This window comes from Mammaliicoccus sp. FSL K6-3158, from assembly GCF_038005105.1.
GTDB classification, from domain to species: domain Bacteria; phylum Bacillota; class Bacilli; order Staphylococcales; family Staphylococcaceae; genus Mammaliicoccus; species Mammaliicoccus sciuri.
The window spans coordinates 1,326,441-1,441,783 of the sequence record NZ_JBBOSL010000001.1 but is presented as its reverse complement, the minus strand read 5'-3'; the positions used below and the strand labels follow the sequence as shown (position 1 = coordinate 1,441,783).

The following is a 115,343-nucleotide window of genomic DNA, read 5'->3' as shown; positions in this document are numbered from 1 at the left end:
TTTTTAAAATTGTCGCTTCATAGTTGTCTGTATCATCTTGTAATATATTTAAGATTAAACCTAGCGAAATATAATGATCTTTACTTTTAATAATCATTGCTTTTAAGTCTAAATCTAATGCATTTAAGACTTTATTAAATTCTTGTTCTAAAAGTTGATTTTGAAGTAACTTCGTATGTGTTGAAACGAGAATGTGCTCACCTGTCTCTAAATAATACAATAATGCAGCGAGCACAAAGCTCATTGATTTCCCGCTTCCAAGTGGTGCTTCAATCAAAGCATTCTCATTATGCATTAAAGAATCAAACAATTGCTGAACGAGTTGATATTGTTCTTTACGATAATCGAAGTTAAATGTTTTAAGTATTCTATCATAAGCTTCATCAAGCGTAATGGATGTTCGATCGCTTGAATGACGTATAGGCATTTGCTTTAAATAATGGATGTTCTGGTACTTTTTAATATTGCGATTATGCGTTTCAGAACTTTGATGTGTTCTTACAAGTTCAAATAGAACGTCTTTTAAATCATGCTTTAACGATTTAGATAAATAATAAAGTTGTTTAATGGTATCAATCGGAAGACTATTTATTTTTTTAATGGCTTTAATTAACAATAGTGCAGTTGCTTTAGCATCCTCATAAGCACTATGCGCTTGGTTTAAATCAACTTGTAACGATTGACTTAATTCACTTAACTGATAACTTTCTTCGTTTGGAAATGCGATTTTAAACAATTCCATCGTATCAATAGTTAATTTAGGTTCAAATTGTATTTGATACTTTTCGAAATGGGATTTGAGAAAGTTTAAATCAAATAGAACATTATGCGCGACAAATACACAATCTTTCAACAAGTTAAATAAAGATTGACTAATCTCTTCGAAGTATGGAGCTTCTTCTAAGTCTAATTCATTTATATTGGTTAAGGCTTGGATGAAAGATGGAATTTCCAAATCCGTTTTCACATATGAATGATATGTATCGATAATTTGGTTATTTTCTATAAATGTTATCCCAATTTGTATAATTTCATCATATTGAATTTGGTTTCCAGTTGTTTCTAAATCTACAACAGCGTATCTTTGCGCCATATTATCTCTCCTATATTTCGATATCTGCACTCATAAATTGGTGTAATTGACCATCATCAGATATCACGGTTAAGAACCCATTATCTTGTATATCAATTGCTCGACCAAATACTTGTTTTTTACCTTCTGTATAAGTTAATTTTTTGTCCCAAATCATACTTTTAGTTTTATATAACTCTTTGATTTCACTGAATGGTAATTCTAAAAATTGATTGTACCTCAGTTCAATGGCTTCAATTAATAATTTTAAAAATTGATAAGGTTCTATTGATTGTTCGTTTTCTATTTTTAAGCTTATCGCGCGCGATTGACCAGCATGATCGAAATCTTCTTGTGTTTGGTTTAAATTAATACCAATTCCACAAATAATCGCATTGACGCTATCGGTATCTGCAATCATTTCTGTTAAAAAGCCACAAACTTTTTTATCGCCTATATAAATATCATTTGGCCATTTAATTTTACTTTGAATGTCATAATGCTGTTCCATAACTTCTTGAATTGCAAGACTTATAAAGAGATTAAAAGTCGACATTCTTTGAATTGGTATATCTGGGCGTAATACAACTGACATCCAAAGCCCTTTACTTTTAAGAGATGACCATTCTCTTTGGAAACGCCCTCTTCCATTTGTTTGTTCATCACTCAAAACAATAAAGTCTTGATCAATCTCAGTAACACGAGACTTGGCTAACAATTGTGTTGAATCCACTTGTGTTTGAACAATAGCAAGATTCAATATACTTTGATCTTGAAGTGTAATATTCACAATGTCTTCTTGCCAAGTTAAAGGGATTTCTGAGATTTTATACCCTTTATTAGAAATAGACTCAATTTCAAAGCCTTCTTTTCTCAATTGATCGATGACTTTTTTAACTGTTACACGTGAACAATTTAACGTTTCAGCTATATGTTGTCCTGACAAATATTCATTATTTTGATATAAATATTTAATAATTTCATGTTTATATTTTGACATTCTCTCGCACCCATTCTATTAAATCATTTTCTGTGTTATATACTTTATGGTTAATGACAGCTTGTTCAACTTTATTTAAAATATCTTTAATCCATGGTCCACCTTTTTTATTAAATGTAGCCATCAATATTTGACCGTTAATTTGTAATTCTGATTTATCATATATAGGTAGTTTATCATATATTTCATCAATTACACGGTCATTCATAATTGTAGGATGTATAGAGATATTCAGTTGTGCATTATGCTCGGAAATAAAGTGAATGATTTCTTTCATTTTATCACGATGATACGTATATACGAGATGAATCATATCTTGCTTTGAAATGTTATTTTCAGAAAGTGATATCAATAATTGATAGTATGATGAGATATCGCGCTTTTCTTGATTACTGATTTTCAAACTGTTCAAGCTTGTTAAATCTAATTCGTATAAATAACATAATGCAGCAACCCATAAATTGAAATGGGCATGTTCTGGCATGAAGATATTAGTTTGGTTGATTTCTTTGAAAAAAGGTATACATTTAAATATTTCTAGTTCATGAGCGGTCTTTTTTGTATCATGAATATATTTACCTTGAATCATTTTTTTTAGTTCAACAACAATTCTTTCAATTGCGATGGCATTTAAAGAATGTGCTGTTTGATGCATGGCGTCTTTAGTATCGTGATCAAGTGCAAAGCCAGTCTGTGCTTGGAATCTTACACCTCTCATAATACGTAATGCGTCTTCTTCCATTCGATCAATAGGTGTTCCGACTGCTTTTATGATTTTGGATTGTATATCGTTTAACCCGTTGAAATAATCGTGAAGTTGATAAGACTTATCCATAGCGATAGCATTCATTGTGAAATCTCTTCTTGCTACGTCTTCATATAAATCCGTTACAAATTGAACAGATGCTGGCCGTCTATGATCAACATAATCCCCGTCTTTTCTAAATGTTGTGACTTCAAACTGTTGATTTTCACCCATTACAATCATCGTGCCATGCTCTTTGCCAATTGGTAAAGTCTTATCAAATAATTGTTCAACTTCATCAGGTAAAGCACTCGTTGTGATATCAACGTCTGAAATTTCTTTCTCCATTAAATAGTCTCTTACAGAACCACCGACAAAATATGCTTGATGTCCATTACATTCAAGTGTTTCAATTATCCATTTCGCATCTTCAAATACTTGATATTCACGCATATTATTCTCCTAACATATCGTTGTAGCAAGCTTCGTATTGATCTGCAATCACTTTAGATGAGAATCTTTCACGAACATCTTGAATCATAGCACTTTGCATTTTGTGATAAAGTTCTGAATCTGTTAATAATTTAACCGCATATTCACTCGCTTTATCCGTATCACCGACGTCAACCGTATAACCTGTTTCACCGTTTTTAATGACTTCTTTAATACCACCTGCATTAGTACCAATCGGCACGACACCTGTAAGCATAGCTTCAAGCAATACAAGTCCAAAGCTTTCTTTTTCACTTAATAACAACGTTAAATCAGACATTTGATAGAAGATATTCACTTCATCTTGTTTACCTAAAAATAGAACTTGGTCTTCAATATTAAGTTGTTTAATTTGTTCTCTTGCCACTTGTAATTCAGGACCATCACCTATCAGTAATAATTTAGATTTAATTTGTTTGTTAACTTTGTAGAAAGTATCAACGACATCTGGTACGCGTTTAACTTTTCTAAAGTTTGATACAAATGTGATGACTTTTTCATCTTCTTCTATACCATAACGGCTTCTTAAATCTGTATTATAAATTTGTGGGAAACTTTCTTCCTGCACAAAATTGTATATTGTTTTGATTTCTTTATCAGGTTCTATAATGTCGTATGTTTCTTGTTTAAGACTATCACTGACACTTGTCACAACGTTACTCTTTTCAATACCGAATCGAATGGCACTTTGTAATGATGTATCATAACCTAATACTGTAATATCTGTTCCATGCAGAGTCGTCATGATTTTGACATCTTTTCCGGATATTTGGCGCGCTAAAATACCACAAATCGCATGCGGAACGGCATAGTGCATATGTAATATATCCAAGTCGTAATCGTTAATGACGTCTGCAATTTTTGCACTTAATGTAATATCATATGGTGGATATTGGAATACAGAATATTGATTTACGTCAACTTGATGAAATGTTACGTTTGGAACAGGCTCTCTCATTCTAAAAGGCATATTAGAAGTAATAAAGTGGATTTCATGACCTCTTTTTGCCATTTCCAAACCAAGCTCAGTTGCAACAATTCCTGAGCCCCCCATTGATGGATAACAAGTTATACCGATTTTCATATTAATCCTCCATTATGACTTATTTACGTTCAAATCTATCTTTATCTCTTACATTGAATTTATTCATTGTATCTTGGAAACTTTTATTTAAATCTATATCTAAAGAATTTGCTAAACAAATTAAGACGAATAAATTATCACCTAATTCAGCTTCTATTGTATTGTCTTCTTCTGTTGGTTTCTTTTTCTTTTCACCATGACTATGATTAATTTCTCTAGCTAGTTCTCCAACTTCTTCTGTTAATCTTGCTAAATTTGCTAATGGCGAAAAATAACCTGTTTTAAACTGAGAAATATATTGATCAACTTCATATTGCATCTCTTTCATGTCCATAAAACTTCCTCCTCACCTATCTTTTATATCTCTATATAAAAGAACTCACATAATAAAATTATATATGATAATCACGCATAATGACAACGTAATAAGCTTATAAATACAAACCTCATAAATATTTATAAAATAAAAAATACCAACAAAGTCTAAAGACTTTATTGGTATTAAAATGATTTCATTAATTATTACGTGCCATCAGAATAAATCTTGCTAATTCAGCTACGGCTACAGCTGTTGCTGCAACGTATGTCATAGCAGCTGCAGATAATACTTTTTTAGCATGTCTATATTCTTGTTGGTTAACGATATTTAATTTTTCAATTTGTCGCATTGCCCGTTTACTTGCATCGAATTCAACTGGTAATGTGATGATCGAGAATAATACAGCGAATGACATAAATACAATACCAACCCATAATAATGTTGTACCGAATGTACTACTCATTGCTGTTAATACGATACCAGCTAAAATGATAATGTATGATAACGAACTTCCTAAATTAGCAAGCGGTAAAAGCGCTGATCTAAATTTAAGGAAACCATATCCTTGAGCATGTTGAATAGCATGTCCTACTTCATGTGCTGCAATTGCTGTCCCCGCAACACTTGGTTGTTGATAGTTTGCAGGTGATAATACGACACGTTTCTTAGTTGGATCAAAATGATCTGATAAGAATCCTTCACCTTGTAACACTTCTACATCATGAATTCCATTTGCAGCTAAAATTTCTTCTGCAACTTGTTTACCCGTCTTCCCACTTGTTGAACGTACTCTTGAGTATTTATTGTAAGTTGATTTTACTCTAAATTGGAAGTACATAGGGACAATCATAATGATAATAAAATATATGATATATGAAAACAAATAACTTCCTCCTTTTTATCCCTGTTATTTATTATATTACGGAGTGACGGCTCTTACGTCAAATATTTTGAACGTAATTTGATGTTTTTTTGGAAATATAGTAATAACAGAAAAGCAATAACGCTTAGCCAAAAAGCAAAGTATCCTATATGTGATTCATATTGGCTTAACATACTATAAACGGGATATTGATGATACACGTAATCAATAACATCATTGTGAAATACCCAAATCATTGTTACAACAATATGCCACTTTTTAATATTGAATAAAGGATAGAACATCAATGCTTGTATAGCCATGATACCGTGTGAAGTCATGAGCATAATGGCCATTGGAACAAGTTGATCGTAATGAATCATTACAAATATATTCATAATAACCGCCCATACACCATATTTAATTAATGTAATAAATGCTAAACATTCAAACAACCCTAAATGTTTATTGAAATAGATTGCAGCAATCGCAATCACTAAGAATAAAGTTGCTGTTGGACTATCGGGTATAAATGGCCAAAAGTACCATTTGCTATCAAGTAATTGACTGCCATACCATATGTATCCGTAAATGGTGCCGAGAAGATTTGCAATAAATAGCGTAATGAGAATAGATTTCTGGCCCATTACATATCTCCAAAATTCCATTTTATTACTCCTTTGAAAAGAGCCCAGGGCACGTCATATGCCCCAGGCTCAAATTTAATTATTTTTTCAATTCTTTACCGTTTGCATCTGTTTCATGTAAATTAGAAACGTATTTAGCAACTTTGTCAATTTCATCTTTAGAAAGGGTGTCTTTAAAGCTAGGCATTTTACCTGCACCATTTTCTACGAATCCTTTAACGCCATCTTTAGGTAATTTCGATTCAACTAGGTTTGGACCTTGTCCACCCGTTAACTCACCACCGTGACAACTTGTACAGTTTGACTTAATGATGTCAGTATAAACTGGGTCTGACTTGTCTAAGTTAGAGAAGACGATTTCACCTTGTTTAGCTTGTTGTTTCCAATCATGGTAATAACTTGATTCCCATGTTGTATAGAATAAGATTGCAATTGCGATTAACATAAATCCAGAAGCAAATGGTCTCTTTGTCCATTTACGTTCAGGGCCTCTATCTAACCAAGGTGCTAATAATAAAGCACCGAATGCGATACCTGGTAAGATAATTGCTCCGAATGTGTTATAAGGACCAGATGCGAATGAATATTTAAGTATTTGATATAAGAATAAGAAATACCAGTCTGGTAATGGTGTATAACCAGTATCAGATGGATCTGCCACACGTTCAAGTGGCGATGGATGAGCGACTGTTAAACATAAATAAGCGATTAAGAATACCGCACCAGTCATCCATTCTTTTAATAGAAAGTCAGGCCAGAAACTTTCTGTACGACCTGGAAATTCTGAATAATCTCGATTTAATTTCGGTTTGTCGTATGACTTTATTCTTGAATCACCAACAAACTTCATCCCTTTACCGCGATGCATGTCGCATGACCTCCTTTTTCATTTATTCACGTTAATTTTATAGTGGACCTGAAATACCTTGTTTTCTGATCATTATAAAGTGTGCTGCTAGTAACGCGAATAGTGCAGCTGGTAGGAAGAATACATGTATCGCAAAGAAACGAGTTAGAGTTTGTGCACCAACTATCTCTGCATCCCCTGCTAGTAATGTCTTAACCCACGGCCCAATGATAGGAACAGATTCTGCAATTTGTAAACCTACTTTTGTTGCGAATAGTGCTTTCATATCCCATGGTAATAAATAACCAGTAAAACTTAATCCAAGCATTACGAAGAATATTAATACACCGACAACCCAGTTTAATTCTCTAGGTTGTTTATAAGATCCTGTAAAGAATACACGAAGTGTATGTAAAAACATCATTACTACTACTAAACTTGCTCCCCAATGGTGCATACCACGTACGATAACACCAGCAGCTACATCGTGTTGTAGATAGTAAACTGATTTCCATGCATTAACGATATCTGGAACATAGTACATCGTTAAAAACATGCCTGATAAAACTTGTATAACTGTAATGAAAAACGTTAGACCACCAAAACAATAAACGAAAGCTGAAAAGTGATAAGCAGGGTTAACATGCTCTGGCACCTCATGATCAGCAATATCTCGCCAAATTGGTGTAATATCAAGTCTGTCATCGACCCAATCATAGATTTTATCTATCATTGTTAATCCCTCCTTATTTAGCTAATTCGTTCTCGTGCTTTTTACCGATTTGAATAATGCCACCTTTAACTTTTACTTCGTATTGATCAAGTGGTGCTAATGGCGGCGTACCTGGAATATTCTTACCGTTCTTTTCATAACGACCGTTATGACATGGACAATAGAATTGATTAGGATTTGATTTATCGCCATTCCACTGTACTGTACATCCTAAATGTTTACAGACTGGTGATAATGCTACGATTTCATTTCCGTCTTTGTATACCCAAGCAAATTCTGTAACTTCACTTGTGTACCAAGCATCTTCTTGCTCGAATTTAAAGTCCACTTTAATAGGCTCTTTACCAAGTTCTGACTCCTTTACGCCTGTAGCAATCAAATCGCCTTGTGCATCAGCTTTGAATACAGGATCAAGCGCAAATCTACCCATAGGTAAAATCATACCAGCAGCCATAAATGACCCAACACCCATCAATGAATAGTTTAAAAATTGGCGTCGTGTGACACGTTGGCTCATTTAGATTCCCCCCTCTATTAATCGTTCTTTTATAACTAGGACAACTTAATTTTAGCCTATTATTTCAAGACGGTCAACGCTTTGTCACAATTTAAATGTTTATTTATTAACCTTTTATCTAGGAATTTTCAAAAAAATGAAAAGGCTTTATTATGAAGGAGAAAATATAGCAAAAAAACTGTGAAAATAACCCTGTTTTCCACATAGAAAGGACAAATGTGTTTTTGTAATAAATAACCGTAACAAATCTTAACTCAATAAGATTTGTTACGGTTATTATGATGTGGAGTTATCTAGAAGTTGGTTATTATCGCACGAAGACTACGAGATATCGTGCGATAAGGTACAAAATCAGGGTGTAACGCACGAAGACTTTGAAATATCGTGCAGCTACCTATTATTTATTCCAGGTTCTAATGATAAACTTCATAAATTGTTTAACTTCATCTTCAATGAGTGTGCGTTTCATATCATCGTCTAAGTCACCCATTGGAATCGTGTTTACTTTATACAATTCGTGATCGTCGTTCAGTTCTACTTGATCACTACTTAAAATAATTATATTGTTCAAGCCATAATCTTTTAAACTTTGAATAAAAGATACGACGTGATCGTACTGGTTACCACTTGTGAAAAATGTTGGTGTAAGTAGTAATCTACCTTTAAATTGTTTTTCTGCTAATATGCCAACAAGTTGAACTGTTTCATTTTGGTCGCATGATGTTAATAATTGATGATTCATATCAATATTTGATACAGGTATGATGGCTGTATCGATATATTCTAAGTTGTTTTTTAATTCTTTTAAGTCAACATGATTAAATAACATTATCGATGTTCCTCCAACTCATTAATGAATTGTAATATTTTAGACATTTCTATAAACATGTCTTGATCGTTATTATCTAAAGATTTATCTATTTCATTACTGATGAGTTTACGCCAATGTCCTAGTCCGTGTGTATTGTTATTATTTAAAGCACGAATATCTTTATCATCTCCATAATAATCAACAAGCATTTGTAACAACAACAACTTATTCAGTCGATCATCATTTCTGTTCAAATATAAAAGTACATTTAAATGCGTATTATCCAGTCTGATATCGTGGAAGATTTGACGACCATCTTCTATACAGAAACGATCTTTGCAATAAAGTAAAGGCAGTTGTTTAGATTGCTCGGTACTAATGGACAGTATGCGTTCATCTGAAAATTCATTGACGAATGAAATGTTAGATAAATATTTAGGGCTACTTTTTAATAAATTTAATATCCATACACTTTCAGCAATTTTAAAATCGTATTGATATAGAATATATTCAATAAATCGCTGTTTTTCATAATTTAACCATGTATGATTCATAATTAACCCTACTTATAATAATCTTTCGTATTCTTGGTCCCAATATGGATTTTCAGGATCAAGTTTGCGAACAGATTCTAATATATTTTTAGCGTTATCGACATGACCGATTTCAATTAAGTAATGGTAATAGTCGTTTAAGAAATCAATATTTTGTGTTAAATCTGGATATGCTAATTCGTAGAAGTGTTGAGCTTCTTTATCTCTTTCTTCTTCACCGAATGCATATGCAACATGCCAAGCTACTACAGGGTCTATATCTTCATGATCAACATACGTTAATAAATTAATAAGACCTGTTATATTATCTTTTTCTCGATAATAATCAGCAAGTATAATGGCAGCTTCAGTATAAGAAGGATCAACTGTTAATGCATCTTGTAACAGAATTGCACCATGCTCATCATTTGTTGTTAACATCAGTCTAGCAGTATCTGTCATAAGTTCTTTATAATATGCGTTTAAACGAAGCCCTTCTTTACCAATTTCTATTGCTTTTTCATAATCTTTTTCTGATTCATAAATTTGCAATAAGTAATGGTAAGCTTGCATAAAGTCTGGGTCTTTTTGTAATAACTTTTCAAGTTGCTTTATCGCTTCTCTTGTTAAGTCATTTTTTTGATAACTAATTGCTTGTTTGAAATAATCTTCAGCTGTCATATCCATTTCAGATACATTTTCATAATATTTGATTGCTTCTTCGTATGCACCACTTTGTAAACTTGCGTCTGCCATACGTGCATAAATCGAAATACCGTTAATTATATCTTCACCAGTTTGTGTGATTGTTTCATAGTTAGAAATTGCTTTTAAATATTGACCATCATAATAGTACATTTCAGCTAAAGCGAATGTAATGACAATATCATCTGGTTCCATTTCTTTTGCTTCAATCAATTTCTCAATTCCTACTTCGAATAAGCCTTGTTGTTGGTATAAATCAGCCTCAAGCATTAACTTCTCTGTAGAATGTGGGCTGTTATACAATACTTCATGCGCTTTATCTAAGTCGTTTTGGTCAATTAGCCCTTCTATATAATAAACAAGCAATTCATTTTCATCTGGATAAAGTAAATAAAGTTCTTCGAATATTTTAACGCCTTGATCGACAATACCGTATTTGTATAATGTTTCGCCTAACATAAATAATGCGTCGTGATCGTCAGATTGTAGAACTCTGTTTACTTTCTCATCTAAATGTTCGATATTCTTCATGTGAATATCGTCAATTACTTTATATACATCTTCCATGTTAAAGGACTCCTTCTATTCATTTATTAGAGATTTAAGTTCTTTAAATGCATCTAATACTTCTTCTTTAGAAACGGATTCAATTGTAAATGAAGCTTCACCATTTTGTAAAACCATTTGAATCGTTTGTCCAATATTCTTTTTGTCTTTTTTCATATATCCAAAAATTTGTTCAATATCAGCATGATCTAAGACGTTTAATGGGTAACCTAATTCTTTTAAATAATTAATGAACAGATGAACACTTGATGTGTTATCGTACATATTTCTATTTTTATTTATCACTTTCTGGAAAAGAATACCGATCATTACAGCTTCACCGTGAGCAATTTTTGTTAAGTATTCTAGACCGTGTCCAAAAGTGTGTCCTAAATTTAAATGTTTACGTACGCCACCTTCAAATTCATCTTCAATTACAATTTTTAATTTAGTTTCGATGCCCATTTTTAAATAATCTTCTATATTTTTCAATTGCGCTAATTCTTTTATAGAAGGATAAACATCCATTAAATGAAGCGTGTCAGCTTCACTATTTAAAATGGCATGTTTAAATATTTCACCATAACCACTACGTATTTCAATATGTGGCAATGTTTCTAGGAAATTTATATCATATATAACAGCGCGTGGTCTATGAAATGCACCGATTAAATTTTTACCGACCGATGCATTAATGCCCACTTTTCCACCGATTGCTGAATCGTGTGCTAAAAGTGTTGTAGGAACTTGTATAAAATCAATGCCACGTAACAAAGTTGCAGCTAGAAAACCAACAAAGTCTCCAGTTGCGCCACCACCGATAGCGATGAGTTGAGATTGTCTTGTGATATTCATTGATAATAGCTTTTCGCTTAGCGATTCAAAATATGACATTTGCTTACAAGCTTCACCACTCATAACTGTTAAAAATTTAATATCTTGGTCTTGAAGATGCGACTTAATATATTCTTTATGAAATCTATAAACATCTTGGTCAATTAATACAATATTTTGTTCATCTGCTTTAAGATATTGATTAAGTTCAGCTAGTGCGTTCTGCTTTAATATTATCGGATAGTTGTTGTTAGTATATGTTGTTTCAAAAATCATTTCATCACCTAGAAGTTTAAGTTCCAATTACGATGATTCTTGATAGCTTCTTGTAATTGGTCAATGTGATTAGATTGGTATTCTTCAGTTAAAGCTTTTGCAACTTCAAATGCGATAACATTTTCACAAACAACACTTGCAGCAGGAACAGCACAACTATCTGATCTTTCAATTGTCGCTTTAAAGCTATCTTTAGAGTCAATATCTACAGAGTTTAATGGTTTATATAATGTTGGTATCGGCTTCATAACACCATTGATGACGATTGGCATTCCATTTGACATTCCGCCTTCAAGTCCACCTAAGTGATTAGATAAACGATGGTATCCAATTTCACTATCGTAAGCAATCTCGTCTTGTATTTCACTACCTGGTTTTTCAGCAGCTTTAAAGCCTTCACCGAAACTAACACCTTTAAATGCATTAATACTTACGACTGCTTGAGCTAAACGACCATCAAGTTTACGGTCATAATGAACATAACTTCCAATTCCAGCAGGCATATTTTCAACGACTACTTCTACGATACCACCGATTGAATCACCATCTTTTTTAGCTTCATCAATACGATTTCTCATTTTTTCAGCTACGTCATCATTAATACAACGTACGTCATTATGATCAATATTTTGTTTGACTTCTTCAAGTGTGTATTCATAATCGTCTTTAACGCCACCGATTTCAATAACTCTTGAATAAATTTCAATGTCTAAAGCTTTTAATAAAATTTTAGAAACTGCACCGACAGCAACTCTTGCAGCTGTTTCACGAGCAGAAGAACGTTCAAGTACATTTCTTAAATCTCTATGATTATATTTCATACCACCAACTAAATCGGCATGGCCAGGTCTTGGTTTAGTGATAACTCTTTTCATATTTTCTAACTCTTCTTCAGTTAATAGGTCAGCGCCCATAATTTTTCTCCAATGTTTAAAATCATCATTCTTAACGATGAGTGTAATAGGGCTACCTAATGTATAACCATGTCTCACACCTGAAACGATTTCTACAGAATCTTTTTCAATTTGCATACGACGACCGCGTCCATATCCACCTTGACGTTTAAACATTTCTTCATTAATCTCGTTTACGTCAATTTTCAAGTTTGATGGTACACCTTCTATAATGACAGTTAGTTGTGGTCCATGTGATTCACCAGATGTTAAGTAACGCATATTATCTCTCCCTACTGTTAATTAAATATAAAATTAATCATATCATATTTAGCGCGTTAAATTAACAAAAACAGACGAATAGTTTAATAAAGTTTTAGATTTTTTTGATTTTAAATAAGTGTGAATTTTATGTTGTTTAGAGCATGTCGGTTATGAGGTGGTAATACTGGATCCCGTTATTAGCAGTTTTGGCAAGAAGTGCAAATACTGAGTGCGTTATTAGCAGTTTTGGTTAGAAGTGTAAATAATGAGACCAGTAATTACAATTCTCAGTAGTTTTGTAACTAAGACGGTCCATAGTAACACTTCAGCTGAGTTTTGTAACTAAGGCTGTCCATAGTAACACTTCGGCCAAGTTTTGTAACCAACACCCCCGTTATGAACAAGTTTAGCTAGAAGTACTCATAACGCCCGCGAATTCCAATCACCGCCCCGAGAATACCCGTCAACAACCCACGAACCCATGCGAATTTCAGCCAATACCCCACAATACGAACTTCCACATTAAAAAAAGTAGTTCAACAAATTCTCGTTGAACTACTTCTCTATTGTATTTATTTTTCGTAAACCCAATTTTCATTGTTTAATTTATAATCATTTAGTTCTGATTGATCAAACCAGAGACCAATTTCACGTTCTGCTGATTCGTTTGAATCTGATCCATGAATAATGTTTCTGCCTAAGTCGATACCATAATCCCCTCTTATTGTACCTGGCGCTGCTTTAGTAGGGTTTGTTTCACCAACAAGTGTTCTTGTTACTTCTACTACATTCTTACCTTCTACTACCATTGCAAATACTGGTCCTGATGTAATAAAGCTTACTAAATCATTGAAGAAAGGTTTCTCAACATGTTCAGCATAATGTTCTTTAGCTAATTCTTCATTAGCTTGGAATAATTTAGCTGCAACTAATTTCAAGCCTTTTCTTTCTAATCGTGAAACGACTTCACCGATTAAGTTTCTTTGTACTGCATCAGGTTTAATCATTAAAAAAGTTCTTTCCATTGCGTAATCCCTACCTTTGTTTTATGTAAATCCAAGATAAGTTTATCATTGACTACGCATACTTGCAAGCGCTTTCTAGTGGTTTCTATCTCTTATTTTCACAATTATTTCCAATAGCATTTTTTTCCCTGATTCATTATTTAATGTATCAATTAAATTTTCTGCTTTTTGCAAATAATGGTTACTCACTTCTTTAGATTTTTGTAATTCTGTTGACGCAATAATTTCTTGTACTAATCCGTCAAATACCTCTGAAGGACTATCAGGTTGTAGTTCATTAATGCTTGCTTTAAAATCTATTGAATTTTTCATTCTTAATAAGACTGGTAAAGTTAAATGTCCGTTTCTTAAATCAGATCCAACTGGTTTACCGAGTTTCTTTTCAGTACTCGTAAAATCTAAAATGTCATCTACTATTTGATAACTCATACCAATATAATATCCAATTTTAGTTAACTTGTTCACAGTTTCATCATCTGCACGTGCAGCGTACGCACCTAATTCTGTAGAAAGTGAAATAAGCAGTGCGGTCTTACGTTTAATTCTGCGTAGATAATTTGTTATTGATTGATTGGAAACGAATTGATCTTCGAATTGAAATAGTTCTCCACGACATACTTCGATAATACCATTTGCTAATTGTTCATGAAGCTTTGGATGTTCTATTTGGCTAACTGCATTTAAAGATTGTGATAATAAATAATTACCTGTAATAACTGCAGTTTGCACATCCCACTTCTTTGCTATAGTTGGCTTACCTCTTCTTTTGTCACTTTTATCAATGACATCATCATGAACTAAACTGGCCATATGTATAAGTTCTAATGTAGTTGCTACAGTGATTACATCTCTTGAATAATGCTCACCAAATTGACTTGCAATTAAAGTGAATAATGGTCGTATACGTTTACCACCAGAAGTTAATAAATATTGGCAAGCTTCGTTTATAGTGTTTTGTTCACTATTTATATAACTATTCAATTGTTTTTCTATTTCTTTTACTTCTTTATTTATATGAATTTTAGTTTTGTCATACATGTAATCACCTTGTTATTTAGGTTTGTAAGCTAAATGCATTGCTGAAACGCCGCCAGTGAAGCTTTTTACTTTAATTCTTTCGTAACCAACATCAGCAAACATTTCTGCCAATTCTTTTTTGCCAGGAAAGTTTCCAGCAGATTCTTGTAACCAGTTGTATTCTTGTAAAGATTTAGCAAAAATCTTACCAAATAGTGGCATGATATTTTTGAAATAAAATCTATATAATTGTTTGAATACTGGCATTGTTGGTTGACTTGTTTCTAAACAAACAACCATACCACCTGGTTTAACGACTCTTTTAAGTTCACTTAAGACATGTTTATAATCGGGTACGTTTCGTAAGCCGAATCCGATCGTTACATAATCAAATTCATTATCTTCGAATGGTAAGTTCATAGCATCACCATGAATTAAATGAATATTTGCCATGTTGTCTGTTTTCTTCTTACCGACTTCTAGCATATTCTCACTAAAATCGATACCTACTACTTCACCATATGGTCCAACTGCGTGACTTAATTGAATAGTCCAATCTGCAGTTCCACAGCAAACATCTAAAGCTTTAGAACCTGGCTTAACATCCATTTGTTTCATTGTATATTTACGCCATCTTTTATGTTGCTCAAAGCTGATGATATTATTTAATGTATCATATTTACCTGATATATTTTGGAAAACTTCATGTACGTGTTCTGATTTCGATTTATTATCCACTAGTTATTCATTCCTTTAAGTTTAAAAATGTAGTTATTCATTAATAATAATATGCATAAATTTGATCTTTCAAGGTTTCTTTATCCATATTAATTTTGTAGTAATCAATCAATGTTGTAATAAAGATTGATTCTATTTCTTTTATAATAGCTGTATCTTGATTTATTTTATCATGAGCCAACGTTTGTTTTAATTCATTTTGTTTACTAATTGCTTGAGTCATAATATCTAAAAATACGAGGTCTTTATTTAATGTAGCACATTTATAAAAATATGCACTAACAAGATCACCTATTAAGATATCTTGATTAGAAACAGTTGGTTCGCCTATTCTATTTAAAAAGCGCATTGAGGCATCAATAGATAATGTAGCTAATTTAGCATTAGTATCGATGTTCATTTCATCTAATACGTCAGCTATGATTGGGTTAACTACAGGTACATTACTATTCTCTACACCTTTTAACAAATTAGAAATATCTTTTTTATAAATTTTTTCAATTTTATCCATCTTATCACCTCAACAATATCACCTATATATCTTAACACTAAGTTAAATGAATTGAAAATGCATATATTCATTTCATATAAAGAAATAAGACAAATAAAAAAAGCCCTTAAAAAGGGCTTTGATACAATCAATTATTTAACTGCATCTTTTAATGCTTTACCTGCTTTAAAAGCTGGAACTTTGCTTGCAGGGATATCAATTTCTTTACCAGTTTGTGGGTTACGTCCTTTACGAGCAGCTCTTTCGCGTACTTCAAAGTTACCGAAACCAATTAATTGTACTTTTTCACCGTCAGATAAAGATTTTTGAATTGATTCGAACACTGCATCTACAGCAAGACCAGCTTCTTTTTTAGTTAAATTAGCTTTTTCACTTACTGAGTTGATTAATTCTGTTTTGTTCATTTCAATTTCACCTCCCAAAAGGTTATCTAATGATATGTATAAATACCATTATGATAAGACTTTAACACAACAACCTGTGCCACTGCAACGATTTACAAGCTATAAATGCATAATTTCTATATTTTTATTAATATTTTTTCACTTTTGATTTAAAAACAGGCTCATTTTTACTATTTATTGTAAATTCAGGCGAATAAGCCGGTAATATCGGTGAATCTTTGTATAATAAATATCGAATATCTTGACCTGGTTTAGGAAGTGATTTTTCTTTTTTAATTGCTTTTGCTAAATCTAATCTATAATCAATAACAAAATCATTTCCGCCGTTCATATATACTGGTAATCGTTCATTACTATATGGACTTGGAACAGTTGGCTGTTTTTTGAAACCATATTTTTTGTATTCAATTTCATATACATTAGGTGCAACTTTTTTACCTAATTGTAATGGTTTACCTGATGCATCTATTCGAATTCGAATATCTTTTAAGACTTCTGACGTTCTTAAATCGATTAAATGCACTTTAGGGTCTTTGTCGACATCCATGATTACATATTGATAAATACCGCCGTTCTCAAATGAATTACCTGGTAATTGAGATAAGAACTTTGGTTTTAATTTATTAAAGTCAACTGGGTGTTTTAAGTATAATGAATAACTATCATCTCTATCTTTAATAGGTAATAATCCACCACTCGCCTTTTTGTATTCATCTACCGCTGTTTGAACCATACTTAATTGGTCTTTCGCTGGCACTTGGTTTTCTGCTTTCTCTTTATTAGGAAAAGCACAAGCTGACAAAATTAAAGTACTTAATATTAATAAGAACGATATTTTTTTGTAATTATGCATGGCTGGATCCACCTAATACAACAATCATAAAGATACCAGCAATAATAAGAGAAATGACTGCTAAAAACATTGTTATACTACTGATGATTTTATTTTTTAATTTAAATCTTGATAAATATACGAGTATAATTGCCAAAATCATAAAACCAATAGAATAAAATGACACCCACATTAAATCCATTCTTGATATATCAAACATTTAAATACCCCTCTTGCTTAAATATTCTCTGACTTTTTGTCACGTTCCATAAGATCTTTGACACCTTCAGAAACTGGATAATCTTCGAATAACACTTTATATAACCCTGATGTTATTGGCATTTCAACATCATATTCTTTTGCCAAGTTGTAAGCAGCTTCTGTTGTTCTTACACCTTCAACGACCATATTCATTTCTTCTAATGCTTCGTCTAATGTAGCCCCTTTACCAAGCATATTTCCGCATTTCCAATTTCGTGAATGTACAGAAGTACAAGTAACGATTAAGTCACCGATACCACCAAGACCTAAGAACGTCATAGGATCAGCGCCCATTTTAACACCTAATCGTGTTATTTCAGCTAAACCTCTCGTCATAAGTGCTGCTTTCGCATTGTCACCATATCCTATGCCATCAGTTATACCAGCAGCAAGTGCAATAATATTTTTTAACGCGCCTCCTATTTCAATACCGACAAGATCATTGTTCGTATATACACGGAAATAATCCGTCATAAATAAATCTTGAGCTAAGCGTGCAACTTCTTCGTTTTCAGATGATACTGAAACTGTTGTTGGATGTTTAATCGCAACTTCTTCTGCATGACTTGGTCCTGATAATACAGCGATACCGCCATTTATTTTGCTATCGATTGATTCATCAATCATTTCAGAAATACGTTTGAAAGTACCAGGTTCGATACCTTTAGATACATGGATGAATACTTTTTTGCCATAAGCGATTTCATTAATGTTTTCACTCACTTCACGAATGGCTTTTGTCGGAACAGCTATAATAAAGATAGATGCATGATGGACAGCATCTTTTAAATCAGTTGTTGCTTTAATATTTTCATTTAAAGTGATTTCTTTTAAATATTTTGTATTCTTATGTTCCTTGTTGATTTCGTTAATTGTCGTTTCAGTCTTACCCCACATTAATACATTATGTTGGTTGTCTGCTAATACATTTGCTAAAGCAGTACCCCAACTTCCTGTACCAAATACAGTTATATTTGTCATAGTTATCAATCCTTTAATATTAGTTTCTTTTTCTTGAGATTAAATGAACTGGTGTACCTTCATAACCGAACGCATCCCTTATACGATTTTCTAAGAAACGTTTGTAAGAGAAATGCATTAATTCAACATCATTAACAAATATTACAAATGTTGGAGGTTGAATCGCTACTTGTGTTGCATAGAAAATATTTAACCTTCTACCATTATCAGTAGGCGTTGGATTCATCGCAACAGCATCTGTAATAACTTCATTTAGTGTCGAACTTTGTACACGTTTACGATGGTTTTCATCTGCCATCGTAATTAATGGGAATAATGTTTTTAAGCGTGATTTTTCTAAAGCTGATACGAAAGCAATTGGTGCATAATCTAAGAATTGGAAGTTATCTCTTACCTTTTCTTCAAACTTCTTCATTGTTTTAGAATCTTTTTCAACCGTATCCCACTTATTTACAACAATGACAATTGCTTTACCGGCTTCATGAGCATATCCAGCAACTTTTTTATCTTGTTCAATGATGCCTTCTTCAGCGTCGATAACAACAAGTACGACATTAGAACGTTCGATGGCTTTTAAAGCACGTAATACTGAATATTTTTCAGTACTTTCGTATACTTTACCTTTCTTTCTCATGCCTGCAGTATCAATTAATACATATTCTTGATCATCATAAGTATAAATTGTATCGATTGCATCTCTAGTTGTACCAGCAATTGGCGAAACAATGACACGTTCTTCTCCAAGAATAGCGTTGATTAAACTAGATTTACCCACGTTTGGTCGACCGATTAGTGATAGTCTAATTGTCTCATCATCATAATCTGGTTCGTCATCTTCAGGGAAATGTTTAGCTGCTTCATCTAATAAGTCACCTAAACCTAGTCCGTGTGAACCTGAAATTGGGAATGGTTCACCAAATCCTAATGAATAAAAGTCATAAATTTCACTACGCATTTCTGGATTATCAATTTTATTGACTGCTAATACGACAGGTTTATTTGATTTGTATAATATTTTAGCGACCATTTCATCAGCTTGAGTTACGCCTTCACGGCCGTTAACCATAAAGATAATAACATCCGCTTCATCAATTGCTACTTCTGCTTGTGCTCTTATTTGTTGTTGGAAAGGTTCATCACCTAAATCTATTCCACCTGTATCTATTAAGTTGAAGTCATGTGTTAACCATTCTCCACTTGAATATATTCTATCTCGCGTTATACCTGGTGTATCTTCAACGATAGATACCCTCTCGCCTATAATTCTATTAAAAATTGTAGATTTCCCTACATTTGGTTTACCTACAATTGCTATAATGGGTTTCGTCATAAACCTACTTCCTCTCTTTCATAATCCTTTCTATTTTAACATATGATGACTGTTTAGCCTATCGAATTAAAAAACTAAAAAAGACTGAAACATTTCATTATGTTCCAGTCTCTTATATATACACATATTATAATTTAAAATCTTTTAATTTATCTCCGAAGACATCACCTAAAGTAGGATTGTCATCATCTGTATCTTGTTGGTTTAAATATGATTCATCAAAATCAGTTTCTTGTTCGATTGTATCTTTAATAGATAAAGAAATTCTTTCTTCATCTTTATCGACAGCAAGAATTTTCACTTGTACATCTTGTCCTTTTTCTAATACTTCGTCAGGATTACCGATGTGTTCGTGGCTTATTTGAGAAATATGAACTAAACCTTGTAAGCCAGGCGCAATTTCTACAAATGCTCCAAATTGAGCTAAACGCACGACTTTACCTGGTACGATATCACCAACAGTAAATTGTGAATCGATTTGTTCAAATGGGCTTGGTAACGTATCTTTAATAGATAAAGAAATTCTTTCTGCTTCTCTGTCAACAGCACGTACCTTAACTTTAACTGTATCCCCAACTTTTACGACTTCGTCAGGTGATTTAACATGATCGTGAGATAACTCAGATACATGTACAAGTCCATCTACGCCACCTAAGTCAATGAATGCACCAAAGTTCGCAATTCTAGCGACAGTACCTTCTAATACGTCACCTTGTGAAATATTATTGAGTAAATCTTCTTTTTTAGAACTTAATGCTTCTTGTTCAACTTTCTTGTGACTTAAAATGACTCTGTTGTTTGTTTGATCTAACTCTTCAACTTTAAGTGTTAATACTTTACCTAAATAGTCAGAGAAATCATCAATATAGTTCACAGAGATTAATGAAGCTGGAATAAAGCCTCTAATACCAGCATCAACGACTAAACCGCCTTTAACAACTTCAGTTACTTCAGCTTCGATTGTGTCGTCATCTTCTAAAATCTTTTGTAACTTTTCGTATGATAGATTTTCATCTAATTTACGTTTCGATAATATATAATGACCGCTTTCATCAGTTTGTTCGATTTTAGTTACGAATGCTTCGATTTCATCACCAATATTGACGACTTCGTTAGCTGTTTCGATGTGTTGAGTTGACAGTTGGCTAATTGGAATGATGCCATCAAATTTACCACCCACTATATGCACAACTACATGTTTATCTTCTACTTGTTGTACAGTACCCTTAACTTTGTCACCTTCTTGCACTTCATTTATCATGGATTCGTTGAATTCTTCCGTCATCAAAATTGCCTCCTTTAAATAAATATCATAATAATAACTTCTTATAAAGCGGCTAAATTGTCAAGAAATTCGAACTATTTAGACCATTTTGCTTTTTGCAAGTTCGACAATCTTATTTGTCACTTCTTCAATTGACAATCCAGTTGTATCGATACTAATAGCATCTTCTGCTTTCACTAAAGGTGAGATTTCACGATTCATATCATATTGGTCACGACGTTCAATATCAATCTTTAATGATTCGATATCAGATTCGATGCCACGTAATTCATTATCTTTAAATCTTCTAATAGCACGCTCTTCAACTGATGCTATCATGTATACTTTTAATTCTGCGTCAGGTAATACTGTTGTACCGACATCTCTACCATCCATTACGACATTTTTCTCATCTGCTAATCTTTGTTGTTCTTCTACTAAAAATGTTCTTACAGGTTCTTTTGAGGCCACATATGAAACTTTTTCGGTTACATCATTTTCTCTGATTCTTTCTGAAACATCTTTACCGTTTAAAATAACACGTTGACCGTTATCTAATACGATTTTTAAGTCAATTTCTTTAACAAGATGGTCAAAGTCTTCTGAGCCTTGCTCAATATAATAAAGTGTAATCGCTCTATACATAGCGCCTGTATCCACATATATCATATTAAAATGTTGCGCTACGAGTTTAGCGATTGTACTTTTACCAGCTGCTGCTGGACCATCTATTGCGATATTTATTTTCTTCATTTGTATAACCTCTCTTGTTCTTTAATCTTATATATTTTATCATAAATTATAATCATATGAATAGGAGGAAAGAAATGAAGAGAATATTAGTTATACATACTGGTGGAACAATTAGTATGTCTGAAGATAAAGATACAGGTAAAGTAGAAACAAATGCTGAACATCCGATGCATAGACATCAAGCATTTATACAATCTCTAGGTGATATTACAGAAATAAATCCATTCCAAGTACCTTCCCCACATATGAATAATCAATATATTAATCAATTGAAAGATATTATTACGCAATCAATTGAACGAGATGAATATGATGCATTTGTGATTACACATGGGACAGATACTTTAGAAGAAACGGCGTATTTACTAGATTTAACAATAGATACGAACTTACCTATTATTTTAACAGGTGCCATGAGATCTTCAAATGAAATAGGTTCAGATGGATTATACAATTATGTTTCAGCGTTAAAAGTAGCATCTACAGATGATGCGCAAAATAAAGGGGTTATGGTTGTATTCAATGATGAAATTCATACAGCTAAGAATGTAACAAAAACACATACGTCAAACACGAGCACTTTTCAAAGTCCAAACTATGGACCAATTGGCAGTGTTACAAAGACGCATGTCATATTCCATCATCAACCTTTTCCATATAAAAAATATCCAAGCATCAATCCGAATATCAAAATAGGCATTGTAAAAGCTCACATGGATTTATCAAGTGATTTATTAGATTTCTTTGTAGAAAAACAATACGATGGCTTAATTATTGAAGCGCTAGGTCAAGGCAACATGCCACCAACTTCATTACAAGGTATTCAGAACTTGCTCGATGCTGATATTCCGGTTGTAATGGTTTCACGTTCATTTAATGGAATTGTAGGAGGTATTTACGCATATGAAGGCGGCGGATACCAACTTCAACAAATGGGTATTATATTATCAAACGGATTAAATGGACAGAAAGCACGTCTTAAACTACTTGTTGGTTTAAGTAATCATTTATCTAAAGAAGATTTAGTTGAATATTTTGCATAAAAAATAACCATGTTACTGGCTAATTGTCCAATAACATGGTTGTTTTTATGATTCTAGAGGCGTTTGCTTTTTTCTTTCAATATCCTGAGCAATTGTGCCACCATGGAATTTACCATTTTCTATAAATATCGTGTTAGCATCGTTACCAGCAGCTATAACACCAGCGATATATAAATTCTCAACATTCGATTCCATTGTATCTTTATTATATGAAGGTGCAGTTCCAAATTCATTTGTAATTGTTTCTACGCCACAAGATTCTAGGAATTTATAATCAGGGTGATAACCAATCATAGCAAAGACAAAGTCATTTTTAATTGTATATGATTTACCTTCTTTATTGAATGTAAGCGTGTCTTCATCGATACGTTCTACTTCACTGTTAAAATGCATCGTGATTTTTTCATGTTTTGCTAATGATTCAAAGTTAGGTAATATCCATGGTTTAATACTTTTAGAGTATTCTGATCCACGGTATAAGACTGTTACATTTGCACCTGCTTTTTCTAATTCAATTGCTGCATCTACAGCTGAATTCTTGCCGCCAATAATAACAACGTCTTGATTAAAGTACGGGTGAGCTTCTTTGAAATAATGCATCACTTTACTTAATTCTTGACCTTCTACTTCTAATTCGTTTGGTTGACCATAGTAACCAGTAGCAATTGTTAAGAATCTAACTTTATACGTTTGTTTAGTTGTTGATACTAAAAATCTATTATCAACCTTTTTAACAGCTAATACTTCTTCAAAAGTTCTTACATCAAGTTGGTGATGTTTAACAACTTCTCTATAATAAACGAGTGCTTGATTTCTTTTAGGCTTTAAGTCTTCCACGATAAATGGTACATCACCAATACCAAGTTTATCACTAGAAGAAAAGAATGTTTGATGAGTAGGATAATGATAAATGGCATCTACAACATTACCTTTTTCAATCACGACAGCATTAATACCTTTTCTCTTCTGTTCGATTGCTGCACTCAATCCACAAGGGCCACCACCGATTATTAAGCTTTCATATTCTTGCATGTACTTTCACTCCTTATAATATCCTCAATCATTATATCAATAATGAGAGATTAGTAAAATAAAATGAAACTGAATATATGAAAAGATTGGGATTGAAGCGTGATCAGTTGTTAAAAGAAAGTTGAGTGAGAAGTGCAAATACTGGGGTTGTTACGAGCAGTTTTGGGTGAAGGTGCAAATAAGGATACCAGTATTAACACTTCTGAGTAGTTTTGTAACTAAGGATGCCCATAGTAACACTTCGGCCGACTTTTGTAACTATAGCTGTCCTTAGTGACATTTCGACTGACTTTTGTAACTAAAACCCTCGTTACGAACAAGTTTAGGCAGAAGTGTTCAAAAAGGCTGCCACACCAACATATTCAACACCACTAAAATGAAAAGAACCTGAACAATGCACATGTTCAGGTTCTTACTTAATTTATTCTTCTGATACATCAAGTACTTTGAAACCATTTTTTCCTAAATACTTAATGAATTTGTCTAAATTATTTGTTTTCTCAACTTTGATGATCATTCTGCGATACATTTTATCTGTTTCATCAAATGTTACAAATGAAATTGTGTTGAGCTTGAATTTCGCAATGATACTTGATAATCGTTTAATTCTGCCTTCAGCTTCTAAAGAAGTAATCGCAATACGGATTCCTTTTTGTTTCATACCGAATGCTGATTTAAATTGTTCCATAACATCATATCTTGTTACGATACCAAGAAAATCTTTCTCATCATTTACAACTGCTAATATTGGAAAATCTTGCAGATTAAGTAGTGATTCTTCTACTACTTGGTTTGCATTTAATGAATGTAAATCTAACGTTAAGATTTCTTCAATTTTAGTACTTTCAATAAATTCATCCCTTGAGACATTTTCTTTTTTGAAGAAGTAATGTCTAAAAATACTATATCTCGTGATCATTCCAATATACTTTCCATCAGCAACTACTGGTAACCCATCTATACCATGATGTTCTAATTTATCAAGTGCTGAGTGAATAGCATCTTTCGGATTCGCGATATAACATTTTTCTTTTGGTATCATGATGTTCGTTAAATACATAAAGCCATCCCCTTTTGTTTATGTCTATGGTATTACTAAATTCTGACCTTGAGATATTTCATTGCCAGAAATACCATTTGCTTGTCTAATTTTTTCTACATTCTCTGGTGATCCACTACCATAATATTGTATCGCAATACGGTATAAGTTTTCTTTACCAGTTACAGTATGTGATTCTTGAGACTGATTTTGGTTTTGATTACTTTGTGTATTTTGATTTGTTTGGTTGTTGGCTGCATCATCAGCTGCATTTTGTACATCTTCATTACTTGCGCTATCATTATATTGATTTACGCTGTCGTCACTGTTTTGATCTTGGTTGCTTTGACTATCTTCATTAGTATTTGCGTTTGAATCTGAATTACTTTCGTCTGAACTATTTTTAGAAGCATTATTTGAGTCGCTTGAATTACTATTTTTGTCAGAGTCTTCATTCGCTTTATCTTCATTTTCTTTTTTAGCTCTATCTTTTTCAGCTTGTTCATCGGCTTTTTTCTTAGCGTCACTATTAGTTTGCTCTGTTTTTTCAGCAATTTCTTTACCATTATCTTTATTTGCACCATTTAAGTACATACCTAAGAATAAGGCAAGTGCACCAAGTATAAGTATTGCAGCTATTATTGGAACAAGTGCTTTCTTGAATTTATTTGAGTTGTTATCATCACCGTTTTGTCCACCACTGCCATTACTTGGTGGTGTACCTCCACCGGCTGATCCGCCTCCTGCCGCTCCTGCTGCGCCAGCGCCAACTGCTCCGGCACCCGCTGCTGCTGCACCTTTTTTGTTTTTAGATTGCTTATCTTTGTTATCTTTACTGTTTGACTCTTGTTTGTTGTTATTATTTGATGAAGCAGATGCTGCTACACCAGCACCAACTGCGGCAGCTCCAGCAGCTGCACCTTTTTTACCGTTTGACTTGTCTTTTTGAGACTCTTTTTTGTTTTGATCTTTAGGGTTATTCTGTTTTGCAGAATTACTTGCGGCACTTGCGCCAGCACCAGTAGCAGCAGCTGCACCTGCAGCTTTTTTGTGATCATTTTGATTTTTAGGTTGTTGATCCTTAGATTCGGGTTTATCTGTTAAAGATCTTTTTTGTTTTGGTTTATTATTATGAGTGTTTTTATTGGCGTTAGCAGCACTTGCGCCTGCCGCTCCAGCACCAACTGCACCTGCAGCGCCCGCTGCACCAGCTTTTTTAGACGACTTATCTTCATTATTTGGTGTTTCTTGTTTAGGTAGTTCTTCATTTGATTTCTGTTTACTAGCTTCTTCTTTTCTACGTTGTCTTCTAAGCGCGCCTCTTGGTGGGTATTGTTGTTCTTGTTTACTTTGTTCTTTCTTATCTTCTTTTTGGTTGTCTGTTTCTTTTCGATTTGGCTGACTTTGATCGTTTACCTCTTCGTTGTTACTTTCTACTTCTTGTGTCTTGTCTTCAGGTCGTTCTATCTTTTGACGACTTTTTTCGAATTCGTCTTTAAAATTATCTTTAGACAATAAACTCACCTCATCATTATCTTTTTGTATATATTGAATTATACTTTATTATATCCTTGTTGAACTTACCAAGTAAAGCAATCCTATTAAAATATTGCATTTAATCTATTTTTATAAGAGGTTTTGTATTTAACTTCTTTTATATTTGGTAATTTTAATAAATTTGCATTCTTACAATTGTCACAACAATGATTATCTTGAGTCACATGTTCATTAAAATAGTTCATTAAATACGTGCGTCTACATGTATCGATTTGAATATAATTTCTCATAAAACTAAATGCATATTGTTTTTGGTTCTGCTCAGCTTGGATTTTCTCTTTTAATTGGTTAAGTGGATATAATTCAAGAAGATACTGGATATTTTTAGATATCTCCTCATTTAGTTGATACCCTTGTTCGAATAAATTAAGCATATCTATATCAATTCCATGCTCATTAGCTAAATGGCTTAAAATATGAATATCACTTGATGTAAATAAACTAATTGCTTGAGAAGCTTCGCCATCACGCCCTGCACGTCCTACTTCTTGTACATATTTTGAAGGTGACGTAGGTAAATGGTAATGAATAACGGTTCGTACATCTTGTTTATTAATACCCATTCCAAATGCACTTGTAGCGACGATGATTTTAATATCATTATTAATAAACTGTGTTTGTACAGTTGTTCTTTCTTGGTAGTTTAAATCTCCGTGATAAATCCCTGTTAAAAATCCTTCTTTATAAATCAATTCAGCTAATTCATGACATTTCTTCTTAGATGACACATAGATAATGGTTGGTCCTGAGTCTTTTATAGTGTCTAATAGATAATGATCTTTTTCTTTTTCATCATCAAAATTAACATGATGGTACATAATATTTGAACGATTGAGTCCTTCTTTATGTATTTTAAATTGGCGCTTTGTAATCACTTCTATATCTTGCATCATCTTTTCTGTCAAAGTCGCAGATAACGCGATAACTTGTGCTTGGTTAAAGTATTGTGTGACTTTTGAAATCAGTGCATAATGTGGCCTAAAATCAAAGCCCCATTCACTTAGACAATGTGCTTCATCTAGAACAATATACTTAAAACCAATAGATTTAAAGCGTTTAAAATTATGTTCTTCATATATAAATTCCGGGCTACAAAATATAAATTGATAATTTGATAAGTTTCTAAATATGTCTGTCCTTTCTTTTTTATCAATAGCAGAATGGATCGCAACAGCATTCTTCTCACCATTTAATTTCATTTGAACGACTTGATCATCCATTAAAGAAATGAGTGGAGAAATAATGAGCACTCTGCCCCCTGTTATATAAGCTGGCAATTGATAACACAAACTTTTCCCAGCGCCAGTTGAAAGGATGCTCAACACATCATGGCCGTCTAATATGTTTTGGACTGTCTCCTCTTGCCCACTTCTAAAATCATCATATCCAAAATACTTTTTAAGTTCTTGTTGTAGCATTTAATCCCTCCATTACATACAAAACATACATGAGTTTGATTTCGAAATATGTAAAATCATTTAACGCTTCATAGTAAAATTTTAAATTTTGATTAGGTGTTTGTTGAATAACTTCTACAAATCTTGCGTATTGGTCATCACTAATATATAAATTCTTATCATTTAAATAACCTTTAATGTACATCTCTATAATATGGTCGTGAATTGTATGTGTCTTAACACGTTTAATATTTGCGAGTTGATCCATATCATATGTGCGATTTAATAATTCATATGTAGTGAACGTTTGTTGGTTTAACATCGGTTGATAGTTAATCTGAGATAATATTGGATAACGTTCTTTATTTTGTATCGCTACTTGGATAAATTGATATTCTTCTACTAAATGTTCTCTTAAATCCATTATACCAATTTCTTCAATCAATGAAATTTGTTCAATTGTATAAGGCGTTTCCCGAAAACCTGCTAATAAATAGTGAATATAAATTGTTTGGAAGTATGTATTCATGTCTTCAAATAACTGATAAATTTCTTCTATAAAATGATCTTCACCTATTTCTTTAATAAATACATAAATTTCTTTAGCTTTAAATTGTATCTCTTTATCATTGATGATCGGTTGATACGTTAAATGGTTATGCTTTTTTTGACTAATCATCTGAGTTAATAATAAGATTGTATTAACAGATTGAATGGCCTGACTATAGAAAAAGTCGCCTATAATTGGCTCATCAATATGTTCTATAGGTTCGTTAATAATTTGTTCGAATTGTTCAAATTTCAAATTTGGCAAACAGCCATAATACAATTTTAAATGTTCAATCGTTGCATCAAAATATGTTTGATGGGTCTTTTTACCGATTAAAATATTATAAATACTTTTATCAGTTTTGTTTTCATGCTTTATGGAAAGGGTTTTCAGTATAATCTGTTTCAAATAAGTCACCTCAAATAACATAAATATGTTGAAATATATAAGTGTTATCACTAAAATAAGTATGTATAATAAGTGTAGCATGTTTTTTAAAGGAGGCGAAAATTTTGGCTAAATACACAATAGTAGATATGGATACATGTATAGCATGTGGCGCATGTGGAGCAGCTGCCCCTGATATATACGACTATGATGATGAGGGAATCGCCTACGTAATACTAGACGACAATAAGGGAATCGAAGCTGTCCCAGAGGAATTATTAGAAGATATGGAAGATGCTTTCGAAGGTTGTCCGACAGATTCAATTAAAATAGCAGATGAATCATTCGACGGAGACGCACTTAAGTTCGAATAATATATATGAGAAAGGCTAGGACGCGAGGTCCTAGCCTTTCTTTATTTTATAATAGATTTAAGTTTATCAAATATTAAAATGTATATGACTGAAATGACAATACCTTTAATTAAATTGAATGGAATAATACCGGCAGATACGATTAATTTTAAATTATGTGCGATATCTGCAAGATTCATAATTTGTCCGTATAAAGGTAATAGAACAAAGTAATTCATTAAACTCATGAGAATTGTCATCAAGATTGTACCAACTGCTAATCCATATCCCATAAATAATTTTGTTTTTTTTATGCGATAGAAATAGTAAGTTGGAATTACGAGACATATTGATGCTAAAAAGTTAGCCGTATTTCCAATCGGTTCATGAGACACAATTAAGAAATTCAATACGTTTTTAAATAATGCTACTAATATACCTGAAACTGGACCAAACGCAAATGTTGCGACAAGCACAGGAATATCACTGAAATCCATTGTTAAATATGGTGGTAAAAATGGCAATGGAAATTTCAAAAACATCAAAATAAAGCTGATTGCGATGAGCATACTTACAGTAAGTAAGCGTTTTGTTTTGTTATCGTTAGACATATAAACTCCTCCTATTCATCTCGTAAGAATAGGAGGAAAAATTATCGCAAAATAAACCTAGCCAAGACTAGATTTTTCCTCCATCTTCTCCCATCCAGACTTTAACTGTCGGCCCTAGAATTTCACTAAGTCAGCCAATATACATACATATATTGGGTCGCGGGCTTTAACCGCCGGTATGGAATTTCACCAAACCCCGAAGATGAATTTTTTATTTAGTTTTAATTACAAAATATATATTAGCACATTGGTCAGGTATTTTCATCTAAATAACTCAACTAATTAAACTTTTGGTAAAGTTATTGTAAATTGAGTGCCTTCACCCTCTTTACTATCGACTTTAATCGTACCATGATGTGCATCTATAATTTTTTGAACGATAAAGAGACCAAGTCCTGTTCCGTGTTTACCTCTTGTGCGAGAAGCATCTACTTTATAAAAACGATCAAATATTTGATCTAAATGTTCTTTTGCGATACCTACGCCACTATCTTGGACTGTTATAACAAAGTCTTCTTCATCTGTATCATCAAAGACGACATTAATAGAATCATTTTGATGTGTGTATCTAATCGCGTTATCGATTAAATTTGTTAAAATCTGCTCGACACGATCACTATCACCATACCAATTTGTAAGATTTCCAATATGTTTAACGGATAAATTCAATCCATTTTCTCTAGCTTGCGGTAAGAATTTAGTATCAATTTTGTTCATTAATGTAGAAATATTAAATTCGTCTAAATGAACTTTTATACCTTCAGCATCCATTTTTGCGACTTCTAATAATTCATTTATCAATCTACTTAGTCTTTTAGACTCATCTAAAATAATATATAAGAAATCATCTACATCTTTCTTCTCTGTTACAATACCATCAACAATTGCCTCAGTATAACCTTGTAACATAGAAATTGGTGTTCTTAATTCGTGTGAAACACTTGCGATAAAGTCTTTTTTCATTTGATCCATATGGTGTTCGTCTGTCATATCACGAATGATTACGACTATACCTGATGAACCATCATTTTGAATACTATTTATATATGTTGATATCACGACATAATATTTATGACCCAATTCGTATTCGAAAAACTGCGTATTCTTTTCTTTAAATGTGTCATTTCTTTGAGTAGATATATCAACATGATTAAACTCTTTTACTTCTTTTAAGAATATGTCAGCTTTGGAGTTAGAAATAATGATTTCATTCTTATCATTGATGCCTAGCACACCATCTATCATTGAATTAATGAGTTTTTCTTGTATATTATTTTTTGATTTAACATCATCTATATTAGTACGTATATCTTTACTCATTTTATTAAATGCTAAACCGAGCTCGCCTATTTCATCACGCGTATAAATTGGTACTTTTTCAGTATAGTGACCTTTAGCAACTTTAAAGGCAGCATGTTTCAGTTGAATTAAAGGTTTCGTTATTCTGTTTGAAAGGAAGAATGCAAAGACCGTACTCACGATTAACAATATAATGGCTGAAACAAGTATACTAAGTGTGACAACATTTTGAGCTTCTTTAATGGAATTGATATCTTGGAATAAAAAGATACCTGCATCTTCTTCAGGAAAAGCTTGAGAAGGATATCCTAATAAAATATATTGATGTTTTTCACTGTTATAAGTTAAATTGATTTCTTTCAATACATGTTTATCTTCGTTAAACACTTTATCGAATGCATGATTTGTTCTAATCTCGTTGATCATAACTTCTTTTAACGGATCTTCAGACTTTGCTGTTAGATCATCGCTATTTTTAACGATAATGAGTCCGGCTGGGTCTTCAACGAGTTCTCTTGCATAATCGATAGCTGAAGCTTTTTCATGTGAACTCAGTAATAAACGTTCTATTTTGCTTGCATTATTATACAAATTTTCACCTGTAGTAGATGTATTATAAGATTGTAAGAAAGTTATAAGAAATCCGCTTAATAAAAGTAAAACTGTCGTTACTATTAAAATAATAGATAACCACAGTTTTACAACAACACTATTTAACCGATTCATTATTCAGGAACCTCAAATTTATAACCGACGCCCCATACAGTATGAATCATTTGTGCAGCATCTTCAGAAACTCTATTTAACTTTTCACGCAATCTTTTAACATGCGTATCAACTGTTCTTAAATCACCATAAAATTCATAGTGCCAAACTTCTTTTAACAGTTGCTCTCTATCAAATACTTTATCAGGTGATTTTGCTAAATATAATAATAATTCATACTCTTTAGGCGTTAAATTCACTTCTTTTTGATCTGCTAATACGCGATGTGCGTCATTATCAATGACTAAGTTTTCAAATACAATTAAATCTTTAGCTGTATTAGTTTGATTAACCATTGAATGATTCGTTGTACGTCTTAGTAATGCTTTTACACGTAAGACAACTTCTCTAGGTGAAAATGGTTTGACAATATAATCATCTGCCCCAATTTCAAAACCTTCAACGCGATTATTTTCTTCACCTTTAGCTGTTAGCATAATAATAGGTGTTGATTTTGTTTCTCTTACTCTCTTACAAACTTCAATTCCATCTATTTCAGGTAACATTAAGTCTAACAATATGCAGTCATAATCTTCATTTAAAGCTTTATCTAAGGCATCTTGGCCATTATCCGCTTCATCAGTCTCATAACCTTCTCTTTCGAGATACATTTTAACTAATTTTCGAATTCTATCTTCATCATCTACTACTAAAATACGATCTGTCATGCTTCGTTGACTCCCTTCTAGCATTTTTTAAGCATAAGAATGTAAACCAGCTACTATTAAGTTAACGGCAATAACATTAAATAGAATGATTGCAAGGCCACCAACAGCTAACCATGCTGATTTTCTGCCTTCCCAACCTTTACCTAATCTTAAATGTAAGAATATCGCATAATATAAGAATGTTATAAGCGCCCAAACTTCTTTAGGATCCCAGCCCCAATATCTACTCCAAGCCATTTGTGCCCAGATACTAGCAAATAATATTCCGCCAAGTGCAAATAATGGGAAGCCAATGATTACTGAACGATACCCTATTTCATCCATCAAGGATAGATTGACTTTTTTCGTAAGTGGTTTGATAAGACTAAACAAAGTCTTGCCTTTCAAAATCAATCTTAGTATACCATACAAGACTGTACCAACTACAATTGACCAAACAACTGTGTTTAATTTTTGTGAATTGATAACAGCAGGTAATTCAATCTTGCTCCATTTTAAGATATCTGTTCTTTCTTTTGGTTCATAATCACTACCAGAAACATGATCTACAAGTAAACTATCTTGTTGTGTTACAAATGCTGGAAGATGATAATGTTGAACAGAGTTATTATCATTTTTATCGATAAAGAAATAAGTGTCATCGTAACCAACGATATCTTTCATAATAATCGTTGTTAATATAAACCCAATTACAATAACAATGAAATACATAATGACTTCTACAAAGAAACTATGTATAGATTTTTCTTCTGGACTAACAGCTGCAAATAAATAAATTAATCCTGCTATACAGCTGATTGATAAAATACCATATGAAATCGTTACTGTTATAACGTGAATTGCTAACCAACTAGATTGTAACGCAGGAATTAACGGCGAAACATCTCTAGAGAACATACTTGCATATGCAATTAACAACATCGCAATTGGTAATACGAATAGCGCTAAAATAGGTGTCTTATATATAGAGTAAATAACGAGGAAGCCACCTACCATCATAATGCCAAACATCGTTAAGAATTCATACATATTACTTACTGGTGCATGTCCCGCAGCAATCCATCTAGTAATAAAGTATAGAATTTGTAATACAAAGCCGATGACAGTTAATGTCACCCCTACTTTTTCTGCTCTTTTCTTAGGTGAACGGATTGAAAATGAATATGGGACAATCGCAACTAAGTATAAAATAAAAGCAGAATATAAACTAATATTACTAATATTTAAAAACATATCTTTATCCATTGTTTGCCTCCTTACTTTCGTGAATGTCTTGTTTAGTATCTTCTATATGTGAAATGTGATGTTTATCTAAGACTTGGTTAATCTCTTTTGAGAAACCATAATAATTCTTATTTGTATGTGCAGCGATATTAAATTCACCGTTATCAGTATTAATCCAAATACGTCTATGGTTAATATATGATCCAACTGCTAAACCTAATAAGAAGATAACGAAACCTGTAAATAATATTGGAAGTGTTAAGTCTTTCTTCACTGCCAACACTGTTGCCCATTGATTTGTTGCATTCGCAAATTTCACATCGTATTTATTATCTTTAGATATATCTTGTGATTCTTTAATTCTTAAGAAACTAAATTCTGATTGTTTACCTTTATCAGTTACTTCAAACACAAAAGCTGGATTATTTGGATTTGGAGATTTAGTTGCAAGTACACCATTTTCTATTTTTTCGTAATCGGGTGCATAACTTCTTAACTTAACTGTTAAATCATCAGTTATTTTATAAATCTTTTTCGGACTTTCCAAATTAACTGTAAATGGTTTTCCTAAAGGTTTACCATCTTTTGTTTTTAAGTTAAATGTCATATCTTTTAACAATGAGTTGTCAAAGCTACTTTGATAAAATTGTAAGTGATCATATTTCAATGGATGATTGACTTTAATTGAATCTGAAGCGACTTCTTTTAGATTAGCATCTGACCCAATCACTTCTTCTTGACTGTTTTTATACAAAGTAGCTTTTGTTTCGTAGTTCTTAGCAATTTTGTTTAAACTTGGGTCAATTGATTCAGGGTTTGTATTGGATTGAGATTTTTGATCATATTCTTCATATATAAAGTCATTATTTTTTATATAATAGCCTCTATCTGTACCAGGTACTGGTTTAGTTTCTCCTTCTTTCACATAGACCATATCATCTAAGTAAAAGCCTGGTAAGAATCTTAACATTGCCCCAAATAATAAAATGATTAAACCAGTATGGTTGATATAAGGACCGTATCTAGATAAACGTCCTTTTTCAAGTAAGATATGATTCCCATCTTGTTTAACTTTGTATCTTTTATCTTTAAAAGATTGACTTATTTCATCTAGATTAACTTGATCATCTGAATGTAAGTTTAATCTTTGACGTTTATAGAATGAACTGTGCTTTTTCGTTCTTTGATTTTTCAAAGATTTATGTAAAGGTATCCCTCTATCAATACTTGATGTAATAATAGAGAACGCTACTAAACCTAACAGAATTAAGAACCACCATGAACTATATAAATTGTGGAATCCAAGTTTATAATATAGTAAACCTAGAGAACCATAATGTTCATAATAATATTGTTCTGGATTCACGTTCATCGGAATAAAATATTCTTGCGGGAATATTGTTCCGATTGAAGCTGCTATGACGGTTAACACGAGTAACGTAACACCTGTTTTGATTGAAGCGAAGAAATTCCATATGCGATCTAATATTGTTCTGTTTTTCGTTTTTGAACGTATCGCTTGCCCATCGTAACGCATAACGTCGGTTGTCTTTTTCTTATCATAGTCGTCATTTATTAAGCGACCACAGTTTAAGCATAATTGAGTTCCTTCTGGGTTCTTATGCCCGCACTCACAAACAATTTGCTTGTTGCTCACTTTAAATCCCCCTCTATTTCACTTTGACCTTTTCCATTTCTTCTATGATTTGCTTTTTAGAAAGTTCACCAGTATGCTTTGTTTTTATTTTACCATCTTTATCAACCGTTATCGTAGTTGGTAATGGATTGATACCATATGCATCTGTTACTAAATTATCGTTATCCATCGCAACTGTGAATGTTGGTGTTTCTTTTAACGAACTTAAATATTGTTTGATTTGTTGAGGATTATTTCTGACATGTATCGCAACGACTTCAACACCTTTGTCTTTGTAGTTTTGATATTGTCTTTCCAACTCAGGCATTTCACGTTTACAAGGTTCACACCAAGTCCCCCAAAAGTTAATTAAAACACCTTTCCCACGTAAATCTTTTAAATTAACCTTTTTCCCATCAACTGTTTGGAGTTCAAAAAGTGGCGCATCGTCTCCAACTTGCGCTACTTTATCCTTATCTTTCGTAAGACTGGACCAAACTGTAAATATAATTGCAATTAAGATTACTGCTGTTATAACAATTTGGAGTACAGTCTTCTGTTTTTTCTTCATTTAAAATCCTCCCTAACACAATAAAAAAACCATACATATGCAATGTTATGGTGTTTTGTTTAGTATATCATGACTAAAAAGCAGTTTAGTGGCATTATTGTGAACGTTTACAGATTATTTACCTTCTTGTGCCAAATGTCTTAAAACTTTGATTTCATGAGGTGATAATGTTCTGCCCTGACCAGCATTTAAGCCTTTTAAATTAAGTGGACCATATTCTACTCTCGTAAGTTTAATAACCTCATGTCCAAAATGACTAAACATTCTTCTAACCTGTCTATTTCTACCTTCAGTAATCGTAATTTCTACATGCGTTACATTACGCTCTCTGTCTTGACTTTTTACTTTTACAATTGCAGGTTGTGTCAATCCATCTTCTAGCTGTATACCTTTTTCCAATTGTTTTACTTCTTCTCTAAGTAAATAGCCTTTTAATTTTGCTACATATTTCTTTTGAATTTTATAACGAGGATGGGTCATTAAATTTGTAAACTCACCATCATTCGTTAAAATTAATAAACCAGATGTGTCATAATCTAATCTACCTACTGGGAAAATTCTCGTCTTAATATCTTTAAAATAATCTGTCACCACGGCTCTTCCTTTATCGTCAGATACACTTGTAATCACTTTGGTTGGTTTATGGAATAAAATATATAGCTTATCTGGCATTTCTAATGGAATACCTTCTACTTCGATATAATCAGAATCTTTCACTTTAGTTCCAAGTTCTGTCACTTGTTTATGATTAACATATACAAGTCCTTCTTCTATTAATTTTTCTGCTTTTCTACGTGACGTATATCCACTTTTTGCAATAACTTTTTGTAATCTCTCTAATTCTTCACTCATTATGATTGCTCCTCATTGTTTTGTTTTTCGTTCATGCTACTAAAAAACAAATCCATTTCTTCTTGTTCATTTTCTTCATTTGTTGATTTAGGTAATTCGTCTAAAGAAGTTAGTCCAAATACATTTAAAAAATAATCTGTCGTATACAATAATTGGCTTCTAGATTGATCATTATGTTTCGGTTCAACGACACCTTTAGCAATTAAAGTCTTCACAGATGCATCTGAATTCACACCACGTATCACTTCTATATCGCTTCTTGTAACAGGTTGATTGTATGCAATAATAGATAATGTTTCTAACGCAGCTTGTGATAATTTTGTATTCATATTATCTATCATTAATTTTTCAAGATATTCATGCATAATTGGCTTTGCAGTAAGAATGCATTTATTACCGTAAAAAATGATTTGTAATGTTTCGCGTTCATATTCATTTGCTAAATCTTTTAATTGTGATGGTGTTAATTCTAATAACTCACATAACTGATTGATTTCAATGCCTTCATCACCTAATGAATATAATAATCCTTCTAATAATCCTAATTTACTCACTGACATAATTCACGCCTCGATTTATAGTTATTTCTCCAAATTGATATTGTTGGAATACATCAATTTGTCTTAATTTCATCATTTCCAATATTGCCAAGAACAACGTTACCAATACATTTGTAGATAAATCAGAAGGTAATGTTTCGAAAAATTTATAACTCTTATGTTGGGCAAGTTGTGCTTGTATTGAAGCTGTTGCCATTTCAATCGTATAACTATCTTCATTAACTGTGACATTCTGAGGTTTATTAAATCTTTGTCTACGTTTAGTACGTTGGTATGCAATAATTAAATCCGTCATATCTAAATCTAAAGGTGCACGTTTGTCATGAACGGCTTCAAATTTGGATAAATCTGCTGGCTTTTTGATGAATATTTGTTCTCTGTCTTGTTTTTTATGATTTAATAATTTAGCATATTCTTTATAATTTTGGTATTCGATTAATTGTCTAACTAAATCGTCCCTTGGATCATCTTCAAATTCATCAATATCTGATGGTTGTGTAGGTAGTAATAATTTGCTTTTGATCATCAATAACTCTGATGCCATAACTAAATATTCACTCGCTACATTTATTTCTAATATTTTCATTTGATGTATATAACTTAAGTATTGCTCGGTTAGTTCCTTCATTGGAATATCATAAATATCTATTTCGTATTTTTGTATTAAATGAAGTAATAAATCCAAAGGTCCTTCAAAGGCATCAAGTTTTACTTCATACATTTAAAACTTCCTCATTTCTATTCCTTTTACGTGCATAAATCTAAAAATTATTATACCATGATTACGTATAAATATTCTATGCTGAGAGGGATTTTAAATGGAAACACAAATAATGTCATTTCACTATCATTTCCATGTCTTAAGACATTATTTTGAATGTCACGATATATTAGAAGATCATTGGAAAGATCAAACTCAATTTAGTAAACATGATGCAATTGTAAGTTTAATATTGTTCTCTACAGCATGTTACCACTATAGACGTGATAATACGAAAGGTGCGCTGAAAACTTATAAAAAAGCATTACAAATTGCAGAATTAAATGATGACTTTAGCCATTTAGGTATTGAAAAAGCATCATTTCAATCTTTAATTCATTCACAAATCATGCGCATTGAGCAAGGTCATCCTTATGAAAATATTCAACTCCCTTTAACAGATGCAAGCTATCGTGCTTTAGAAAGTTCTTTTGATGATTTTGAATTTAACTATAATACAGATGTATCAGATTATATTAAACACCATCATCTACTAAGAGATCGTACTGAAGTGATAGAAAGTCGTATTTCAGCATATAAGCAACGTCACGCTAGACAATAAATAACCAATAAATGAGACCCCATGCGATAGCAAATGTTAATAAAATTGCTAATGTGACATATTTTTTTGATTCATGTTGTTGTTGTTTATTGTTCTTCATTGTTCTTCTCCTTCTTGGCTCTAGGGTGATACGTTAAATACATCTCGCGTATTTGTTTTTTAGAGATGTGTGTGTAAAGTTGTGTTGTAGAAATGTCGGAATGTCCGAGCATTTCTTGCACTGCCCTCAAGTCCGCACCATTTTCAAGCAAATGCGTCGCAAAAGAATGCCTTAAAGTATGAGGTGTTAAGGTCTTCGTTATCCCTTTTTCTAAGCCGATTTTTTTTAGTATTTTCCAAAATCCTTGTCGCGTTAAAGCTGTACCACGTGCATTTAAGAATAATATATCTGTAACATGTTTCTTCAATAAATTTGGTCTAACTTCTTGGATGTAGTTTCTTAAAATGCCCATTAAATGTTCACCAAGCGGTACGATTCGTTCTTTATTTCCTTTACCAAAGACTCTAATAAATCCCATTGTTAAATTGACGTCTTCTACATTTAATTGAATCAATTCACTTACACGAACGCCCGTGCCATATAAAAGTTCAAGCATCGTACGGTCTCGTTCATCTCTAGGACTTGTAATATGTGTAAATGTTAATAGTTGATTCACTTCATCTTCACTCAATACATCTGGAAGTTTTTGTTCGTATTTAGGTGTTTCAATCAATATTGTTGGGTCTTTAACGGCGTATTTTTCTCTAATCGCAAATTGATGAAAGCTTCTAATCGTCGCTGCCAATCTCGCAATTGTTTTAGCTGACTTACCTTCTTGTTTAAGATGTGCAAAATATTTTTGTATCACAATACGATCAATGTTGTCTATATGACTAATTTTATGTTCTGTTATGTATTGGTTATATTGTTTTAAATCTCTTTGATACGATTGGATTGTATTTTGACTCAAGCCTTTTTCTAATCTTATAAAATCTATAAACTCATTTATGATTTGTTCCATGAATTCACCTCATTGTTGTCATTATTTTACCATAAAAAAAGACATCACTAAAATCAGTATAAAACTTCATTTAGTAACGTCCATTATAGATTTATTCTTCGTGACATCTATGACAAATACCATGAAAAGTTAATCGATGGTCTAAAATTTTAAAGTTAAATTCTTTTTCAACTCGACGTTCTACGTCTTCTAATAAATCTTCTTCGATTTCATCAACTGCACCACATTCCATACATACCATATGGTGGTGGAAATGTTTTGCCCCTTCTTTTCTTAAATCGAATCTAGCAACACCATCGCCAAAGTTAATTTTGTCGACTACTTTTAATTCTGCTAAAAGTTCTAATGTACGATACACTGTTGCGAGACCAATCTCAGGTGCCTTATCTTTAACTTTTAGGTAAACATCCTCTGCACTTAAGTGATCGGCTTCATTCTCAAGTAATACTCTAACTGTCGCTTCTCTTTGCGGAGTTAGTTTGTAGGAAGCTTTGTGTAATTGTTCTTTCACACGTTGTATGCGTTCTTCCAACTTGACACCTTCTTTCTAAAAAATAATCATTATCAATTAGTAATGTATTCGTATACTAAAATACCAATAATCTTCTCAAAAAGCAAGAAAAAATATCTTTTTATTTAGAATGATTATAATTTAATAATAAGTATTGGAAGGCAATCATTGTTTTGGCATCTTCAATTTTATGTTCTGATAATAATGACTGTATTTGATTGATTGAAATTTTAGTTAAATTTAAGAATTCATCTTCATCTAAATTTACTTTTCCTTCTTTTAAATCTTTAGCGATATAAATACTTACTTTTTCATTACAGAACCCTGGGCATCCATAAACTTCACCAATAAGTTCGAGTTTGTCTGCGACGTATCCTGTTTCTTCTTCTAATTCTCTAAGTGCAGCTGACTCACGTTCCTCACCTATTTCTAATTTGCCAGCCGGAATTTCGATTAATGTCTTTTCCATTGCCTTTCTATATTGTTCCACCACTAATACTTCGTTTTCTGGTGTTATAGCTAATACAGATACTGCACCATTATGTAATACGACTTCGCGTTCACTCGTTTGACCATCTGGAAGTGATACTTGATGTTTTTCTAGCTTAATAATACGACCATCATATATCGTTTCTTTCGAAATCGTTTCTTCAGTTAGTTTCATTATAAGTGTGCCTCTTTTCATTAAAATAATTTATCTGGTAAACTTAATAAATAAAGTGTAGCGAAAGGAGCTTCAATATGCAAAAAAATATATTGAAAAGTGGCATTGAAATTTCAGAAGTCGGATTAGGTTGTATGAGTTTAGGAACAGATATTAACCATGCAGAAACAATTGTTGATGAAGCAATCAAACAAGGTATAACATATTTTGATACTGCTGATTTATATGATTACGGTGAGAATGAAAAAATCGTAGGTCAACTTTTGAAAAAATATCAAAATCAACATGATATCGTCATTGGATCAAAAGTCGGTAATCATTTTGATAAAGATAAACAAGAACACTTTTGGGATCCTTCTAAAGAACACATTATGAAAAGCATTAAAGAATCGTTACAAAGATTGGATCTTGAACAATTAGATTTATATATGTTACATGGCGGTACTATTGAAGATAATAAAGATGAAACGATAGAAGCATTCGAAAGATTAAAAGAACAAGGTCTCATAAAAGCATATGGCATTTCGTCAATCAGACCCAATGTAATCGATTATTACTTAAAAAACAGTCATATTGAAACGATTATGATGCAGTTTAGTATTTTAGATAATCGTCCTGAATATCTATTAGAAAAAATTAATGATCATTGTGTCAAAATATTAGCAAGAGGTCCTGTTTCTAAAGGTTTATTAACACATAAATCAAACGAAGTGTTAGATCGTAAATTTAAAGACGGATTGTTAGAATACAATTATAACGATTTGTCCGATACCATTTCTCAACTAAATAAAGAATATGATGACTTATCTAGTGTTACATTCAATTATTTGAAATCATTTGATGCACTTGGCTCTATTATTACGGGTGCAAGTTCACCAGAGCAATTGGCAGAAAGTATTCAAAGTTATAATGGAACATTATCAGAAGCTCAAATCAAGCACGCCCGTTCAATCGTTAAAAATATTGAATACACAAATCACTTACAATAAAAGAAAAGAGTCTGGGAGAGTATAAATTTTCCAGACTCTTATTCTATCTTTTTACTTAAAAAACTTTGTTTAAATAATTTTTCAAATGTACGAGGTGCTAATTGATAAAATCTCAATCCTAAATCCATCCATTTCGGTTCGTTTATTTCTATTTTTCTTTTAATCATAATTTTAACAATTTGTTCGCTCAAATCTTCAACATTAAGTTGTATTTGAGATGTGAGCTTTTCAAAGTGACCTGAAGGATCTGCTTTAGCATGAAATTGTGATTTGAAAGGTCCCGGATTTACTGTGAGTACATGTAAATCTTCGCGTTCAAGTCTGAATGCATTTGTAAAACTACTCAAAGCTGCTTTTGACGCTGAATAATGGCTACCATATGGCGTTGTCACTTTAGAAGAAATCGATGATATATTAACGATTGATGCCCCTCTTTTTAAATAAGGTAATATACGGTTCAAAAGAATAATTAAATTGACGAGATTTGTATGATAAATGTCTTTAATTTCATTACTTGTATGCGCCTCGTTAGATTTAAAGTAACCTAACCCAGCGTTATTAATAATCCCGTCATACATGTTGTTATGTGAAAGACTATATTGTTCGACTTGCGCCGTGTCATTCATATCTAATATAAAGACTTCTTTAATATTTTTATATTTAGTAATTAAATGATTGGCCTTATCCTCATTTCTTACAATTATGGAAACATAAGCACCATGATTATTCATTGATTGTATCAAGCTCTCCCCTAGTGAACCTGTGGCACCAGTTAATAAATAATGTTTACCGATCATTTAACTCACCCTTTATTCATTGTTATGTATAATGTATCATAACACTTCAAAAAAACTAAATACGATACAAGCAATTTTGACATAAGATTATATTTCTTTATAATTAAAATGAATTCATATGGAAGTGAGTGATTTTATTATGAAAATTGTGTTTTATGGATCTGGTAATATGGCAAACGCGATATTCACTGGAATTGTTAACAGTAAGTCGATTGAACCTGAAAATATTTATTTAACAAATAAGTCGAATCAAGAAGCATTGGAAAATTATCATGAAACTTTAGGCGTAAGCTATAGTTATGATGATGAAGAATTGTTAAAAGATGCAGATTATGTATTCTTAAGTACAAAACCTTATGATTTCTTAAAGTTAGCTGAACGGATTAGACCTTTTATAACGAGTGATAATAAATTCATTTCAATTATGGCTGGTTTACCGATTAGTTATATTAGAGATAATTTACAAGTTGATAATCCAATTGCTAGAATTATGCCAAATACGAATGCGCACGTTGGTCATTCAGTAACGGGTATCAGCTTCTCTACAAACTTCGATCCTAATTCTAAGCAAGAAGTATTGATGCTTATTGAAGCTTTCGGTACAGCATTAGAAGTTAAAGAAGACCACTTACATCAAGTGACAGCTATCACAGGTAGCGGACCAGCATTCTTATACCATGTATTTGAACAATATGTAAATGCAGGTACTAAATTAGGTATTGAGCAATCTCAAGTTGAAGAATCCATTAAAGAACTGATTATTGGTACTGGTAAAATGATTGAACGTTCTGATTTAAAAATGGATCAATTAAGAAAAAATATTACGTCTAAAGGCGGTACAACGCAAGCAGGATTAAATGCGTTAAGCAACCATGATATAGAAGCTATTTTCTTAGATTGTTTAAACGCAGCTGTTAAGAGAAGTATCGAACTAGCAGAAGCGGATGAAGATTAATTGAATATTCTTTTAAAAAACATCTCATCTTATATATATTTTAAGATGAGATGTTTTTCTATATTTGGAATTGATCATAATCTTTTACAAATTTAAAGTCATGATTAACGGCTGACTGTAATGATGATTCAACTGATTGAATATCTTCTAATTCATATCGATTAGATAAATGTGTGAATAGACCTTTTTTTACATGAACATCAGACATTAATTGAAAGACATCTTCAATATGGCTATGATAATATGAATTTGCTAAATTTTTATCGCCTTCGATATATGTTGTTTCATGAACAATAACGTCTGCATCTTGTGCAAGGATATGTTCATTTTGGCATGGCATCGTATCACCAAAGATTGTAATCACTTTACCCTTTTTCTTAGGACCTTTGAAATCTTTAGACTGATAAGTTTGATTTTCATATTCAAAAGTTTCATTTGCTTTCACTTCTTGATATTTGGGACCAGGCTCTATGCCGATAGCTTTAAGTTTTTCAACATCTAGCTTTCCTTCAATATCAGGTGCTGTGATTCGATAACCGACAGATAATATACCATGTTTTAAAGGTAAAGCTTTAATATGAAAGCCATCGATATTAAGTTCTGTTTCAGTGTTGAATTCATTTACAGTTATCGGATAATTTAAATTTGATTGAGAAATTTCTAATGCCGTTTGTATAAACTTGGCTATACCTTTAGGACCGATTATTGTTAAAGGTTTATCTTTACCACCTTGGAAGGAACGACTTGTTAATAATCCAGGTAATCCAAATATATGATCACCATGTAAGTGCGTAATAAATATATGACTTATTTTGCCAAGTTTAATGCCAGTATGTAATATTCTATGTTGCGTTGCTTCACCAACATCAAACAACCATAGTTGATTTACGTGAGGTAGGCAATTAAAGGCAATTGATTGTGTATTTCTTTCTTTAGTCGGTAATCCGGCACTTGTGCCTAAAAATGTGAGTTCCATCGTCTTCCTCCTTACGTTATTATTATAACATGTATCGTACAATGATTTATAAAAATACATAAAAATGATGTTGATTATACAACTTACTGAATAAATTGAAAATTTAAAAGTTCAAATTGAAGAATATCAATCACTAACATGTTATAATAATTAATATTGTAAATTGTGAAAAAGTTAGAGAATCGAGGTAAATAAATGACAACCGAAACTAGAAATATTCCATGCTTAATTACAATATTTGGGGCTACAGGTGATTTAAGTCACCGTAAATTATTCCCATCTATTTTTCATTTATATCAACAAAATCAATTAGACGAACATATCGCAATAATCGGTGTTGGTCGAAGGGATTGGACTAATGAAAAGTTCAGAAGTGAAATTAAAGCTTCAGTAGAGAAACATGTACAGAATACAGAAAAGTTAGATGAATTTATGGAACATGTGTTTTACCAATCGCACGATGTTAGTGACCCTTCTAGTTATGAAGAATTATTAGCTTTTTCAAATGAGTTAAACGAACAATATCAATTAGAAGGTAATCGATTATTTTATTTAGCAATGGCACCTCAATTCTTTGGTACTGTTACAGATTTCTTAAAGTCTTCAGGTTTAACAGATACTGACGGTTTCAAACGCTTAATTATTGAAAAACCTTTCGGCACAGATTTAGCATCTGCCGAAGAATTAAATGAACAAATTAGACGTTCATTTAAAGAAGAAGAAATTTACAGAATCGACCATTATTTAGGTAAAGATATGGTACAGAACATCGAAGTGTTAAGATTTGCCAATGCGATGTTCGAACCATTATGGAATAATAAATATATTTCTAATATTCAAGTAACATCATCTGAAATATTAGGTGTAGAAGATCGAGGCGGATACTATGAAAATAGTGGCGCATTAAAAGATATGTTCCAAAACCATATGTTACAAATGGTTGCATTATTAGCAATGGAACCACCTATTAGTTTAAACAGTGAAGATGTTAGAAATGAAAAAGTAAAAGTATTGCGTTCAATTAGAGCTTTAGATGAGTCAGAAGTCAAACAGAACTTTGTTAGAGGGCAATATGATAAAGGCAAAATTGAAGGTGAAGAAGTTAAAAGCTATAGAGAAGAAGATAAAGTAGCAGATGACTCTAATACCCCTACTTTCGTCGCAGGTAAATTAATGATAGATAATTTCAGATGGGCTGGCGTACCATTCTTTATTAGAACTGGTAAAAGAATGAAGAAAAAAGGTATTCAAGTAGTTGTTGAATTCAAAGAAGTACCAATGAATTTATATTACCAACGTGATTCAGAATTAGAATCTAATTTACTTGTTATAAATATTCAACCTAATGAAGGACTTTCACTACACTTAAATGCTAAAAAACAAGTTCAAGGTATAGAAACAGAACCTGTACAATTATCATACGCAATGAGTGCACAAGATAAAATGAATACAGTTGATGCATATGAGAACTTAATCTTCGATTGCCTTAAAGGTGATTCAACAAACTTTACACATTGGGAAGAATTAAAAGCGACATGGAAATATGTAGATGTGATACAAAATGTGTGGGACAATGATAAAGCACCGTTCCCTAATTATAGAGCTGGCACTAATGGACCGATTAAGAGTCAATTATTATTGTCAATTGATGGATTTAAATGGTGGGACGATATTAACTAATCTTTCTGCCAACAGGAGTGACTGAACATTGGAAGTAATTAAAGATTTACAAAGAGCAATTGTGTACATTGAAGATCATCTATTAAGCGATATCGATTTACAAACTTTGAGTGATCACGTTGAAAAGTCCCCTTTTCACTTAAATCAATCTTTTACGATGGTTATTGGTATGACGCCTATTGAATATCAACTTGCTAGAAGAATGACTGAAGCGGCATTTGATATTTTAAGTGGTCATACACGTATTTTAGATATTGCCTTAAAGTATGGATACAGAGATGCACATGCATTCGCTCATGATTTTAATGCATATCATGGCATAAGTCCGCTACAAACGAAGACACATCAATCTATGCTTAAAATTAAAAAAAGAGTCTCTATTAAATTAACTTCTACAGAAACAGAACCGTTAAATTATTCGTTACAATACAAAGATGATTTAAAGTTAGTTGGTAAAAATCATCATTATCATTCAAATGAACTAGATAATCATTTTTTAATACCTGACTTATTAGAAATGTTATTAGAGAATAATTACATAGAAGACTTTATTAAATATAATGATGTTAAACCTAACCAACTATTTGTTGTTCGAAGACCACTAGTAGATGGACTTGAAGTTTTTGTAGGCGTACCTAGCGAAAGATATCCAGGTCATTTAGATAATTATTATTTACCTGGACATCATTTCGCGACGTTTAATTTACAAGGTGAATTAGATTTTGTAGTGAGTGAAGCTTGGCACCATATTGAAAATCAATGGCAACTTAAAATGCCTTATTTACATGATGATTTTTATGTTGAGGTTTATCCTCTTGATGTTAATTTTGATCAAGAAACTTCTAAAGTCCAACTTTGGATACCTATTGATCATAAAAGTATGAATTAAAAAACACCCCGCTATCTTATTTAGATAACGGGGTGTTTCGTTATATCAAATTATTTAGTCCATTCAGTATGGAAAATACCTTCTTTATCTTTACGTTCATAAGTATGCGCACCAAAGTAATCACGTTGTGCTTGAATTAAGTTGGCAGGTAAATCTTCTGAACGGTAACTATCAAAGTAATTGATTGCTGAAGAGAAACCAGGTGTTGCAATTCCTGCTTTGATTGCAGTTGCTGATACTTCTCTTAATGAACCTTGATATTTTGCAACGATATCGTTGAAATAAGGATCTAATAATAAATTTGTTAATGATGAATCATTATCGTAAGCGTCTTTGATTTTTTGTAAGAATTGTGCACGGATGATACAACCCTCTCTCCAAATCATAGCTAACTCACCTAATTTTAAGTTCCAGTTATTTGTTTCACTAGCAGTTTTCATTTGAGCAAATCCTTGTGCATAACTACATATTTTACTCATATAAAGAGCTTGTCTGATTTGCTCTAAGAACGCTTCTTTATCACCAGTAAACTCAGTTACTTCTGGACTAAACGCTGTGCTTGCTTTAACTCTTTCATCTTTAAATGAAGAAATAAATCTAGCAAATACGGATTCAGTAATAATTGTTAATGGAATACCTAATTCTAAAGCATTAATTGAAGTCCATTTACCAGTACCTTTTTGTCCAGCTTTATCCATAATTTTTTCAACTAATGGTGTACCATCTTCGTCTAATTTATTAAAGATTTCGCCAGTGATTTCAATTAAGTAACTTTCTAATTCGCCAGCATTCCATGATTTGAACGTTTCAGCAATATCTTTATGATCCATGTGTAATACACGTTTCATTAAGTCATAACTTTCAGCGATTAATTGCATATCTGCGTATTCAATACCGTTATGCACCATTTTCACATAGTGGCCAGCACCGTCTGGACCAACATATGTTACGCATGGAGAACCATCGCTTGCTTTTGCAGAAATGCTTTCTAAAATTGGTGCTACCAATTCATAAGCTTCTTTCTGACCACCAGGCATAATTGAAGGACCAGTTAATGCACCTTCTTCCCCACCTGAAACACCTGTTCCAATGAAGTTTATTCCACTTTCATCTAAATATTGGTTTCTACGAATCGTGTCTAAATAGTTAGTATTTCCGCCATCGATAAGGATGTCGCCTTTATCTAATAATGGTAATAAGCTATCGATTGTTTTATCTGTTGCTTCACCAGCTTTTACCATAAGTAAAATTTTTCTTGGTTTTTCTAATGAATCTACAAACTCTTCGATTGAATAGTTTGGATGTATATTTTTACCTTGTGATTCTTCAACCATTTGGTCGACTTTCTCTTTTGAACGGTTATACACTGAAACTGAGTAACCACGTGATTCAATATTCCAAGCTAAGTTTTTACCCATTACAGCTAAACCAACTACACCTATTTGTTGTGTCATGAAATTAACCTCACTTTTTTTCATTTTCTAGTACATTTTAACATAGTTTGAATACGTTTTTCGTCTATAAAGTCTTTAATTTCAAATGAATACGTTTACATACTGAATTTTTATGCAAGTTCAGCAATTGCAACGATTTGTTCTGTAATTTTTTGTAATTCTTCAACTGGCATACGTTCATTTGTTGTATGAATATATTCATATCCAACACCTAAAATAACAGTAGGTATACCAAATCCACTAATAACATTTCCGTCAGATCCACCACCTAGTTTAACAAGGTCTGCTTTACGTCCAATTTTTTCAGAAGATTTAACAGCTAATTGAACAACATCGTCTTCTTCAGTTAAGTTAAAGCTTGGGTACATGATTTGTACATTAACTTCAGCAGAACATCCGAATTCTTCAGCAGTTTTCTCGAATGCTTCTTTCATATGTGTGACTTGTTGGTTCATTTTTTCGTCATCTAAAGATCTAGCTTCTGCTAAAATATATACATGATCACTTACGATATTTGTTGCTGTTCCACCTTCGAATCTACCGATATTAGCAGTCGTTTCTTCATCGATACGTCCTAAGTTCATATGACTAACAGCTTTAGCAGCGATATTAATAGCAGAAACACCTTTTTCAGGTTCTAATCCAGCGTGTGCTGTTTTACCTTTAATAATTGCCTCTATTTTAGCTTGTGTTGGAGCCGCTACAACAGTTGTACCTACTTTACCAGGCGCATCAATAGCAAAACCATATTTCGCTTGAATATCATCTGGATTTAAAGCTTTAGCACCAACTAAACCAGATTCTTCACCTACTGTAATGATAAACTCGATATCACCATGTTGAATATTGTTATCTTTAATAACTTGAATAGCTTCTAAAATGGCAGCTAAACCAGCTTTATCATCAGAACCTAAGATTGTTTCACCTTTAGAATAAATGTAACCATCTTCACGTAATTCAGGTTCAATATTATTACCAGGCGTAACAGTATCCATATGGCTTGTAAAATAAATCGGTGTCTTACTAGAATCCTCACCTTTTAATTTACAAATTAAATTACCAGCACCATAACCAGTCTCACTTTGAGAGTCATCCTCTTTAACATCTAAACCTAAATCCGTAAACTTTTGCTTTAATAAGTCAGCAATCTTTCTTTCATTTTTAGATTCAGAATCTACCTTTACAAGTTCTATAAAAGTATTCAATAATCTTTCTTCATTAATCATGATTGTCCCTCTTTTCATTTATTTAAATATCTCATAATCTAGTGTATAATAGTTGATAAATATATACAAAACTAATGTTTAAAGAGAGGGTTATCATGCAAAATAAGAATATACGTAAAATCATAATCATCGTAATGTTAGTAGCAATCGTAGCTGCACTTGTATTATCAGGTATCTTACCATTCCTATTAAATTAATAATATAATTTAAAAGCGCTAGCTCATGATGAGTAGCGCTTTTTGTTTTGGGGTAGACAATTCTAGAAAATGAGGTATTTCATGGCTTAAGTCCATCATTAAGCCAAGAGATTGGTCATTTCGTGGCTTAAGTCCTTCATTAAGCCAAGAGATCGGGTATTTCATGGCTTAAGTCTACCATTAAGCCAAGAGATCGGGTATTTCATTGCTTAAATCTACCATTAAGCCAAGAGATTGGTCATTTCATGGCTTAAGTCTTTCATTAAGCCAAGAAATCGGGTATTTCATTGCTTAAGTCTACCATTAAGCCAAGAGATTGGTCATTTCATGGCTTAAGTCTTTCATTAAGCCAAGAGATTGAGGATTCCATGGCTTAAGTCTTTCATTAAGCCAAGAGTTTGGGTATATCGTGGCTTAAGTCTTTCATTAAGCCAAGAGATTGGTCATTTCATGGCTTAAGTCTACCATTAAGCCAAGAGATTGGTCATTTCATGGCTTAAGACTTTCATTAAGCCAAGAGATCGGGTATTTCATGGCTTAAGTCTACCATTAAGCCAAGAGATTGGTCATTTCATGGCTTAAGTCTTTCATTAAGCCAAGAGTTTGGGTATATCGTGGCTTAAGTCTTTCATTAAGCCAAGAGATTGAGGATTTCATGGCTTAAGTCTTTCATTAAGCCAAGAGTTTGGGTATATCGTGGCTTAAGTCCTTCATTAAGCCATGAGTTTCATTAGTTCATAGTTTAGATTTCAAACATTAACTAACGTTTACCCCTCTATATATACAAAAAACGCAATGCTGAATAGCATTGCGTTTTTACTTCTTAAGGCTACCGAATTGTGATTTGATTAGTAAGTACTCTTCTACTTCGTTTAATAGTTGAAATAGTGCTGCTATACTTTCTAATTCTTGTTGTGTTTTTGGTAGCTCGATGGACTGTAATTTGATTTTAATGTCATATAGATTATGCAATCTCATAAGTGAGTAATCATTGCCTTGTACGTTTTGTGATACTTCTAATAACAATTGACTACATAAATGATGTGCGTGTTGACTGTGTTGCATTGATTCAATTAAATTTTTCATTCTTTTTAATAAAGTCAATTGTTCTTCTCTCATATCAAAGTAATGATAATAAGAATTTTCATTTCTCACAAAATGATTTTTAACTTCTCTAAATGCTAATGATTTAGCTTTTCTAATATTTTCTGAAACTATATCAAATGACGGTACATTAATTTTCTTATTTGGATCTTGTAAGCATTGACTATAAATAAAGGTTATTAATATAAAGTCGTCTTCTATTTTGCGCTTATAGTTGTTGAGTTTGTAATCTAAACTTGGCATAAACATATTCATTATTAAGGCGATGCCTATACCAATTATAAGTAATAAGATTTCATTTATGACGACATTCATATCGATTGTTTTAGCCATATACAAATGTAGTATAATAACACAGCTTGTTACGATACCTTCTTGTACACCAATCATGACTGTTACAGGTATAAATAAAAGTACCATAATACCAAGTATAATGGGTGTGCTTCCAAAATAAGTGAAAAATAATGAACCTATCAAAATTGCAATAAAACATGCTACAAATCTATATATTGCAGCTTCAAATGATTTTACTCTTGTATCCTTAATACATAATACAACAAGAATAGCACTGGATGCATAGTTGTCTAAGCCGATTAACCTAGAAAGGATGACAGCTAATGTCATCCCTAGGGCAGTTTTTAATGTTCTATATCCTATTCTGTACGGTTTTATTTGCATAAGAAATGAACCGTTCCTTTACACTTCTTCGCAATACTCTTCGAATAGTGCTTGAATGTTTGTAATAACACTCATTGGATCGTGACCTTCGATTTCATGTCTTTCAATCATTTTGACAATTTTGCCATCTTTTAGAAAAGCAAATGATGGACTTGATGGTGGATAACCTTCGAAATATTCACGTGCTGTTTCTGTTGCTTCTTTGTCTTGACCAGCAAATACAGTTACTAATTGATTTGGTAATTTATCATAGTGTAACGCATGTTGTGCTGCTGGTCTTGCGATACCGCCTGCACATCCACAAACTGAATTAACCATAACAAACGTTGTACCTGGTTTGTTGAAAGTTTCTTCAACTTCATCTTTAGTTGTTAATTGTTTGTATCCAGCTGCTTCTATTTCATTTCTCGCAGAATTGACTACGTCGTTCATATATAAATTGAAATCCATTTCCATAAAAAAAGCCTCCTGTAATAATAGATAAGTCTATTTTACAGGAGATTTAAGGGTAAAACAATGAGAAGCTTTTATTAATATATAGATGTATTCTCGATTGTCATACTTTGTAATCTTTCTTTTACATATTTTAAGAATTCACCGGCCATTAAACCATCTAATATTCTATGATCAATTGATAATGATAAATTAACCATATCACGAATACCAATCATATCATTGACAACTACAGGTCGTTTCACAATGGATTCTACTTGTAAAATAGCTGCTTGTGGATGATTGATAATACCCATTGATGATACAGAGCCAAATGAACCCGTGTTATTGACTGTAAATGTACCACCTTGCATATCTTGAGAAGTTAATTTATGCTGTCTTCCTCTAGTTGCTAGATCATTAATTTCACGAGCGATACCTTTGATTGATTTATCATCAGCATTTTTAATAACAGGTACATATAATTTATCTTCACTTGCTACTGCGATTGAAATATTAATATCTTTATGAATTTTAATTTCATCGCCAGCCCAAGTGCTATTTAACATCGGATATTTTTTCAATCCTTCTGCAACAGCTTTTACGAAAAATGCGAAGAATGTTAAGTTATATCCTTCGTTTTGTTTAAAAGATGATTTATGATGTTGTCTTGTTTTAACAAGATATGTAGCATCAACTTCGACCATCATCCAAGCATGTGGAATTTCATGAACACTTTGTAACATTTTATTAGCAATTGCTCTTCTAACGCCATTAACAGGAATTGAATCTCCAGGTAATGAAGTCGTTTCTGGTTCTGGTTGAACTGTGTTTTCAGTGATTGCTTCAGATGTTGCATCTACTTGTTTAGATGGTGTGTTTTCAGTTGAGTCACCATTTTCGATAGCATTTAAAATATCTTTTTTAGTGACTCTTCCTAAATTGCCAGTACCTTTAACTTTATTTAAATCAATATTATTTTCACTTGCTAATTTAAAGACAACAGGTGAATATTGACCGTTATTCATTGGACCTTCTTGTGGTTCATTAGATACAGGTTTTTCAGCTTTTACAGGTTGATCTTCTTTAGATACTTCTGATTCAGTTTGTTCATCAGTACTATTATTGTTATCCTCTGATGTTTCACCTACTACGTCCATTCTACAAATGATTGTACCAACATCAACTGTTTCGCCAGCTTCTACAACAATTTCTTTAATTGTTCCATTAAATGTTGAAGGCACTTCAGCTGTTACTTTATCTGTAATCACTTCGCACAGTGCATCGTACTCTTCAATTGTGTCGCCTGGTTGAACGAGCCATTGTTCGATTGTACCTTCATGAACACTTTCTCCAAGTTTCGGCATCTTTACGTCCATAATTTAACCTCCTAAAATTCAGCTAATGTTCTCATTTTTTCTTCTATTTTTACAGGATTCATCATAAAGAAATCTTCCATTGGTGGTGAAAATGGCATAGCTGGTACGTCTGGACCTGCAAGTCTTGCAATTGGTGCATCTAAATCAAATAAGCAATTTTCAGCTATTATGGCAGATACTTCACTCATGACACTACCTTCTAGATTATCTTCAGTTACAACCAATACTTTGCCAGTCTTTTTCGCACAATTAATAATTGTTTCTTTATCTAGTGGATATAATGAACGTAAATCTACTATTTCTGCATCTATACCTTCAGTTGATAATATTTCAGCTGCTTGAAGTGCGTAATTTACACATAATCCATAAGTGAATACTGTAATATCTGAACCTTCTCGTTTAACATCTGCTTTATCAATTGGTACAGTATAATATTCTTCAGGCACTTCTTCTTTTAATAATCTATATGCTTTTTTATGCTCGAAATATAATACAGGATCATTATCTTCAATTGCCGCAAGAAGTAAACCTTTAGCATCATATGGCGTTGATGGAATAACCACTCTTAAGCCTGGTGTTGAACAGAATATACTCTCAATACTTTGAGAATGATATAATGCGCCATGAATTCCGCCACCAAATGGACTTCTAATTGTTAAAGGACAATCCCAGTCATTATTAGAACGGTATCTTATTTTAGCTGCTTCATTGATGATTTGGTTTGTTGCCGGAACGATATACTCTGCAAATTGAATTTCAGATACCGGTCTTTTACCCATCATAGCAGCACCAATTGAAGCACCAACGATATTTGATTCTGCTAACGGTGAATCGATCACGCGTCCTTCACCATATTTGTTGTATAAATTTTTAGTTGCGCCAAATACGCCGCCTTTTAGACCAACATCTTCGCCGATAACAAATACATTATTGTCTTTTTCCATCGCTTGGTCCATTGCTTGATTAATCGCGTCAAGATAGGATAACTTAGGCATTCTTTTCGCCTCCTTGATCATATACATGTGTTAAAGCTTCTTCCGGTAATGGATAAGGTGCTTTTTCTGCATTTTTAGTAGCAGTATTGATTTCTTGTTTAATTTCTTCTTCAACTTGGCTGAACCACTCGTCGTTTGTCACTTGATGTTCAACTAAATATTCTTTGAATTTAATCATACAATCATTATCTTTTTCTTCTTTCATCTCATCTGCTGGACGATAAGTATCGTTATCGTCTGAAGAATGAGGTGTTAATCTACTACATAATGCTTCAATTAATGTAGGTCCTTCACCATTAATTGCACGTTCTCTTGCACGTTTAACTGCTTCATAAACAGCTATAGGATCATTACCATCAACTTGTTCACCAAATGCACCGTAACCTGCAGCTCTAGATGATAAATCATCTGTAGCGTACTGTAAGTGAGTTGGTACGGAAATGGCATATTTATTGTTTTCAATAATACAAATAAATGGCAATTTATGAACACCAGCGAAGTTCATTGCTTCATGGAAGTCACCTTGGCTTGTACTTCCTTCACCTAAAGTAGCTAGTGCAATCGCTTCTTTGCCATCCATTTTAAGCGATAAACTTGCACCAACTGCATGTAATACTTGAGTTGTTACACAAGAGCCTTGCGTTAAAATAGATAACTCCTTTTTACTAAAATGAGATGGCATTTGCTTACCTCCACTTGAAGTATCACCTTGTTTAGCAAATGCAGCTAACATAGATTCTTCTGCAGAAATACCACGTGCTGTAACTAAAGCTAAATCTCTATAGTAAGGTGCTAATACGTCTTCGTCTTTTAGTGCATAATATGTGCCAATCTGCGTTGCTTCTTGACCTTGACAACTAATGACAAACGGTAGTTTACCTGCTCGATTGAGTAGCCACATTCTTTCGTCAATTTTTCTACCTAATAACATCCATTTATAAATTTCTTTTAAGTCTTCATGCGTTAATCCGACAGTCTTATAATCTAACATCTAATCTCTCCTCTTTAGACGTGAATAGCACGATTCTCAGATTTTAACCCTAGTTCCATGAGCACTTCTCCAATTGAAGGATGTGCATGTACAGTAGTTGCTAGTTCTTCAGTAGAGCCATTCATAAATGTAAATAGAGCTGCTTCATTAATTAATTCAGTCACTTTTGCACCAATCATATGAATGCCAAGCACTTTTTCATTGTCTATATCTTTGATTAAAATACATTCACCAAGTCCATTATTTTCGATGACGGATTTTCCAATTGCTTTAAATGGCACTTTAAATTTTTTGAAATTAATATTTTGTGCTTTAGCATCTTGTTCAGTCATCCCTATTGAAGCAATTTCAGGATTTGTATATATACATCTCGGAACTGTTAAATAATCTAACATAATAGGATTTTGATCAAACATATGCTCTACTGCAATTGTGCCTTCTTTAGTTGCAACGTGTGCTAACTGATAATTACCGATGACATCTCCAACCGCATAAATATGTTTATCATCAGTTTGATAAACATCATTTGTTTGAATATAGCCTTTATTATCGGTCTTTATTTTTGTGTTATTCAAACCTAAATCTTCAGTATTCGGTGTTCTACCAACAGCGACTAATACTTTTTCAAAAGTTTGTTGCTCATTTTGAAGTGTTACATCTACGTGTTGATCATGTATGCTGACATCTTGTTCAGATAAAGGACATTTCTCATGAATGTTTATACCATTTTCTTCAAAGCTACGTTTAATCGTCTTACTGATTTCACGTTGTTCGTTAGGGATAATAGATTGCCCTGCTTCAACAATTGTTACTTTTACACCTAAATCATTTAATAAAGATGCAAATTCAAGTCCTATAACACCGCCACCGATAATTAACATGCTTTTAGGCAATGTTTCTAATTGCATCATATCATCACTTGAAATGACGGTTTGATGGTTAAACTTTAAGAATGGTAATTCAATTGGTCTTGATCCTGTTGAAATTAATACATTTTGATTAACGAGTAGTTCCGATTCGCCATTTTCAAATTCAACAGATACAGTTCCAGCTTGAGGCGAGAACAATGAAGGCCCTAGAATTCTGCCATTACCTTCATAAATGTCAATTTTGTATTTTTTCATCAAACTTTGTACACCATTGTACATCGTGGAAACTGTTTCATCTTTCTTAGCAACAACATCCGACATTTCAAAATCAGCTGAAGCAGTTTTAATACCATATTCGTTTGAATGTTGTATGTATCTTAAAATTTCTGCAGTTTTTAAATATGATTTTGTAGGTATACAACCTTTATGTAAACAAGTTCCACCTAACTTAAATTTCTCTACAATTGCGACTTTTTTTCCTAGTTGTGAAGCACGAATTGCTGATACGTAGCCCGCCGTACCGCCACCTAGAATGACTAAATCATATTCTTTAGACATAGTATTACTCCTTATTCATATGACTTGGTACTAATTTTACCGTGTAAGAGGTCCATTACGCCAATATTTAAGGCGTGCATTTCTTTTTCTCCTTCATATATAGTAACATTTTGTAGCCAAGATACATATTGTTTTACTTTATTTGTGATATATTTTGAATAACTTAACCCACCAGTTATGATAATTTGATCGATTTGACCTTCTAAAACGACCGCGCAAGAACCTATAGATTTAGCAATTTGATAACACATGGCATCTAAGACTAGTTTAGCAGTTTTATCGCCATTTTCCATCATTTGTTCTACTTTTAAACAATCATTTGTACCAAAATATGATAATAACCCAGATTTTTTACTTAATTCATTATTAGCTTCTTTAGCATTTAAATCGTGATCAATAACCCATTTAATTAACGCATCATTTGGTATTGAACCAGCTCTTTCAGGACTAAATGGCCCCTCACCTAATAAGCCGTCATTAACTTCGATGACTCTTCCTTTTCTATGAGCACCTACACTTATACCACCACCGAGATGTGCAACGATGACATTAATATCTTCATATGCTTTGCCAATATCAGTTGCATATTGTTTAGCGACAGATTTCTGGTTTAATGCATGGAAGATGCTGCGTCTTTCAATACCTTTTATGCCAGTAATTCTAGCTTCAGGTATTAATTCATCTACAACGACAGGATCAACAATATATGCTTGTATATTTAATTCTTTAGCAAATGTATAGCCGATAATACCACTTAAATTTGAGGCATGAAATCCATACTTAAAAGATTTCAAATCTTGATTCATGATGTTATTAACAAGATATGTTCCACCCTGTATAGGCTTTAAAACACCACCCCTACAAGCAATAGCATCTATTGATTGTAGGGAGATATGATGTTGGTTTAATGAGTTCTTGATACTTTCAAGTCGAAATGGGACTTGTTCAATTAATGGAAGATTAGTTTGTTCGATATCATACCTAATAACATCTTCAAATAACATATCATAGTTATCAAATACAGCAACTTTAGATGATGTGCTTCCTAAATTAAGTACAAGAATTTTTTTCATTATTTTTTACCTCTAGAAATGATAGATCTTTCAGTTTTTAAGAAATTACTTCTTACATTTTTAAGTTGTTCAATACGTTCTTCAGCTAAAATTTCAGCTGCACGTGCAGAAGTAATTTGATCTCTTTTACTAATTTCAAATACTTTATCCATTTGGTCATAGATTTTCTCAATATTTGAAATAGCACGTACTTCATTGTATCCATCTAATTCATCAGCAACATTGATAACACCACCAGAGTTAGCAACGAAGTCAGGCGCATATACAATACCTTTATCTTCTAATTGAGAACCGTGTAAATCTATGTCTTGTAATTGATTGTTTGCACTACCACATACAACTTTAACTTTTAAGCGTGCGATAGTATCATCATTTAATACGCCACCTAAAGCACAAGGTGCAAAGATATCAGCATCTACATCATAAATATCATTAATACCTACACTTTGAGCGTTGAAGTCATTTACAACTCTATCAACTGCTTCTTGGTTAATATCCGTTACAACTAATTGAGCACCTGCTTCATGTAAATAACGACATAGTTCGTAAGCAACGTGTCCAACACCTTGAACGGCAACTGTTTTCCCGTTTAAATCATCTGTTCCAAATGCTTCTTTAGCTGCACGTTTCATAGAAACAAATACACCTAATGAAGTTTTAGGACTTGGGTTACCACTAGATTGGTGACTTTCAGATAAACCAACTACGTAATCAGTCTCTTCAAAGATAATATCCATATCGTCTTCAGTCGTTCCAACATCTTCTGCAGTAATATAACGACCATTTAAACTTTCTACATATCTACCTAAAGCTCTAAATAAAGCTTCTGATTTATCTTTTTTAGGATCGCCGATAATAACTGTTTTACCGCCTCCTAAGTTTAAACCAGCTGCAGCATTTTTATATGTCATACCTCTTGATAAGCGTAATGCGTCATTAATAGCTTCTTCTTCACTTTCATATGGCCACATTCTACAACCACCAAGTGCTGGTCCTAATGTTGTATCATGAATCGCAATGATTGCTTTTAATCCTGAACTTTTATCGTGACAAAATACTATTTGCTCATAGTCATATTTTTCTATCGTTTCGAATAACATAATTATCCCCTTTTCACTTTTTATATAATAACTTCATTTCTAATTTTACATGAAATGTTTTATTTATCAAATAAATTGACGAAGAATGATAGCGCTTACAAAAAGTAAAAATTTTTAGAAAATTCAATCTTTATTGATATAAAAGCATTGTAAGCTCTTTCAATACTTTGAAATAAAGAGTATAGTTATTAATTTATTATTATAATATACTAAATAAGCATTAACGCACTACAAATAGAATGAAATTTATCTTGTGATGAATCTGATCTAGAAGTTAAAATTATGGGTATTTTTGCTCCAATTATAACAGATGCTACATCAGCGTTCGATAAATAAACGAGTGATTTATATAAAATATTGCCACTTTCAATTTGAGGGACGATTAAACCATCAACGTTACCTGATATTTTTGAATCTATTTTTTTAATAATGGATGCCTTTTTATTAATTGCAGCATCAAATGCAATTGGACCTTCTATTTCAAGGTCTAGTTTTTCTTGATTAAAATAAGACACGACTTCATGCGCATCAACCGATGACTGCATTTTCGGATTCACATTTTCAATTGCAGAAAGTACGCCTATTTTAGGCGAGTTGATACCAATTTTTTTGAGTGAATATACTAAATTCGATGTAATTTCAATTTTTTGTTCGATAGTTGGTGCAATATTCATCGCAACATCTGATACGGTTAACATCTTGTGATACTCCGGTATATTAAATATTGCGATATGGCTCATTCTATAGTTAGTCTTCAAATTATATTTATCTTTTAATACTTCTTTCAACAATTCTGATGTTGAAATTAATCCTTTCATTATTAAGTCTGCTTTTCCATCTGCTACAGCTTGTACACATTGAGATACAGTATGTTCTTCGTTAAGTGTTTGAATAATTTCTACTCTATTTAATTCTTCATGCGTTAAATTAAATGATCTAATCAGCTCATCTTGTGGTCGTTCATCAAACAACATAAATGTAGCTTTTGTATGTTTAATCGCTTTAACAATTGCTTTAATGACACCTTCATCATTTGATTTACATACAGCAATTGTCGCCGATATATTTTGACCGTTTTTTATCATATCTTTAAAAAGCATTTAATCCCCTCCTATTACTATCATAATCAAATTGTATCGTTTATTCCATTTTTTCAATGTTTACTTTTACTCATTATCTCATATATAATATAAGTTATTAATTAATAGGAGTTTTAACTTATGCAAAAGTATATTGCATTACTTATTTTGGTTATACCAGGTATTATTGCGGGACTAGGTATTAAATGGATGAGAGATGCTGTTTTTGGACAACTCGTTTCACAATTACATTTTATTTGGTTGCAGTTTTTATTAGGCTTTATATTCTTTGTATTTGGTGTAGTGTTCATTGGGGGGTATATACTACATCGTGAAAAGAAAAATAAACGTGCACAAGAACATTTTATGAAGAAACAAAACCCCAAAAAAAGAGACTAGGAAAGCCTAGTCTCTTTTTTTAAACTTTTCATATAGATGTAATAAAAATTCACCGTTTGTAGGTCGTACATACAATTTTTCACTATTATACCAATAGGACTTTAATTCTTTATCCCAAGCTAATTTAATAGCATGCCGTATAGACCTTTCAACATTATTCGCTTGTATATTATAATTTTGAGAAATTAAAGGATAAAGTTCTTTAGTTAATGGCATCTTACGGTTATATTGAAGCATAAGATGTACACCATACTTAATATATTCATATCCGTTTAAATTTGATGAAAATCCAATCTTTTCAAGTAATAAATCTAAAGCGTCCATTTCTTCAATATTAGAATCTGTTGTTGTTATTACACGTTGTATTGTGTCTAATAAGACATCAAACTCAACAGGTTTAATTAAGAAGTAATCTACTCCTAATGAAACAGATTCTTTTAAGACATCATCACTAACAAAAGCACTCATACAAATCACTTTAAATTGCTTATTTTGTTTTATATATTTTTTAAGCAAAGTCATGCCATCAATGTGTGGCAAGATTAAGTCTAATAGAAGAATATCGAAAACTTCTCCATTTAAAATGTCGAGTGCTTCTTTACCGTTGTATCCAATATTAACAATTTCAATATCGTGTTCTTTTAAATATTGTGCCATTTCACTAACATACGCTTTCGAGTCTTCTATTATTGCAACCTTAATTACCATGCTTAACACCCTAACGAATCATTCTATTTTTAATTTTTGTTTTGTATAATCATTTCTTTAGCGTGTTGTCGAGTTAATTCAGTAACTTCAACACCTGATATCATTCTTGCTATTTCATCTATTTTATCTTTACCATCTAATTGTTTTATAGAAGTCGTTGCTCTATCATTTACCGTTTCTTTAGCAATATACAAATGATTATCACTAATTGCAGCGACTTGAGGTAAATGTGAAATACATATCACTTGAAGTGTTTGCGCAATCTGATGCATTTTTTCAGCCATTTTCTGAGCGACTCTTCCAGATACACCTGTATCTACTTCATCAAATAAAATTGCTGTTTGTCCTTTTGAAGAAACAAATATACTTTTCAACGCAAGCATTATTCTCGATAGTTCACCACCAGAAGCTATTTTATTTAAACTTTTTAATGGTTCGCCTTTATTTGGACTAATTAAGAACTCTACTTCTTCTAAGCCATATTGAGTAGGCTTCGTTTTAGTGAATGTAATTTCTATATTCGCATCTTGCATATGCAAATTCTGTACTTCTTCAACTAATCTATCTCTAAGATCCAACGCAACTTGTCTTCTTTTAGTAGATAGTGCTTCTCCGTATTTTAGAACGTTTGTATAAAGATCGTTAATTTCTTCACGTAATTGAGAAGTACTTTGTTCGTAGTTCTCAATTTTATATATTTCATCATCAATTTTATCTCTATATTTGATTAATTCAGGTATGCTTTTACCATATTTACGGTTGAGGTCAGTGAGTACATTTAATCTAGACTCGTACTCATTTAGTAAAGATTCATCAAAGTCATTAGACGTTAGTTCATTATATAGTTCATGTTTGTAATCTTCTAAAGTGTAATACATTTGATCTAATTCTTCACTAAAAGCAGTATATTTATCCGGAATAATATCATTTATATGTTGAATTTCTTGATTAAGTTCATAAATTTTATCTGTAATGTTTTCTTCACTACTCAATAACATATGGGCTTTATTAAGACTTTCATTTATTTTTTCATGATTTTGAAGTTTTTTAATTTCTTGATTTAAAAACTCAATTTCATCTTCTTTTAAATTCGCGTCATGTAATTCATCACGTTGGAATTTTATTAAATCTAATCTTTGTAATAATGCTTGGTCTTGAGATTCTAACTTTTCAAGTTCTTGTTTTTTCAAACGATAAGATTGAAAAATTTCTTCATATTGATCAATATCAGATTGATATATGCCATCAGCATAATTATCTAACAATGATAAATGATATTTAGGTTTAAGTAATATTTGCGTTTCATGTTGACCATGTATATCAAGTAATTCTTGCATGACAATTTTTAAATCAGATAGTGTTACATTCTGATTGTTCAATTTACAAATGCTTTTTCCTGAAGAAAATATTTCTCTTTTTACAAACAAGAAATCTTCGTCAAAATCGATATCTAACTCACTTAAGATTTTATTGACATTAGGTACATTATCAATATCAAATACGCCTTCAATTGTCGCCTTCTGTTCGCCATGTCTAACAAAACTTTGTGAGGCTCTTGCACCTACTAACTGACCAATAGCATCTATAATAATAGATTTACCAGCACCAGTTTCACCGCTTAAAACAGTCAGTCCACCTGAAAAATTAATTTCTAAAGATTCAATTATAGCAAATTGTTTAATTGTAAGAGCTTGTAACATTGTATATTAAATCTCCTTTAAAGCATATTAAAAATTCTATCTGTAATAACTTCAGCTGCCTCAGTATCTTTACAAATAATTAAACATGTGTCATCACCGCATATCGTACCAATGACTTCTGTCCAATCTATTTGGTCAATAATTGCACCAATTGATTGCGCATTACCTGGTAATGTTTTAAGAACTAATAAATTATCTGCTCCATCAATTTTTACAAATGAATCCATTAAATATCTACCTAATTTATCAATCGGGTGATATTTACGATCTCTAGGTAAACTATAGATATATTGACCAGAAGGTGCTGGAACTTTAATTAATTGAAGCTCTTTAATATCACGAGATATTGTAGCTTGTGTGATATTCAAATCATATTCATTTAGTCTTTTGACTAATTCTTCTTGTGTTTCAATTTGTTCGTTAGAAATTATTTCTCTTATCTTAATCTGACGCATTGTTTTGTTCGCCATTACATACACCTCTGTTAATGAATATTTATACACTTATAATAGCATAAAATTGATAAAAATAGTAATGTAAGCGCTATAAACAATTTAAATGACGCTTTAGATATACTAAAGCGTCTTTTTCAACATAATTATTCATATATTTATCAATTACTTAATTAACGATTTGACAGTAGACATGATATTTGATTTAGAGATACCTATATCTTCTAATAATAAACCTACTTCACCGTGCTCAATGTATGTGTCATTTATGCCTATTCTTCTTACATTATTATGATAATCATTGTCTTTCATAAAAGTAGCTATTTGACTTCCTAAACCACCAGTTAACATGGCTTCTTCAACTGTAATAATCGGTTTCGACGCTTTACCGAGGTTATGCAGCATTTCAAAATCCATAGGTTTTATAAACCGAGCATTAACAATATTGATATGGATGTCTTCTTTTAATAATTCGTCTGCTACATCTGTTACAAGTGAGACTGTTGGTCCATAGCTAATAATCGTTAAATCATCACCGTTTCTTTCAACATTCCAAGATCCTAATTTTATTAATTCACTATCTTTAGTATCATCCAGTAACGGAGCATTACCTCTCGGATACCTGATTGCCATTGGACCATGTTTAGTTTCAAAAGCAGTTTTGATCATATTTTTCGCTTCATTACCATCTTTAGGCATCATGATTGTAAAGTTAGGAAATTGACTTAAAAACCCAACATCAAATACACCTTGATGAGTTTCTCCATCTGCCCCAACAAGTCCTGCTCGATCAACACCAAACAATACGTTTAAGTTTTGACGGTCTACATCGTGTAACAATTGATCATATGCACGTTGCATAAATGTTGAATAGATTGCGACATATGGTTTCATGCCTTGTGTTGCAAGTCCTGCTGCCATCGTAACTGCATGCTGTTCAGCAATACCTACATCAAAAAATTGTTCAGGTAACGTTTGTTGAAATTTAGTTAATTTTGATCCAACAGGCATAGCTGGCGTGATTGCAACAATTCGTTTGTCATGTTGCGCATATGCTAATACTTCATCACTCATTAATGCACTCCATGCCGGCCCTTCAGCACTTCCTTTTATCACTTCACCAGTCTCAAGCTTATATGGTCCTAAACCATGCCAAGTCCCAATTATATCTTTCTCAGCAGGTTTATAACCTTTACCTTTTTTTGTCACAACGTGTATGAGAACAGGTTTGTCCATTTGTTTTGAAACTGTTATAGCTTCATCTAATGCTTTAAAATTATGGCCATCTACAGGTCCAATATATTTAATGCCAAGTTCTTCAAAGAAGATGCCATCTACGACTAAATATTTTAAACTGTCTTTAATTTTATCAGCAGAGTCTTTTAACAAATCTCTACCAGGTAATCTATTAATTAAACTTTCAGCATCAAATTTAAAGCGATTATAATTTTGGTTAGATCGAATTCTCGCAAACATATTATGCATTGCACCAACATTTGGTGCGATACTCATTTCGTTATCATTTAAAATAATCGTTAAATTCGTTTTGTCATGTCCTATGTGGTTTAATGCTTCTAGTGCCATACCACCTGTTAAAGCGCCATCACCAATTACAGGTACAACATGATGATCTTTTCCTAATATATCTCTTGCTTTTGCCATCCCCACAGCAGCAGATAAAGAAGTTGAACTATGTCCAGCTTCCCATACATCATGTTCTGATTCTTTCATTTTAGGAAAACCACATAATCCTTTATATTGTCGTAAAGAACTAAATTCATGGCCTCTACCGGTTAATATTTTATGAATGTATGTTTGATGTCCAACATCCCATAATATCTTATCTACAGGGCTATTAAAATGTTTATGTAGGCTCAATGTTAATTCAACGACACCTAAATTTGCCCCTATATGTCCGCCAGTTACCGAACAAGTTTCAATTAAAAATTTTCTAATGTCACTACTCAGTTGTTCAAGTTCTTGATAAGATAAATTTTTGAGGAAGGATGGGTTTTTTATTTTTGAAACATCCATTTTTTAACCACCTTTAGCCCGATTCTTGTGACCAGTCATCTACATTATAAAAATAGATTAACTTTCTCTATTTGCAAATAATTTTGTGAGAGACTTAAGTTCTTCAGTGTTATATTGATTTTCTAATTGTTCAAGTAAATATAACGCTTGATTCACATGTTGTTCTAAAGCAACCTTAGTATTGGTCTTACCTAATAGAGACACATAAGTGCTCTTCTGATTCGCGACATCACTGCCAACTGACTTACCTATTTTATCGAAATCCCCTTCAATATCTAGCAAATCATCTTTGATTTGGAATATTAATCCTAATTCTTGGCTAAATGAATCTAGTAGTAAAAATGTCTTACTATTAACTTTAGCGATTGTACAAGCTGCAACGACAGAAAAACGTATCAGTGCTCCAGTTTTGTATCTATGGATTTTACGTAGTGTATCAAGTGAAATTTCTTTATTTTCACTTTCCATATCTAATACTTGTCCACCTACCATACCTTGATGACCGGCTGACTCAGAAAGCAATCTAATCAATTTGACTTTTTCGTCAGCTTCTATATATGTATCTTTAGTAATCAGTTCAAAAGCCTTTGTTAATAATGCATCACCAGCTAAGATTGCAGTCGCATCACCATAGATTTTATGATTCGTTTTCATCCCGCGTCTATAATCATCGTTATCCATAGCTGGTAAATCATCATGTATAAGGGAATATGTATGTATCATTTCAAGTGCTTTTGCAGTTTCCATTCCTTTATTAATATCAGTCTTTAACATCGATAACGTCATTAATAATAGTACAGGACGAATACGCTTTCCACCTGCTAATAAAGAATATCGCATACTTTCTTCTAATTGTGTATTTACAACTGAATCTAGTTTCGTTTGTTTAAGTGATTCAGTGAACTTGTCTACATAACTATTCATGATTTGACTCATCTGAATCACCTTCCTTTTGAACAAGTTTGTTTACTTTATCTTCAGCTGCTTTGAGTTTCGTTTCACATTTACTACTTAATTCAATGCCTCTTTGATAAAGTTCAATTGATTCCTCAAGAGAAATATTTTCTTCGTCTAATTTACCGACGACTTTTTCTAATTCTTCCATCATTTCTTCAAAAGTTTGTTCTTTAGCCACATTTGTCACCTAATTTCCTTAACATTAGCATTTATTTTACCATCTTTTAAATTGATTGTAATATCATCGTCAATTTTTAAATCATTTTTGCTTGTAATGATTTTATCATCTTTTTCGATGATTGAATAACCTCTTAACATAATTTGAGTTGGACTTAACGCATCTAGTTGCGCTAACTTGTTTGTCAGCACTTGTTTTTTTTGACTTATAATACGATTAACGAGCTGTGTTTGAAGCATGTTTAAACGATTAAAGTCTTGTCTAAATTGAAAAGTCTTATTATAAATTGGTGTGATTCGCAATTTATTCTGTAAGATATCTAGCTTATGATTATTACGCGTAACAGTTTGTTCTAAATTTCTAGATAATTGTTTTTGTAATTCATCTAACTTCTGAGTTTCTTGATCATATAGCAACGAAGGCGTCTTCAATTTATAATATGATGAAAGTTGTTTTAATTTATGTTTATCTTGTTGAATAGTTTGTGTGATATGTTTTGTTAAATACTGTCTAGCATTTGAAATAAGTTGATACAGCGCATTAATATCTGGTGTCGCAATGACTGCGGCTTGAGTCGGTGTTGCAGCTCTTACATCACTAACAAAATCACTTAATGTCGTATCTGTTTCATGACCAACTGCTGAAATAACAGGCGTCTTACAATGATAAATGGCTTCTACAACTTCTCTTTCATTGAAGCTCCATAAATCTTCAATAGATCCACCACCACGACCAACGATAATAACATCAACGCCCATGGAATCAGCTTCTTTAATATTGTTAATGATATTATCCTTAGCTCCTTTACCTTGAACTAAAGTGCTCATTAACACTTGTTCTGCAAGTGGATAACGCTTATCTAAAGTAGAACATATATCTCTTATCGCAGCGCCAGTCGATGCTGTCAACACAGCAATTTTCTTAGGATATTTAGGTATGCTTAATTTATGCTCTTGGTCAAAGTAACCTTTTTCTGCTAATTCTTTTTTCAGTGCCTCAAATTTTTCAAATAGAAGCCCCACACCATCTAATTGCATAGATTGAACATAAATTTGGTAAGCACCTCTTGATTCATAAACCCCTATTCTACCTTCAACAAGTACTTGATCACCTTCTTTAGGATTAAACGACAATTGATTTGCGCTCGATTTAAACATCATAGCACTGAGCACACCTTTATCGTCTTTTAATGCAAAATAAAGATGACCACTTGAATGTCTTTTAAAGTTTGATATTTCACCTTTAATAAAGACATTAAGTAGATGTGGATCTTGATCAAATTTATATTTGATATATTTAGTTATTGCTGTAACTGATAAATACTTATCCATTTATATCACTCTTTAACTTTTTGATAAACTGCTTAATACACCATTAATAAATTTATAGTGATCATCATCACTGTATACTTTCGCAATTTCTACTGCTTCATTAAATATAACTTTCTCTGGTGTATCTGTATATTTCAATTCATAAGTAGCCATTCTTAAAATAATTCTATCAGTTTTAAGTAAACGGTCTAATGTCCAGTTTTTTAAATGTGGACTTACAATTTCATCTAGTTCGTCTTTTTTCTCTACAACTTCTTTAACAAAGTTTTTGACATATAAATATTGTTCACCTTTAAAGTCTTCTACTAAATATTGAATCGCTTCTTCTACTGTTAAATCAGTTTTGTTATTTTCTAATTGATATAGTGATTTAAAGACAATCTCTCTTAGTTCTGTTCTTTTCATATTCTTCTCCTTCAAAGAATAAGAGGATGCACGCATCCTCTTAATTAATCATTTTATTATTGGAAATGTATATTAACGATATGTACATTAACTTCTTTTGGTGTTAATGCCGTCATCGTATTTAATGCTTGTTTAATTTCTGATTGAACTTTACGTGCTGTTTCAGAAATTTTTGTACCGTAGTCAAATGTACAGTAGACATTAATGTAGATGCCGTCTTCTTTAATATCGACTTTAATACCTTTACCAAAATTCTTTTTCCCGAATTTTTCTAAGGAATTCTTATTAAAAACGGATTGCATATGAGATACACCTTTAATGTCAGTAGTCGCAATGCTCGCAATGACCTCAATAACTTCTGGCGCAATCTCTATTTTACCTAAAGAAGGCTTTTTATTTTCAATTGTTTTAGCCATTTGAATCCCTCCCTATTTGTCTTCATTATTTATAATATCATGAATCTCTAGGAAATTGGTATTAAAATCACCTGATTCAAATACATCATTTTCTAACAATCTTAAATGGAATGGGATCGTTGTATCTATGCCAGCAACTAAAAATTCTGATAAAGCTCTTTTACCGATTTGAATTGCATCTGTTCTATCTTTACCATGAACAATAAGCTTCGCAACCATTGAATCATAATAAGGCGGAATCGTATATCCTGTATAACATGCTGAATCAATACGCACGCCAAATCCACCTGGTGTTAAATATTGATTAATTTTCCCTGGTGATGGCATGAAATTCTTAAATGGACTTTCTGCGTTGATTCTAAATTCAATCGCATGTCCACTCAAGTCAACTTCTTCTTGTGTAACTGGTAATGATTCACCACTTGCCACTTTAAGTTGAAGTTTAACTAAATCCATTCCAGTAACCATCTCAGTAACAGGATGTTCTACTTGAATACGCGTATTCATTTCCATGAAATAGAACGTTTCAGCATCTAAATCATAAATAAATTCAATTGTTCCAGCATTTTCATAATTAACGGCTTTAGCTGCTCTAATAGCCGCTTCACCCATTTCTTTACGCATTTCTTCAGAAAGGACTGGTGAAGGAGATTCTTCTACTAACTTTTGCATACGTCTTTGGATTGTACAATCACGTTCACCAAGATGTATAACATTACCTTCTGAATCACCCATTACTTGAATTTCAATATGTCTAAAGTTTTCGATGAACTTTTCTAAATATAAACCTTTGTTACCAAATGCTGTTTCAGCTTCTTGCTGTGTCATTCTAAATCCTGTTACAAGTTCTTCTTCATTACGTGCAATTCGGATACCTTTACCGCCACCACCGGCAGTAGCTTTAATAATAACAGGATAGCCGATTTTCTTCGCACATTTCTTTGCAATTCTTACTGTATCTACTAAACCATCACTACCAGGAACAACAGGTACGTTAGCTTTGATCATTTCTTCTTTCGCAACGTCTTTAATACCCATCTTCTGGATAGATTGATAACTAGGTCCAATAAATTTAATTTGGCATGCTTCACACATTTCTGCAAAATCACTATTCTCGGCTAAGAAACCATAACCAGGATGGATACCGTCACAACCTGTTGATTTTGCAATTGAAATAATATTAGGAACGTGAAGGTATGAATCTTTAGATTGTGTCGGTCCAACACAATAAGCTTCATCTGCTATTTGAGTATGTAATGCATCTTTATCAGCTTCTGAATAAATTGCGACCGTTTGTATGTCTAACTCTCTACAAGCTCTAATGATTCTTACTGCAATTTCCCCTCTATTTGCAATTAATACTTTTTTCATATTACTTCACCTTGAATAACGGTTGGCCATACTCTACCATTTGTCCGTCTTCAACTAATATTTCAGTAATTTCTCCAGAAACTTCTGCTTGAATTTCATTAAATAGTTTCATTGCTTCTAAAATACATACTGTTGTATCAGCTTCTACATGAGTACCTACTTGAACATATGGACCTTCATCAGGAGATGGTGATTTATAGAATGTACCAACCATTGGTGCATTAATCGTTAAACCACTTGGTGCTTCTTGCTCAACATTTTGTTGTGGTGCTGATTGAGTTGCTTGTTGTGGTTGTTCTGCTACGACATTTGTTGCCCCTTGGCTATAAATGATTTCTTGTTTAATATCTTTTTTTAAAGTTAGTTTAAAATCTTTATCATTAATATCAATTTCAGTTAAAGAAGAATTATCTAACACATCAACTAGTTCTTTAATTTGTTTTAAGTTCATTTGAAAAACTCCTTTTAAATTCTAATACGTTACACTTCATACATTTTACTTTAGTGGTCATACCAATTCAAGAGATTTTAATATTTAATTATAAATGTAAATAAGAAACATTCCTAATGTAACTAAAATGATTGAGGCCAGGACACAAGTTACTGTCCCAGCCTCATTTTAATGTTTAATATTAACCTCTTGATACGTAGCTTCCGTCAGTAGTATTAATGACAAGTAAATCACCTTCATTAACAAATAACGGTACGTTTAAACTATAACCTGTTTCAACTGTAGCTTGTTTAGTTGCACCAGTTGCTGTATCACCTTTAATACCAGGTTCAGTTTCTGTTACTTGAAGCGTAACTGTATTTGGTAATTCAATACCAATTGTTTCGCCTTCATAAGATTGGATTTGAACTTCCATGTTTTCTTTAATAAATTTAAGTTCATATTCTAGTTTATCACCAGGTAACTCTAGTTGATCGTAAGTTTCGTTATCCATGAACACATGGCTATCACCATTAGCATATAGATATTGCATACGACGATTATCGATTTGAGCTTTTTCAACTTTTTCACCGGCTCTAAAAGTTTTCTCTTGGATTGCACCAGTTCTTAAGTTTCTTAATTTAGAACGAACGAATGCCGCACCTTTACCTGGTTTCACATGTTGGAAGTCCATAACTTTCCAAATGCCATTATCAACTTTAATTGTTAAACCTGTTTTAAAATCATTAACTGAAATCATTCATTTTCCTCCTATTTATACCTTCTTATAAAATAATAAGGTCTTTTGAAGATTTAGTAAAGCGCTGTAAGCCATTTTTTGTAACTAATACGTCATCTTCTATTCTAACGCCACCTAAACCATCTACATATATACCTGGTTCTAAAGTGATACACATATTTTCTTCAAGAACGATATCTGATTTTTGAGATAGTGCTGGGCCTTCGTGTACTTCTAATCCAATGCCATGTCCTAAAGAATGGCCAAATTGTTCACCATAGCCATAACTTTTAATAATATCTCTTGCAATCGTATCTGCTTCTTTACCAGTCATACCTGGTTTAATTTGTTCTAACGCTGTTAATTGTGCCTCTAAAACAATATTATATATTTTCTTCATTTCTTCTTTTGGTTGACCAATTGCAAATGTTCTCGTAACATCACTAACGTATCCTTCATATAATGCACCGAAGTCTAATGTAATCATATCTCCTTCTTCGATAACTTTATTACTTGCTACACCATGAGGTAATGCACCACGGTGCCCTGAAGCAACAATCGTATCGAATGATGAGCATGTTGCACCTTTGCTTCTCATAAACATTTCCATTTCATTGTTCACTTCATTTTCAGTCATGCCTGGTTTAACCCATTTTAAAATGTGTTCATATGTTTCATCTACAATGTCAGCTGCTTTCTGAATTAGTTTAATTTCAAATTCATCTTTAACCATTCTGATTGTTTCGATAACACTTTCAATAGAAGAAAGTTCAACTGCATCTGTATTTAGTGCTTGATATTCATTATAAGTAATTAAATGTGATTCGACGCCAACATTTTTATACTGACCTTCTTTAATCAAGTCATTAATCTTACTTAACATTGGTCCTTCTTGATTAATAACTTCAAAATCTTGAGCTTGATCGTTCGCTTGTTGAATGTATCTAAAGTCTGTAATTAAAAGGGATTTGTCTTGTGTAATTAATAGACTACCACTTGTCCCAGTAAATCCAGAAAGATATCTTCTGTTATACGGTGATAGAATTACAACTGCTTCTAGACCTTTTTCATTCATGACTTCTCTTAATTTATTAATTTTCATATTTATCCCCTTTCTATTTGTACAATAAATCTATATACATTAAAATAATATCATACATATCGAAATTTTTTCACAGTAAAACATTGGGAGTAAATAAACATGAGAAAAACAATTATAACAATCATGGCAAGTACAGTTGTCTTATCTGCGTGTGGAAATGATAAAATTCAACAACTTGAAGAAAAGAAGTCTTCATTAAAAAGTGATAATCGAAAATTAAAAAAAGAAGTATTAGACTTAGAAGATAAAAACAAAACATATAAACAAAAAGAAAATAGTGTCAAAAGCAAAATTAAACAAAATGAAAAAGAATCGTCGAGTCTGTTTACAACTCAATATTTAAAGTCATCTACAAAATTTGTAAATGAAACAAAATCTAACATTACAAGTTATAACAAAATCAAGAAAAATGTAACATCTAAATTCGATGATGAACATACTAAAAATGAATTAGAAAACATTTATCACAATCAAGAAAACATTACAGATAGATATAAAGATGAAATGAAAGGTAAATCTATTCCTAAAGATTATAAAACGCTTCATAAAAGTATGTTAAAACTATCAACAAGTATTGAAAAAGTGTTTAAAGATTTAAATGATGCTTACAATAAGAAGGATAAAAAAGGTATCCAAAAAGCAATTCAAGAGCTTAATGGTTTAGATAAAGAGATAGGTCAAATTGAGTGAGATTATACATAAAATGTGCTATATTAAATAGACTAATAATTTAAGGTGAGATTTTATGAAAAATGTTTTATTCTATTTAATTATTGCTATAGCAGTTTTTGGATTAATTATGAATCTTGATTTCTTTATTATGGGCTTCATTCGTATGATTGTCTCATTAATCATATTCGGATTAATCATCTATCTAATTTACTATTTCTTCTTTTTAACGCCAGATCAACGTAAATATAAAAAAGCAATGCGCAAACAAAAGCGTAGAAATAGATAAAAAAAGAGACTTCAATAGTCTCTTTTTTTTACTTTCTGTAAGTCCAATCTTCTGATTTATATTTTTCTTCTAATTGTTTAATTTCAGCAATCTGTTCTTCAGTAAATTCAAGTGGTTTATATTCTATATCTAAACCTTTCTTAAATCCTTCATAAAATGCTGTTTCCATTTCTTCTAGAGTGATGAATTTATCTGATAAATCATTTATAGCAACTGCTTTATTTGTAAATGCTGCTTTCATTTTATCTTTTAGTCGATCGTTTCTATATATAAACATATCAAACAATTCATCGACATCTATATCTTGTAAAATTGAGCCATGTTGTAAGATAACGCCTTTTTGACGTGTTTGAGCGCTTCCTGCTATTTTTCTATCTTCTACAACAAGTTCATACCAACTTGGCGCATCAAAACAAACTGAACTACGTGGTGTCTTAAGTTTATCTCTTTCTTCTTTTGTCTTTGGAATTGAAAAGTATGCGTCGAATCCTAATGATTTAAAACCTTCTAACAATCCCTCTGAGATTACTCTATAAGCTTCAGTTACCGTTTTAGGCATATTTGGATGCGATTCTGGAACGATGACACTATAAGTTAATTCTTTATCGTGTAAGACACCTCTACCCCCTGTAGCACGTCTTACAAGTCCAAAACCTTTTTCTTTTACTTTTTCAATATCAATTTCTTTAGATAGTTTTTGAAAATATCCAATTGATAACGTAGCTGGATCCCAAGTGTAAAATCTAATTACAGGATCGATTTCTCCTCTACTCACAAAATTCATAAGTGCTTCATCAACTGCCATATTATAATATGGATTATTCGATTTCGTGTTTAAAAAGTGCCAAGTTTCTTTCACAATTAAAACTCCTATTCAATTAATTCTTATGTACTTTTCTATTTTAGCAAAAATATTTTGATAAATCTCACAAGAAATCTTATAATAAGGGTATCGACTTGAATTGGGAGGAATCAGACCATGAATTATTGGTATATCGCGCTCATAGTCCTAGTCTTGATTATCATTTATATGGCAATTAACTATTCATTAAATAAGCGCGCAGTAAAAGAATTAGATCAAAATGAATTCCATAAGGGATTAAGAAAGGCACAAGTTATAGACTTGCGTGAAAAGGCTGATTTTGACTATGGTCATATTATCGGGGCAAGAAATATACCGATGAGTGTATTTCGTACAAGATATCAAGGTTTACGTAAAGACCAACCTATATATTTTTGCGACGCAAATGGCGTAGCAAGTTATAGAGCTGCTAGAATGATGAAGAAAAAAGGTTACACTGAACTATTCATGCTTAAAGGCGGCTATAAAAAATGGACTGGTAAAGTTAAATCTAAATAATATTAAAGCGTCTTGATCGTTAAATGCGACCAAGACGCTTTTTATTATGCTTTTTCTTCTTTTAGTAATTCAAATTTAAGTACTGGTTTTCTTGCTGCTTGTGTTTCATCTAATCGACCAATGACAGTTGTATGTGGTGCTTCTAATACAACTTCTGGTGATTCTTCTGCCTCTTTAGCAATTTGAATAAGTGTATCACAGAATGCATCTAATGTTTCTTTAGATTCTGTTTCTGTTGGCTCAATCATCATACATTCTTCCACGTTGATTGGGAAGTATATTGTTGGTGGATGGAAGTTGAAGTCTAAGAGACGTTTAGCAATATCCAATGTTCTTACACCAAGTTTTTTCTGTCTTGAACCACTGATTACGAATTCGTGTTTACAGTGTTGTGTATATGGTGTATCAAAATGATCTTGTAATCTTCTCAACATGTAATTAGCATTTAATACAGCTGTTTCTGAAACTGCTTTTAATCCATCTGGACCCATCGTTCTAATATAAGTATAAGCTCTTAAATAGATACCGAAGTTACCGAAGAATGGTTTAACTCTTCCGATAGATTGTGGCATATCATGTTCGAATTTAAATGTATCATTTTCTTTAACTACTGTTGGTTTAGGTAAAAATGGTACTAAATCTGCTTTAACACCTACTGGTCCTGAACCAGGTCCACCGCCTCCATGAGGTCCTGTGAATGTTTTGTGTAAGTTTAAGTGAACAGCGTCAAATCCCATATCACCAGGTCTAACTTTACTCATAATCGCATTTAAGTTAGCACCATCGTAATACAATTTTCCACCTGCTTGATGTACGATTTCTCTAATTTCTAAAATATCTTCTTCGAATAATCCTAATGTGTTAGGGTTTGTTAACATGATAGCAGCTGTGTCGTCCCCAACTACACGTTTTAAGTCTTCGATATCAACTAATCCTTTTTCATTAGATTTTACAGTTACTGTATCGAAACCTGCTACTTTTGCAGAAGCTGGATTTGTACCGTGAGCTGAGTCTGGTACGATAACTTTCGTTCTATTGAAATCGCCATTTGCTTCATGGAAAGCTTTAATCATTAATAAAGCAGTCCATTCACCGTGAGCACCTGCTGCAGGTTGAAGTGTTACTTCATCCATACCTGTAATTTCTTTTAAATGCTCTTGTAAATCATAAATAATTTCGAGTGATCCTTGTACAGTAGAAACATCTTGTAATGGGTGTGCGTTTGCAAAGCCAGACATTCTAGCGACTTTTTCATTAATTTTAGGATTGTATTTCATTGTACATGAACCTAAAGGATAGAATCCTGTATCTACACCATGGTTTTTATTAGATAATTCAGTGTAGTGACGCATTAAATCTAATTCACTAACTTCTGGTAATTCTGCTTTTTGTTTTCTTGTAAATTTATCTCCTAAAAGATCTTGTACATCTTGTGTTTCAACATCTTTTTCAGGTAAAGAATATGCAAATCTATCTTTTCTAGATCTTTCAAATATTAATTCACTTGATGGTTTACGCACTGTATTCACCTACTTTTTTGATAAATGTATCGATTTCTTCTTTTGTTCTTAATTCTGTTACTGCAATTAACATATGATTGTTGAATGCTTCGTCTATGAAACCTAAGTCAAATCCACCAATAATACCTTCTTCAAGTAATTCAGCGTTGATTTCACTTATCGGTTTGTTAAATTTAACAACAAATTCGTTGAATGAAATACCATCTAACACGTCAAATCCAGCTTCTTGCATTTTTTGTTTCATGTAAGTTGTCTTTTCCATGTTAAGTTTAGCCATTTCAAATACACCATTTTTACCTAAAGCACTCATACAAACTGATGCTGCTAATGCATTTAGAGCTTGATTAGAACAAATATTTGATGTCGCTTTATCTCTTCTAATATGTTGTTCACGCGCTTGTAACGTAAGAACAAAGCCTCTATTGCCATCTTCATCTTGTGTTTGACCAACTAAACGTCCTGGTAGTTTTCTCATAAGTTTCTTAGTAGATGCAAAATAACCACAATGAGGTCCACCATATTGTGCTGGAATACCGAATACTTGTGCATCACCAACAACAATATCAGCACCGAATTCTCCAGGAGGTGTAATTAAACCAAGTGATAAAGGATTGCTTGATACGATAAATAAAGCTTTTTTATCTTCAATTAACTGTTTAATTGCCTCTAAGTCTTCTAAAGAACCAAAGAAGTTAGGATATTGAACACATACTGCCGCAGTATCGTCATCGATAACTGCTTTCAACTTTTCTAAGTCCGTAACAGTACCGTCTAAATCGACTTCAACTACCTCTATATCTTGTGCTTTAGTATAAGTTTTAAGTACTTCAATAGATTGATAATGTACAGATTTAGAAACAATTACTTTTGATTTCTTAGTATGACCTGCTGCAAGAACAGCAGCCTCAGCAAAAGCAGTTCCACCATCATACATAGATGAATTGGCTACATCCATACCAGTTAATTCGCAAATTAAAGTTTGAAATTCAAAAATAGCTTGTAATTCACCTTGTGAAATTTCTGGTTGATAAGGTGTATAAGCAGTATAAAATTCTGAACGAGATATAACATGATCTACAACAGTTGGAATATAGTGATCATAAACACCTGCACCTAAAAATGAGGCATGAGTTTCACTTGTTATATTTTTATTCGCAATTTGAGATAGTTCACGTAATAAAGGCGTCTCAGCTTTCTTTTCTTTAATATTTAACGGTTTATTAAACCTTACAGATTCAGGTATATCCGTAAATAATTCGTCTACAGATTGAATACCAATGACGTCTAACATTTCAGATTTATCTTTTTCAGTTAAAGGTATATAGCGGTGACCCATTTTATTCACTCCTATGATTTAAATGATGATTTCTTAACAACTTTAGCTTTTACTTGTCTTTTTCTAACTTGTATTAAAATTTCTTTATCTAATTCAAATGCACTCTTCTCAATTAATCCCATAGCAATAGATTTACCAGTTGACGGAGACTGTGTTCCAGAAGTTACATAACCAATTTCATTGCCTTCAGTATCTAGAATTGCATAATCTGTTCTCGGTATACCTTTATCTATCATTTCTATACCAATTGATTTTCTTGGCGCACCAATTTCTTTTTGTGCTTTCAAAACATTTTTACCGATAAAGTCATCTTCAATTAGTGGTTTAACAGCAAATCCAATGCCAGCTTCATATGGTGTGATTTGCTCAGATAAATCTTGGCCATGTAATGGTAAAGCAGCTTCAAGTCTTAAAGTATCACGTGCGCCAAGACCACATGGAATAACATTTTCGTTTATAAAACCATCCCAAATAGCTTTAGTGTCTGCAGCATCACAATAAAATTCGAATCCATCTTCACCTGTATAACCAGATTGAGATAATATAACTTCTTTCCCGAATAATGTTACATTTTGTTTGAATTCAAACATCTTCATTTCTGATACATCAACACTTACTAATTTTTGAATTAATTCGCGTGCTTCTGGACCTTGTATTGCTAATTGGCCATATTCAGAAGATTTATTTTCAACATTTACATTAAAATTTTTAATTGATTTTAACCATTCGAAATCTTTATCTGTATTACCTGCATTAACAACTAAGAAATAAACTTTGTCGTCTAATTTATAAACAACTAAATCATCAATCACGCCGCCATCATGGTTACATAGCGTTGTATATTGAGCTTTACTATCCGTTAATAATGTTGAATCATTCGTTAAAGTGTATTGAATAAACTGATCCGCTTCTTCACCTGTAACGATAATTTCACCCATGTGACTCACATCAAAAATACCTACATGATTTCTCACTGCATTGTGTTCCTCTTTAATACTTGAAAATTGGACTGGTAAAGCCCATCCAGAAAAATCAATTACTTTCGCACCTTGATCTATATAAGTTTGATACAAAGGTGTTTGTTTTAAATCTGTCGTCATCATAACTCTCCCCTTCTGAATATGTATAATAAAAAAACAGGGTAGCTTTCGCTACCCTGTTGAAGTGCTCTTCAGGAATGCGTCACAAAGTTATCCTTTTGCCTGAGAGATTCACTCAAATCTGGCTTGCTCCTTCGGCGATGAATATATCATTCATTCTCTCTAACTTTGATCATTCGCAATTATTTTAGCTTATAGTGATTCAATAATCTCACTTGCAACTACTTCTCTAGGTCTGTTAGCATCAATGTGCTTGAATGCGATTTCATTATAACTTAATTCTCGTTTTGAATACAAGGCTTTTAATTCATTTAATGACTTTCCATTAGCATTCGGTCTGTTATTATCATGATTAATTCTATTAAATAGAATTTCAACATCACATTTTAACCAAAAAGTATTGTCATTTTGTTTTAATAATTCTTTACTTAGTTCTGATTCTACAATACCGCCACCAGTTGAAATAATCACATCTTGATCAATCCATTTTTTTAAAGCTTCATACTCTAAATCTCTAAAATGTTTTTCACCATATTTTTCAAAAATTTGTGGGATTGGTAATTGAGTTGTTTCAACGATATAAGTATCTATATCTACTAAACTTTTGTCATAATGTTCGCTCAACAAATTTCCGATAGTTGTTTTGCCAACACCCATAAATCCAATTAATACGATTGACATTAAATCTACTCCTCAGTTGTTTCATATCAACTTAAACTTTATTCTATCTCATTTTTCAGAAAATAAAAAGCTTAAAATTATTTATTTATCATTATTTTTATTTCACGTATATAGTATTGTTCTAAATTGTGATAAGTATTAAGCTTAAAGCTATATTGTACTAAGTAAAATGACAAAAAGGAACTATAAATAAATAATATTCCAAGTAATAACGGTAAAATAAAACCAGCATCATTAGATATAAATTTCTTCATGTAATTCTTTATCGCCTTTTCTTATAATAATAAATACTTTAAATGTTTCGTTAGATATCTTATCTACTTGAAAAGCATTCACATTATTAACTAAAGTGATGTTACCGCGACCATTTATACTTTTTATTATTTTTTCATTTAATAATGTGAATTCTGTAGAACGTGTTTCATTTATGAATTTAATCCTGTTATGAACCTTGTCTAATTTTATAGTACTTTCTTTTATTTCATCGGAGAGTTCTTTTCTGAACATCATCAATTCAAAATGCGTATGATCCATTGCATTATCCTTAAACAAATAAAGACTTTTAATGAGCAATGGAATTAAAGCTAATATAATTAATAAAAATGATAATGACAGTAGCATTTCTATCATGGTAAAGCCTTTATTATTTTTCAATACATATTTTTTCATTTTTCAATTCATCTTTCATACAAACTTTTGTATTAAACTTTAAATATTTATATCTCTTTACATCATATTTTGGTTCGATAGATTTTGATTGCACAGTTTGATAGAGCATTTGATAAAGCTTTATTCTATCGTGTTCACGAGAAATATTTTCATTTAATGTAGTAACTAAAGGTAGTAATGTCCCACTCAATAGCATTATGATAAAAATAGACAACATAAAATCTATAAACACATACCCATCATGTCGTTTCAACAATTCTATATCTCCCTTTCTCGATGCGAAAAATAACATGATACTTTCTTTCATTAAATTCCACTTTTAAAGTGCCAAATTGATTAATATTCCCCTCTCCATCAAAAACTAATGTCGTAAACTCATTATTTTTAGAAATACGACCTTTATAGAGTGAGATGGTTTGAATCTGATTCTTCTCAATTTGATAAAATATTTTATCTGAATTGGGTTTAAACCAAACTAATATAGGTTGCTTTTGAGATAGAGATTTCGTTTCTAAAAACTCTAGCTTCGTTTCAAAATCATCTATGCCATTATTTAATCCACTACTTGCCAATGGATTCACAGATAAATACATTGTCACCATAAAAATAATACTGATAATGGATAGCACAATAATCATTTCCACCAATGTAAAACCTTTATTATCTTTAATGTGCAACAACTTCACCATTTTCAAGTGTAATTGTCTCACCTGATTTACATGTCAGTTGCTTTTGATTAATATAACCATCACTTACTAAATCATTTATAGAATTTGGTTTAGCATCGTGCTTCAATGTATAAGCTTCTACTTGACCAGCAACCATTTTCACTTGAGCTTGGCATCCAGTACTTTTTACAGTCTCTGATTGCTTACTTATGTTTGGTATGATGATCACCAATAATATACTTATGATTAAAAGGACAATTAGCATCTCAACCAATGTAAATCCTTCTTTTTTACTTAAAAATTTAAATCTTTTCATTTAATACATTCCTTTCACTTTATTCCTTCTACCATTTGCAGCATCGGTAGAATGATAATTAAATATAGCGTTACGATTAACAAGGCTAGAACACCAAATACTACTGGTTGTATCCATTTGAGATGTTTTAAAAAAGTCTTCTCCAGAGTATCTAGCATAAAAAGACTGTAATAATAAAGTTCTAAATCTAATTTAGATTTATTTTCTCCGTGATTAATATAGTGTATGAAATTAGATTCAAAGCACCCTAACTTTTTAATTGAGTTTGGAAATGTCATACCAGAAACTAATGATTGATTGATGGAATGGCCAATATATTTCAAAAAATCATCTTTAGTTTGCAACATATATATTTCAATTATTTTAGTAAGGGTAATACCATTTTGTATAAAAAAGGAAAAATCTCTAGATATACGATATGAGTTATACATCGTAATGTAACGATTGATGATTGGAATTTTCTTGTATATAGCTATTTTACGAGCCATTTCTTTGTCCATAAAATTCATATAACTGATGAGATAAACGAGGAATAAAATGAGGACTAAAGTAAAAATAGTTGTTGGTAAATATGAAAATATTGTCGTGATAATACGTAACGAAGTGGATATTTCTAAATTCATTGAAGCATAAATTTCTGTGAATTGAGGAATAATGGTTTGATTCACAACAGCAAGTAACATAAAAAAGATGCTGAATAATAAAGCAGGATATTGAATTGTTTTTATAAATCTTTGTTTAACTTGTTCAATCTTTTTTAAATATAGAATAGAGTGTTCTAACGTTTCATTCAAATTACCATATAGTTCACCAAAGTATATTTGAGTAATAATGACTTGCGGATAATTAAACAGTTTAAGTATTTCATGTAATTGCCCAGTCTCTTTAACAATTTCACAAGCAGTCGTATTTAAATTATGTTTTTTAAGTTGTATGAATTGATCAGACAGCAATTGAATAGCTTCTAGTAAAGTGAAACCTTGTCTTAACATATCTAACAGTCGTGTTAAGTATAATACTTGGTCTTTCTTTAATACATTTTTCTTACGTTTCATAATCATTCTCCATATATTTAATAATGTCATCTTTAAAAATATAAGACATATTTAAAATTCTTGTTTCTTCATTTTTCTTCACAAGACGTTGGTTCGTAATACATGAAATACCTTGTTTAATTTGTTCGACTGTTACACCTAGTTCTATTAGTCGATGGATTGCCCCGATTGTACCACTAGCATGCATAGTTGAAAGCACTAAATGACCACTTAAACTTGCCTGAATAACTTGCTTAGCAGTAACATCATCTCTTATCTCCCCAATCATAATAACGTCAGGATCACATCTTAAAATAGCTTTAAAGGATTGTTGATAAGTTATGTTAGCTTTTTCATTAACTGAAACTTGAACGATACCATTTAATGTTTGTTCTACAGGATCTTCAATCGTAATAATATGTTTATTCTTCTCTCTTTTTAATGCGTACATCAATTCATACATTAGTGTCGTCTTACCTGATCCTGTTGGCCCCGTAAATAGAAATAACCCTTCTGATTGATACATTCTATTTTGTAGAACGTTATATGATTGATGCTCTGATTTCACTTGTGAATGATTAAAACGTTGAGGGGTAATTCTAATGGAACAAGATTCTATTCCTAAACTGATAGGTATCGTAGAAATTCTTAAGTAGTAATGAATGTCATGTTCATATAAATATTGACCGCTTTGTGCTTTATTACGTTCACTTACATCAAGATGAGCGATAAATTTCATATAAATGAGTAGCCTACTATACAATTTAAAGTCTAGATCTAAATCATAAGGTATATTATCGCCATTTATCCTCATTTGAACAAAGACTTTATCATCATTTAAAGGTACAAAGTGAATATCACTCGCATTTGAATTGACAGCATCGTTAATAATTGACTTAAATAATTTCTCCATAATCTCCTCCTAATATATATAAACGCTTCCAATCCCCTAAATTACTTGTTTAATGCTTATGAATTTGCGTTAAAATGCTATTTACTTTTGTATAGAGTAACTTTATAATTAAATATGAATAAGAAAGTAAACACAGAGGGGGTTCTTAAGAAGATGGATAAAGTTTATAAAACTCTAGGCTTCTGGACTGCTATTTTTGCTACGATGTTTTATGTCGGTGGTATGGACATGATGGCATATTTCTTCTTAGCACAAACTGGATTTTTCGTATTGTTGGGATACTTAAAATTAACAGAAAGAATGTATATGTATATATTCGCAATTTATTTAGTATTATGTTTTGTTGGATTTACATATTATTCTACATTCTTATTAGAGCCAAGTTTTGGAGCACATCATTAAAAAAAGCATTACACAAACGTGTAATGCTTCTTTTTTAATTAAATCCATTTAAATACGGATTTGTCATTTCTTCATCTGCTATTGTTGTCTCCGGTCCGTGACCTGGGAAAATAGTTGTATTTGAATCTAGTTCTAACAACTTATCTTCTATTGAATTCAATAATGTTTTTGTATCACCTTTATATAAATCCGTTCTGCCAATTCCACCTTTAAATAAAGTATCACCTACTATTGCAAAGTCGCCAAATACAAATGATAAACTACCAGGTGAATGACCAGGCGTATGGATCGCTTCAAATTTAAATTCTCCAATCTCATATTCCCCAGGTTCCATTATTTGTGGAACAGTATGTTGAACCACTTGTGGTAATTGATACATTGCAAATTTTTTAGAACCATTTTTCTCTGTATCCGTTAACCATGATTTTTCTTCAGGATGCACATATACTTTCACATCAAATTCATTTACGACATCATCTACAGCACCTATATGATCAAAATGAGCGTGCGTTAATAATACAGCAGTCACCTTTTTATGATATTGTTTAATTTGTTTATTTAAAAACTCGCCATTATCTCCTGGATCTATAACGAGTAATTCGTTTTCACCTTCGAGAATATAACAATTCGTTTCTACAATTCCTAATGAAAAACTATGTACTTGCATTTTATTTCCTCCTCTTTTAAAAAGTATCTCGACAAAACCACATATTAATTATACAATTAATATGATAATAAAAGAAATTTGTATTGGGGGTATTGGAATGCCATTTATCGACACAGGGGAACTATTTGAGTTATTTGGAGTAAAAATCCATATCGGTGTTAATATTTTCTCATTATTAATGCTAGCTGTTTTTATTCTAGCTATATTTGGTTTAATTTCAGCATTCAAAAACAAAAATATTTTGGGCATTCTTTTTGGTGCAATAACTGTAGTATCTTTTGGGTTCTTCTCATTAGCTACAATCTTTACATACGGTTATCCAATTTTACATCATTAAAGAAAAGACGAGTTTACACTCGTCTTTTTTTATTTGTTCAAATGTTTATTAACAGAATCTAATTTATCGTTCATTTTTCTAGACTTATCTCTTCTATCATCAATTCGAATATTTGTACAAACTCTGTCTAATCCTTTATTGAATGGACTTTCATGAATTTCTTGTATAATTTCAAGTAAATCTTTTAGATCACCTTCAATAAGTGTATTCATTGGTGTTAATTGATAATCAATTGTACCTACCTCTTTATGTTTTTCTAAAATTAATTGAATATCTGCAATATATTCACTCACACTAGGTCCTTCTGTTCCTACTGGTATTACGACTACGTCAACTATTGCCATTATTCATTCTCCTTTTCTATTACATATGTCTTAATTAGACCAGCTGCACCGATGATACCTGCGTCGTTTCCTAATTGTGCAACTACGATGTTTGTACCATCTTGTGCAGGTTTAAATGTCATTTTTTCATAATGCTTTTTAATAAATTGGATGAGAATATCGCCGGCTTTACTAACGCCACCACCAATTATAATATATTTAGGATTTGTCATGACGCTAACAACACTTGCAGCATAAGCAATGTAACCTGCTACTTTATCAATGATAAACAAACTGAATTCATCTCCTGATTTTGCAGCATCAAATACGTCTTTAGCTGTTACATTTTTACCTGTAATTAAGTCATGAATACTTGATTTCATATTGATATTTGGATAATAATGATGTACTAAATTAATGACACCTGTAGCTGAAGCAACCGTTTCGAGACAACCCTTCATACCACAGTTACATTGAAATCTTTTCTTTTGATCCACTAAGAAATGACCTATTTCAGCACCTGAACCATTATGACCATGAATTAATTCACCGTTTGAAACAATGCCACCACCTACACCTGTTCCTAGCGTCATACAAACAACATCACTTTCATTTTGACCAGCACCTTTAAATTTTTCACCTAAAGTTGCGACATTCGCATCATTATCTACGTAAATTGGTCCATCAAAATATTGTTGCATATGTTTTCTAACTTCAATGTTACCAGTCCAATTTAAATTCACAGCACCATTGACAATACCATTTTCAAAATCAATTGGTCCAGGTACACCGATTCCCATACCGATAATGTTTTTAATGTCGATATCTTTTCTATTCAGATGTACAACGAATGAATCATATATATTCTCTAATATGCCTTCACCCGTTTTGTTCGTTGAAATTTCCCATTTTTCTTCGATATTTAGTGAACGGTCAAAAATACCTAATTTACATGTCGTACCACCAATATCAGCTGATAAAATATGTGTCATTTTTTCTCAATCCTTCTCTGATTTATAATAAGCCGTGCTTGTAAAAATGTTTCTTTATCAATAAGCATAGATTGATACATAGCTTTTATTTCTTGTTCCATCATTTCTAGTTGATCTTCTTCATCTTTAAAATAAATGATATAACCAAACTTTTTAAGTAATTGTTGTACGTCATATAAATTATTCATAAAATTAACTCCTAAACGCATCAATTTCATCTTTTAATGCTGCATAATGTTTATTCTTTTTATCAAGCTTTATTGCCTTATTAATAAACTTATTCGCTTTATCATAGTCATCTTTTGCTCTATAACCTAAAGCTAATTGGTAATTTAATTTAGCTGAATTAGGAAAAACTTTTAAGCCTCTTTCCCATTCTAGTATCGCTTCATTCAAAGATGTATTATTCGCCACGATTAAGCCACTTAAAATATATGTCTCATCCGACTCGAAGTTCTTCTCTTTAATTTGCTTTACCATTGTTTCTGCTCTATCAAAATCACCGTTATTCATAGCATCTTTCGTTAATTCATCATATATATAATGTTGTTGTCTGTTAAATATGATAACAATCAAAGTGATGATGATGACTATAAAGGCAGCAATATAATAAAGTTTGAATTTATCATGTTCCATCCATTTATACATGATAAACATTAAGATTGCCCCACCAACGAATCCACCTAAATGAGCGAAGTGGTTTACATTATTAATAAACAAAGCTAATAACGAAATAATCACAATACCGATAAATGTTTGTAATACAAATTGTTTATTAATATTTTTACGTGTAAATAAATACACAATAAAAGCACCAATTAATCCGAAAATGGCACCACTTGCACCAATTGAAATGGATTGTGTGTCAATACTAAGCGACACAATACCTGCAAATAAACCTGATATGAAATAAATGGTGAACATTTTAATGGATCCTAATGCACCTTCAATAAGTTTACCGAATATAATAAGTGAAAATACATTCATCATTAAGTGTGTAAAATTCGCGTGTATAAACATGGACGTTAATAAACGGTACCACTCACCGTGTACTATATTGAAATGAACAAGCCCACCGTAATCGACTAAATTAATTTGGCCAAAATGATTAAAAATTAAAATTAAAGACAGCCATACAATTACATTAGCAGCTACTAAAAAGTATGTTACCGGTGAAAACTTAAGCATAAAGCTATCAATAAAGCTCGCATTCAATAATTTATTTTTATATGTCGTAACAGGATTTGTTCTATTACGTTTAATTTGATGCTTCGTTACGAAGTGATGAGATACTTTCTCGAAATCATCAAGCTCATATAAAGCATGATACCTAATTTTAGGGCGTTTAGTATGATTAAATTCAGCGAAATCCATCTCTTTTTCGGTAATATAAAAAATATCTAATTGTTCAAAGCTAAACCCTATACTATCAATTAAGTCACCTAAATGGTCAGTAATTTTTTCTAAGTCAAAATCAACTTCTTGATGTGTAGGCGTCTTATGTATAAACCTTTTGACAATTTTTTTTGATTCATGTGTCAACCATATTTCTGCTTCTTCTTCATCAATCGATATTATTTTATAGCCTTCTGTATAAACTAAATAATATATCGACTTCCACATTTGTTTTGTTTTATCCATCTACTCTTCTCCATATATCATTTGGTGTCAACATCTCATCAACTGGTATATCATGTGATTCAGCATCAAAGTTTCTTATCTGAAAAGGATATAACAAACTTATTGTATGTCCATTATAATGAGATAAATATTTATCATAATACCCTCCACCATAGCCTATACGATAACCATCTTGATTAAATACAACACCAGGTACAATAATTAAATCAATATCATCACTAATTTCAGTTTCTTCATCAACATATTTAATTCCTTTTTGATCAATTGCAATAGAATTCAAATCATGTAGTCGCTGAAATTCCATTTGTTTCGTTTCGTAATTCGTTTTCGGTACGAACACTTTCTTACCTATATTCAATAGATGTTCAATAATAGGTATCGTATTGACTTCATGGTCCATACTCATAACGATAGCAATTGAATTGGCTTGCTTAAAATTATTATGTTCAAATAATTGTTCCTTTAAATTTAAATCATATTGTTCTTTTTGAGAAATATCTTGATTTCTCATTAAATTCAATATTTCTTTTCTTAAAATTTTCTTGTTTGACATGAATTTAACACTTCCAAATATTGATTAAATTTTTATCAGTTACACATAATATGATAACACAAGAATTATTGTGATAGGTAGTCGTACAACCTTTAAAGGTATTAAAAAAACACATTCCCGTATAATGGAATGTGTTTTTATTCGTTTTATTATTTTGTTTCTCTATGAAGAGTGTATTTACCGTCACGAGCACAATATTTTTTCATTTCAATACGCTCTGGGTTGTTACGTTTATTCTTTTTAGAGATGTAGTTTCTTTCACCACAATCAGTACATGCTAAAGTTACATTTACGCGCATGATGAACCCTCCTATTCTTATTTCAATTAATATACGACCTTATTATAATACCATCTATGCTTATATAATTCCAGTACTATTTTTCAATAGGTTCATAGTGTTCACCAGTTATATAATAATAGCAACTTTCACATATATTCGTGATATGGTCGCCGATTCTTTCTAAGTATCTTGCAGCAAGATGAGCTTGAGCAGAAATAAATGGATCGTTATCGATTAAATATGTCGTATTACTAATCTCGCGATATAAATCATCAATATCATTGTCACGATCAATAATTTCTTTTATCAACAAGATATCTTTGTCATTAACTGCTGCTTCTAAATCTTTTAGCATTAACATTGCTAATTTACCCATTGTTTTTAATCTCGTTAGTATAAAATAATCTGTTATTTTAACTCTTTTTCTGATTTGAGCAATATTAGTAGAATTGTCAGCCATTCGTTCTAATTCAGAAGCGATTTTTAAACCTGAGATCATAACACGAAGATCTGTCGCTATAGGTTGTTGCTTTGTTATTAGCATAACCACTTTTTCATTAATGTCATATTCCATTTGGTTTATTTTTTTATCGTATTTGATTAAATTACGAGCATTGTTTCTATCTTCATCGCTCAATACAGATATAGATTGTTCTATCATAAAGTATACTTCTTTACCCAACACAAACAAATCATTAATGAGTGAATTTAATTCATCTTCATATTTTTCTCTAATAACCATATTATCCAAATCTCCCTGAAATATAGTCTTCAGTTTTCTTATCTGTTGGGTTAGAGAATATTTTATCTGTTTGATCGAACTCATTTACATAACCGTTTAGGAAGAACGCTGTTTTATCAGAAATTCTAGCTGCTTGTTGCATGTTATGTGTCACGATAATGATTGAGTATTTAGTTTTTAATTCTTGCACAAGTTCTTCTACTTTTAGTGTTGAAATAGGATCTAGCGCTGAAGTTGGCTCATCCATTAAAATAACATCTGGTTCAATTGCTAAACATCTCGCTATACAAATTCTTTGCTGTTGCCCACCAGATAATCCATATGCATTCTTATCTAGTCTATCTTTACATTCATCCCAAATAGCTGCACCTTTTAATGAACGTTCAACGATTTCATCTAGTACCTTTTTATCCGTAATACCATGAATTCTTGGTCCATAAGTAATGTTGTCATAGATTGATTTTGGAAATGGATTTGGTTTTTGGAAAACCATACCAACATTGGTTCTTAATTCTTCAACACTATATTTTTTGTCGAAAATGTTTTTATCTCTATAAATGATTTCTCCAGATGTTTTAACACTTGGAATTAATTCAATCATTCTATTTAATGTTTTTATATAAGTTGATTTACCACAACCAGATGGTCCAATAATTGCAGTCACTTCATTTTCTGTAATATCTAAATTTATATTTTTAAGCGCATGAAAATCTCCATACCATAAATCTAAATTATTCGTTTTATAAACGATATTTTTATCTTCTACTGCTATTTGTTGATTTGCTGTCATTTCATTTGAAGGTATATTTTGAGATAGATCTCTAATTTTTACGTCTGTCATAGTCATGACCCCTCTTCATTTTGATTATTATAATTTTCTTTGATATTTATTTCTAATATAGATTGCGATTGAGTTCATAAGAATTAAAATTACGAGTAATACGATAATTGCTGCTGACGAAACAAATTGAAATTCTGCCTGTGGTAATTTAGCCCAGTTGTATATTTGCATAGGTAAAGCTTGGAAAGATTCAAATATACTGTTTGGTGTTTTCATCAATATTGCAGGAATACCGATTACAACAAGTGGTGCAGTTTCTCCAAGTGCTCTTGATAGTGCAAGAATCGTCCCCGTTAAAATACCAGGTATTGAAGCCGGTAATACAATATTTTTAATCGTTTGCCATTTAGTACCACCTAATCCTAATGAAGCTTCTCTAATAGAAGATGGGACAGCTTTAATTGCTTCCTGACTTGCTACAATGATAATTGGTAATATCATTAACGACATCGTTAATGCTGCAGCAATAACTGTCTTACCTAGTGATAAATTTTCGATACCTGCACCACGTACAAATATTGTTAATCCTAATAAACCAAATACTACTGATGGCACACCTGCTAAATTTGAAATATTGACTCTTATAAATTTCGTAAACCAGTTTTCTTTTGCATATTCAACCATGTATATCGCTGTACCAACACCAAGAATGATAGATATAGGTGCTATTGTCATCATGAGCCATAGTGTCCCAATTAAAGCACCTTTAATACCTGCACGTTCAGGTGATGTTGATGAGAAGTTTGTGAAGAAATCTGTACTTAGATAAGGAATACCTTTTCTAAATATGTCAAATAGCAAAATAGCTAATACGATTAAGCCAATTAATGTACAAACGAAAAATATTGATTTAATGACTTTATTTTTCATTAATCTTGTCGGTAGCTTTTTACGAACGACGGTTTGATCAACTAAATTAACCTCTGACATATTAATACTCCTCTCTAAATCGTTTAGTAATCCATTGTGAAATGATATTCATAATAAATGTGAATATAAACAATGTGAAACCTACAGCATAAATACTGTAATAAATATCAGATCCGTAAGTCGCATCTCCAGTAGCAACTTGGACAATGAATCCAGTCATTGTTTGAATAGATCCTATTAAACTAAAGCTCGAATCGGGTGTACTACCTGCCGCTAAAGATACAATCATTGTTTCACCTATTGCTCTTGATATCGCTAATACAACAGATGCGATGATACCGGATAAAGCAGCTGGAAATACAATTTTAGTTGCAAGTTCAAACTTAGTTGCTCCTAATCCCAGTGCACCTTCTTTAATTGAATCTGGTACCGAACTCATAGCGTCTTCACTCATACTCGTAATCATCGGTATAATCATGACCCCCACGACTAAACCTGGACTAATAGAGTTAAAGCTTCCTAAATCCGGGAATATACCTCTTAAAATTGGTGTTACAAATGTTAAAGCGAAAAATCCGTAAACAATTGTTGGTATACCAGCTAATATTTCAAGAATAGGTTTAATAATTCTTCTTGATCTATCAGAAGCATACTCACTCAAGTATAGTGCTGCACCTAATCCAACTGGAACAGCAAAGATTGTCGCTACCGCTGTAACTTTCAACGTACCTAATATAAGTGCGAAAATACCGTATTTAGGATCAGATGAAAAAGGTGCCCAGTCTTTCGTAAATAAAAATTCAAATGGATTCACTCTTGTGAAAAACGTTGCTGTTTCAGTTACAAGTGTGAATAATATCCCGATTGTTGTAAGTACAGAAACCGAAGCGATTAACAATAAAATAATGGGAACAGCTTTATCCGCAAAGACTTTACCTTTATTATTGTTATTTTGCTTAATCAATTCTTGTACTGAAGTTTGTTGTTTCATAAAAATAACTCCTTCATTTTGAAAAAGGGCGATTACTGACCGCCCTCTGCTTTAATTTATTAATGATTATTTTTTAAATTTTTCTAACGTTTCTTTATCTTCTTTATACTCATCATCTTTCAATGGAACATAACCAGCGTCTTTAGCAGCATCAGCTGAGTTATCAATTACGTATTCCATAAATCCATAAAACGCATCATTATCTTCTAGAGATTTATTTTTCGCATATACGAATAACGGTCTACTTAAAGGATAGCTACCATCATTTACTGTTTTATCTGTAGGTTCTATTGCTTTTCCATCATCTTTAATCTTCACAGCTTTAAGTGAATCTTTATTTTCTTGATAGAAGTTATATCCAAAGAATCCGATTGAATCTTTATTATCTTGGACAGATTTAACGATGACATTCGTGTCAGCATTTTTCTCAGATTGTAAATCTTTTTCATCTAATACTTCTTCACTAAAGAAGTCGTAAGTACCATGTGATTGGTCTGGTGAAAATGCTTTGATCTTTTTATCAGGGAATTTTGAATTAACATCTTTCCATGTTTTTGCTTTGCCGCTATAAATTTTTGCTAATTCATCCATACTTAACTCATCAACAAAGTCATTATCTTTGTTAACAGCTACTGTTAAACCATCTTGAGCAACCTTAAACTCAGTGTATTCTATTTTAGCCTTTTTTAATTTTTCTTTTTCTTCATCTTTAATATCTCTAGAAGCATTTGAAAAGTCTGTTTCTCCCGCTATGAACTTTTCAAAACCGCCACCAGTTCCTGATACACCAATTGAAACTGAAACATCAGGTTGCTCTGCTGAGAAGTCTTCGTTTATTTTTTCCATAACTGGTGCAACTGTTGATGAACCATCACCTTTAACTTCACCACTTAATTTTTTATCATCTGAAGATTTAGTATCCCCGGAACTAGATTTTTCAGCTGCCCCACCACAAGCTCCTAATAAAAGTACAGAACTTAAAGCTGTTGTTGATCCGATTAATTGCCACTTTTTCATGTTAAATCCTCCTAATTAATATCGCCTTAATCTTTATTACATCTTCACTTTACAATTTCTTTATTAAGTACAAATAAATTGAATGTAAATTTTGTGTTAACTTCCTATGAAAACGTTTTAAAATGTGAAAAATAAAGAGAATGGTTTTTAATAAGGGGACAGTAGTTACAAAACTCGGTAGATTTGTAACTACTCATATCTATAAAACGATTTTGTGAAGTGCTGACGCCTGAGGGAATCGTATGAGCGAGGGACTACAGGCTCAAGCCATACCCTAGGCAAACATGCACAAACAAAATCGTAATCTATGTACTTCACTAAATCTCAAACTATTCAAAAATAAATTCACACATAAAAAATAACACCTCATTTCTACTGAATTAATCAGTAAAATGAGATGTTATATTGATTCAATCTTTATATTGAGTTATTTTCTATCTTTAAAATAATAGTTAATAATATCTCTACCTAAATCCCCACCTGGTAACCATGGTTCTGGTACGGGTTGATTTGTATAAGTGATTGAGAATGATAATTCAGGATTCTTAGCAGGTGCATATCCAATATATGTTGAATTTACTTTTGGTTTACCATCTTTAAATACTTCTGCTGTACCTGTTTTACCAGCTGATCGTACGACCGTTTTATTAAAACTTGTATACCCTGTTCCTTCTGGTTTATTAAACGCCATATCGAAACCTTTTTGTACTTGTTTTATTTCTTTATCACTATTATTAACCTTATTCATCACTTCACCTTTAAATGTCTTTTTAATAGGTCCAAGCGAATCTTCATTTGTAGAGTTTCTAATTTCTTTCGCTAAATGTGGTTTCAATCTATACCCATCGTTCGCAATAGTAGCGACATATTGTGATAATTGTATAGGTGTATAAGTATCAAATTGTCCAATTGCTAAATCAATGTAGTTACCTGGGTTATCTTTAATGGGTTCAATTTGTCCAGCTGATTCATTTGGTAAATCAATACCTGTTTTAACACCTAAACCAACTTGATTTAAACCTTTACGTAATTTAATACCTGCTTGTTCCACATCAGATGGTAGTGACATGCCACTACTATATGGAGATCCAGCTAATAACAATGCTGTCTTGTACATAAAGACGTTTGATGAATGCATTAATGCTTCAGCATCAGTAATTGTTTTTCTGCCATTTTGGTTAAAGTATGATCGTTTTGTTAAACCACCACTAAATTTTAATGGTTCATCGACCATTGTATCGCCAACATTTAATACGCCGTTTTGATAACCAGTAAGTAATGTTGCACCTTTAACAGATGAACCAACTGTATATTGACTAGTGAAGTTACCAATATGGTTATCAGTAATCTTACCATTTTTGTCAATATCACGTCCGGCCATTGCTAATACATCACCATTTCTAGGATCTTGGACAACAACCATAACTCTGTCCATATCTGTAGCGCCTTTGCTTCTTAATGATTCAATGTGCTTATCAATATATTCTTCAACTTTTTTCTGTAAGTCTATATCGATAGTTAACACTAAATCGTTACCACGTGAACCTTGTGAAATAACTTCAGAACTTGTTATTTTCCCAGATTTATCAGTGACATATTTCATTTTCTTCTTAGAGCCTTTTAAAATATCTTCATATTGATATTCTAAGTAAGATTTACCGACTCTATCATTTCTAGAATACCCTTTAGCAAGATAGTCATTCACTAACTCTTTAGGTAATCCTTCTTCTTTACTTGAAACATTTCCGAATAAAGTTCTTAACGTGTCACCATAAGGATAACGTCTTTCCCAGTCCATTGTTGTATTAACGCCAGGTAGTTCTGATAAGTGTTGAGATACAGCTGCATACTCATCATTTTTAACACCTTCATTTTTTATAACAACAGGGCTCAGTTGAGATCCAGAATTCATTTCTCTAAATATCGCAAGGATTTGCAAATCCTTTTTTGATAATTTATCTGTATATTTAGATGTTACTTTGTCGTATAACGCTTTATCATAATCATCTTGACTAATATTGCCATCAGAGAATAAAGCTTGTTCATCTTTCATTAACTTATGAACTTCATCTTGATTTCTCAATATCCAAAAATCCTGCTTATCACGTTCTGTAATGTTTGAAATATCCATCTTCATTAAGTGAGATAGTTTTTCAGCGATTTTTAAAATATCATCTTGGCTTGTTCTTCTATCTCTCGTGTATGTAATTGCCTTTTTAGACTCGTTGTCTACTAAAACTTTACCATTTCTATCATAAATACGGCCTCTTGGCACCGATTCATTAACTGTAATCGATTCTGTACTATCTATCGTTCGCTTGTATTCTCCGCCTTTTACAATTTGTAAATAACCTAACCTCATAATGAGCACAGAGAATAAAATCACGACAACGGCCAATATTATGCTTACGCGTTTATTCATTAATAGGCGAAATGCTTCTTCTTTTGATTTCTTTTTTACTCGTTTCAACAACTAAACCTACCTTTTTAACTCTATTATAATAATCTCATCATATATTATTATGACTTACATTGCTATTGATATAGGTAAATTTTTATAAAAAAAGAGCGGAGCTGAAATCTCGTTTAAATAAAAAGATTTCATTGCTCCACCCCATTAGGATGATTGTCTTATAAATCAGTCATCCAAATTTAAAAACGAATTATTTTGCAGCTTGGTATAATTCGTTTACTTTATCCCAATTTACAACGTTCCAGAATGCATTAATATAATCTGGGCGTCTGTTTTGGTAGTTTAAGTAGTAAGCATGTTCCCAAACATCTAAACCTAAAATTGGAAGTTTACCTTCTGAAATTGGGTTATCTTGGTTTGGAGTTGAAACAATCGCTAATTGGCCATTATCTACAACTAACCATGCCCATCCTGAACCAAAACGGCCAGCTGCTGCAGCTGCAAATTCTTCTTTGAATTTGTCTAATGAACCAAATGTAGAACTAATTGCATCTACAACTTCTCCTGAAGGCTCAGAAGCGTTTGGAGTTAATAGTTCCCAGAATAATGAATGATTATAATGTCCGCCACCATTGTTTTGAACTGCAGTACGGATATCATCAGGAACAGAATTTAAGTTTTTAACAATATCTTCAATAGATTTGCTTTCTAAATCTGTACCTTTCACTGCATCATTTAATTTTGTTACATAAGTGTTATGGTGTTTCGTATGATGAATCTCCATAGTTTCTTTATCGATGTGTGGTTCTAATGCATCATACGCATATGGTAATTTTGGTAATTCAAAAGCCATAAAAAATCATCCTCCTCATTTGTTTTACATACCTATCTTATCAAGATTAAAGTTTTATAACAAATAATTTGTTTAATAAATAATCAAAAAAATTTTAATTCTTATGTATCGCCTTGCAACAGGTGTTTTTTAACATTATTATTAAGTGAAGAAGAGGTGAATTTATGCAGTATATAAATGAGCTTAAAAGGTTATTTAAGCATCCTAGTAAGTATCCAATGTTTAGAATTACGAAGTTAAGGTACATATTCCTTCATATATTATTATTAAGTTTGATATTAATCATACCAAATTCTATTCAATACATACAAATCACTCAGAATTTATCAACGATAGTCAATGATGAAGTGACAGAGATTCCTGATTTTAAAATAGATTATAACAAAATGATTTTATCCCAAGATAAATCTATCAAATTAAATAATCATCAAACGATAGAATTTACTAAATCTAATGATTTCGCGATGAAAGATCATCATTTAATCGTGTTTAAACCAAATCATATTGAAATATCAAATTATAGTGACTACACAGAAATTAGCTATGGTTCCGTATCCTCTCTTGTTACCGATCAAGATGATTTAATAAAGTTCATTGAAACGATTAATGATTCTAAATATTTTTATTTAAGTTTGATTGTTGTCTTTCTATTATTCATTCAATTCTTAAGCTTATCTATAAAAATTGGGATTCTGGCATTTGCTGGACATTTATTGGGAATTATTTTACGAAGAAAGTCTCGCTTTATGACTTGGTTCAAAATGATGACGTTTGTGATAACGCTTCCGACTTTAGTACTATTATTTGGAATGATTACACTGATTCCTTTATTAATAATTGCTTCATGGTGTATAATCATTTTAAGCATTGTTATGATTGCTATGTATTTACCTAAAGGAAAAAGATCTGCTAAAGTGTAAAGATTAGCAAATTTAAACAAAGGAGTCTTATCATGTCAGAAATTATTCATCGCACGAAAACGAGACCTGTTAAAGTTGGGGATTTAACGATTGGTGGTTCAGATGAAGTTATCATTCAAAGTATGACGACTACAAAAACATATGATGTTGATGCAACTGTAGCTGAAATTAAACGATTAGAAGAAGCTGGTTGTCAAATTGTTAGAGTAGCTTGCCCAAATGAAGAAGACGCATATGCAATTAAAGATATCAAAGCACAAATTAATATTCCATTAGTTGTAGATATTCATTTCAATTACAAATTAGCTTTAATTGCTATTGAAAATGGCGCAGATAAGATTCGAATCAATCCAGGGAACATAGGTAGACGTGAAAAAGTTGAAGCAGTTGTCAAAGCGTGTAAAGAAAAAGGTATTCCTATTCGAATTGGAGTTAATGCTGGTTCATTAGAAAAACATATTATTAAAAAATATGGCTATCCTACTGCTGATGGTATGGTCGAAAGTGCATTGCACCATATAAAAATACTCGAAGATTTAGATTTTCATGACATTATCGTATCAATGAAAGCAAGTGACGTAAATTTAGCTATAGAGGCATACACGAAAGCAGCTCAAACTTTTGACTACCCACTGCATTTAGGTATAACTGAAAGTGGCACCCTATTTAATGGAACAGTTAAATCGTCTGCAGGATTAGGTGCTATACTTAGTTTAGGTATTGGCAATACTTGTCGAATTTCTTTATCAGCTGATCCAGTTGAAGAAGTTAAAGTAGCGAAATCTTTGCTTAAAGCATTTGGATTAGCCAGTAATGCTGCTACATTAATTGCTTGTCCTACATGTGGACGAATTGAAATCGATTTAATATCGATAGCAAATGAAGTAGAAGAATATATTTCAAACCTTCAAATCCCATTAAAAGTAGCTGTACTTGGTTGTGCAGTTAACGGTCCTGGTGAAGCAAGAGAAGCAGATATCGGCATTGCTGGTGCTCGTGGTGAAGGATTACTGTTTATGAAAGGTAAAACCGTTCGCAAAGTACCTGAAAAAACAATGGTCGAAGAATTAAAAAAAGAAATTGATAAATTAGCAATTGAAATGGAACAAAATAAAGAAGCTCAAAAAGCATAAAATAAAAAGGTGAATTTTTATGAATCAAAAGCCAAGATTAGGTATAGATATAGACGGCACAGTTACATGTCCAAAAACATTTGTACCCTATTTACAAAGAGATTTTAATCAACAACTTAAATATGAAGATATTACAGAATACAATTTAGCAAATGTCTTAAACTGTAAAGAAGAAGAAATGTTGAGTTGGTTTAAAAGCAATGAATCACATATATACCAATACTCACCTGTTGCAGAAGGTGCAAAAGACATTTTGAATCAATTAAAAGATGACTACGAACTCTATTATATAAGTGCAAGACATCATTATTTAGAAGATATTACGAAAGAATGGTTTCAATCACATCATATACCATTTGATCAAATTACATTAACAGGAAGTCATAATAAATTAGAAGTAACAAAAGAACAGAATATCGATATTTTCTTTGAAGATAAATTAGATAACGCAGAAGATATCAATCATTATTTAAATATCCCTGTTTTCCTGTTTGACACACCATATAACCAAAAAGATTTACAGAATGGTATATATAGAATTAAAAATTGGCATGAAGTATCAACGTTACTTAATAGAATTTAGTTAGAACCTGGTCCATATGTGAGATGGACCAGGTTTTTTGTATATTGTGAAATTAAGTTGCCAGCTAACGATCTTGTTTCAGGATCTTGATCGTTAGCGTACATTCAATACTAGCTGTTTCCCTACAAATAAAAAAATGGTAACTCGAGGAGCTACCATTTTTCTCATCTTATACTGTTTTACATTGTTCACATTTACCGTATACTTCTAATTTATGTGATGCTATTTCTACATTTGGTAATTGTTGTTTAATTGAATCCATTGGGCAAAAGTCTATTACTTTTGTTGTGCCACATGATTCACAAATAAAATGATGATGATGATGACTTTGACATGCAATTCTAAATTTCATTTCGCCATCTATTTCAGTGCTTTCGATAATATTTAAGTCTTTAAATAAGTATAAATTACGATAAATTGTATCGAAAGATAATCCTGTATAATCGTCTTTCAATGCTTCTTGAATATATTTAGCTGTGATGTATTTATCTTCATCTACAAACAATGATATGATATCACGGCGTTTATTTGTGTATTTATGTCCATCATTTTTCAATATTTGAATGGCTTCCTCTACTTTCAAGATGATAGCCTCCTTTTTTTATCAATACTTTACTGTACGCTATGCTAGCAAGTAATTCTATAATCAATATTCCAACTATAATACCTCCTGGTGAAATATTCAAATAGAAGGACAATATCAATCCTAGTACTACTGAGATTTCACCGAATAAAATACTTAATGCGATTAACTGTTTGAACCCTTTAGCTAATCTCATGCTTGTAGCGACTGGCAATGTCATTAAACTACTAACTAATAAAATGCCAACGACTCTCATTGAAGCTGAAATAACAAGTGCAACAATGACAATAAATAGTAATTGGATCCATTTTGGCATGCCAATCACTTTTGAGTATTCTTCATCGAATGATAATACAAATAATGATTTGTACAATAACATAACAAAGATTAAAACAATTATTGTAATGACGATAATTGTAAATAAATCACTTAAATTTACGGCACTAATTGAACCGAATAAATATCCAAATAAATCTTGATTAAATCCGTTTGCTAAAGAAATAAATATAACACTAATACCAATTCCACCACTCATAATAATTGGAATAGCGATTTCTTGGTAATGTTTATATTCAGTTCTTAATTGTTCTATTAATAATGCACCTGCTATTGAAAAAATGATACCAAACCATATCGGATTTATAGTAGCAAACAATGGACTAACACTCATTAAGAACAGCCCCATTGATATACCACCTAGCGTCACATGGCTTAAAGCATCAGCAATAAGTGATAACCTTCTAACTACAATAAATGCCCCTATTAAAGGTGCAATCAATCCAACTAAGATACCACTTATAAAAGAGTATCTTATAAAATCAAAATTTAAAAACGCATCAATCACTATATAACACTCCTTCGTTTAGGAGTATAAATCTATCTCTCGTTTCAACTGACATATCCAATCTCCTTATTTAAAATCTATATATTCATCTTTAACTTTGTACTAATTCTTCCACTTCTTCATTTGCACAACAGTCACGGTCATGTTGATGATCAACAAATTGCACGGGATGTCCATAGATTTTAGATATTGAGACTTCATCTAATGATTTAAACGACTCACTTGTACCATGGAAATGTATATGTTGATTTAAGCAAGCTACTTTACTTGCCGTATCGGCTACAACACCAATATCATGCGTTACAAGAATGATTGTAATCCCTTCTTGTTTTAATTGCGTCAGTAATTGGTAAAATTCAGAAACATGTCTTGCATCAATACCTACAGTAGGTTCATCTAATATTAAAATACTCGGCTTAGAAATTAAAGCTCTAGCAATAAACGTCCTTTGCTGTTGACCACCTGACAACTGTGCAATATTCTCATTCTTAAGATCACTTATATTTAATCTTTCTAATATTGCATCTACTTGTGCAGCATCTTCTTTATTAAACCATTTAAAAAGACTTTTATTTTTAGTTAAGCCACTCATGACAACTTCTTTCACTGTCGCTGGAAAACCAGAACTAAAAGCGTTGGATTTTTGTGATACATAACTAATTTTTTCCCAAGATTTATATTGATTAATTTTTTTACCACTTATTAAGATATCACCTTTTTGTAAAGGTAATAAGCCTAATATCAATTTCAGTAAAGTCGATTTCCCAGAGCCATTTGGGCCAACTATTGCCAAGAAATCTCCTTTATAAATTTGTATATTAATATGGCTGAGTGCCAATTTATTTGGATAGCTATAACTGATATCTTTTAACTCGAAAATCGGTGTTTCTTTTTCCATCTTCATCACCTCGTCAATAGAATACTATACAATGAATATGAAAGAATGTAAATAGTAATGTTTACGAACAAAAAAAGAATGCTAATTGAATTAGCATCCTTAAATAATATTATTGATTAAAGATTTTATCTTTTAAATCTGGATCGAATGTACCATTTTTAATCATTTCGATTTCATATTTATATGGTGGTTTTTTATTCTTTTTGTCATCACCAACATATGGTGTTTCTAAAATTTTAGGTACTTCTTTAAATGCATCATGATGAACAATATAGTGCAATGCATCATAACCAATTGATCCAAAGCCAATATTTTCATGTCTATCTTTTCTGGCACCTTGTGGATTTTTACTGTCGTTTACGTGAAGTACTTTAATACGATCGATACCAACGATTTTATCAAACTCATTTAATACGCTATCAAAGTCTTCTTTAACGTTGTAACCAGCATCATTTGTATGACAAGTATCGAAACATACAGATAATCTTTCATTATGGTTTACACCATCAATGATTTGAGCAAGTTCTTCGAATGTTTTACCACATTCAGAACCTTTACCTGCCATTGTTTCCAATGCGATACGCACATCATTATTATTTGTTAATACTTCATTTAAACCTTCAATAATTTTTTGAATACCTTTTTCTTCACCGGCACCAACATGCGCACCTGGATGAAGTACGATATCTTTAGCACCTAATGCTTCAGTACGTTCAATTTCTGATTGTAAGAATTCAACACCTAAGTTAAATACTTCTGGTTTAGTTGTATTTGCAATATTGATGATATATGGTGCATGCACAACAATGTTAGATAAACCATATTCTTTCATTGCTGTTTTACCATTTTCAATATTTAAATCTTCAATCTTTTTACGTCTTGTGTTTTGTGGAGCACCTGTATAAATCATAAATGTAGAAGCATTATAACTTGCCGCTTCTTCTGCTGCTTGTAATAGCATCTTCTTACCACTCATTGAAACGTGTGATCCAATTAACATATTTGACACCTATCCTTTTCTACTTTGTCTTTTAGTTCTCTTAGAATGAGCTTTCTTTTCTTTAAATTTCAACTCATCTAATTCTCGTTTGAATTTCTTCTTATAGCCAGGTTTTACTTTATTTTTATTGTTTCTTTTAATTTTTTGTTTTAATGACTTTTCAATATTATCTTCTTTTTTAACACGTTTTGTACGTTTTTGACGATCTTTAATTTCTACAAATTCATCGTTTTTAATATCGACATGTTTAAACTTGTAATTATGTTTCTCAATTTGTGTAATTAAATCATCTTCATCAGGTGTATATAAAGTTATTGCGATACCTTTATAATCACCACGACCTGTACGACCAACTCTATGTGTAAAGAAATCTATTTCTTTAGGTAAATCATAGTTGATAACGTGACTTACGCCTTCAATATCAATACCACGTGATGCTAAATCACTTGCGACAACAAACTCAAAGTCTAATTGTTTAATACGCTTCATTTGTTGTGTTCTTTCTCTAGGTGTTAACCCACCATGGATAACCCCAACTTTATAGCCTTCTTCTGATAAATACGCAACTAATTCATCTGCTCTATCACGGCTATTAGCAAATATAATTGCTAAATAAGGATTAATCACATTCATAACTTTTAAGATTTTTTCTTTTTTCTCAACACCTTTAGTTGGTATTAAGTAAAAGTCGATATTGTCTTTATTAGATGATGCTGTTTCAATTTCAACAAATTCAGGATTGCTTAAATATTTATTTAAGAATGGATGTAACGCTTTAGGAATTGTTGCACTAAATACTGAAATTTGTGCGTTTTCATCTAATCTACTCGCAATACTATCTACTTTAGGCATAAATCCTAAATCAATCATTAAATCTGCTTCATCAATAACAACTGACTTCGCTAGATGTAAATCTAAAGCACGCTCTACAGCCATATCATCAATTCTATTAGGCGTACCTACAACAACATGTGGTGTATTTTTAGATTTATCAATATCTCTTGATTTATCTGTTCCACCAATGTATAAGTTAACTTTCACACCTTTTTTGAATTGCGTTAAATGTGAAGCTGCATCATATAATTGCTTTGCTAATTCTCTTGTTGGTGCCAAAATAATCACTTGTGGTTCTTTTATATCTACGTCAATTTTATCAAATAACGGTAGTAGAAATGCGTGTGATTTCCCTGTACCAGTTTGAGATTGTCCTATTATATTAGATCCTTTTTTAATTTTGGGTATAACTCTTCGCTGTATTTCTGTTGGCTGGTTAAAATGTAAATCTTTAACGGCCTCTACTAATTCATTTTCAAGTTGAAAATGTTCAAACGGATGCTTAGACATAAGCGACCCTCCTCGTTTCTTTTTCACTTCATACATTATATAGTAAATGCGCACTTTATGATAGGCTAAAAGATTTATTTTGAATTTTTATTTAGTTTCTTTAAGACTTGTGTGTTGTTATAATAGACATTAATAAGGAGGGCAATTTATGGAAATTATAAAGATTACCCCTAGAGGCTATTGTTACGGTGTTGTAGACGCTATGGTTATTGCTAGAAATGCGTCTTTAGATAACTCACTTCCAAGACCCATTTATATACTTGGCATGATTGTTCATAATAAACATGTGACTGATGCCTTTGAATCTGATGGTATTATTACGTTAGATGGTCCGAACAGATTAAAGATCTTAGAACAAATTGATGAAGGTACCGTTATATTTACTGCGCATGGTGTATCGCCTGAAGTCAAAAGACGTGCTAAAGAAAAAGGATTGGTTTGTATAGATGCGACATGTCCAGATGTTGATAATACGCATCAGTTAATACGTGAAGTTAAATCAAATGGTTATCACGTTATTTATATTGGTAAAAAAGGACATCCCGAACCTGAAGGCGCAGTTGGTGTGGCACCTGATATCGTACATCTCGTTCAGACTTTAGAAGATATCGATGCCTTGCCGGAAGAATTATTGAACCAAAAACTCATCGTAACGAATCAAACAACTATGTCACAATGGGATGTGAAACATCTTATTGATGAATTAAAAGTAAAATATCCTCATATTGAAGTACATGAAGAAATTTGTTTAGCAACACAAGTTAGACAAGAAGCTGTTGCCACACAAGCAGATCAAGCAGATTTACTCATTGTCGTTGGTGATCCTAAAAGTAATAATTCAAATAGATTAGCCCAAGTATCTAAAGAAATCGCACATACTAACGCATATCGAATCGCTGATTTGAGTGAATTAAAATTAGAATGGCTACAAGATATTGAAAGTGTAGCTGTTACAGCAGGTGCTTCAACACCAACGCCTATCGTTAAAGAAGTCATAGATTATATTAAAAATTATGACCCGACAGAAATACGTGACGCAAACTTAACAAGTAATGTACCTGTTGAAAAAATATTACCTAAAATTAAAAAGCCCAAACCTGTAAAAATAATGGACTAAAAAAACTGCCGAATTCACTCGGCAGTTTTTTACATATATTGATAAGGATCTGTATTAATAGAAGATATTAACACTTTAATCTTTCCATTTGTCCATTCTTCTAATAATGACTTTAATCCTTCTTTCATAACATACTCACTATAATGATTAACATCTAAAATATTTATACCATCCATTAGTGCATCTAATGCTTCATGATGTTTAACGTCTCCAGTAATAAATAAATCAGCTTGTTGTGCCTTAGCTAAATTTGCATATTCAATACCAGCACCACCAACAATTGCGATGCGTTTAATTTGCGCTGATTGGTCTCCTATAAATCTAACTGCTGGAATAGCGAGCTTTTCTTTATAGTTTTGCACAAATTCATTTACTGATTGCGTTTCATTTAATTCCCCGATTATTCCTAAACCTACAGAAGACGATCTCGACATTTTGATGAAATCATAAACGGGTTCTTCATAAGGATGTGTTTGAATAATGAGTTCTTTAGCAAGTGCTAAATCTTTCTCATCAACCATTAATTCTAGTTTCGTTTCATAAACCGTTTCAGTTTTATCAGCTTGTCCAAGATGTGGATTTGCTGATGCACTAGGTTTAAATTGACCTTTACCTTGAGACTGGAAAAATACTTCGCTGTATTCTTCAGTTTGTGCTAAATGATGTTCATTAAATGCAGCTTTCATAGTTTCAACATCTTGATCAAGTAGGAATATTTGTACTTTATAATATGACTCTTGTTGTTCTTCTAATACTTTCATATTATCTAATCCTATTTGTTGCCCAATCATGTAACTAACACCTTTAGGATGTACATCAAGATTTGTATGAAGTGCTATCAAATTGATATCATTTTGTATCAATTTACGAATAATAGGACCGTAGCTTTTATCCGTAATATTTTTAACACCTTTAAAAATAAGTGGATGATGTGCAATTATTGTATTGATATTGTTTTGAATGGCTTCATCTAGAACTTCTAACGTACAATCTAATGTTGTTAATACACCGTTCACTTCACTTTTTTCTGTACCAATTAATAAACCAACATTATCCCAAGATTCACTCGTAGAAAATGGAACTTGTTTATCTATTTCTTGCAATAGCTCTTGAATAATCATTAAAGCACCTCTTTTATTTGAAGTATTTGTTGATTAATTTCTTTATACCTATTTTTATCCTCATGATGTTCTAATTGTTTACTAATTTTATTAAGTGATTCTAATTCTCTTTGCCATTTTTCATGGAATAAATCATTTTTATTGGCTAATAATTTAGGACCAAATTTTAATTCTAATTCATTTAGGTCCATCTCACCTTTTTTAGCAACTATGATTTCATATATATGTTTTTTATCTTTTATTAATTGTTCATCAACGATTTGATAACCAATGCTTTGTAATACTTTTCTAATAGGTAACGCATGAATATTTGCTTGTAAAATTAAATCAGGATGCCCTGTTAACTTATGCTTTCCTTCTTCAATAATTTGTGCAATTAATGGACCACCCATGCCACAAATCGTAATAGCATCAATTGTATCGTCTACTACTTCTAAACCGTCACCCAGTTTAACTTCTATAAGTTCATTCATACCATATAATTTAGTGTTTTTTTGAGCTGCTAGAAAAGGTCCTTTTACAACTTCTCCAGCAATCGCTTCTTTAATTAATCCATTTTGAATTGCGTATATAGGTAAATATGCATGATCGGAACCGATGTCTGCTAATTTATGATGATTTAAATATTCACTTACCTTCATTAAACGTTTATTGATTTGGATCATTATTTTTCCCTTTCATTAAAAAAATCTTTTGCAATAGCAAAAGATTTTTTTGTGTTATTTAGCGCCATCTTTTAAGTACTTGACAAGTGTGTCTAAATCTTTATTTGAAATAGTAGCTTCGTCATGTGCAGGCATTGATCCTTTACCATTACGAATGATTTTTTTCATTTCATCGGCACCTTTTTTGCTTCCAGCTAATTTAGGTCCCATTCCACCTTCAAGATTTTGTCCATGACAACTTGTACAATTGTCCTTAGCGAATGTAGCTGCATCAAACTTTTCAGTTTTAGCACCACCACCGCCTTCTTTTTCTTCCTCTTTGTTAGCACCATGTGCTGACATGAAGAATATTAATCCTACACCGAGTAGTAAAATCAGAATAAACGGGATAACAGGATTACGATTCATTCATACAACCTCCCTTTTGTTAAACCTTCATACAATTATATTTTATATTAAAACAAGGCATTGTCAAAGGCTTTTTGGGATTAATATAAACTTTTCATGTTTAATCCATAAAATCTTTCAAACGCTTACTTCTAGATGGATGTCTTAACTTGCGTAATGCCTTCGCTTCTATTTGACGAATACGTTCTCTAGTAACACCAAATACTTTTCCGACTTCTTCAAGTGTTCTTGTTCTACCATCATCAAGACCAAATCTTAGTCTTAATACATTTTCTTCTCTATCTGTTAATGTGTCTAATACATCTTCTAATTGTTCTTTAAGTAATTCATATGCAGCATGATCTGATGGGCTTTGTGCATCTTGATCTTCAATAAAGTCGCCTAAGTGACTGTCATCTTCTTCACCAATAGGCGTTTCTAATGATACGGGTTCTTGAGCAATTTTAAGAATTTCACGTACTTTTTCAGGTGGTAAGTCCATTTCTTCACCAATTTCTTCAGGAGATGGATCTCTGCCTAAATCTTGAAGTAATTGACGTTGAACACGAATCAACTTATTGATTGTTTCAACCATATGAACTGGGATACGGATTGTACGTGCTTGGTCAGCAATCGCTCTAGTGATTGCTTGACGAATCCACCAAGTTGCATATGTTGAGAATTTGAAACCTTTATTAAAGTCGAATTTTTCTACGGCTTTAATTAGACCCATATTACCTTCTTGAATAAGGTCAAGGAATAACATACCTCTACCTACATAACGTTTAGCGATACTTACAACAAGTCTTAAGTTCGCTTCTGCAAGACGTGATTTCGCAATTTCATCACCTTGCTCGATACGTTTAGCTAATTCGATTTCTTCTTGGGCAGTTAATAAATTGACGCGTCCTATTTCTTTTAAGTACATTCTTACTGGGTCGTTTATTTTAACACCTGGAGGAGCACTTAAGTCATTTAAATTTAGTTTGTCATTTGTATCACTTGAATCTTTTTCATTAATAAGATTGATTTCATTCTCATTAATTAAATCAAAGAAATCATCCATTTGATCTGGATCCATTTCGAAGTTTTGCAATTTATCTGCAATTTCTTCGTGACTCAAATGTCCTGCTTTTTTACCTTGTTCAATTAATTGGTGCTTAACTTGTTCAATTGTAAGCACTTCTTCATTATTAGCGCTATTAATTTTGTTTAATTCTTTATCAGACATGAATAGGCCTCCCGGGTTATTAACTCTTACATTCTATTCCGATTATATTGTACAATTTGTTCTAAATATTGCCTTTGCAGTGCGATATCGCCTGCTTGCATTGCTTTATTCAATTGTTGATTCAAATATTCTATGGAATTTTCTTTGTGTTCGTTAGGACAAATAATCCTAATGTAGTCTTCGATTTCTTCTGTCTCTGGTTCATCATTGATTAGCAATGAATCTAGGTACATAACCGTTTCAATGATTTGATGTTCTTCAATGTAACTTGAAAAATCACTTATGTTAAAAACATCGTTATTCTTATAATACCCATTTAAACGTGAAAAAATCACTCTATTATTCAATGAAGTGAAGTCTTCTTGATTAATCCTAGAATGATATTCTAAAAATAGCTGTTTATGATTCATAAAATGTTTTAACAACGCTTGCTCTGCTCGACCGATTTTATCAAGTTTTTTTTCCTTCATTTCAGGAACGAAATTATTATAATCGGTATAATTTTGAACAATATTAGGCGAAAGTCGATTTTTTAGACTGTTAACATCTACTTTATACAAATCTGCTACTTGTTGCAATACTTTTTTTCTTAAAAATTCCGATTGAATCAGATTGATGTCATGAATCAACTCTTCAATATGTTGTTCATGTTTTAAATCATTATTTTCGTTGGCATAATATAATTGTTGCGCTTTAAATGTAACATATGATTGTTTTTGCCCTTCAACGAATGATTTGAAAGCATCACTTCCGTATTCTGTAATATAATCATCAGGGTCCATCGTTTTTGGTAAATTGACAACAAAGACATTTAATCCTTCATTTAATAAGTCTTTACCAACATTTATGGCAGCTTCTTTACCTGCGAAATCTCCATCATACAGTAAAGTTACATTAGATGCCAGTTTTTTGACCATTGTAACGTGTTCTCTAGATAATGCTGTACCCATCGTTGCCACAACTTGTTTAATATCCGCTTCAAATGATTTGATAACATCCATAAATCCCTCTAACAGAATGACTTCATCATTTTGTCTTATAAATTTCCTTGCTCGATCAACGTTGTATAACATTTTTCTTTTTTGGAATATTGGCGTTTCTGGACTGTTTAAATATTTAGGCGATTGGTCCGTATATGTTCTACCAGAAAAACCAACTGTCTTACCTTGGAAATTCAACAAAGGAAAGATGATTCTATCTCTGAATCGATCGAAGTAATCAAAAGTTTCATCATTTCGGCTTAACAAGCCTGCTTCATATGCAAGTACAGCATCATAACCATTTTTCTCTAAAAAGTCATGCGTGAATTTCGAATGATTTGGTGCATATCCAATTTTCCTATCATTAATCAATTCTTCCGTGAAGCCTCTTGATTTCAAATAGTTTAAAGCTGCCTCACCTTCTTCAGTATGCTTCAATATATAATGGTAGTTATTTGCCATTAACTCATGCATTTCGATCATTTTTATGTGATCATCCACAATACCTTCAGTTGGTGCTGTTTCTTGCTGTTCTATATGAATATCTACTTTATCACCAAGTTCTCTCACTGCATCAACAAATGATATCCCTTTAATTTCTTGAATAAATTGAAAAACATTGCCACCTTTTTTACAGCCAAAGCAATGACAAATTTGTTTATCTTCTGATACTGAAAAAGAAGGTGTCTTTTCATCATGGAAAGGACATAATCCAATATAATTACGTCCTCTTTTTTCAAGTTTCACATATTCACTTACAACATCTAATATGTCATTCTTCTCACGTATTTCATTAATGAGTTCTTGTTCTATACGCATCCTGTCACCCTTTAACGGTTTTGTTGTGTAATGATTTTAATAATGTCATTTGCTGTTTCTTCTATTGCCTTGTCAGAAACATCTAGTACAGGACAACCAATTTTTTCAACAATTTCCTCGAAGTATCTTAATTCTTCTTCGATTCTATCATCTTTAGCATAATTAGCATCATCACTTAAACCTAATTGAATTAATCTTGCTCTTCTAATCGCATTAAGGTTTTTTTGATTAATTTTTAAAGCGATACATTTCTTTGGATCAATTTCAAATAATCCTTCCGGCGGTGCAACTTCAGGCACTAATGGTACATTCATTACTTTATAACGTTTATGTGCCAAGTATTGTGACAATGGCGTTTTTGAAGTTCTAGATACACCTATAAGAATGATATCAGCTTTTGGTAATCCGCGTGGATCTCTACCATCATCATATTTAACCGCAAATTCGATTGCTTCAATTTTCTTGAAATAATCTTCATCTAATTTATGAATATTGCCTGGCTCATTAAGTGGGGCTTCATTAAGTTCATTGCTTAAAATGCTCATCAATGGACCCATAATGTCTACATTTTCTATATTATTTTCTTCTAATTTTTCTTTTAAGTATAATCGCATTTCAGGTTTCACCAATGTATAAACGACTATAGATTTTTGTTCTAATGCTAATGATACTACTTCATTAATATTACTTTCATTCTCTATATACGGTAATCTTACAATATCTAAAGCATTTCCTTCTGTCTTATATTGAGACGTACATGCTTTAGTAACAAGCTCTGCCGTTTCTCCTACTGAATCGGATGCTATAATTATTCTTATCTCTTCCATTTAACTAATTCCTCCTACTCATCTTCAATAAGTGAAACAAATGCTCTTGTGATTGTTGTTTTTGTAATTCTGCCTTTTACTTTCATTTTGTCGCCTTTAAGTTTTTTGACAACTGGTATCGCATCAATTTGTTTATCAATTAATAATTTAGCTGCATAAATCAATAAATCATCTTCTAAACATACTGTTATGTTTGGCATTCTGCTCATATTAATACTAACCGGTGTATCTTTTAAACTTTGACCACCTATTGCTGCTCTTAGTAAATCTTTTCTCGAACAAACGCCGATTAAATTGCCTTCTTTATTGATGACAAATAATGTGCCGACATCTTCTAAAAACATCTTACATATTGCTTCATATACAGAAATACTTTCTTCTATTACGACTGGTATCGCCATCGATTCTTTTACGGTCATTTTTTTAATTGAATCACTTAACAATTGTGTACTTGATTTCCCTGTATAAAAATATCCAACTCTTGGTCTTGCATCAAGATAACCTGCCATTGTTAAAATTGCTAAATCTGGTCTTAAAGTTGCCCTTGTTAAATTTAATCGTTCAGCTATTTTTTCTCCTGTAATGGGTCCATTGTTCTTAACAATTTGTACAATTTGTTCTTGTCTTTGATTTAATTCGATTGCTCTCACCCCTTCGAACACAATTCAGATAGATTAATTATAACATGTAACGCAAATATTGCTCAATTTGAATATCTGTTTTCACTTGATAACTCTCTCATACCGTGCTATATTTTAATTAACTTTGAAATAAAAGCGAGTTAAGGATGGTGAAAGCTTAACATTAAAGTTTTGGCTTACAAAATTTTATAAAAAGTGAGTGGCTACACTAATTTGGGTGGAACCGCGGGTAATATACTCGTCCCAAGGCATTATTTGATGATGTCTTGGGGCTTTTTTAATTTAATTGAGGAGTGAATTTTTATGGCAAAAGATATGGATAAGGTAGTAACATTAGCAAAACATAGAGGGTTTGTATTCCCTGGTAGTGAAATTTATGGTGGTTTAGCAAACACTTGGGACTACGGTCCACTTGGTGTTGAATTAAAAAATAACATTAAAAAAGCATGGTGGCAAAAGTTTGTTCAACAATCTCCATACAACGTTGGATTAGATGCAGCTATTTTAATGAACCCAAGAACTTGGGAAGCTTCAGGTCACTTATCAAACTTTAACGATCCAATGATAGACAACAAAGATTCTAAAATTCGTTACAGAGCAGATAAATTAATTGAAGATTACATGCATAATGTTGAAGGTGATGAGAACTTTATTGCTGACGGTATGAGCTTTGATGAAATGAAACAATTAATTGATGATAAAGGGATCACTTGTCCTGAAAGTGGTACAGCAAACTGGACAGACATTCGTCAATTCAACTTAATGTTCAAAACATTCCAAGGTGTTACCGAATCTTCTACAAACGAAATTTTCTTACGTCCTGAAACTGCGCAAGGTATTTTCGTAAACTATAAAAACGTTCAGCGTTCAATGCGTAAAAAATTACCATTCGGTATTGCGCAAGTTGGTAAATCATTCAGAAACGAAATTACACCTGGTAACTTTATCTTCAGAACGAGAGAATTCGAACAAATGGAACTTGAATTCTTCTGTAAACCTGGTACTGAAATTGAATGGCAAAATTACTGGAAAGACTTTGCTGCAAAATGGTTAAAAGATTTAGGTATTAAAGAAGAAAATACAAAATTACGTGACCATGACGAAGACGAATTAAGTCACTACTCAAATGCAACAACTGATATCGAATACAAATTCCCATTTGGTTGGGGAGAACTTTGGGGTATCGCTTCAAGAACAGATTATGATTTAAAACAACATAGTGAATTCAGTGGTGAAGACTTCAAATATCACGATCAAGAAACAAATGAAAAATTCATTCCTTACTGTATCGAACCATCATTAGGTGCTGACCGTGTAACATTAGCATTCTTATGTGACGCATACGAAGAAGAAAATGAAGGCGAGAAAGATCAACGTACAGTGTTGCATTTCCACCCTGCTTTAGCACCATATAAAGCAGCAATCTTACCATTAAGCAAAAAACTTTCACCAGATGCTATTAAAGTATATGAAAAATTAAGTGAAAGATTTGCAATCGATTTTGATGAGTCACAATCAATCGGTAAACGTTACCGTAGACAAGATGAAATTGGTACACCATACTGTATCACATTTGACTTCGATTCATTAGAAGACAACCAAGTTACAGTACGTGACAGAGACACAATGGAACAAGTACGTATGCCAATTGATGAAGTTGAAAACTTCTTAGCTGAAAAAATTAGATTCTAATACTAAACAAAAAACAGAGCAAAAACTTATTAATTAAGTTTTGCTCTGTTTTTTTATGATTAAGTTGTTGGGAAAATATAAAGAAATGACATTAATGCTTGTTCTTATTAACACTTCTTATGAGTTTTGTAATTATAAGCGCTCTTATTTACAGTTCCACCGACTTTTGTAAATTAGCTTACCTTTTTAATACAAACTATTGAAGTTTTTACATTTTTAAGTTTTCAAGTTGATTGAGTAATTTTTTGGTTCTAAATACAACACCAACGTATTCGTCATACATGTTATCAATTAAAGTTTGTATTTCTTTTTTGACTTGTTCGCTTATTTTAAAGCTATTTAAATGTTTAATCGGCAATTGATACATGAGATTCATAAAATATAATGCTCTATTAGATATTCGATATGCATGTTCATCATGTATTAATGCTTGATTGCTAAGTGGTCCATTATATTTGAAACTATATGCATTTAATTGCTGTTGATCCATATCTCCTGTTATGACGCACGCATTGAAAGTTGGTTCATATCCATATTTAGGCATACATTTCAACGCGACTATCATGCTCATCGTATCTGCGTCAACGCCTCTTTCTACTGCTTGGAATACACCTAACAATAATTCATAAAAGAATACATCATGTTCTTCCGCTTCTAACGCCTTATCTACGACTTCTATACAATATGCACCATATGCACTTTTAAAAATATCGGATTGCATCGTTCTATGACTGTTAATAATATCAGCTGATGATAATGTGCCCATTCCTTTAAACTTCGAAAAAATAAACAAGCCATGTACAAAGGGCTGAGTAGCACCTTGTAGTGGATGACTTGTTTTTTTAGCACCACGCGCCATTAGTGGAACTTTATGACCGTGTTCATTTAATATAGTGATGATTTTATTGTTTTCACCATAATCTACAGAGCGAATGACAAATCCTTCTTGTTTATAAAGCATTATATCATCGCCTCCATTCTACTTAATACTCGTCTTCTCTATAACCAATTTGTTTAATGAAATTAGGTTTATTACGCCAATCTTTTTGTACTTTAACCCATAAATCCAAGTATACTTTTGAGCCAAGTAGCATTTCAATATCTCTTCTTGCACGTTTACCTATTTCTTTAAGCATTTTACCGCCTTTACCAATGACAATACCTTTTTGAGAGTCTCTTTCAACATAAATTGTTGCTTCTACTTGGACTTTCTCACCTTCTGCTTTTGTCATTTTATCGACGTTCACACCGATAGCATGTGGTATTTCTTGATTCGTAAGGTGTAATGCTTTTTCTCTTATCAACTCAGCTACAACAAATTGTTCTGGATGATCAGAAATTTGATCTTTAGGATAATACATTGGACCTTCTTCGAGATACTTTTTAAATTGTTCTAGTAGTGTTTCAATATTTAATCCTTCTAATGCTGAAATTGGAATAATTTCTGCAAAATCCATTGTTTTTTGATACTTTTCAATTTCAACTAATAGTTGATCAGGGTGAATTAAATCTATTTTATTTAATACTAAAAATACTGGTGTTTTCGTTTGTTTCAACAAGTCGATAATGTATTCATCGCCTTTACCGATACTTTCATCAACATTAACCATAAACATAATTAAATCTACTTCTTTCAAAGTATTTTTAGCGATTTTCATCATGTAGTCACCTAAAGCATGTTTAGGTTTATGAATACCTGGTGTATCAATAAATATCATTTGAGCATCATCAGTTGTTAATACACCCTGTACTTTATTTCGAGTCGTTTGTGCTTTATCAGACATTATCGCTACTTTATGACCAATAACTTTATTCATAAAAGTAGATTTACCTACATTAGGTCTACCTATAATAGATATAAACCCTGATTTAAATTCATTCATTTATTCTAGATCCTTTCCTGAGAAACCTAAAGGTAATAATTCATTAACTGTAGTTTCAATTCTTTCATTTGTTTGATGTGTTAAAAATACTGGCATGTCATCATCACATAACTCTTTTAACACCTGTCTGCATGTTCCACATGGAGATGATGGTTTATCAGCATCTACTGTAACTGTAATACATTTGAAGTCTCCCGGTCTATACCCATCTGACAT

The 115,343-nt window shown here is 32.0% G+C and carries 128 protein-coding genes and 2 riboswitches (2 of these 130 cut by a window edge); of the genes, 19 read left to right on the top strand and 109 right to left on the bottom strand.

Annotated elements, in window-relative coordinates:
- From MHH94_RS07280 to cmk, 26 genes are all read right to left on the bottom strand, one after another.
- A protein-coding gene (locus MHH94_RS07280; protein ID WP_107603370.1) for a helicase C-terminal domain-containing protein crosses the window boundary here: on the bottom strand, positions 1 to 1,093 show its 5' portion. Its footprint begins 1,601 nt before the window's first position; 1,093 of the gene's 2,694 nt are visible here — the first part of the coding sequence; it begins with the start codon at positions 1,091 to 1,093; its stop codon lies off the left edge, out of view.
- 10 nt (positions 1,094 to 1,103) lie between these two features.
- The gene (locus MHH94_RS07275) at positions 1,104 to 2,072 is read right to left on the bottom strand and encodes a biotin--[acetyl-CoA-carboxylase] ligase (RefSeq protein WP_107603371.1); all 969 of its coding nucleotides are present in this window, start codon (positions 2,070 to 2,072) and stop codon (positions 1,104 to 1,106) included.
- Positions 2,059 to 3,270, bottom strand: coding sequence for a CCA tRNA nucleotidyltransferase (locus MHH94_RS07270; RefSeq protein WP_107603372.1), 1,212 nt, complete (start codon positions 3,268 to 3,270; stop codon positions 2,059 to 2,061). The genes MHH94_RS07275 and MHH94_RS07270 overlap by 14 nt, the downstream gene beginning before the upstream one ends.
- Position 3,271: 1 nt before the next feature.
- A complete protein-coding gene (bshA, locus tag MHH94_RS07265) occupies positions 3,272 to 4,393 on the bottom strand; it encodes an N-acetyl-alpha-D-glucosaminyl L-malate synthase BshA (RefSeq protein WP_107603373.1) in 1,122 nt (373 codons plus the stop codon).
- Positions 4,394 to 4,412: 19 nt separating this feature from the next.
- Positions 4,413 to 4,727: a nucleotide pyrophosphohydrolase gene (locus MHH94_RS07260; RefSeq protein WP_107603374.1), complete on the bottom strand. Its 315-nt coding sequence runs from the start codon at positions 4,725 to 4,727 to the stop codon at positions 4,413 to 4,415.
- Between the two features lie 181 nt (positions 4,728 to 4,908).
- Positions 4,909 to 5,595, bottom strand: coding sequence for a zinc metallopeptidase (locus MHH94_RS07255; RefSeq protein ID WP_037588148.1), 687 nt, complete (start codon positions 5,593 to 5,595; stop codon positions 4,909 to 4,911).
- A gap of 53 nt (positions 5,596 to 5,648) precedes the next feature.
- Entirely contained in the window at positions 5,649 to 6,242 is a 594-nt protein-coding gene (locus MHH94_RS07250; RefSeq protein ID WP_048539784.1) for a DUF1405 domain-containing protein, read from the bottom strand.
- Between the two features lie 58 nt (positions 6,243 to 6,300).
- Positions 6,301 to 7,089, bottom strand: a complete 789-nt coding sequence (locus MHH94_RS07245; protein WP_048539783.1) for a menaquinol-cytochrome c reductase cytochrome b/c subunit — start codon at positions 7,087 to 7,089, stop codon at positions 6,301 to 6,303.
- Between the two features lie 37 nt (positions 7,090 to 7,126).
- Complete coding sequence (gene qcrB / locus MHH94_RS07240; RefSeq protein WP_016912349.1) at positions 7,127 to 7,801, bottom strand: menaquinol-cytochrome c reductase cytochrome b subunit; 675 nt, start codon at positions 7,799 to 7,801, stop codon at positions 7,127 to 7,129.
- Positions 7,802 to 7,814: 13 nt separating this feature from the next.
- Positions 7,815 to 8,318 (bottom strand): ubiquinol-cytochrome c reductase iron-sulfur subunit, encoded by a 504-nt coding sequence (locus MHH94_RS07235; RefSeq protein WP_037588153.1) that lies wholly within the window; start codon positions 8,316 to 8,318, stop codon positions 7,815 to 7,817.
- A 397-nt stretch (positions 8,319 to 8,715) separates the two neighbouring features.
- Positions 8,716 to 9,147 (bottom strand): DUF2487 family protein, encoded by a 432-nt coding sequence (locus MHH94_RS07230; RefSeq protein ID WP_058592350.1) that lies wholly within the window; start codon positions 9,145 to 9,147, stop codon positions 8,716 to 8,718.
- Entirely contained in the window at positions 9,147 to 9,683 is a 537-nt protein-coding gene (locus MHH94_RS07225; RefSeq protein WP_037588155.1) for a YpiB family protein, read from the bottom strand. The genes MHH94_RS07230 and MHH94_RS07225 overlap by 1 nt, the downstream gene beginning before the upstream one ends.
- A 12-nt stretch (positions 9,684 to 9,695) precedes the next feature.
- On the bottom strand, positions 9,696 to 10,934 hold the full coding sequence (locus MHH94_RS07220; protein WP_025905474.1) for a tetratricopeptide repeat protein: 1,239 nt from the start codon (positions 10,932 to 10,934) through the stop codon (positions 9,696 to 9,698).
- 15 nt (positions 10,935 to 10,949) lie between these two features.
- Positions 10,950 to 12,023, bottom strand: a complete 1,074-nt coding sequence (aroB, locus tag MHH94_RS07215; protein WP_058592367.1) for a 3-dehydroquinate synthase — start codon at positions 12,021 to 12,023, stop codon at positions 10,950 to 10,952.
- Positions 12,024 to 12,031: 8 nt separating this feature from the next.
- Positions 12,032 to 13,198, bottom strand: coding sequence for a chorismate synthase (gene aroC, locus MHH94_RS07210; protein WP_340840367.1), 1,167 nt, complete (start codon positions 13,196 to 13,198; stop codon positions 12,032 to 12,034).
- 554 nt (positions 13,199 to 13,752) lie between these two features.
- On the bottom strand, positions 13,753 to 14,205 hold the full coding sequence (gene ndk, locus MHH94_RS07205) for a nucleoside-diphosphate kinase (protein ID WP_025907103.1): 453 nt from the start codon (positions 14,203 to 14,205) through the stop codon (positions 13,753 to 13,755).
- 75 nt (positions 14,206 to 14,280) lie between these two features.
- Positions 14,281 to 15,243 carry a polyprenyl synthetase family protein gene (locus tag MHH94_RS07200; RefSeq protein WP_078355810.1) on the bottom strand — a complete coding sequence of 321 codons (963 nt, stop codon included), beginning with the start codon at positions 15,241 to 15,243 and terminating at the stop codon, positions 14,281 to 14,283.
- A 12-nt stretch (positions 15,244 to 15,255) separates the two neighbouring features.
- Complete coding sequence (locus MHH94_RS07195; RefSeq protein ID WP_048539778.1) at positions 15,256 to 15,960, bottom strand: demethylmenaquinone methyltransferase; 705 nt, start codon at positions 15,958 to 15,960, stop codon at positions 15,256 to 15,258.
- A gap of 40 nt (positions 15,961 to 16,000) precedes the next feature.
- A complete protein-coding gene (locus MHH94_RS07190; protein WP_058592346.1) occupies positions 16,001 to 16,471 on the bottom strand; it encodes a hypothetical protein in 471 nt (156 codons plus the stop codon).
- A 131-nt stretch (positions 16,472 to 16,602) separates the two neighbouring features.
- A complete protein-coding gene (locus MHH94_RS07185) occupies positions 16,603 to 16,875 on the bottom strand; it encodes an HU family DNA-binding protein (protein ID WP_016912122.1) in 273 nt (90 codons plus the stop codon).
- 127 nt (positions 16,876 to 17,002) lie between these two features.
- Positions 17,003 to 17,728, bottom strand: coding sequence for a hypothetical protein (locus tag MHH94_RS07180; RefSeq protein ID WP_058592345.1), 726 nt, complete (start codon positions 17,726 to 17,728; stop codon positions 17,003 to 17,005).
- On the bottom strand, positions 17,721 to 17,927 hold the full coding sequence (locus tag MHH94_RS07175; RefSeq protein WP_025907089.1) for a DUF2768 domain-containing protein: 207 nt from the start codon (positions 17,925 to 17,927) through the stop codon (positions 17,721 to 17,723). The genes MHH94_RS07180 and MHH94_RS07175 overlap by 8 nt, the downstream gene beginning before the upstream one ends.
- Before the next feature lie 17 nt (positions 17,928 to 17,944).
- Entirely contained in the window at positions 17,945 to 18,949 is a 1,005-nt protein-coding gene (locus MHH94_RS07170; protein ID WP_048539775.1) for an NAD(P)H-dependent glycerol-3-phosphate dehydrogenase, read from the bottom strand.
- Positions 18,950 to 18,968: 19 nt separating this feature from the next.
- A complete protein-coding gene (der, locus tag MHH94_RS07165; protein WP_025907085.1) occupies positions 18,969 to 20,279 on the bottom strand; it encodes a ribosome biogenesis GTPase Der in 1,311 nt (436 codons plus the stop codon).
- Between the two features lie 127 nt (positions 20,280 to 20,406).
- Positions 20,407 to 21,564 carry a 30S ribosomal protein S1 gene (rpsA, locus tag MHH94_RS07160; RefSeq protein WP_048539774.1) on the bottom strand — a complete coding sequence of 386 codons (1,158 nt, stop codon included), beginning with the start codon at positions 21,562 to 21,564 and terminating at the stop codon, positions 20,407 to 20,409.
- A gap of 78 nt (positions 21,565 to 21,642) precedes the next feature.
- Positions 21,643 to 22,296 (bottom strand): (d)CMP kinase, encoded by a 654-nt coding sequence (gene cmk, locus MHH94_RS07155; protein ID WP_025907081.1) that lies wholly within the window; start codon positions 22,294 to 22,296, stop codon positions 21,643 to 21,645.
- Positions 22,297 to 22,370: 74 nt separating this feature from the next.
- On the opposite strand from cmk, the gene MHH94_RS07150 reads away from it, so the two are divergent.
- Positions 22,371 to 23,339, top strand: coding sequence for an asparaginase (locus tag MHH94_RS07150; protein WP_058592343.1), 969 nt, complete (start codon positions 22,371 to 22,373; stop codon positions 23,337 to 23,339).
- A 45-nt stretch (positions 23,340 to 23,384) separates the two neighbouring features.
- On the opposite strand, the gene MHH94_RS07145 is transcribed toward MHH94_RS07150, so the two are convergent.
- From MHH94_RS07145 to MHH94_RS07125, 5 genes are all read right to left on the bottom strand, one after another.
- A complete protein-coding gene (locus MHH94_RS07145; protein WP_048539772.1) occupies positions 23,385 to 24,371 on the bottom strand; it encodes a YpdA family putative bacillithiol disulfide reductase in 987 nt (328 codons plus the stop codon).
- Between the two features lie 421 nt (positions 24,372 to 24,792).
- The gene (locus MHH94_RS07140; RefSeq protein WP_058592342.1) at positions 24,793 to 25,431 is read right to left on the bottom strand and encodes a CBS domain-containing protein; all 639 of its coding nucleotides are present in this window, start codon (positions 25,429 to 25,431) and stop codon (positions 24,793 to 24,795) included.
- Between the two features lie 24 nt (positions 25,432 to 25,455).
- The gene (locus MHH94_RS07135; RefSeq protein ID WP_340840352.1) at positions 25,456 to 26,934 is read right to left on the bottom strand and encodes a LysM peptidoglycan-binding domain-containing protein; all 1,479 of its coding nucleotides are present in this window, start codon (positions 26,932 to 26,934) and stop codon (positions 25,456 to 25,458) included.
- A 77-nt stretch (positions 26,935 to 27,011) separates the two neighbouring features.
- Positions 27,012 to 28,385, bottom strand: coding sequence for a RecQ family ATP-dependent DNA helicase (locus MHH94_RS07130; protein WP_106417538.1), 1,374 nt, complete (start codon positions 28,383 to 28,385; stop codon positions 27,012 to 27,014).
- A complete protein-coding gene (locus MHH94_RS07125; protein ID WP_119469594.1) occupies positions 28,366 to 29,322 on the bottom strand; it encodes a helix-turn-helix domain-containing protein in 957 nt (318 codons plus the stop codon). The genes MHH94_RS07130 and MHH94_RS07125 overlap by 20 nt, the downstream gene beginning before the upstream one ends.
- Positions 29,323 to 29,426: 104 nt before the next feature.
- On the opposite strand from MHH94_RS07125, the gene MHH94_RS07120 reads away from it, so the two are divergent.
- Positions 29,427 to 29,675: a ferredoxin gene (locus MHH94_RS07120; RefSeq protein WP_016913182.1), complete on the top strand. Its 249-nt coding sequence runs from the start codon at positions 29,427 to 29,429 to the stop codon at positions 29,673 to 29,675.
- A 41-nt stretch (positions 29,676 to 29,716) separates the two neighbouring features.
- Here MHH94_RS07120 and MHH94_RS07115 read toward each other — a convergent pair whose 3' ends face one another.
- The 9 genes from MHH94_RS07115 to MHH94_RS07075 all read right to left on the bottom strand — a co-directional run bounded on the left by MHH94_RS07115 (position 29,717) and on the right by MHH94_RS07075 (position 38,561).
- Positions 29,717 to 30,265 (bottom strand): ECF transporter S component, encoded by a 549-nt coding sequence (locus MHH94_RS07115; RefSeq protein ID WP_058592338.1) that lies wholly within the window; start codon positions 30,263 to 30,265, stop codon positions 29,717 to 29,719.
- 78 nt (positions 30,266 to 30,343) lie between these two features.
- A riboswitch (FMN riboswitch) is annotated at positions 30,344 to 30,473 on the bottom strand.
- Between the two features lie 74 nt (positions 30,474 to 30,547).
- Positions 30,548 to 32,290 carry an ATP-binding protein gene (locus tag MHH94_RS07110; RefSeq protein ID WP_081047118.1) on the bottom strand — a complete coding sequence of 581 codons (1,743 nt, stop codon included), beginning with the start codon at positions 32,288 to 32,290 and terminating at the stop codon, positions 30,548 to 30,550.
- Complete coding sequence (locus MHH94_RS07105) at positions 32,290 to 32,997, bottom strand: response regulator transcription factor (RefSeq protein WP_025907062.1); 708 nt, start codon at positions 32,995 to 32,997, stop codon at positions 32,290 to 32,292. The genes MHH94_RS07110 and MHH94_RS07105 overlap by 1 nt, the downstream gene beginning before the upstream one ends.
- Before the next feature lie 27 nt (positions 32,998 to 33,024).
- Positions 33,025 to 34,242, bottom strand: a complete 1,218-nt coding sequence (gene ccsB, locus MHH94_RS07100; RefSeq protein WP_048539765.1) for a c-type cytochrome biogenesis protein CcsB — start codon at positions 34,240 to 34,242, stop codon at positions 33,025 to 33,027.
- Positions 34,235 to 35,878: a cytochrome c biogenesis protein ResB gene (gene resB / locus MHH94_RS07095; protein ID WP_078355815.1), complete on the bottom strand. Its 1,644-nt coding sequence runs from the start codon at positions 35,876 to 35,878 to the stop codon at positions 34,235 to 34,237. Before resB ends, ccsB begins: the two co-directional genes overlap by 8 nt.
- Positions 35,879 to 35,891: 13 nt before the next feature.
- Positions 35,892 to 36,428, bottom strand: coding sequence for a thiol-disulfide oxidoreductase ResA (gene resA / locus MHH94_RS07090; protein WP_058592335.1), 537 nt, complete (start codon positions 36,426 to 36,428; stop codon positions 35,892 to 35,894).
- A 114-nt stretch (positions 36,429 to 36,542) separates the two neighbouring features.
- Complete coding sequence (locus MHH94_RS07085; RefSeq protein ID WP_048539762.1) at positions 36,543 to 37,280, bottom strand: pseudouridine synthase; 738 nt, start codon at positions 37,278 to 37,280, stop codon at positions 36,543 to 36,545.
- Entirely contained in the window at positions 37,280 to 37,840 is a 561-nt protein-coding gene (gene scpB / locus MHH94_RS07080) for an SMC-Scp complex subunit ScpB (protein WP_078355816.1), read from the bottom strand. Before scpB ends, MHH94_RS07085 begins: the two co-directional genes overlap by 1 nt.
- Entirely contained in the window at positions 37,827 to 38,561 is a 735-nt protein-coding gene (locus MHH94_RS07075; protein WP_058592333.1) for a segregation and condensation protein A, read from the bottom strand. The genes scpB and MHH94_RS07075 overlap by 14 nt, the downstream gene beginning before the upstream one ends.
- 97 nt (positions 38,562 to 38,658) lie before the next feature.
- Here MHH94_RS07075 and MHH94_RS07070 point away from each other — a divergent pair, with 97 nt between their 5' ends.
- Positions 38,659 to 39,162, top strand: a complete 504-nt coding sequence (locus MHH94_RS07070; RefSeq protein ID WP_048539759.1) for a DUF309 domain-containing protein — start codon at positions 38,659 to 38,661, stop codon at positions 39,160 to 39,162.
- Positions 39,163 to 39,248: 86 nt separating this feature from the next.
- Here the strand turns inward: MHH94_RS07070 and xerD are convergent, their stop codons facing one another.
- From xerD to MHH94_RS07055, 3 genes are all read right to left on the bottom strand, one after another.
- Positions 39,249 to 40,163, bottom strand: coding sequence for a site-specific tyrosine recombinase XerD (gene xerD, locus MHH94_RS07065; RefSeq protein ID WP_084755626.1), 915 nt, complete (start codon positions 40,161 to 40,163; stop codon positions 39,249 to 39,251).
- Positions 40,164 to 40,254: 91 nt separating this feature from the next.
- Positions 40,255 to 40,695, bottom strand: coding sequence for a ferric iron uptake transcriptional regulator (fur, locus tag MHH94_RS07060; protein WP_025907044.1), 441 nt, complete (start codon positions 40,693 to 40,695; stop codon positions 40,255 to 40,257).
- A gap of 100 nt (positions 40,696 to 40,795) precedes the next feature.
- Positions 40,796 to 41,338, bottom strand: coding sequence for an NUDIX hydrolase (locus MHH94_RS07055; RefSeq protein ID WP_048539757.1), 543 nt, complete (start codon positions 41,336 to 41,338; stop codon positions 40,796 to 40,798).
- A 77-nt stretch (positions 41,339 to 41,415) separates the two neighbouring features.
- Between MHH94_RS07055 and MHH94_RS07050 the strand changes: the two genes are divergently transcribed.
- On the top strand, positions 41,416 to 42,327 hold the full coding sequence (locus MHH94_RS07050; protein WP_119469642.1) for an aldo/keto reductase: 912 nt from the start codon (positions 41,416 to 41,418) through the stop codon (positions 42,325 to 42,327).
- A gap of 38 nt (positions 42,328 to 42,365) precedes the next feature.
- Here MHH94_RS07050 and MHH94_RS07045 read toward each other — a convergent pair whose 3' ends face one another.
- A complete protein-coding gene (locus MHH94_RS07045) occupies positions 42,366 to 43,124 on the bottom strand; it encodes an SDR family NAD(P)-dependent oxidoreductase (protein ID WP_340840333.1) in 759 nt (252 codons plus the stop codon).
- Positions 43,125 to 43,263: 139 nt separating this feature from the next.
- Between MHH94_RS07045 and proC the strand changes: the two genes are divergently transcribed.
- Positions 43,264 to 44,079, top strand: a complete 816-nt coding sequence (proC, locus tag MHH94_RS07040; protein WP_048539754.1) for a pyrroline-5-carboxylate reductase — start codon at positions 43,264 to 43,266, stop codon at positions 44,077 to 44,079.
- A gap of 58 nt (positions 44,080 to 44,137) precedes the next feature.
- Here the strand turns inward: proC and rnz are convergent, their stop codons facing one another.
- Positions 44,138 to 45,055: a ribonuclease Z gene (gene rnz, locus MHH94_RS07035; protein WP_048539753.1), complete on the bottom strand. Its 918-nt coding sequence runs from the start codon at positions 45,053 to 45,055 to the stop codon at positions 44,138 to 44,140.
- A gap of 195 nt (positions 45,056 to 45,250) precedes the next feature.
- Here rnz and zwf point away from each other — a divergent pair, with 195 nt between their 5' ends.
- Together zwf and MHH94_RS07025 are read left to right on the top strand one after the other, a co-directional pair.
- On the top strand, positions 45,251 to 46,735 hold the full coding sequence (zwf, locus tag MHH94_RS07030) for a glucose-6-phosphate dehydrogenase (RefSeq protein WP_058592327.1): 1,485 nt from the start codon (positions 45,251 to 45,253) through the stop codon (positions 46,733 to 46,735).
- 28 nt (positions 46,736 to 46,763) lie between these two features.
- Complete coding sequence (locus MHH94_RS07025) at positions 46,764 to 47,624, top strand: effector binding domain-containing protein (RefSeq protein WP_058592326.1); 861 nt, start codon at positions 46,764 to 46,766, stop codon at positions 47,622 to 47,624.
- A gap of 50 nt (positions 47,625 to 47,674) precedes the next feature.
- Here the strand turns inward: MHH94_RS07025 and gndA are convergent, their stop codons facing one another.
- Both gndA and MHH94_RS07015 read right to left on the bottom strand, forming a co-directional pair.
- Positions 47,675 to 49,078: an NADP-dependent phosphogluconate dehydrogenase gene (gndA, locus tag MHH94_RS07020; RefSeq protein ID WP_058592325.1), complete on the bottom strand. Its 1,404-nt coding sequence runs from the start codon at positions 49,076 to 49,078 to the stop codon at positions 47,675 to 47,677.
- A 110-nt stretch (positions 49,079 to 49,188) separates the two neighbouring features.
- On the bottom strand, positions 49,189 to 50,304 hold the full coding sequence (locus tag MHH94_RS07015; protein WP_058592324.1) for a M20/M25/M40 family metallo-hydrolase: 1,116 nt from the start codon (positions 50,302 to 50,304) through the stop codon (positions 49,189 to 49,191).
- A 95-nt stretch (positions 50,305 to 50,399) separates the two neighbouring features.
- Here MHH94_RS07015 and prli42 point away from each other — a divergent pair, with 95 nt between their 5' ends.
- The gene (prli42, locus tag MHH94_RS07010; protein WP_151452370.1) at positions 50,400 to 50,501 is read left to right on the top strand and encodes a stressosome-associated protein Prli42; all 102 of its coding nucleotides are present in this window, start codon (positions 50,400 to 50,402) and stop codon (positions 50,499 to 50,501) included.
- An 816-nt stretch (positions 50,502 to 51,317) separates the two neighbouring features.
- Here prli42 and MHH94_RS07005 read toward each other — a convergent pair.
- The 9 genes from MHH94_RS07005 to MHH94_RS06965 form a co-directional block, all read right to left on the bottom strand.
- Positions 51,318 to 52,283, bottom strand: coding sequence for an aromatic acid exporter family protein (locus MHH94_RS07005; RefSeq protein WP_048539748.1), 966 nt, complete (start codon positions 52,281 to 52,283; stop codon positions 51,318 to 51,320).
- A gap of 18 nt (positions 52,284 to 52,301) precedes the next feature.
- On the bottom strand, positions 52,302 to 52,739 hold the full coding sequence (locus tag MHH94_RS07000) for a BrxA/BrxB family bacilliredoxin (protein WP_058592322.1): 438 nt from the start codon (positions 52,737 to 52,739) through the stop codon (positions 52,302 to 52,304).
- Between the two features lie 74 nt (positions 52,740 to 52,813).
- Positions 52,814 to 54,094 (bottom strand): dihydrolipoamide acetyltransferase family protein, encoded by a 1,281-nt coding sequence (locus tag MHH94_RS06995; protein WP_078355822.1) that lies wholly within the window; start codon positions 54,092 to 54,094, stop codon positions 52,814 to 52,816.
- Between the two features lie 11 nt (positions 54,095 to 54,105).
- Entirely contained in the window at positions 54,106 to 55,089 is a 984-nt protein-coding gene (locus MHH94_RS06990; RefSeq protein ID WP_048539745.1) for an alpha-ketoacid dehydrogenase subunit beta, read from the bottom strand.
- A complete protein-coding gene (locus MHH94_RS06985; RefSeq protein ID WP_048539744.1) occupies positions 55,082 to 56,080 on the bottom strand; it encodes a thiamine pyrophosphate-dependent dehydrogenase E1 component subunit alpha in 999 nt (332 codons plus the stop codon). The genes MHH94_RS06990 and MHH94_RS06985 overlap by 8 nt, the downstream gene beginning before the upstream one ends.
- A gap of 14 nt (positions 56,081 to 56,094) precedes the next feature.
- On the bottom strand, positions 56,095 to 57,507 hold the full coding sequence (gene lpdA, locus MHH94_RS06980; protein ID WP_106417475.1) for a dihydrolipoyl dehydrogenase: 1,413 nt from the start codon (positions 57,505 to 57,507) through the stop codon (positions 56,095 to 56,097).
- An 11-nt stretch (positions 57,508 to 57,518) separates the two neighbouring features.
- A complete protein-coding gene (gene buk / locus MHH94_RS06975; protein WP_078355824.1) occupies positions 57,519 to 58,580 on the bottom strand; it encodes a butyrate kinase in 1,062 nt (353 codons plus the stop codon).
- Positions 58,580 to 59,680, bottom strand: coding sequence for a Glu/Leu/Phe/Val dehydrogenase dimerization domain-containing protein (locus MHH94_RS06970; RefSeq protein WP_048539741.1), 1,101 nt, complete (start codon positions 59,678 to 59,680; stop codon positions 58,580 to 58,582). The genes buk and MHH94_RS06970 overlap by 1 nt, the downstream gene beginning before the upstream one ends.
- Positions 59,681 to 59,889: 209 nt before the next feature.
- Entirely contained in the window at positions 59,890 to 60,780 is an 891-nt protein-coding gene (locus tag MHH94_RS06965) for a phosphate acyltransferase (protein ID WP_088592329.1), read from the bottom strand.
- Positions 60,781 to 60,900: 120 nt separating this feature from the next.
- Here MHH94_RS06965 and MHH94_RS06960 point away from each other — a divergent pair, with 120 nt between their 5' ends.
- The gene (locus MHH94_RS06960) at positions 60,901 to 61,158 is read left to right on the top strand and encodes a DUF2627 family protein (protein WP_078355826.1); all 258 of its coding nucleotides are present in this window, start codon (positions 60,901 to 60,903) and stop codon (positions 61,156 to 61,158) included.
- A gap of 6 nt (positions 61,159 to 61,164) precedes the next feature.
- On the opposite strand, the gene MHH94_RS06955 is transcribed toward MHH94_RS06960, so the two are convergent.
- The 13 genes from MHH94_RS06955 to MHH94_RS06895 form a co-directional block, all read right to left on the bottom strand.
- Entirely contained in the window at positions 61,165 to 61,866 is a 702-nt protein-coding gene (locus MHH94_RS06955; protein WP_340840313.1) for a response regulator, read from the bottom strand.
- A gap of 29 nt (positions 61,867 to 61,895) precedes the next feature.
- A complete protein-coding gene (gene recN / locus MHH94_RS06950; protein ID WP_340840311.1) occupies positions 61,896 to 63,566 on the bottom strand; it encodes a DNA repair protein RecN in 1,671 nt (556 codons plus the stop codon).
- 17 nt (positions 63,567 to 63,583) lie between these two features.
- Entirely contained in the window at positions 63,584 to 64,036 is a 453-nt protein-coding gene (ahrC, locus tag MHH94_RS06945; RefSeq protein WP_025904936.1) for a transcriptional regulator AhrC/ArgR, read from the bottom strand.
- A gap of 147 nt (positions 64,037 to 64,183) precedes the next feature.
- Positions 64,184 to 66,052 (bottom strand): 1-deoxy-D-xylulose-5-phosphate synthase, encoded by a 1,869-nt coding sequence (gene dxs, locus MHH94_RS06940; protein WP_340840307.1) that lies wholly within the window; start codon positions 66,050 to 66,052, stop codon positions 64,184 to 64,186.
- A 57-nt stretch (positions 66,053 to 66,109) separates the two neighbouring features.
- The gene (locus tag MHH94_RS06935; protein WP_232157134.1) at positions 66,110 to 66,988 is read right to left on the bottom strand and encodes a polyprenyl synthetase family protein; all 879 of its coding nucleotides are present in this window, start codon (positions 66,986 to 66,988) and stop codon (positions 66,110 to 66,112) included.
- Positions 66,969 to 67,160, bottom strand: coding sequence for an exodeoxyribonuclease VII small subunit (xseB, locus tag MHH94_RS06930; RefSeq protein ID WP_153653573.1), 192 nt, complete (start codon positions 67,158 to 67,160; stop codon positions 66,969 to 66,971). The genes MHH94_RS06935 and xseB overlap by 20 nt, the downstream gene beginning before the upstream one ends.
- A 32-nt stretch (positions 67,161 to 67,192) precedes the next feature.
- The gene (xseA, locus tag MHH94_RS06925) at positions 67,193 to 68,518 is read right to left on the bottom strand and encodes an exodeoxyribonuclease VII large subunit (protein ID WP_078355828.1); all 1,326 of its coding nucleotides are present in this window, start codon (positions 68,516 to 68,518) and stop codon (positions 67,193 to 67,195) included.
- A gap of 12 nt (positions 68,519 to 68,530) precedes the next feature.
- Complete coding sequence (gene nusB, locus MHH94_RS06920; protein WP_048539734.1) at positions 68,531 to 68,923, bottom strand: transcription antitermination factor NusB; 393 nt, start codon at positions 68,921 to 68,923, stop codon at positions 68,531 to 68,533.
- Between the two features lie 56 nt (positions 68,924 to 68,979).
- Positions 68,980 to 69,339 carry an Asp23/Gls24 family envelope stress response protein gene (locus MHH94_RS06915; RefSeq protein WP_025904942.1) on the bottom strand — a complete coding sequence of 120 codons (360 nt, stop codon included), beginning with the start codon at positions 69,337 to 69,339 and terminating at the stop codon, positions 68,980 to 68,982.
- Positions 69,340 to 69,351: 12 nt separating this feature from the next.
- Positions 69,352 to 70,710, bottom strand: a complete 1,359-nt coding sequence (accC, locus tag MHH94_RS06910) for an acetyl-CoA carboxylase biotin carboxylase subunit (RefSeq protein ID WP_048539733.1) — start codon at positions 70,708 to 70,710, stop codon at positions 69,352 to 69,354.
- Between the two features lies 1 nt (position 70,711).
- Entirely contained in the window at positions 70,712 to 71,161 is a 450-nt protein-coding gene (gene accB / locus MHH94_RS06905; protein WP_058592312.1) for an acetyl-CoA carboxylase biotin carboxyl carrier protein, read from the bottom strand.
- A gap of 181 nt (positions 71,162 to 71,342) precedes the next feature.
- Entirely contained in the window at positions 71,343 to 71,900 is a 558-nt protein-coding gene (efp, locus tag MHH94_RS06900; protein ID WP_025904945.1) for an elongation factor P, read from the bottom strand.
- 25 nt (positions 71,901 to 71,925) lie between these two features.
- Complete coding sequence (locus MHH94_RS06895) at positions 71,926 to 72,981, bottom strand: M24 family metallopeptidase (RefSeq protein ID WP_058592311.1); 1,056 nt, start codon at positions 72,979 to 72,981, stop codon at positions 71,926 to 71,928.
- Between the two features lie 99 nt (positions 72,982 to 73,080).
- Between MHH94_RS06895 and MHH94_RS06890 the strand changes: the two genes are divergently transcribed.
- Both MHH94_RS06890 and MHH94_RS06885 read left to right on the top strand, forming a co-directional pair.
- Positions 73,081 to 73,671 carry a hypothetical protein gene (locus tag MHH94_RS06890; RefSeq protein WP_048539731.1) on the top strand — a complete coding sequence of 197 codons (591 nt, stop codon included), beginning with the start codon at positions 73,081 to 73,083 and terminating at the stop codon, positions 73,669 to 73,671.
- Positions 73,672 to 73,726: 55 nt separating this feature from the next.
- Positions 73,727 to 73,939 (top strand): SA1362 family protein, encoded by a 213-nt coding sequence (locus MHH94_RS06885; RefSeq protein ID WP_048539730.1) that lies wholly within the window; start codon positions 73,727 to 73,729, stop codon positions 73,937 to 73,939.
- 28 nt (positions 73,940 to 73,967) lie between these two features.
- On the opposite strand, the gene MHH94_RS06880 is transcribed toward MHH94_RS06885, so the two are convergent.
- Positions 73,968 to 74,798: a lipoate--protein ligase family protein gene (locus MHH94_RS06880; RefSeq protein ID WP_340840293.1), complete on the bottom strand. Its 831-nt coding sequence runs from the start codon at positions 74,796 to 74,798 to the stop codon at positions 73,968 to 73,970.
- A gap of 120 nt (positions 74,799 to 74,918) precedes the next feature.
- On the opposite strand from MHH94_RS06880, the gene MHH94_RS06875 reads away from it, so the two are divergent.
- Complete coding sequence (locus MHH94_RS06875) at positions 74,919 to 75,299, top strand: rhodanese-like domain-containing protein (protein WP_025904950.1); 381 nt, start codon at positions 74,919 to 74,921, stop codon at positions 75,297 to 75,299.
- 44 nt (positions 75,300 to 75,343) lie between these two features.
- On the opposite strand, the gene gcvPB is transcribed toward MHH94_RS06875, so the two are convergent.
- The 10 genes from gcvPB to comGA all read right to left on the bottom strand — a co-directional run bounded on the left by gcvPB (position 75,344) and on the right by comGA (position 83,536).
- Positions 75,344 to 76,819 carry an aminomethyl-transferring glycine dehydrogenase subunit GcvPB gene (gene gcvPB, locus MHH94_RS06870; RefSeq protein ID WP_048539728.1) on the bottom strand — a complete coding sequence of 492 codons (1,476 nt, stop codon included), beginning with the start codon at positions 76,817 to 76,819 and terminating at the stop codon, positions 75,344 to 75,346.
- Positions 76,812 to 78,155 (bottom strand): aminomethyl-transferring glycine dehydrogenase subunit GcvPA, encoded by a 1,344-nt coding sequence (gene gcvPA, locus MHH94_RS06865; RefSeq protein ID WP_048539727.1) that lies wholly within the window; start codon positions 78,153 to 78,155, stop codon positions 76,812 to 76,814. Before gcvPA ends, gcvPB begins: the two co-directional genes overlap by 8 nt.
- Before the next feature lie 11 nt (positions 78,156 to 78,166).
- On the bottom strand, positions 78,167 to 79,255 hold the full coding sequence (gene gcvT, locus MHH94_RS06860; RefSeq protein ID WP_119469769.1) for a glycine cleavage system aminomethyltransferase GcvT: 1,089 nt from the start codon (positions 79,253 to 79,255) through the stop codon (positions 78,167 to 78,169).
- Positions 79,256 to 79,335: 80 nt separating this feature from the next.
- Positions 79,336 to 79,431, bottom strand: a riboswitch (glycine riboswitch).
- Positions 79,432 to 79,447: 16 nt separating this feature from the next.
- The gene (locus MHH94_RS06855; RefSeq protein WP_048539725.1) at positions 79,448 to 79,936 is read right to left on the bottom strand and encodes a shikimate kinase; all 489 of its coding nucleotides are present in this window, start codon (positions 79,934 to 79,936) and stop codon (positions 79,448 to 79,450) included.
- Positions 79,937 to 80,170: 234 nt separating this feature from the next.
- Entirely contained in the window at positions 80,171 to 80,605 is a 435-nt protein-coding gene (locus tag MHH94_RS06850; RefSeq protein ID WP_048539724.1) for a competence type IV pilus minor pilin ComGF, read from the bottom strand.
- The gene (comGE, locus tag MHH94_RS06845) at positions 80,580 to 80,861 is read right to left on the bottom strand and encodes a competence type IV pilus minor pilin ComGE (RefSeq protein WP_048539723.1); all 282 of its coding nucleotides are present in this window, start codon (positions 80,859 to 80,861) and stop codon (positions 80,580 to 80,582) included. The genes MHH94_RS06850 and comGE overlap by 26 nt, the downstream gene beginning before the upstream one ends.
- On the bottom strand, positions 80,845 to 81,294 hold the full coding sequence (gene comGD, locus MHH94_RS06840; RefSeq protein WP_048539818.1) for a competence type IV pilus minor pilin ComGD: 450 nt from the start codon (positions 81,292 to 81,294) through the stop codon (positions 80,845 to 80,847). Before comGD ends, comGE begins: the two co-directional genes overlap by 17 nt.
- Entirely contained in the window at positions 81,272 to 81,589 is a 318-nt protein-coding gene (gene comGC / locus MHH94_RS06835; RefSeq protein WP_037588275.1) for a competence type IV pilus major pilin ComGC, read from the bottom strand. The genes comGD and comGC overlap by 23 nt, the downstream gene beginning before the upstream one ends.
- A 14-nt stretch (positions 81,590 to 81,603) precedes the next feature.
- Positions 81,604 to 82,644: a competence type IV pilus assembly protein ComGB gene (gene comGB / locus MHH94_RS06830; RefSeq protein ID WP_088592324.1), complete on the bottom strand. Its 1,041-nt coding sequence runs from the start codon at positions 82,642 to 82,644 to the stop codon at positions 81,604 to 81,606.
- Positions 82,634 to 83,536, bottom strand: coding sequence for a competence type IV pilus ATPase ComGA (gene comGA, locus MHH94_RS06825; protein ID WP_119469453.1), 903 nt, complete (start codon positions 83,534 to 83,536; stop codon positions 82,634 to 82,636). Before comGA ends, comGB begins: the two co-directional genes overlap by 11 nt.
- 153 nt (positions 83,537 to 83,689) lie before the next feature.
- Here comGA and MHH94_RS06820 point away from each other — a divergent pair, with 153 nt between their 5' ends.
- On the top strand, positions 83,690 to 83,938 hold the full coding sequence (locus tag MHH94_RS06820) for a DUF2626 family protein (protein ID WP_025904960.1): 249 nt from the start codon (positions 83,690 to 83,692) through the stop codon (positions 83,936 to 83,938).
- A 34-nt stretch (positions 83,939 to 83,972) separates the two neighbouring features.
- Here MHH94_RS06820 and MHH94_RS06815 read toward each other — a convergent pair whose 3' ends face one another.
- Entirely contained in the window at positions 83,973 to 84,605 is a 633-nt protein-coding gene (locus tag MHH94_RS06815; RefSeq protein ID WP_119469454.1) for an MBL fold metallo-hydrolase, read from the bottom strand.
- Positions 84,606 to 84,702: 97 nt separating this feature from the next.
- On the opposite strand from MHH94_RS06815, the gene MHH94_RS06810 reads away from it, so the two are divergent.
- Positions 84,703 to 84,942 carry a DUF2759 domain-containing protein gene (locus MHH94_RS06810; protein ID WP_016911885.1) on the top strand — a complete coding sequence of 80 codons (240 nt, stop codon included), beginning with the start codon at positions 84,703 to 84,705 and terminating at the stop codon, positions 84,940 to 84,942.
- Positions 84,943 to 84,971: 29 nt separating this feature from the next.
- Here MHH94_RS06810 and MHH94_RS06805 read toward each other — a convergent pair whose 3' ends face one another.
- From MHH94_RS06805 to MHH94_RS06745, 13 genes are all read right to left on the bottom strand, one after another.
- Positions 84,972 to 85,286 carry an MTH1187 family thiamine-binding protein gene (locus MHH94_RS06805; protein ID WP_058592304.1) on the bottom strand — a complete coding sequence of 105 codons (315 nt, stop codon included), beginning with the start codon at positions 85,284 to 85,286 and terminating at the stop codon, positions 84,972 to 84,974.
- The gene (locus MHH94_RS06800; RefSeq protein WP_048539719.1) at positions 85,286 to 86,257 is read right to left on the bottom strand and encodes an ROK family glucokinase; all 972 of its coding nucleotides are present in this window, start codon (positions 86,255 to 86,257) and stop codon (positions 85,286 to 85,288) included. Before MHH94_RS06800 ends, MHH94_RS06805 begins: the two co-directional genes overlap by 1 nt.
- A complete protein-coding gene (locus MHH94_RS06795) occupies positions 86,254 to 86,445 on the bottom strand; it encodes a YqgQ family protein (protein ID WP_078099923.1) in 192 nt (63 codons plus the stop codon). Before MHH94_RS06795 ends, MHH94_RS06800 begins: the two co-directional genes overlap by 4 nt.
- 4 nt (positions 86,446 to 86,449) lie before the next feature.
- Positions 86,450 to 87,898, bottom strand: a complete 1,449-nt coding sequence (locus MHH94_RS06790; protein WP_107617222.1) for a rhomboid family protein — start codon at positions 87,896 to 87,898, stop codon at positions 86,450 to 86,452.
- Positions 87,891 to 88,451 (bottom strand): 5-formyltetrahydrofolate cyclo-ligase, encoded by a 561-nt coding sequence (locus MHH94_RS06785; RefSeq protein ID WP_340840269.1) that lies wholly within the window; start codon positions 88,449 to 88,451, stop codon positions 87,891 to 87,893. The genes MHH94_RS06790 and MHH94_RS06785 overlap by 8 nt, the downstream gene beginning before the upstream one ends.
- A gap of 149 nt (positions 88,452 to 88,600) precedes the next feature.
- Positions 88,601 to 88,750: a 50S ribosomal protein L33 gene (gene rpmG, locus MHH94_RS06780; RefSeq protein WP_119469456.1), complete on the bottom strand. Its 150-nt coding sequence runs from the start codon at positions 88,748 to 88,750 to the stop codon at positions 88,601 to 88,603.
- A gap of 76 nt (positions 88,751 to 88,826) precedes the next feature.
- Complete coding sequence (gene phoU / locus MHH94_RS06775) at positions 88,827 to 89,474, bottom strand: phosphate signaling complex protein PhoU (protein ID WP_048539716.1); 648 nt, start codon at positions 89,472 to 89,474, stop codon at positions 88,827 to 88,829.
- A gap of 1 nt (position 89,475) precedes the next feature.
- Entirely contained in the window at positions 89,476 to 90,264 is a 789-nt protein-coding gene (gene pstB / locus MHH94_RS06770; protein WP_229412558.1) for a phosphate ABC transporter ATP-binding protein PstB, read from the bottom strand.
- Between the two features lie 78 nt (positions 90,265 to 90,342).
- Positions 90,343 to 91,245, bottom strand: a complete 903-nt coding sequence (pstA, locus tag MHH94_RS06765) for a phosphate ABC transporter permease PstA (protein ID WP_025904173.1) — start codon at positions 91,243 to 91,245, stop codon at positions 90,343 to 90,345.
- 1 nt (position 91,246) lies between these two features.
- Positions 91,247 to 92,176, bottom strand: coding sequence for a phosphate ABC transporter permease subunit PstC (gene pstC / locus MHH94_RS06760; protein ID WP_048539713.1), 930 nt, complete (start codon positions 92,174 to 92,176; stop codon positions 91,247 to 91,249).
- A 66-nt stretch (positions 92,177 to 92,242) separates the two neighbouring features.
- Positions 92,243 to 93,193, bottom strand: coding sequence for a PstS family phosphate ABC transporter substrate-binding protein (locus MHH94_RS06755; RefSeq protein ID WP_037588292.1), 951 nt, complete (start codon positions 93,191 to 93,193; stop codon positions 92,243 to 92,245).
- 427 nt (positions 93,194 to 93,620) lie between these two features.
- Positions 93,621 to 95,666 (bottom strand): peptidoglycan D,D-transpeptidase FtsI family protein, encoded by a 2,046-nt coding sequence (locus tag MHH94_RS06750; protein ID WP_340840259.1) that lies wholly within the window; start codon positions 95,664 to 95,666, stop codon positions 93,621 to 93,623.
- Positions 95,667 to 95,856: 190 nt separating this feature from the next.
- Positions 95,857 to 96,459 carry a superoxide dismutase gene (locus tag MHH94_RS06745; RefSeq protein ID WP_048539710.1) on the bottom strand — a complete coding sequence of 201 codons (603 nt, stop codon included), beginning with the start codon at positions 96,457 to 96,459 and terminating at the stop codon, positions 95,857 to 95,859.
- A gap of 164 nt (positions 96,460 to 96,623) precedes the next feature.
- On the opposite strand from MHH94_RS06745, the gene MHH94_RS06740 reads away from it, so the two are divergent.
- The 3 genes from MHH94_RS06740 to MHH94_RS06730 are packed head-to-tail and all read left to right on the top strand — an operon-like array spanning position 96,624 to position 99,095.
- A complete protein-coding gene (locus tag MHH94_RS06740; protein WP_217843894.1) occupies positions 96,624 to 97,379 on the top strand; it encodes a DUF1189 family protein in 756 nt (251 codons plus the stop codon).
- Positions 97,380 to 97,411: 32 nt separating this feature from the next.
- Positions 97,412 to 98,512: a flavodoxin-dependent (E)-4-hydroxy-3-methylbut-2-enyl-diphosphate synthase gene (gene ispG, locus MHH94_RS06735; RefSeq protein ID WP_445668859.1), complete on the top strand. Its 1,101-nt coding sequence runs from the start codon at positions 97,412 to 97,414 to the stop codon at positions 98,510 to 98,512.
- 19 nt (positions 98,513 to 98,531) lie between these two features.
- Complete coding sequence (locus MHH94_RS06730; RefSeq protein WP_078355845.1) at positions 98,532 to 99,095, top strand: 5' nucleotidase, NT5C type; 564 nt, start codon at positions 98,532 to 98,534, stop codon at positions 99,093 to 99,095.
- A 169-nt stretch (positions 99,096 to 99,264) separates the two neighbouring features.
- Here MHH94_RS06730 and MHH94_RS06725 read toward each other — a convergent pair whose 3' ends face one another.
- From MHH94_RS06725 to MHH94_RS06705, 5 genes are all read right to left on the bottom strand, one after another.
- Positions 99,265 to 99,678, bottom strand: a complete 414-nt coding sequence (locus MHH94_RS06725; RefSeq protein WP_048539706.1) for a Fur family transcriptional regulator — start codon at positions 99,676 to 99,678, stop codon at positions 99,265 to 99,267.
- On the bottom strand, positions 99,641 to 100,522 hold the full coding sequence (locus MHH94_RS06720) for a metal ABC transporter permease (protein ID WP_084755601.1): 882 nt from the start codon (positions 100,520 to 100,522) through the stop codon (positions 99,641 to 99,643). Before MHH94_RS06720 ends, MHH94_RS06725 begins: the two co-directional genes overlap by 38 nt.
- Positions 100,523 to 100,613: 91 nt before the next feature.
- Positions 100,614 to 101,420, bottom strand: coding sequence for a metal ABC transporter ATP-binding protein (locus MHH94_RS06715; protein WP_058592296.1), 807 nt, complete (start codon positions 101,418 to 101,420; stop codon positions 100,614 to 100,616).
- 109 nt (positions 101,421 to 101,529) lie between these two features.
- Positions 101,530 to 102,420 carry a deoxyribonuclease IV gene (locus tag MHH94_RS06710; RefSeq protein WP_106417948.1) on the bottom strand — a complete coding sequence of 297 codons (891 nt, stop codon included), beginning with the start codon at positions 102,418 to 102,420 and terminating at the stop codon, positions 101,530 to 101,532.
- A 9-nt stretch (positions 102,421 to 102,429) separates the two neighbouring features.
- Positions 102,430 to 103,764 carry a DEAD/DEAH box helicase gene (locus tag MHH94_RS06705; RefSeq protein ID WP_119650336.1) on the bottom strand — a complete coding sequence of 445 codons (1,335 nt, stop codon included), beginning with the start codon at positions 103,762 to 103,764 and terminating at the stop codon, positions 102,430 to 102,432.
- 148 nt (positions 103,765 to 103,912) lie between these two features.
- Between MHH94_RS06705 and MHH94_RS06700 the strand changes: the two genes are divergently transcribed.
- Positions 103,913 to 104,881: a 4-hydroxy-3-methylbut-2-enyl diphosphate reductase gene (locus tag MHH94_RS06700; RefSeq protein WP_058592293.1), complete on the top strand. Its 969-nt coding sequence runs from the start codon at positions 103,913 to 103,915 to the stop codon at positions 104,879 to 104,881.
- A gap of 29 nt (positions 104,882 to 104,910) precedes the next feature.
- Here the strand turns inward: MHH94_RS06700 and MHH94_RS06695 are convergent, their stop codons facing one another.
- The 7 genes from MHH94_RS06695 to MHH94_RS06665 form a co-directional block, all read right to left on the bottom strand.
- Complete coding sequence (locus tag MHH94_RS06695; RefSeq protein ID WP_106417744.1) at positions 104,911 to 106,002, bottom strand: Nif3-like dinuclear metal center hexameric protein; 1,092 nt, start codon at positions 106,000 to 106,002, stop codon at positions 104,911 to 104,913.
- Positions 106,002 to 106,667 carry a tRNA (adenine(22)-N(1))-methyltransferase gene (locus MHH94_RS06690; RefSeq protein ID WP_048539699.1) on the bottom strand — a complete coding sequence of 222 codons (666 nt, stop codon included), beginning with the start codon at positions 106,665 to 106,667 and terminating at the stop codon, positions 106,002 to 106,004. The genes MHH94_RS06695 and MHH94_RS06690 overlap by 1 nt, the downstream gene beginning before the upstream one ends.
- 54 nt (positions 106,668 to 106,721) lie before the next feature.
- Positions 106,722 to 107,075, bottom strand: a complete 354-nt coding sequence (locus MHH94_RS06685; protein ID WP_048539698.1) for a c-type cytochrome — start codon at positions 107,073 to 107,075, stop codon at positions 106,722 to 106,724.
- 100 nt (positions 107,076 to 107,175) lie between these two features.
- The gene (gene rpoD / locus MHH94_RS06680; protein ID WP_048539697.1) at positions 107,176 to 108,285 is read right to left on the bottom strand and encodes an RNA polymerase sigma factor RpoD; all 1,110 of its coding nucleotides are present in this window, start codon (positions 108,283 to 108,285) and stop codon (positions 107,176 to 107,178) included.
- Between the two features lie 26 nt (positions 108,286 to 108,311).
- Positions 108,312 to 110,084: a DNA primase gene (dnaG, locus tag MHH94_RS06675; RefSeq protein WP_058592291.1), complete on the bottom strand. Its 1,773-nt coding sequence runs from the start codon at positions 110,082 to 110,084 to the stop codon at positions 108,312 to 108,314.
- Positions 110,085 to 110,095: 11 nt separating this feature from the next.
- Positions 110,096 to 110,911 (bottom strand): pyruvate, water dikinase regulatory protein, encoded by an 816-nt coding sequence (locus MHH94_RS06670; RefSeq protein ID WP_037588325.1) that lies wholly within the window; start codon positions 110,909 to 110,911, stop codon positions 110,096 to 110,098.
- A gap of 14 nt (positions 110,912 to 110,925) precedes the next feature.
- Positions 110,926 to 111,561 carry a helix-turn-helix transcriptional regulator gene (locus MHH94_RS06665; RefSeq protein ID WP_037588327.1) on the bottom strand — a complete coding sequence of 212 codons (636 nt, stop codon included), beginning with the start codon at positions 111,559 to 111,561 and terminating at the stop codon, positions 110,926 to 110,928.
- 294 nt (positions 111,562 to 111,855) lie between these two features.
- Here MHH94_RS06665 and MHH94_RS06660 point away from each other — a divergent pair, with 294 nt between their 5' ends.
- Positions 111,856 to 113,244, top strand: a complete 1,389-nt coding sequence (locus MHH94_RS06660) for a glycine--tRNA ligase (protein WP_025904194.1) — start codon at positions 111,856 to 111,858, stop codon at positions 113,242 to 113,244.
- A gap of 208 nt (positions 113,245 to 113,452) precedes the next feature.
- Here MHH94_RS06660 and recO read toward each other — a convergent pair whose 3' ends face one another.
- The 3 genes in view from recO to cdd are tightly spaced (at most 22 nt apart) and all read right to left on the bottom strand, a layout consistent with a single transcriptional unit that may run on beyond the window.
- Positions 113,453 to 114,205, bottom strand: coding sequence for a DNA repair protein RecO (gene recO / locus MHH94_RS06655; protein ID WP_058592290.1), 753 nt, complete (start codon positions 114,203 to 114,205; stop codon positions 113,453 to 113,455).
- Between the two features lie 22 nt (positions 114,206 to 114,227).
- Complete coding sequence (era, locus tag MHH94_RS06650; RefSeq protein ID WP_048539694.1) at positions 114,228 to 115,127, bottom strand: GTPase Era; 900 nt, start codon at positions 115,125 to 115,127, stop codon at positions 114,228 to 114,230.
- Positions 115,128 to 115,343: the 3' portion of a cytidine deaminase gene (gene cdd / locus MHH94_RS06645; protein WP_025904197.1), read on the bottom strand. The gene runs 189 nt beyond the window's last position; the window shows 216 of its 405 coding nt (coding positions 190–405); its start codon lies beyond the right edge, outside the window; its stop codon occupies positions 115,128 to 115,130. It lies immediately after the preceding gene.

What these genes read in the sequence shown, in the direction of transcription:
- MHH94_RS06820 (WP_025904960.1), top strand. Translation starts at nt 83,690, where the DNA reads ATGGATAAAGTTTATAAAACTCTAGGCTTCTGGACTGCTATTTTTGCT.
- MHH94_RS06700 (WP_058592293.1), top strand. Translation starts at nt 103,913, where the DNA reads ATGGAAATTATAAAGATTACCCCTAGAGGCTATTGTTACGGTGTTGTA.
- bshA (WP_107603373.1), bottom strand. Translation starts at nt 4,393, where the DNA reads ATGAAAATCGGTATAACTTGTTATCCATCAATGGGGGGCTCAGGAATT.
- MHH94_RS06955 (WP_340840313.1), bottom strand. Translation starts at nt 61,866, where the DNA reads ATGGTAATTAAGGTTGCAATAATAGAAGACTCGAAAGCGTATGTTAGT.
- gcvT (WP_119469769.1), bottom strand. Translation starts at nt 79,255, where the DNA reads ATGACGACAGATTTAAAACAAACACCTTTGTATCAAACTTATATAGAT.
- MHH94_RS06995 (WP_078355822.1), bottom strand. Translation starts at nt 54,094, where the DNA reads ATGGACGTAAAGATGCCGAAACTTGGAGAAAGTGTTCATGAAGGTACA.
- MHH94_RS06685 (WP_048539698.1), bottom strand. Translation starts at nt 107,075, where the DNA reads ATGAATCGTAATCCTGTTATCCCGTTTATTCTGATTTTACTACTCGGT.
- MHH94_RS07050 (WP_119469642.1), top strand. Translation starts at nt 41,416, where the DNA reads ATGCAAAAAAATATATTGAAAAGTGGCATTGAAATTTCAGAAGTCGGA.
- MHH94_RS07235 (WP_037588153.1), bottom strand. Translation starts at nt 8,318, where the DNA reads ATGAGCCAACGTGTCACACGACGCCAATTTTTAAACTATTCATTGATG.
- aroB (WP_058592367.1), bottom strand. Translation starts at nt 12,023, where the DNA reads ATGATTTTTGAAACAACATATACTAACAACAACTATCCGATAATATTA.
- MHH94_RS07230 (WP_058592350.1), bottom strand. Translation starts at nt 9,147, where the DNA reads ATGTTATTTAATCATGTTGACTTAAAAGAATTAAAAAACAACTTAGAA.
- MHH94_RS07085 (WP_048539762.1), bottom strand. Translation starts at nt 37,280, where the DNA reads ATGAGTGAAGAATTAGAGAGATTACAAAAAGTTATTGCAAAAAGTGGA.
- MHH94_RS07275 (WP_107603371.1), bottom strand. Translation starts at nt 2,072, where the DNA reads ATGTCAAAATATAAACATGAAATTATTAAATATTTATATCAAAATAAT.
- xseB (WP_153653573.1), bottom strand. Translation starts at nt 67,160, where the DNA reads ATGATGGAAGAATTAGAAAAAGTCGTCGGTAAATTAGACGAAGAAAAT.
- MHH94_RS06715 (WP_058592296.1), bottom strand. Translation starts at nt 101,420, where the DNA reads ATGGAAAAAGAAACACCGATTTTCGAGTTAAAAGATATCAGTTATAGC.
- MHH94_RS07225 (WP_037588155.1), bottom strand. Translation starts at nt 9,683, where the DNA reads ATGAATCATACATGGTTAAATTATGAAAAACAGCGATTTATTGAATAT.
- MHH94_RS07070 (WP_048539759.1), top strand. Translation starts at nt 38,659, where the DNA reads ATGGAAACACAAATAATGTCATTTCACTATCATTTCCATGTCTTAAGA.
- MHH94_RS07005 (WP_048539748.1), bottom strand. Translation starts at nt 52,283, where the DNA reads ATGCAAATAAAACCGTACAGAATAGGATATAGAACATTAAAAACTGCC.
- zwf (WP_058592327.1), top strand. Translation starts at nt 45,251, where the DNA reads ATGACAACCGAAACTAGAAATATTCCATGCTTAATTACAATATTTGGG.
- rpoD (WP_048539697.1), bottom strand. Translation starts at nt 108,285, where the DNA reads ATGTCTGATAAAGAATTAAACAAAATTAATAGCGCTAATAATGAAGAA.
- MHH94_RS06740 (WP_217843894.1), top strand. Translation starts at nt 96,624, where the DNA reads ATGCAGTATATAAATGAGCTTAAAAGGTTATTTAAGCATCCTAGTAAG.
- gndA (WP_058592325.1), bottom strand. Translation starts at nt 49,078, where the DNA reads ATGACACAACAAATAGGTGTAGTTGGTTTAGCTGTAATGGGTAAAAAC.
- proC (WP_048539754.1), top strand. Translation starts at nt 43,264, where the DNA reads ATGAAAATTGTGTTTTATGGATCTGGTAATATGGCAAACGCGATATTC.
- comGC (WP_037588275.1), bottom strand. Translation starts at nt 81,589, where the DNA reads ATGAAAAGATTTAAATTTTTAAGTAAAAAAGAAGGATTTACATTGGTT.
- buk (WP_078355824.1), bottom strand. Translation starts at nt 58,580, where the DNA reads ATGAAAAAAATTCTTGTACTTAATTTAGGAAGCACATCATCTAAAGTT.
- xerD (WP_084755626.1), bottom strand. Translation starts at nt 40,163, where the DNA reads ATGGAACAAATCATAAATGAGTTTATAGATTTTATAAGATTAGAAAAA.
- gcvPA (WP_048539727.1), bottom strand. Translation starts at nt 78,155, where the DNA reads ATGGGTCACCGCTATATACCTTTAACTGAAAAAGATAAATCTGAAATG.
- MHH94_RS06895 (WP_058592311.1), bottom strand. Translation starts at nt 72,981, where the DNA reads ATGAAAATTAATAAATTAAGAGAAGTCATGAATGAAAAAGGTCTAGAA.
- rpsA (WP_048539774.1), bottom strand. Translation starts at nt 21,564, where the DNA reads ATGACGGAAGAATTCAACGAATCCATGATAAATGAAGTGCAAGAAGGT.
- MHH94_RS06890 (WP_048539731.1), top strand. Translation starts at nt 73,081, where the DNA reads ATGAGAAAAACAATTATAACAATCATGGCAAGTACAGTTGTCTTATCT.
- MHH94_RS07220 (WP_025905474.1), bottom strand. Translation starts at nt 10,934, where the DNA reads ATGGAAGATGTATATAAAGTAATTGACGATATTCACATGAAGAATATC.
- phoU (WP_048539716.1), bottom strand. Translation starts at nt 89,474, where the DNA reads ATGGTTATTAGAGAAAAATATGAAGATGAATTAAATTCACTCATTAAT.
- MHH94_RS06695 (WP_106417744.1), bottom strand. Translation starts at nt 106,002, where the DNA reads ATGATTATTCAAGAGCTATTGCAAGAAATAGATAAACAAGTTCCATTT.
- efp (WP_025904945.1), bottom strand. Translation starts at nt 71,900, where the DNA reads ATGATTTCAGTTAATGATTTTAAAACAGGTTTAACAATTAAAGTTGAT.
- MHH94_RS07250 (WP_048539784.1), bottom strand. Translation starts at nt 6,242, where the DNA reads ATGGAATTTTGGAGATATGTAATGGGCCAGAAATCTATTCTCATTACG.
- dxs (WP_340840307.1), bottom strand. Translation starts at nt 66,052, where the DNA reads ATGGATGTTTCAAAAATAAAAAACCCATCCTTCCTCAAAAATTTATCT.
- recO (WP_058592290.1), bottom strand. Translation starts at nt 114,205, where the DNA reads ATGCTTTATAAACAAGAAGGATTTGTCATTCGCTCTGTAGATTATGGT.
- MHH94_RS07190 (WP_058592346.1), bottom strand. Translation starts at nt 16,471, where the DNA reads ATGGATAAAATTGAAAAAATTTATAAAAAAGATATTTCTAATTTGTTA.
- MHH94_RS07245 (WP_048539783.1), bottom strand. Translation starts at nt 7,089, where the DNA reads ATGCATCGCGGTAAAGGGATGAAGTTTGTTGGTGATTCAAGAATAAAG.
- MHH94_RS06800 (WP_048539719.1), bottom strand. Translation starts at nt 86,257, where the DNA reads ATGACACATATTTTATCAGCTGATATTGGTGGTACGACATGTAAATTA.
- MHH94_RS06805 (WP_058592304.1), bottom strand. Translation starts at nt 85,286, where the DNA reads ATGGCAATAGTTGACGTAGTCGTAATACCAGTAGGAACAGAAGGACCT.
- comGB (WP_088592324.1), bottom strand. Translation starts at nt 82,644, where the DNA reads ATGAAACGTAAGAAAAATGTATTAAAGAAAGACCAAGTATTATACTTA.
- MHH94_RS07075 (WP_058592333.1), bottom strand. Translation starts at nt 38,561, where the DNA reads ATGTATGAAGTAAAACTTGATGCCTTTGAAGGACCTTTGGATTTATTA.
- MHH94_RS06670 (WP_037588325.1), bottom strand. Translation starts at nt 110,911, where the DNA reads ATGGAAGAGATAAGAATAATTATAGCATCCGATTCAGTAGGAGAAACG.
- MHH94_RS07260 (WP_107603374.1), bottom strand. Translation starts at nt 4,727, where the DNA reads ATGGACATGAAAGAGATGCAATATGAAGTTGATCAATATATTTCTCAG.
- MHH94_RS07115 (WP_058592338.1), bottom strand. Translation starts at nt 30,265, where the DNA reads ATGTCTAACGATAACAAAACAAAACGCTTACTTACTGTAAGTATGCTC.
- resA (WP_058592335.1), bottom strand. Translation starts at nt 36,428, where the DNA reads ATGAAGAAAAAACAGAAGACTGTACTCCAAATTGTTATAACAGCAGTA.
- MHH94_RS06785 (WP_340840269.1), bottom strand. Translation starts at nt 88,451, where the DNA reads ATGTCAAACAAGAAAATTTTAAGAAAAGAAATATTGAATTTAATGAGA.
- MHH94_RS06705 (WP_119650336.1), bottom strand. Translation starts at nt 103,764, where the DNA reads ATGTCTAAGCATCCGTTTGAACATTTTCAACTTGAAAATGAATTAGTA.
- MHH94_RS06850 (WP_048539724.1), bottom strand. Translation starts at nt 80,605, where the DNA reads ATGAAAAAATATGTATTGAAAAATAATAAAGGCTTTACCATGATAGAA.
- MHH94_RS06885 (WP_048539730.1), top strand. Translation starts at nt 73,727, where the DNA reads ATGAAAAATGTTTTATTCTATTTAATTATTGCTATAGCAGTTTTTGGA.
- MHH94_RS07130 (WP_106417538.1), bottom strand. Translation starts at nt 28,385, where the DNA reads ATGCTACAACAAGAACTTAAAAAGTATTTTGGATATGATGATTTTAGA.
- MHH94_RS07140 (WP_058592342.1), bottom strand. Translation starts at nt 25,431, where the DNA reads ATGTATTTAACGAACATCATGATACCAAAAGAAAAATGTTATATCGCG.
- MHH94_RS06965 (WP_088592329.1), bottom strand. Translation starts at nt 60,780, where the DNA reads ATGCTTTTTAAAGATATGATAAAAAACGGTCAAAATATATCGGCGACA.
- MHH94_RS07000 (WP_058592322.1), bottom strand. Translation starts at nt 52,739, where the DNA reads ATGGAAATGGATTTCAATTTATATATGAACGACGTAGTCAATTCTGCG.
- MHH94_RS06855 (WP_048539725.1), bottom strand. Translation starts at nt 79,936, where the DNA reads ATGTCAATCGTATTAATTGGATTTATGGGTGTTGGCAAAACAACTATC.
- MHH94_RS07270 (WP_107603372.1), bottom strand. Translation starts at nt 3,270, where the DNA reads ATGCGTGAATATCAAGTATTTGAAGATGCGAAATGGATAATTGAAACA.
- recN (WP_340840311.1), bottom strand. Translation starts at nt 63,566, where the DNA reads ATGTTACAAGCTCTTACAATTAAACAATTTGCTATAATTGAATCTTTA.
- prli42 (WP_151452370.1), top strand. Translation starts at nt 50,400, where the DNA reads ATGCAAAATAAGAATATACGTAAAATCATAATCATCGTAATGTTAGTA.
- MHH94_RS06745 (WP_048539710.1), bottom strand. Translation starts at nt 96,459, where the DNA reads ATGGCTTTTGAATTACCAAAATTACCATATGCGTATGATGCATTAGAA.
- accB (WP_058592312.1), bottom strand. Translation starts at nt 71,161, where the DNA reads ATGAACTTAAAACAAATTAAAGAACTAGTTGATGTGTTAGATAATTCT.
- rnz (WP_048539753.1), bottom strand. Translation starts at nt 45,055, where the DNA reads ATGGAACTCACATTTTTAGGCACAAGTGCCGGATTACCGACTAAAGAA.
- comGD (WP_048539818.1), bottom strand. Translation starts at nt 81,294, where the DNA reads ATGGTGAAGTTGTTGCACATTAAAGATAATAAAGGTTTTACATTGGTG.
- MHH94_RS07110 (WP_081047118.1), bottom strand. Translation starts at nt 32,290, where the DNA reads ATGAATCGGTTAAATAGTGTTGTTGTAAAACTGTGGTTATCTATTATT.
- MHH94_RS07170 (WP_048539775.1), bottom strand. Translation starts at nt 18,949, where the DNA reads ATGACAAATATAACTGTATTTGGTACAGGAAGTTGGGGTACTGCTTTA.
- MHH94_RS06710 (WP_106417948.1), bottom strand. Translation starts at nt 102,420, where the DNA reads ATGTTAATTGGATCACACGTTTCAATGAGTGGTAAGAAGATGCTATTA.
- lpdA (WP_106417475.1), bottom strand. Translation starts at nt 57,507, where the DNA reads ATGTCTAAAGAATATGATTTAGTCATTCTAGGTGGCGGTACGGCGGGC.
- ahrC (WP_025904936.1), bottom strand. Translation starts at nt 64,036, where the DNA reads ATGGCGAACAAAACAATGCGTCAGATTAAGATAAGAGAAATAATTTCT.
- MHH94_RS07015 (WP_058592324.1), bottom strand. Translation starts at nt 50,304, where the DNA reads ATGATTAATGAAGAAAGATTATTGAATACTTTTATAGAACTTGTAAAG.
- MHH94_RS06970 (WP_048539741.1), bottom strand. Translation starts at nt 59,680, where the DNA reads ATGTTATTCGAAACGATAGAAAAATATGACTATGAGCAAATAGTATTT.
- MHH94_RS07045 (WP_340840333.1), bottom strand. Translation starts at nt 43,124, where the DNA reads ATGATCGGTAAACATTATTTATTAACTGGTGCCACAGGTTCACTAGGG.
- der (WP_025907085.1), bottom strand. Translation starts at nt 20,279, where the DNA reads ATGACGAAACCCATTATAGCAATTGTAGGTAAACCAAATGTAGGGAAA.
- dnaG (WP_058592291.1), bottom strand. Translation starts at nt 110,084, where the DNA reads ATGCGTATAGAACAAGAACTCATTAATGAAATACGTGAGAAGAATGAC.
- MHH94_RS06660 (WP_025904194.1), top strand. Translation starts at nt 111,856, where the DNA reads ATGGCAAAAGATATGGATAAGGTAGTAACATTAGCAAAACATAGAGGG.
- pstA (WP_025904173.1), bottom strand. Translation starts at nt 91,245, where the DNA reads ATGTCAGAGGTTAATTTAGTTGATCAAACCGTCGTTCGTAAAAAGCTA.
- MHH94_RS06795 (WP_078099923.1), bottom strand. Translation starts at nt 86,445, where the DNA reads ATGAATAATTTATATGACGTACAACAATTACTTAAAAAGTTTGGTTAT.
- MHH94_RS07185 (WP_016912122.1), bottom strand. Translation starts at nt 16,875, where the DNA reads ATGAACAAAACAGAATTAATCAACTCAGTAAGTGAAAAAGCTAATTTA.
- accC (WP_048539733.1), bottom strand. Translation starts at nt 70,710, where the DNA reads ATGAAAAAAGTATTAATTGCAAATAGAGGGGAAATTGCAGTAAGAATC.
- MHH94_RS07175 (WP_025907089.1), bottom strand. Translation starts at nt 17,927, where the DNA reads ATGTTTGATATATCAAGAATGGATTTAATGTGGGTGTCATTTTATTCT.
- MHH94_RS06990 (WP_048539745.1), bottom strand. Translation starts at nt 55,089, where the DNA reads ATGCCTAAGTTATCCTATCTTGACGCGATTAATCAAGCAATGGACCAA.
- MHH94_RS07200 (WP_078355810.1), bottom strand. Translation starts at nt 15,243, where the DNA reads ATGTATGACAAAACTAAAATTCATATAAATAAAGAAGTAAAAGAAATA.
- era (WP_048539694.1), bottom strand. Translation starts at nt 115,127, where the DNA reads ATGAATGAATTTAAATCAGGGTTTATATCTATTATAGGTAGACCTAAT.
- MHH94_RS06815 (WP_119469454.1), bottom strand. Translation starts at nt 84,605, where the DNA reads ATGCAAGTACATAGTTTTTCATTAGGAATTGTAGAAACGAATTGTTAT.
- MHH94_RS06915 (WP_025904942.1), bottom strand. Translation starts at nt 69,339, where the DNA reads ATGGCTAAAACAATTGAAAATAAAAAGCCTTCTTTAGGTAAAATAGAG.
- MHH94_RS06960 (WP_078355826.1), top strand. Translation starts at nt 60,901, where the DNA reads ATGCAAAAGTATATTGCATTACTTATTTTGGTTATACCAGGTATTATT.
- xseA (WP_078355828.1), bottom strand. Translation starts at nt 68,518, where the DNA reads ATGGATAAGTATTTATCAGTTACAGCAATAACTAAATATATCAAATAT.
- ccsB (WP_048539765.1), bottom strand. Translation starts at nt 34,242, where the DNA reads ATGGATAAAGATATGTTTTTAAATATTAGTAATATTAGTTTATATTCT.
- cmk (WP_025907081.1), bottom strand. Translation starts at nt 22,296, where the DNA reads ATGAAGAAAATAAATATCGCAATAGATGGTCCAGCAGCAGCTGGTAAA.
- comGA (WP_119469453.1), bottom strand. Translation starts at nt 83,536, where the DNA reads ATGGAGAAATTATTTAAGTCAATTATTAACGATGCTGTCAATTCAAAT.
- ispG (WP_445668859.1), top strand. Translation starts at nt 97,412, where the DNA reads ATGTCAGAAATTATTCATCGCACGAAAACGAGACCTGTTAAAGTTGGG.
- nusB (WP_048539734.1), bottom strand. Translation starts at nt 68,923, where the DNA reads ATGAAAAGAACAGAACTAAGAGAGATTGTCTTTAAATCACTATATCAA.
- MHH94_RS07055 (WP_048539757.1), bottom strand. Translation starts at nt 41,338, where the DNA reads ATGAAACTAACTGAAGAAACGATTTCGAAAGAAACGATATATGATGGT.
- MHH94_RS06875 (WP_025904950.1), top strand. Translation starts at nt 74,919, where the DNA reads ATGAATTATTGGTATATCGCGCTCATAGTCCTAGTCTTGATTATCATT.
- MHH94_RS07180 (WP_058592345.1), bottom strand. Translation starts at nt 17,728, where the DNA reads ATGCATAATTACAAAAAAATATCGTTCTTATTAATATTAAGTACTTTA.
- MHH94_RS06690 (WP_048539699.1), bottom strand. Translation starts at nt 106,667, where the DNA reads ATGATCCAAATCAATAAACGTTTAATGAAGGTAAGTGAATATTTAAAT.
- ndk (WP_025907103.1), bottom strand. Translation starts at nt 14,205, where the DNA reads ATGGAAAGAACTTTTTTAATGATTAAACCTGATGCAGTACAAAGAAAC.
- aroC (WP_340840367.1), bottom strand. Translation starts at nt 13,198, where the DNA reads ATGCGTTACTTAACATCTGGTGAATCACATGGACCACAACTAACTGTC.
- scpB (WP_078355816.1), bottom strand. Translation starts at nt 37,840, where the DNA reads ATGTCAGTGAGTAAATTAGGATTATTAGAAGGATTATTATATTCATTA.
- MHH94_RS07105 (WP_025907062.1), bottom strand. Translation starts at nt 32,997, where the DNA reads ATGACAGATCGTATTTTAGTAGTAGATGATGAAGATAGAATTCGAAAA.
- qcrB (WP_016912349.1), bottom strand. Translation starts at nt 7,801, where the DNA reads ATGATAGATAAAATCTATGATTGGGTCGATGACAGACTTGATATTACA.
- MHH94_RS06810 (WP_016911885.1), top strand. Translation starts at nt 84,703, where the DNA reads ATGCCATTTATCGACACAGGGGAACTATTTGAGTTATTTGGAGTAAAA.
- MHH94_RS06985 (WP_048539744.1), bottom strand. Translation starts at nt 56,080, where the DNA reads ATGTTAGATTATAAGACTGTCGGATTAACGCATGAAGACTTAAAAGAA.
- MHH94_RS06730 (WP_078355845.1), top strand. Translation starts at nt 98,532, where the DNA reads ATGAATCAAAAGCCAAGATTAGGTATAGATATAGACGGCACAGTTACA.
- MHH94_RS06755 (WP_037588292.1), bottom strand. Translation starts at nt 93,193, where the DNA reads ATGAAAAAGTGGCAATTAATCGGATCAACAACAGCTTTAAGTTCTGTA.
- pstB (WP_229412558.1), bottom strand. Translation starts at nt 90,264, where the DNA reads ATGACAGCAAATCAACAAATAGCAGTAGAAGATAAAAATATCGTTTAT.
- MHH94_RS07150 (WP_058592343.1), top strand. Translation starts at nt 22,371, where the DNA reads ATGAAGAGAATATTAGTTATACATACTGGTGGAACAATTAGTATGTCT.
- MHH94_RS07145 (WP_048539772.1), bottom strand. Translation starts at nt 24,371, where the DNA reads ATGCAAGAATATGAAAGCTTAATAATCGGTGGTGGCCCTTGTGGATTG.
- MHH94_RS06790 (WP_107617222.1), bottom strand. Translation starts at nt 87,898, where the DNA reads ATGGATAAAACAAAACAAATGTGGAAGTCGATATATTATTTAGTTTAT.
- pstC (WP_048539713.1), bottom strand. Translation starts at nt 92,176, where the DNA reads ATGAAACAACAAACTTCAGTACAAGAATTGATTAAGCAAAATAACAAT.
- rpmG (WP_119469456.1), bottom strand. Translation starts at nt 88,750, where the DNA reads ATGCGCGTAAATGTAACTTTAGCATGTACTGATTGTGGTGAAAGAAAC.
- MHH94_RS06935 (WP_232157134.1), bottom strand. Translation starts at nt 66,988, where the DNA reads ATGAGTCAAATCATGAATAGTTATGTAGACAAGTTCACTGAATCACTT.